A 115,343-nucleotide genomic window follows, 5' to 3' on the forward strand; every position below is an offset into this window, starting at 1 on the left:
TGTGAACCATTTTATGGCATTTGAAGGGGATAAAACACTTTATTGGCCTCTTCCTCAGGTAGAAGTTGATAACAATAAGCTTCTTGATCAAAATCCAAACTGGTAAATCAACTAAGGATTTATTTGAGATAATTAGAAATAGAAGAACTTTTTGACTTGCTGTCCAATCTGAAAAGTCGGGGCAGCAAGCTTAAGGTGAAGTACATCCTTTTGCAGATAGCTTTGTGTTAAGACAAAGGGTTCTTTCTTAATTATTTAAAAAGAAAATCATATGCAAATTCAAAATATTCAGCAAAAAGTAAATGTCTTTTTGTGCCTGATTTTTATGGCAGGATTTTTTATGGCCTGCGATAGTAGTTCAGTAGAAGAAGAAATAATCCCTGAAGAGGAAACTCCCGTAGAAGAAACACCTCCAGCTCCGGAAAACAAAAAAGGGACGTGTATGTCCTACAAAAATGCAACCTGGTCAACCCGGGTGTCACGATTAAAAGCGCATTGGCATTACTCATGGGGAAAAGATTTGAAACCCAATGAACCAGCGAATGTAGAATATGTGCCAATGTTTTGGGGCAAGAAAGTGGAAGATGAAACGATTGCCTATCTAAAGCAATTGAAAGAAGAGGGGAAAATAAAGCACATTCTTGGTTTTAACGAACCCGATGGCGAGGAGCAGGCTAATATGACTGTTGATGAAGCAATCGCCCTGTGGCCTAAACTGGAAGAAATTGGATTACCATTGGGAAGCCCGGCAACCGTTGGAAGTCCGGCTGGTAATGCATGGTTGAATGATTTTATGGCGAAAGCAGAGGCGCAGGGTCTTAGAGTCGATTTTGTTTGTATGCACAGTTACGGCGGATTGAATGTAGATGCCTTTATGGACAAGGTAAAAGAAGCACACGAATTGTATGGCAAGCCAATCTGGATCACAGAATTTGCTGTGGGAGATTGGAATGCAACAACGCCTGCCGAAAACAAGTACTCTGCTGATCAGGTTTTAAATTTTATGAAAGCAGTTCTTCCTAAACTTGATGAGCTGGACTATGTACACCGATATGCATGGTACAATGCCAAAACAACTGATGCGCCATTAGCTTCATCTGTCCTGTTCGATGAAAATGATGAGTTAACTCCACTGGGAGAATACTATGCGAACTTTGATCCTAATACAGAGATTGGTCCGGGGGAAGATCCGGTTTCGGAAGAAGACCCAAATAACCTGATTACCAACGGAACCTTTGAAACAGGAGAATTTACTCCATGGCAAGGTTTTAAATCTGGAGTTGTAGGAGAAGCCACTACAGAAATGTATGAAGGTGTCTATTGTGGAAGAATACAAAATAACGATGGTTCCATGTTCCAGGTTATCACTCTGGAAGCAGGTAAAACTTATGAAATCAGCTTTTTTACCAAATGGTCAGAGGATACGGAACACACATTTGCCTTAAAATTAAAAGATGAGGCAGGTGAGAAAGCCATCTTGCACAGCCTTGATATTTCAAAAAGCATAGAGTGGACGGAAAATAAAACTGAATTTACTTGTCCTGATGATGTTAGCAAGGTGAAATTCCTTCTTTACAAAGGAAAAACAGACCCTGCAATGCCACCAATTTACCTTGACAATATTTTGGTGAAGGAGAAAATATAAAGTAGATGAATTACATGAAAAGAATCTGTTAATGGGGCTATTGACAGATTCTTTTCAAAGAACAACGATATGATGAAGAGTACAAAAATAGCTTTGATTTTGGGAATGATAATGGCATTGTTCTCATGTGCAGAAAAAGAGAATACCAATATTTATCCAGGAGAAGTTTGGAAGGATATCCAGGGGAATCCAATTAATGCACATGGAGGTGGCATATTGTTTCATGAGGGAACCTACTACTGGTATGGTGAAATGAAACAAGGTAAAACCTGGAGAGTTCCCTATTTAAAGTGGGAATGCTATAGATGTGATGCGGGAGGAGTGAATTGCTATTCTTCAAAAGATTTGGTGAACTGGAAACATGAAGGAGTGGCCTTGCCATCTGTAAAGGTCGATTCAACTCATGACTTACACACTTCAAAGGTGATTGAACGTCCGAAGGTAATCTACAATAGAAATACTGGAAAGTTCGTCATGTGGATGCACATTGATTCCGAAGATTACCAATATGCAAGGGCAGGAGTAGCCATTAGCGATCATCCGCAAGGGCCATTCACTTACCTGCAGAGTATGCGTCCTAATGGTGCCATGAGCCGTGATATGACTCTTTTTGTTGATGATGATGGAAAGGCGTATCACTTTTACTCTTCGGAAAAAAATAAGACCATGCATGTTAGCTTGTTAAATGATGACTTTACAGCTCCATCGGGTAAGTACAAAAGAATTTTGGAGAAGGAGTCACGAGAAGCTCCAGCTGTGTGGAAACACCAGGGTAAATATTACATGGTTTCATCAGGATGTACAGGTTGGTCGCCAAACCCGGCTCAAATTTCGATTTGCGATTCCATAATGGGAGATTGGAAAACAGTATATGATCCTTGTGTTGGAGCTGATGCCAATAAAACATTTTTCTCTCAGAGTACCTATGTAGTTCCAAATCCATACAGAAAAGGGGAATACATATACATGGGAGACCGTTGGAATAAAACCAATTTGGAAGATTCGAGATATGTATGGCTGCCCTTAAGTTTTGAGAATGGTAAAGCCAAAATTGAGTGGCACAAAGAGTGGAGTGTGAAATAGTTGGATTCCTCTGTACAGGAGTCACAAAAGAATTAAAAGAACGAATTAATCAGACTAAATAATGAATTTTCAAAATTCAATACTACTGGGATCAGCTTTGTTGGGAAGCATGGGCATCTCCTGTAAAACACAAAAGAAGAGTACAGACTTAAATCAACCAAATGTAATTGTTATTCTGGCTGATGATGCTGGTTATGCAGATTTTGGTTTTATGGGAAGTACCGATCTGGAAACACCCAATATTGATCGTTTGGCTCAGGATGGTGTGATTTTTACCGATGCGCACGTTTCAGCAACGGTATGTGCTCCTTCCAGGGCAGGTTTAATTACAGGAAGGTATCAGCAGCGATTCGGTGCTGAATGTAACATACCTCCGCACAATTTAGGAGTTGATACAAGCGAAGTGAGCATTGCTTCTGCCATGAAAAAGCAAGGGTATCATACTTCAGTATTCGGAAAATGGCACCTGGGAGAGCAACAAGAGTATCATCCCAATAGCAGGGGATTCGATGAGTTTTTTGGTTTTCTGGAAGGAAGTCGTTCCTATTTTCCTCATGAAATGAACGACAGACCCGGAGATCCGCATGAGATCCAGCACAATGGCAAGCATGTAAATTTTAATGGATACTTAACCGATGTCCTTGGAGAGAAAGCCATAGAGTATGTAGAGCAACAGAAAGACAATCCGTTTTTCATGTACCTTTCGTTTAATGCTGTTCACACTCCAATGCATGCCACCAAAGAAGATTTGAAAAGGTATGAAGGACATCCGCGACAGGATCTGGCTGCGATGACCTGGGCCATGGATAGAGCTATTGGAAAATTGGTGAACAAGTTAAAGAAAGAGAAGATCTATGATAATACACTGATTTTCTTTCTGAGCGACAATGGAGGAGCTCATAATAACCAGTCTTCTTGTCTTCCGCTAAAAGGTTGGAAAGGCAATAAGTTTGAAGGAGGACACCGTGTACCTTTTGTAATGAGTTGGCCTAAAAAAATAAAGGGAGGACAGAAATATCATGCTTTAACATCGGCGCTGGATATTTATGCAACGGCATTTGAAATTGCTGGTGGAGAAGGAAGCCCTGGAAAGAAACTGGATGGGGTTAACCTACTGCCTTACGTGACAGGGGAAAATGTAGATGCTCCTCATGAGCAATTGTTCTGGAGAAAAGAAGGAATGGCAGCTGTTCGCCAGGCAGACTGGAAGTTGATTCGAGTGGATGGCTATGGCTATCGCCTGTATAATCTGGATCGTGATTTGGGTGAAAGCAAAGACCTGCAGCTGGCAGAAAAAAGTCAAATGAATGACATGAAGATGGCCCTGGAGAATTGGGAAGAGGGCTTAATGGCACCCTTGTGGACAGAAGATAAAAACTGGAACAGGGTAACCTTTGAAATTCATAAAGCACTTATGGAGAATAGAAAATCAACCATTCATTCACCAAGCGATTTGAATGTAGCAGAGCAAAAGTAAACCAATCACTATGCAAGGAAAAGTAATACTATATATCACTTTACTACTATTTGTTAGTAGTACATGTTTTGCAAAGAACTATTATGTAGATCCTGTGAAGGGTAATGATCAATATCCTGGTACTAATCCTTCGCTACCATTTCAAAATTTAGAAAAGTTAACATCACTTCAAATTCATCCCGGAGACAGTATACTGCTGTCTTCGGGAGTTATTTTTTATGGCAGCCTGGAATTGAAAAATGTTAAGGGAAGGAATAGTCAACCCATTGTAGTTTCCACCTATAATGCTGATGGTACAAAGGCAGAAGAAAAGGCGCTGATTAAAGCTCATGGAAAATTAAATGGCATTTTATTGGAGAACTGCAGCTTTGTAGAGTTGGAAAATCTTCAAATAAGTGCGGAAGCTGATGGTATGCCGACTGTGAATAAGAATCAAATGTGTTGCGGCATATTAGTGAAAACAAGCAAGGTGGATCAATATGCTCATATCTACTTAAAGAATCTGCATGTAGAGAATATATTCTATGAGAAAAAAGGCTTCCAAAGAGGAGCCAAAGAGGTAAAAACCGCCAATGGATCACAAAACTATGGTTGGGGAATCCGCTTTATCAATAGCCTTGAAGGGGCATCAATCGAGGATATAAAAATCCAGGATTGTTTGGTGGAAAATGTAGCACATACGGGAATCAAGTTTACCAGTAAAACCTCCAAATATGGTTTGCGAAATATATCTGTCGAAAACAATAAGGTCATAGAAACGGGAGGTCCGGGCATTCAGATGTCGGGCGTGGAACATGTTATCGTTCGTAACAATATTGTAGACAAATCGGGAAGCTCGGATGATACCAGAAAATGGGGACGAGGAAGTGGACTATGGACCTGGGGTTCCAATGATGTTTTAATTGAAAAAAATCGATTTGTAAATGCGAATGGTCCGGGAGATTCTGCCGGAGCTCACATCGATTTTAATTGTAGCAACATCATTCTTCAATACAACTTTAGTGCAAATAACGCCGGGGGCTTTTGTGAGATTTTAGGGAACAATTACAATTGTGCTTACCGTTACAATATCAGTGTTAATGATGGGTATCGTGTAAAGGGAGAGAAGAATGCCTTTCAGGAAGGAAAGGTCTTTTGGCTGAGTGGATACAATGGCAAAAGGAAACGTAAAGGGCCTTTTAATTCCTATTTTTATAACAATACCATTTTCGTAAAGAAGGGTATTCATGCCAAGATAGCCATCGATAAGGCTGCCTCTGGTGTACTCATTGCCAATAATATTTTCTGCATTCAGGGAGAATCCAGTGCTGTATTGGGAGATCAGTATAATCCTGAAAAAGCAGGGAAGTCTCAGATTAAAAATGTTGTTTTTCGAAATAATATGTATTTGAAAGCGGAGAATTGGCCCAGGGAGATTCCTATTCAGGATGAAAGCGCCATTTATGCAAATCCGAAATTTAAAAATCCGGGAGGAAGTCAAGTCTCAGATTACCTGCCGATGAATTCAAAAAAATTGAAGAACAAAGGAATTCAAATTCAGAAGATACCTGGCGATACTATTGGTTTGCTTCCGGGTTTGGAGTTAAATCATGATATATTAGGGAATAAAATTACTGGTATGCCCGATTTGGGAGCAATCGAAATAAGATAAGACCTAAGAGGAAACGAACATGTACACTTTATTTAGGAGTTCCAAATGGTTTTAAAATGAAAAGGTAAACAGATGAAGAAGATTTATAGTAATATATTAATGACTGGTACAGCTTTGATGGGAGGTTTGCTTTCCGGAAATGAAGCTGTTGCGCAGGAAAAGCCCAATGTGATCGTTATTTTGACAGATGATCAGGGCTTTGGAGATGTAGGGTTTAATGGTTGCAAAGACATACCAACTCCCAATATCGACAGGATTGCAAATAATGGAGTGAAATTTACAAATGGATGTGTGACCTATGCTGTGTGTGGGCCAAGCAGGGCCGGGATTATTACCGGACGCTACCAGGATCGTTTTGGTTTTGGAAGAAATCCTCTTTGTGCCCCACAGGATACTCTACAAGGATTACCTGCTACGGAAGAAACTCTGGCAAAGACACTTTCTCATTCAGGTTACAAAAGCATGGCCTTGGGAAAATGGCATTTGGGAGCACACAAATCGCAATATCCTTTGAAAAGGGGATTCGATGAGTTTTATGGTTTTCTGAGTGGAGGGCATAAATACTTTCCTGAAAACTGGACTTTGAATGACATTACCGAGATAAAAGCTCAATTCGATGCCTACAATACTCGCTTGATGCGTGATAATGGCAGGGTGCATGAAACAGAATATCTTACTGATGCACTTAGTAGGGAAGCGGTTTCTTTTATAGAACGAAGAAAGGAAGACCCATTTTTCATCTATTTGGCATACAATGCTCCTCATGCTCCTTTGCAGGCAAGTAAAAAATATTTGGATCGATTCTCTCACATCAAAAATAAAAAGAGAAGAATTTATGCAGCAATGGTTAGTGCCGTTGACGATGGTGTTGGTTTGGTTTTAAATAAGCTGGAAGAGCTGGGCTTAGATGACAATACCATTGTTTTCTTCTTGTCGGATAATGGAGGACCGGAAAGCAAGAATGGCTCGGATAATGGAGCATTGCGCGATGGAAAAGGGAGTTTGTATGAAGGTGGAATTCATGTGCCTTTTGCTATGCAGTGGCCAGGAAAGATTCCGGCTGGCATGGTGTATGAAAACACTGTTAGCTCGTTAGACATTTTTGCCACAGCGGTAGCTTTTGCTGGCGCCACTCCAAAAAACAAATTGGATGGGGTGAATCTGATTCCCTATTTGAATGGGGAGAACAAGACGAAACCACACCCGCGATTGTTCTGGCGAAAATACGACCAGAAAGATTTTGCAATAAGATCAGGCGCTCACAAATTGGTCAAATACAAGTCGGAAGTGGAGGAGATCTACAATTTGGAGGATGATATCAGCGAAAGCAATCCTTTGGAACTTAGCGAAGAGAATCATTATTCAGATTTAAAAGAAAGCTATCAGAAGTGGGAAGCTGAAATGAAAGATCCTGTCTTCTTGGGCTTGATGCAGAATAAAAAGTACAGCAAGCTAAATCCTGAACGATTTAAAATGATTAGTCCTTTTAAACCGGATACTTTGGAAGCCAGAGCTCCTGAAGGATATGAGCTTTTGTGGGCCGATGAATTTGATAAGGATGGAAAACCTAATCCTAAATATTGGTCGTACGAAGAGGGATTTGTTCGCAATCAGGAGTTGCAATGGTACCAGGCTGATAATGCCAGTGTTGCTGGGGGAACACTTATGATTGAAGGCAGACGAGAATCTGTAAAAAATAAGAAGTACAAAAAGAGAAGCAAGAACTGGCGTTACAACAGAAAACAGGCCGAATACACTTCTTCGTGCATCAAAACGAAAGATAAATTCACATTTCAGTATGGTATCGTTGAGGTTAGAGCGAAAATAGATTCTCAACTGGGAATGTGGCCAGCCATCTGGACCCTGGGAATCGATCAGAAATGGCCAGCTAATGGCGAAATTGACCTGATGGAGTTTTATCGCCACAACGGAGAGGCTAAACTACTGGCCAATGCTGCCTGGGCCAATAAGGAAAAGCAAGCTGTCTGGGATTCCGAAAAGCTTCCTTTTGCTGATTTTACTGCACCGGAGAACGATTGGGCTGATAAATTCCATGTATGGAAAATGGAGTGGACCAAGGAGTACATTCGCCTTTATTTGGATGATGTGTTGCTGAATGAAATAGACTTGAAGAAAACAGTGAATGCCGATGGCTTTAATCCATTTCATCAACCGCATTACCTTTTGCTGAACCTTGCAATTGGAGGAAATGGAGGAGATCCTTCTCAGAGCAATTTTCCGTCCAAATATGTGGTGGACTATGTAAGAGTTTATCAGAAAAAATAAAACTCGATTAAAAATATTGATTAAAGGGGAGGTGAGATCATTTGACTGACATGCCTTAGTTCTTCATTTTAAAACCTACTCTTTATTTACCAAAAGAAAAAGATACAAGCATGCAATCAACCTTAAAACGAGCAAGCTGGTTTATCATCATCTTGCTGATTACCATGAATACTAATGCCCAGCGACCGAACGACTGGGAAAATCCCCTGGTAACGGGAATTAACAAGTTACCTGCCCGATCAACCATGTATTCTTACGATTCCCGGGAGAATGCCTTGAAAGGAGTAAGAGAAACTTCCGACAGGCTTTTGTCCTTGAACGGGGAATGGAACTTTAAGTTTACACCTACTCCCGAACAGGCGAGTAAGGATTTCCAACTACAGGGAGTGGTAGGATGGGATAAAATTCAAGTGCCCTCAAATTGGGAATTGCAAGGCTATGGAACAGCTATCTATACCAATATCGTTTATCCATTTGTGGTGAATCCTCCACTGATCGATCCTGCTGACAATCCGGTGGGATGTTACCAACGCAGTTTTACTCTTCCCGAAAATTGGGATGGCATGAATGTGAAACTTCATTTTGGTGGGGTTAGCTCAGCCTTTTATGTATGGGTGAATGGTGATTTTGTTGGCTACAGCCAGGGAAGCCGTTTGCCATCTGAATTTGACATTACCACCAAGCTCAAGAAAGGAAAGAACAATGTTTCGGTGAAAGTATTTCGCTGGTGCGATGGATCTTACTTGGAAGATCAGGACCATTGGAGGTTGAGTGGCATACACAGAGAGGTGCTTTTACTGGCAGAACCTGCCTTGCACATTAATGATTTCTTTGTGCAAACCAGACTGGATGAGGAGTATGAGGATGCCAATTTGGAAATCAGACCCAATATTTATTGGGATGGGAGTACAGAACTGAAAGGCGCAAAACTGGAAGCAATGCTCTACGATGCTGATGAGAAGGCTGTTTTTGATGAGCCCCTTGAAGTATCGGTGGAGAAGGTTGTGAATGAAAAGTATCCCCGTCTCGATAATGTGAAATTTGCCCTGATGGAAAAGAAGATTACCAATCCTTTGAAATGGACTGCTGAGACGCCCAATTTATATACACTGGTATTTGCCTTGAAAGATGCTGAGGGTAACCTGTTGGAAGCCAAGAGCACAAAAGTAGGATTTCGTTCTGTGGAGACTTCTCCGGAAGGGGAACTGCTTGTAAATGGAAAGTCAGTCTTGATGTATGGGGTAAACCGTCACGATCATCATCCGGTGCGTGGGAAAGCGGTGACAAGAAAAGACATGTTGGAAGAAATTCTTCTCATGAAACAGTTCAACATTAACGCCATAAGAACCTGTCATTATCCTAACGATCCTTACTTCTATGAATTGTGCGATCAATATGGCATCTATGTGATGGATGAAGCCAATTTGGAGACTCATGGTCAGGGAGGACTGCTTTCCAACAAAGCACAGTGGAATCATGCCTATATGGAAAGAGCCATACGAATGGTGGAGCGTGATAAAAATCATCCGTCTATTATTTTCTGGTCGCTTGGAAATGAATCGGGCAGAGGCCCCAACCATGCTGCCATGGCCAGTTGGATACGCGACTTTGATATTACCAGACTGGTGCATTATGAGCCGGCCCAGGGAAATCATCACTTGAAAGGATACATTCCACCGGGAGAACCAAATTATCCGCATCACGATGATAGATTGGCGAATCCGAGAGATCTTGACTATGTAGATGTGGTAGGACGTTTCTATCCATCGCCACAATCGGCTTTGAAAATTGCCAACCAAAAGGGAGATCATCGTCCTGTGGTTTTTAGTGAATACGCTCATTCCATGGGGAATTCTACCGGAAACTTCAAGGAGTTTTGGGAAGCTTTCAGAAGCCATAAACGTCTTGTTGGTGGTTACATTTGGGATTGGAGAGATCAGGGACTGCTAAAGAAAAATGAAAAGGGAGAGTCGTTTTTTGCTTATGGCGGCGATTTTGGCGATAAAATCAACTCCAGCAATTTCTGCATTAATGGTGTGGTAGATCCAAACTTACAACCTCATCCTGCTCTTTGGGAAGTAAAGAAAGCTTTTCAACCAGTAGAGATTGCCTGGAGTAACAGAAAGGAAAACACCATTCTAATTACCAACAGACATTTTTTTAAGACTCTTGATTATTGCGAATTGTATTACAGCTTGACAGAAGATGGAAAGGAAGTGAAATCAGGCAAAGTGGAAATGGAATCACTTGCGGCAGGAGAATCTGCAATCCTGGAATTGCCTGTAAGCGAGTTGAAGAGAAAACAGGAGGGAGCCGAATATTTTGTGACCCTCTCAGTCCGACTTAAAGAGGCTGCAAGCTGGGCTAAGGCAGGACATGAGATTGCCTCGGAGCAATTAGCCTTAGAGTGGAACGCCAAGGCGGTGAAAAATCTGGATCGAAATAAGTTGAGCCCAATTGCTTGCCAATGGAAAGATTCTCTTCTTCTGGTAACAGGAGAAGATTTTAGCCTGGTAATGAATCAGCGTTCAGGAAGTTTGGATTCCTATACCTACAAGAAAGAAACACTGATTCAGGAGAGTTCCTTGCAGCCAGAGTTTTGGCGCCCTCAGACCGATAACGACAGAAGAGGAGCTAAAACACACAAGAAGCTGGCGGTTTGGAAGAAGGCTTCCCTGAATGCAAAACCTGAATCATTTACCCTTGAACAGATTGGAGAGAGCGAAATAAAGGTGAGTGTGACCTTCCTGTTTGCAGATGGAAAGGCCAAATGGAAAGCTGACTATCGAATTTTTGGAAATGGTTTTGTGAAGGCGGAAATCTACATGGATGCTGACAGTAAATTGCCTAACCTGCCTCGTATCGGTCAATCTTTGTCCATGCCAAGCTCCTTTAGTGAGATCAAATGGTTGGGGCGAGGACCTTTTGAGAATTATTGCGATAGAAAATCGGCCTCCTTCATCGGATTGTACGAACAGAATCTGGAGAGTTTCATGGAGGAGTATGTCTACCCTCAGGAAAATGCCAACCGATCGGATGTGCGTTGGATGAGCTTTAGAAACAATCAGAATACCGGAATTCAGATTTTGGGAGAACAAGACCTAAACATGAGTGCCCGCAAACACAATTGGCAACAAATTGAAGCTGCGATGCATCCTTATGAATTGCCTGCAACCAATTTTATTAGAGTGCAGATTGATGGGCAACACATGGGTGTAGGCGGAAATGATTCCTGGAGCAAGAATGCCAGTCCGATAAAAAAATACCGCGTCAAAGCCGGAAAGTATGATTATTCATACTGGCTGAAACCCATGAATGCCAAATCAAAGGAAAGCAGAAGCAAAATCGAAAAATAAACAGTTATGTACTTGACAAAAATATTACGCTTAGGAGTCATCATTGTTGCTGCACTATATGGCTCCATGGTATTTGGACAAAATAAAGCAGACCGTCCCAATATCATATATGTTTTGGCAGATGATTTAGGCTATGCCGATTTGGGATGTTTTGGTCAAAAAAAGATCGAAACCCCACATATCGACCGCATGGCAAAAGATGGAATCCTTCTGAGCAATCATTATGCAGGAACCACTGTTTGTGCCCCTTCAAGGTGTGCCTTGATGACGGGACTGCATACGGGACATACCGATATTCGGGGGAACAAAGCGAATCAGCCGGAAGGTCAGTATCCCATTTCTGCAACTACAAAAACCGTAGCGGAATGCATGCAGGAAGCCGGATACAAAACGGCACTGGTGGGAAAGTGGGGACTGGGTTATCCAGGCTCTGCAGGCGATCCATTGAAAAAAGGTTTCGATCATTTCTATGGTTACAATTGCCAAAGACATGCACATACTCATTACCCTGATTATTTGTGGGATAATGACAAGCGCATTGATGTTCCGGAGAATAAAAATGGACAGAGAAAAGTACACAGCCATCAACTGCTTACCAATAATGCACTGGAATTTATCAGGCAGAACAAGGAAGAAGCATTTTTTCTTTACCTGTCCTATGTGGTTCCCCATGCCGAACTGGCAGCTCCAAAGGAATTTATGGATCAGTACAAAGGAAGGTACCAGGAGACGCCGCATCCCGGAGGACATTACCACAAGCAAGATTCGCCCAAAGCTGCATATGCTGCAATGGTTTCGATGATGGATGCGGACCTGGGACGAATCAGATCACTTATCGAGAAAATGGGACTGGCAGAAAATACCATCATCATTTTTACCTCGGACAATGGGCCACATCTCGAATCGGGAAACGATCCTGATTTTTTCGATAGCAATGGCATATATAGAGGCTACAAGCGTGACCTTTACGAAGGAGGCATTCGTTCCCCTTTTGTGGCCTGGTGGCCAGGGAAGATCAAAGCGGGTACAAAGAGTGATCACATCAGTGCCTTTTGGGATTTTATGCCTACAGCCTGCGAACTGGCAGGAGTGGACGCACCGGAAGGTCTGGATGGCATATCCTATGTGCCGGCTCTACTGGGACAGGAACAGGCTGAACACGATTACCTGTACTGGGAGTTTCATGAAAAAGCAGGCAAGCAAGCCATCCGCAAAGGGAAATGGAAAGCCCTGCGCCTGGGGGCGAAAAAGGATAAAAATGCAGCCATACAATTGTTCGATTTGTCTGTTGATCCTGGCGAGGAAAAGAATGTAGCCGATCAGCATCCCAAGCTGGTCAAAGAGATGAAAGAACTGTTTGCGAACTCACGCAGGCCGGTAGATGCTTTTCCTTTTGGCGATCAGTAAAGAATCAATTTTAAAAATATGAAAACCACCATTATAAATTCCCTTTTAATCGGGGGCAGTCTTCTGTCTGCTTCATTGCTGACGGGTGCTAGTGCAGCAGGAAGCAGTCCAAAAGAAGATAAAAACTTGAAAAAACCCAATATCCTTTGGATTGTAGCTGATGATTTGGGAACCGATTTAGGATGCTATGGCAATCAGTCGGTTAAGACCGAAAACCTGGATCGCCTGGCCGGAGAAGGAATCCTGTTCTCCAATTGTCATACGGTAACGGCAGTTTGTTCTCCCAGCAGGTCCGGTCTGATCACGGGAATGTACCCGGTAAGTATCAATTGCCATCAGCATAGAACCCGCAAGGAAGCCATGAAAAAGCTACCCAAAGGCATCAAAACCATTACCGAATATTTCGAAGAAGCTGGCTATTATACTTTTAATGGTAGTTGCGAAAAGCCTGGTAAACCTGGCAAAGAGGATTACAATTTCATTACTGATTATGAGATATATGATGGAGTGGATTGGTGTGAACGCAAAGAGGGACAGCCATTTTTTGGACAAATTCAAATTCATAAGCCACACCGCCCTTTCCGAAGAGATACTGCATGCCCCGTTGATCCTTCGGGCCTACAAGTGCCACCTTACTGGCCCGATCATACTTTAATCAGGCAGGATATGGCTTTCTACCTGGAAACCGTTCAGTTGGTAGACAGGGAAGTTGGTAAGATTTTGGAACGATTAAAAAAGGATGGTCTGGAGAAGAATACCATTGTATTTTTTGTGGGCGACCAGGGAAGTCCGATGGTGAGGCACAAGCAATTTCTGTATGATGGAGGAACCAATACCCCTCTCATTGTTCGATTTCCAAAGAAAGAGCATGCGAAGGAAGTTAGGGAGGAACTCATAAGTAATATCGATTTGGCAGCAACGGCTTTGCAGCTGGCAGGAATCAAAATTCCCGCCTACATGCAGGGACAAAATTTCCTGGGAGCTCATGAACCGCGTACAGAAGTATTTAGCATGCGCGACAGAAGAGATGAAAGCGTGGATAGAATTCGAGCAGTTCGCACTGGACGATTCAAATACATCCGAAATTATTATCCGGAAATGCCCTACGCACAATACAATGCCTATAAACGAAATCAATACCCTTGTTTGCCCTTAATGGAAGTCCTAAAGGAGGCGAATCGCCTTAGTCCCGTGCAGCTACAGTTTTTATCAGACTCGCGCCCCGAAGAGGAACTGTATGATTTATCAGCCGATCCGTATGAAATATATAACCTTGCCGAAGATGCAAGTTATAGGGGGATTAAACAGGAACTTAAAGAAAAACTGGAGCAATGGCTTGAGGAATGCGATCGGGCGACTTACCCCGAAGATCAAAGGGAGATTGATTATTGGAAAAAACAGATGGCAAAAATGGACTCCATTTGGAAAGTCAAAAAGAGATTGCCTCTTGCTCCAACAAACCAGGAGTATGTAAGCTGGTGGGAAAAAAAGTTTGAGAGCTTGTTCAAAAGCCAGGAATCAAAATAAAAAGAGTGATTATCAGAATAAATAAGAGGAAGAGAAATGAAAAAGATGATTAAGTTTCTATTACCAGTATTCGTGACAGCTTGCCTAACGGCATGTCAGGCGAAAAGTAAAGGGAATGCTGAAGTGAATGAAAAACCGAATGTTGTAATCATATATCTTGATGATTTGGGATATGGAGACCTAAGTTCCTATGGTGCTACCGAAATCGCAACGCCCAATATCGATAATTTGGCCAATAATGGGGTGAGATTTACCAATGGATATGCATCTTCGGCAACCTGTACGCCTAGTAGATATGCTCTTCTTACGGGTACCTATCCTTGGCGAAATAAGGATGCTAAAATATTACCGGGGACTGCACCATTGTTAATTGGTACAGATCAGCCAACTCTGCCAAAAATGATGAAGGCCAATGGTTATCAGACGGCAGTGATTGGCAAATGGCATTTGGGTTTGGGAACGGGAGTCGTAAACTGGAACGAAAGGGTAACACCAGGACCCAACGAAGTGGGATTTGATGAATCATACATCATGGCTGCAACCCAGGATCGTGTTCCAACGGTTTATATCGACAATGGCCATGTGGCAGGTCTGGACCCAAATGATCCAATTGAAATTGACTATGATCACAACTTTGAAGGTCAGCCTACCGGAAAAGAAAATCCGGAGCTATTGAGCATGAAATGGCATCATGGCCACAACAGCAGTATTGTAAATGGAATTCCGAGAATTGGATTTATGAAGGGTGGAGAGTCGGCCAAATGGAGCGACATTGATATGGCTGATCATTTCCTGGAGAAGGTGAAAGACTATGTAAAAACACATAAGGATAAACCATTTTTCCTTTATTATGCAATGCAACAGCCACATGTTCCAAGAACGCCACATCCTCGCTTTGTTGGCAAATCGGGAATGGGACCAAGAGGAGATGTAATTCTGGAAGCAGACTGGTGTATTGGAGAGTTTATGAAAACCATGAAGGAGGAAGGTTTGCTGGACAATACCTTAATTGTATTTTCGAGTGACAACGGACCTGTATTGAATGATGGATATTATGACGATGCGGTAGAAAAATTAGGAAAGCACAAGCCAACGGGAGCTTTGCGTGGAGGAAAATACAGCTTGTTCGAGGCAGGAACACGAGTACCTTTTATTACCTATTGGAAGGGGAAAATTCAATCACAGGAATCTGATGCTTTGGTCTGTCAGATGGACTTAATGAAGTCGATAGCCAGTTTAATTGGTGCAGAAGCTCCCAAAACGGACAGTGAAAATGTCTTGCCGGCATTAATGGGAGAAAGCAATACGGGCAGAGAGAGCTTGATTATTGAAGCGACTAGCCGAACGGCATTAAGAAAAGGAGATTGGTTGATGATTCCACCCTACAATGGACCTGCTGTTTCCAAACAAGTGAATATCGAATTGGGGAATTCCAAAGAATTTCAATTGTACAATTTGAAGGAGGACATTGCACAGCAAAAGAATTTGGCAGCATCTAATCCTGCAAAATTGAAGGAAATGTATGATGATTTTATTGCTGTGCGAGGTGAGAAATATAAAAAAACGCAAAAACTTAAATTGAAATAAAGAAGGATCGATATCACAATTGCTCACGGACTGAATGGAAATACTTGTTTAAAAGTAAAGTTTGTGAGCCAAATTGCTGGTTTTATAAAGTGCACCTGTAAGTCAATGGATTTGCAGGTGTTTTTTTATGCAGATAGAGGGAGGTAAAGTTGGAAGGATAAAAGCACTGCCGGAGTGGTTCATCACATACGATACAATTCATGTTTTCTTGTGCTAAAAGGTTATCGGGATAACTAAATATGTGTTTAGTTATTCATCCCCGATAGCGCGAGCTCATAATTCGTGTTCTATGTATGCAGAAATAGCAAATCATCTCTCGGAGATTTCTAATTTTCATGCAATTTGCTTTTCAAGTCCTACAATAGAAAATACAATAATGCACAAAAGTGAGCATCTTAATGAAAGAAGTTTATCAATAATTAATTCAAGATCGAGCCAAACGAATAGATTTAATAATGAAATAGGAAATAAGGCATTCACTCCTTGGGCCTCAGCAAAAATTACGCCAGGGCTTTCTTCCGAATTTTCGGGATTGCTTGTTCCGCTAGAACTCAAAAATTAGGTTCATGCATCAAACCAGTAGCTACTCAAGCAACAGGCATTTGTCAGTGAATTCGGCCTTGCTTTAACTGGGCTGTTTGTTTTTCTCAGGGTCTCACTCAAGCTGAGGCTCCGAATTAATATCCTTCTTAGCACAATAATCGATCAGGTTTCCGTATCGTTTTATAGCGAGCAGAAATACAAGAATTGTATCGCTTTGATGAGTCCAGCTTATTTTGTGGTGTAGAAATAAATCTAAATTTTATCAAGAGAATTTAGACTAAAGGGGAGGGGGTGTTGCTGTGTGAAAATAATTTTGATTATAGAAAAATAATTTGTGTATCTTGAGATTATCGAATCAATTCCAAAGAATCAGAATTTTGGATTGATTAAAAAAAACTACATATTGTTGTTTATCAATGTAAATACAATATATAATTTGACATCATACAATCCATAACGTTTATTTATGAACCATACCATTTACAGTATTATAACGGGCACGGGAAGTTATATCCCATCGCGCTGTATCAAGAACAAGGACTTTCTCGATTACGAGTTTTATGAAGGAAAGGGAGATAAAGTCGATAAATCGAATCATGAAATCATTGAAAAATTTCATGAGATTACCACGATAAAGGAAAGGCGTCATGTGTCGGATGATCTTCTTACTTCTGATATCGCTTATGAAGCAGCTGTAAAGGCCCTGGAGTCGGCAAATGTTGATGGGGAGGAGTTGGATTACATCATTGTCGCTCATAATTTTGGAGATATTAAAAGTGACAGTAAAGCTTTGGATATTGTTCCTAGTTTAGCTGCAAGGGTAAAGCACAAATTGGGTATCAAGAACCCTAATACAATTGCTTACGATTTGACTTTTGGTTGTCCGGGATGGATTCAAGCAGTTATTCAAGCCGATTATTACATAAAATCGGGAGATGCACAAAGGGCTCTGGTTATTGGGGCCGATATATTGTCCCGAGTTTCTGATCCTCACGACCGTGACAGTATGTTGTATGCTGATGGTGCTGGAGCCATTGTATTGGAAGGTAAAAGCAGTGAATGTCCGGTAGGAATTCTTGCACACAAAATGCGTTCAGACACTTTGGTTTACTCTAAAATGTTGTATATGGGCAGCTCATCCAATCCTCATGTCAAAAACGCTAGCAATCATTTCCTAAAAATGAATGGCCGAAAATTGTACCAGTATGCACTCGAGCATGTGCCGCAAGCCATTCAAGACTGCCTGGAAAAGAGCAATACTCACTTGAGTGAAATTTCCAAAGTCTTAATTCATCAGGCCAACGGAAAAATGGATGAAGCAATACTAAAAAGGCTATATCGTTTATACAAAATAAACAATATCCCACAGGGAGTTATGCCGATGACCATTGATTGGTTGGGCAATTCATCTGTAGCAACCATCCCGACATTGTACGATCTAATTCTAAAAGGGAAATTGGGAGCTTGCGCTGTAAATGAAGGGGAAAAGCTTGTTTTTGCATCGGTTGGTGCTGGAATGAATATTAATGCTTTTGTATACAAGGTGCAATGATTGTAAAATTGCTTGCTAAGCATAGCCAATGCAAACAGTTACAATCTTGTTTATATTATAACAGAGCCTTTGGCAGTAGTGATTTTAAAGAATATGTTTTTATCCTAAAGCATTGTATGCTGAATTTTAAAATGAAATATGAAAGAAAATAGAGACCTAAATTTAGCGGTGTTAATTGATGCCGATAATATTCCTTATTCTGCTATCAAAGGAATGCTTGATGAGATCACTAAATTTGGTGTTCCATCAATAAAAAGGATATATGGTGACTGGACAAAACCAACTGTTTCGGGTTGGAAGCCAGCTTTGCTTGAACATGCTATAACACCAATACAACAATACAGTTACACATCTGGAAAAAATGCTACAGATTCAGCGATGATTATTGATGCGATGGATATTTTGTATTCTGGCAAAGTTGGTGGATTTTGCATCGTGTCTAGTGATAGTGATTTCACCAGACTGGCAACTCGCTTGAGAGAGGCCGGAATGTTAGTAATTGGTATTGGAGAAAAAAAGACACCTAACCCATTTATAGTAGCTTGTGATAAATTTATTTACATAGAGATATTAAAAACCAAGACTAAAGAGAAGGAGAGCGAAGAAGATAAGGAATTAGAGAAAGAAGCATTTGATGCAATTACTGTAAAAGAGATAAAATTAATTGCTACAACAATTACTGACTTATCTGATGATGATGGATGGGCATTTTTAGGCGATGTTGGTAGCTTGTTGCAGAAGAAACAACCAAATTTCGACCCTAGAAACTATGGATTTCAAAAGTTAACCCCATTAATAAAATCAACAGGTAAATTTATAATAGAGCAACGAGATAGTCAGAAAAGAAAGAGCAAGTTGATCTTTGTGAGGAATAAATAAAAATATCTATTACAAAATAGACTAGAGGGGATAAGGCGTTCACTCCTCGAGTCTCGGCAAAAATTTCGCCAGGGCTTTCCAAAATCCTTTTGCCCATCTTCGCTGATTTTTCAACACTAGCTCTATAACTTTTAATATTGGGTCTCAATGGGCAAAAGGCATTTGTCAGTGAATTCACCCTTGCTTTAGCAGGGGTGTTTGTTTTTTCATGATCTCACTCCAGCTGAGGCTCTGAATTAGTTCAATCTTAACTACAGCAAGGGTTCACCCTGTCACAATTTTTTCGCTCAACCACTCGTCGTTCACAGCAATTCCCGGCTTTCCGAGCAATTGTCGCTCTCGCTCCAAATGCAAAAAAGCCTCCATTGCTCACTTAAAGCGAGCCTGCTGGGTCGGGTGCTATCAGTTTTTGTCATCTTTTTTGAGCGGCCACGGGCAGTACTTTGCCCTGGTAAAAATTTTGCATTCTGAATAAAACAAAGGCAATCGCAATAGGTAACGACGAAAAGTCATGACTTGTGTGATATTTACTCGCAAAATTTTCTACCACCTCAAAGCACTTTTACCTACGCGCTCGGGTCAAGCACCTCCAACCCAATTGTTTTCTCATGCATTTCAAAATAGAAAGCATTCAAAAACAACCTGCTCCGTGCTTCACCCGGCAACACCCATCACAGCTTCAAAAAAGCCGCCAAAAACTGCTGGCTGTCAATCACAGAAAACCAGTTTCTGTTTTACTTGCCAGTCACACCCTTCCACTCGCGGGCGGCTCGCCACTCTGTAGTAAAGGCCGCTACTGACCACCACAAACCCCACCACCACCCATTATAAATGCAAGCATTTAAAGTGTGATGGAATATTGTGTAGGAAGAATTGATAATTGTTTACTGATCATTGTTCATTGAATTTTCCTCCTCCCTGATAAACAAAGATATTTCCTCTCTTCGTTCCAATATCAGATGTTTACCCCGCTTGAATTTAGCAATTCAGCCAACAAGTCAAGCTTATACAAAGTTTTGATGGATTTTTTTATGGAATAAATTTTTGAATAAAATAATCCATCAAAAAGCTTGACATCCCACCCGCATTCCGGAGAATGATTGGATGCTTATCAGATAGCAGCAAAACCTCTGGATGATTTCCCTTCCCAAATATTAATTTAAAGCATGATGATGTAAGTTGAAGTAAATCAACCTATTGGTTTGGCTTTCTCTTGGAAAGATACATAAGTTTGCTATAAGTACTAACCAAATCATCATCATATGAATAAGATATCATCATTTGTAATCGGCACTTTATCCACAATGGGAGTAGTAGAATCATTGAGAATGGGAAGTCCCAATATTCAAGCTGTGCAGGAAGTTCCCGTTGACAGCACGGAAGCGCTAATCTCTGTTATTGGTGGAGCCATCTCAACCATTATTGTTGCATTGCTAAAGCGCTGGTGGAAAAAATTGGATGAGAGAAAGAAACAGCCTAATACATCCTAGGGACCAAGTCTGTATCTGTCTCAATTCTATGTTTATTAATTCAATACTAACCAAAAACCTTTAATCATGGGGAAATACAATCAAGGAATCCTGGGGCCATTTACGGGGAAAGTGGGCTCAGTAGTAGGTAGCAGTTGGAAAGGTGTGAATTACATCAAGTCACTACCAGGTCCAAATGCATCAAATACGGAAGGGCAACAAAAGCAACGCAGCAGGTTCAAAGCTGTTGTAAGTTTTGCCTCTTCTTTGTTGGAAACACTCATTCGTCCTGTTTGGAATCTTTCAGCAGGAAAAATGACCGGCTACAATTTGTTTGTGAAAACAAACATTGCTGCCTTTGATGAAACGGGAGATTTATCAAACTTCTCTCAATTTAGAGCATCAGTGGGTAATTTGAGTTTACCAGCTAATCTCACCATTCAGGATGATACAGAAGTGTCATCAGGAATCGAGATAAGTTGGAAGGATGAAAGCGCTACTGGAGTAGGTAATGCTGGTGATAAATTACATTTGCTTGTAATGAGCGGTGACAAAGTTCACATTCTTCATACAAATGCAGCTCGATCTGATCAATCTGCAGAGGTTACACTTCCGGTGGATCCGGGAGCAACTCACATTTATGCTTTCTTTGGAACTGCTGAGGCTGACGAATACTCTTTAGACCAATACCAGATGGTTAATGTGACTTAAAGTCAACTAATTTTAGGGTGCTTAAAGCTGCTGCGATTTTCGTGGCAGCTTTTTGTATATAATAGTAAAAAAGCGAAAGAAATGTTGCCCTATTGTTGCCCTTTATGATGGAAATAAATTTGAATAAATAAGCTAATTAATGATTTTCTTTGAAAATGTAATTGCAAAAATAGATTATAATCCATGAAGTTGATTTGCTATAACTAACTGACAATAAGTATTTAATTGGTTATGATGCATAAAAAAAGACAACTTAATAAAAGTTGTCTTTAGCGGAGAGGAAGGGAGTAGAACCCATCAATTTAATGTGATCTTGAATTGATGAAAAGTTAACAGATGCAGTAATAAATTCAATAAATATCAGATAATAAATGTGTTTGCATTAATGGAATAAGATTGAATGATATTGAAAAAGATATAAAAATGGTTGACAAAAGGTTGATAAAGACGTAAATTAGTATGTGTTTATTACCAACGTTTATGGCAACTGTAAGTTTTGAGGTACGAAGTAATTCTGAGAATGCGAACATTTATGTACGCGTTTCGATTGATCGTAAGAATGTTTACAGGCGGAAATCGGGATATTTGATTAATCCAAAAAATTGGAGCCCAAAAACGAAGCAGCCAATACAGCGCGATGAAAGCCTAAAAAGATTAAAAAGCAATCTCGATAAGTTTAAGATCAGATTAACCGATATTATAAATAATGCCTTAGAAACAAATGTTCATATAACTGGGCATTGGATACAGGAACAGATAGATTTGATTCATGGAAAGGTGCAACCAAAGGCACTTGATGTTCTTGTTAATTATTTCGATGAATACATTCGAAAATTGCCTTTGAAGGCAACTACCATTGGCAGCGATAATAAAAGTAGTGCTGCGATAACCAAGTATAAAACTATCAAACAGAAAATTATTGACTTTCAGGATCACACAGGTAAGACCTTTTTAGTAAAGGACGTAGGTGTTGATTTTCGAGATAAATTTGTCAGTTATTTAAAAGATATTGACAAACTAGGTTTGAATACAATTGGTCGGTACATACGATTTTTAAAAACGGTTTGCCGTGACGCAAAAATCAATGGAATTGAGACGCATTTTCAATTGGATGCAGTTAAAGGATTCACTAAAAAGGCAGAAAAAATTATTTTAACGTTTGATGAAATCGAAAGTATTCAGGGGGTGGATTTGCAAAGGGAGGCATTAATTAATGCGCGAGACTGGCTAATAATTGGTTGCTATATTGGTCAACGAGTTTCTGATTTATTGACCTTAACAAATGAAAATCTGGTAAGCAGAAATGGTTTACACTTTATTGAATTGATTCAAAAAAAGACTGGTAAAATTGTTGAAATTCCAATTCATCCCGTAGTGGAAGAAATCCTTGAAAAAAAGGAAGGGAATTTTCCTTATAAAATATCGGCACAAAGGTTCAATGAATACATCAAGGATGTGGGGCGAATTGCAGGACTAACTAGCCAAATAAAAGGGGGCAAGTTTGATAAGGAGACGAAACGTAAAAATAATGGAGTGTATCAAAAGTGGGAATTAATTACGTCACATGTTTGTAGACGTTCTTTCGCAACTAATTTTTACGGAGATTATCCTACACCTTTATTGATGCAGGTAACAGGACATAGTACAGAAAAACAATTTTTAGAGTATATAGGAAAGCCTGAATTAAATCATGCCCAGCAACTTGCAGAGTTTTGGGCGAAGGAAGCACGCTTTGCCAAGAAAAAAACTCACTTAAAAATTGTCAAGACAGCAAAGTGATAATATATGTTTTAAACCTACTGTATGTCAAAAAAGCAAGGTCAAAAATTAATTAAAAAAAGGGTGGAACGTTTCGTTGAATGGATGGTTGAAAATCCCGATTTAGCGAGAAAGGAATACCCAGAATTTGTGAATAAAATCGAAGAAAGAATTTCAAATCAATCATCTTTTGAAACAGCGTATGTAATTCAAAAAACGGCGAAACTTTTTAGTAAACAGATTAAAGAAGTGGAGAGTTGCCTTCCCAAAAGTAAGGAGAAGAAAATAAAGCAATATTTGTCATTGTTGAATTACACTATAAACTTCCCATGTGCAAATGAAATAGAGCAGAATGCATTGGATGGAGTACTGGATGAACTGAAAGAACAAAAACTGTACTGGGAAAGAGAACTTTCGATTCTGTTAGAAATAGCGACAAACCCGAACAATTTAGCAAAACAGGTTGAAAGCATTACGAATGATGATTTTAATTCTCGGATTTTTAAGAATGTATATGCTTCAAAGTTATTTTATGAACTGCGAAAGATTTTGGATGTGAAACCAAATTCTGTTACCGACTATTCGTATATTTTTCTTGTCATGAAGAAGGAGAAACTTATTTATGATCGAGTTGGGAATGATGAATATATAGAATTTGTTAATGGAGAGACTTGTAAGGCAGAATTAACGCAATTAAAGAGTCTGGATATTCGCAGTGAAAAGAGGAGGAATCTGTTTTACGAACATGCTAAAATCAATCTTAATCAATTAGGAATACACAACCGTATTTAAAAGAATACAATCTCGGTTTAATTGCAATACAGGTTGCCTATCACCTTTGGGGGTATTATTAACATTAATACCCTATAATTATGGAAAAAGGAATACAGATTATTCAGGTTACACCTGAACAGTTACAGAACGCAATTATACTAGGCGTTAAAGAACAACTGAATCAGTTTAGTGAGTTGTTCCAACCCAAAGAACCTACCGAGTATTTGACTCGCGATCAGGTTAAGGATTTACTTCAAGTTGACCTTGTAACAGTTTACAACTGGACGAAAAAAGGCAAATTAAAAGCCTACGGTATTGGAAGGCGTGTGTACTACAAACGCAAGGAAGTGGAGCAGGCAATTAAACCTTTAAATTCTTGATGTGTATGGTAGTGAACATGAAATGTATTCGCCATTCTTACAAGGTTGAGAGGGTGAAAAAATGTTACACTGTGTACCAGTTGGAACCTACGGTTGATCCAATTATGCTGACAGAATTAATTCGAATTGAACAATTCAGGAATTATAGCAATGGTACTGGCTTTTTGGATTATTTGCGTTTAAAAAACACATCAAATTGGCAAACCTCTGAATTGGTAACAGGATTGAAAAAAACGGACAATCCAAATGTTTTTTACGGTGATCGATTGGAAGGTTGTAAAAGGAGTTTGGTGGTTTTTGTTTTTTCCAAGAATAATGAATTACTGACCATCGACTATTACGATGGTTACTACCCTTTTGGACGCGATCTAAGCGCGATAATAAGTCGATATTGAAATAACTGCGAGGAGCCCAATTTAAGGTCTTAAAATTGATCTTTGGGTTCCCTTTTAATTGTTACTGATATGATTGATTTCATAAAGGTGATGGTTCAGAATGCGGATATTTCAAAGTTAAAGAATAGTAGGCACTTAAATTTTTTTGGAGAAGTAAATTTAGATACTGGCGAGGTAAAAAACTTTGGTAAAGATGGAATGTACAGAGGTACCAGAGAGTTGGCGACTTACCAAGGATTAAAATTTGCGATTTATTCAAGTGGTAGAGTGTTTATTAGTGGAAGTTTGCATAAATATTGGAATAAGGGTGAGCATAATTTCAACGACTTTAATTTTAGTGCGTTAAACGATGTGTTAAATGATATCGAGCAAAAGTTTGGAATCACGCCAAAGCAAATGAAAATAAATGCATTGGAGATTGGTGTAAATATTAGACCGCCAAGTAAAACGGTTAAGATATTAAAACATTGTTTCCTGCATAGCACGAAAGAATTTAAATGGATAGCCGTTCGGGATGAGGGCAGGTATATACAGGCGAAACATTGGCAGTATGTAGTCAAAATCTACGATAAGGCAAGGCATTATCGATCAAAAGGTTATCGAATTGATCATGAGATTTTGCGGTTTGAAATAAAGTATTTGAAACTGGAAAAATTAAAAAAGTATGGCATACAAACAGTTCAGGATTTATTAGATTTTGGAGTGATAAATTGCGTGCCTTTGTTATTGGATGAATGGAAAAAGGTTTTGTTGTATGATTTTACCATTAAATCAAATTGTGTATCGCTGCAAAAATATTGCAATCCGAATTATTGGAGAGATTTAACAACACGCCGATCTGCTTTTAATAAACACAGGGCGAAATTGTTGGATTTGACAAGTAGATTTTCGGAAAAAATACACTTAAAGATTCGTAATGAGATTAAGCAAAAAGGATATGATTTGGTTGCTGGGGGTGTGCAAATTGACCCTTTATATATATTGTCAAAACGCGTACCCCAAAAATATGATCATTGTTGTGCAGTAACAAGTTTGAATATTTCCATGCAGAAATCAGAAAGCAGATTATTATCACATACTGGTTTATATTTTTATATGAAGCATCATCCTAAAATTTTCGAAGATTTAAAACGAAAATACCTTTCGACTTACTGGGAAGGAGCGGAGTTGAAAAAGCAAATTGAAGAAATGGCACATAATATCCGCAATCGAAAGAATAATTTAAGGTTGAAGCAAAGAAAACTCTATCCACCCAATCAATATAATTTATTTTCACTTGGTTGGGGTGCCTAAATTCCGCGGGGTGAGATTATACCCCGCAGAATATTTTTTTCTAAAATAGATCGAAATAGAATGAAAACCACTAAAACGGGAGGACGACAAAAGGGTACACCAAATCGTATCACAAAAGAACTTCGTATTGTGTTAAAAAATATTCTGCATAGTGAACTTGAAAATATTGCAGTGTATTTGGAAAAATTGGAACCGAAGGAACGATTAGAAATATTGGTAAAGTTAATGCCGTATGCATTGCCAAAAATAGAGATGGTGCATTATAAGGAAAACGAGCCTTCAAATTATTGGGATGACTGAGTAAATTATAAGGGGATTCTAAAATATTACAAATTGCCTGATAATATTCATGAATCATTTTTATCTTTAATATTCAGAATATTGATCATTGTAAGATAAAATTATATGAAAAAAGCAATTACAATAATCCTATTATTTATTAGTGCTGTTGCGTGTGGACAAGTAACAACATTTAAAAATAACTATGGAGCAAATATTATAAATGGAAAAATAGGAACATTTAAAAAATCATCGTTTTCATGGACAATAACAAAAAAAGGAAATTTATACAATATTAAAACCAATGCAGTTACTGGTTCTTTTAATGTAGTATATTCTCATTTCGATCATGATAACAAATTATATGTTTATAAAGCAAATGGGAGTGGAGTTTTCGATGGTAGTGTAGTTAAGTTAGTAATGACAAATGGGAAATTGAGTAGTTATGCTGATCGAAATATTAAATCTGGAAATTTGCTGACTATTCTTTTTTACGATAATTCAGGGTATTTATACAAATTGAATATTTAGTACAACCCCTTTTTTATTAATTAAATTCTGTTTAAAGGAATTCAGGTAATTAATTCCATTAAAATTCTTTTTGTTATTAATATTCAGAAATAAAATATTAGAAATGATCCTATATAAATATTTTCCTTGTAATGAATATACTTTAAAATCGTTAGCAGTAAGAGGGCTTTGGTGTCATACATTCGATAATATGAATGATCCTTTTGAATGTTTAAATGCGTTAGAAAGAGAATATGACCCAATTGACTTGAAATTATTCAGAAATATAATTGCAAATGGAAATATTCAAAAATGGAAAAAAATTGCGAAGTTAAACGATAAGGAACTAACCAAGGTTATAAATTTATCGAGGAAAGAGGAAATCAGTAAACGTGCATTTTGTTCTTTAAGTGAAGATCCAAATGACATATTAATGTGGTCGCATTACGCTAATAATCATGCGGGAATAGTTGTAGGATTTGAGTTTCATGAATTAGAGAATAATCATCATTTACAAAAGGTGCAGTATCAAGATAACTTAAATGATTTCGATCTTGAAAAGTTTGCATATTTCCAAATTGGGGCATTGGATGATTTTATGAATGATATCTTTCAAGATTATTCTATAAAATCTACACATTGGGAGTATGAAAAAGAATGGCGTATTTGGAGAAAGAATCCATGTTACTATCGCTTTGATCCTGAACAAATAAAAGAACTATACTTTGGGGTACGTACTGATTTTGAAACAAAAGCAATTGTTATTCAGTTAATGAATTATCTTTCTGATTCGGTGATTTGTGAACAAAAAAGTTTGAGACACGACCCAATCAGAATAGAGTAATATTTAATCCGTTGATAAAATGTTGACAATAAAAAACGCAAATTACTAGTAATGTGCAATTTGCGTTTTGTTTTGCGGAGAGGAAGGGATTCGAACCCCCGAAACGCTTTTGGCGTTTACTCGCTTTCCAGTTCTGTATGTAGCTCGCGTAAGTGTCAGAAGTATAGATAGAAAGAATTTGGTGGGATGTTGATTTGCATGTTTTTTGCATGTTTAATAGATCAAAGAAAAGTCCTAATCTATATTAGATTGGACTTTAATACTTTGTTTTTTATTCAATATCTAAAAATGTTTTAGCTTTAGTTTCTTCAATTTTTAAAGCTACTAGATCTGCTTCTTCACTATGGATAACATTGAATTTTTTTCCTTTCATTAACTTTTCCCATAGCTGATGTTGTTTAGATCCTATTTCATTAGGTTCATCCGAAATAAGATAGAAATTATTTTTTAATCCATATCGATTATGCATATTTTCTAACATGGTAGAAAGAGCATAGTAGTTACTTATTTCTTTTTGTATAGTAACCTCTGATTGATTAAAAAATACAGATTTTGCACCAGTAAAAACACCATTTAAGCCAATACAATCCATCTCATATTTAAAATATAAGCTAGGTATGTATTTGTCTGTGAATTTAATATTAGTATGTACTTTATCTTTAACTCTTGTAATTAACTTTCTATTTATAACTTCAGATACTTTATGAATTTGATCTACTTTATAAATTTTTGGTTGAGGAGTCTCTTTATCAACCATTAAAGAGAAAAGTTTGTCAAGTGTTTCTAAAGAGTTTTTTTCCTTAATATATTTAGGTTCATCATACTGTATGATGTTTTGGTTATATCTATTTAGATATGAAAAGTAATTGGCATTGATTTTATTTTGAAACTTAAATAAGTTTTTTTCAATACTATTATTGCTTTTAATAGACTCTAGGCTATTCTCAATTTTTGAAATAAAAAAATCTAAAAATCGCTTATTTTCACCTAACAATGATTTTGCTATTCGGATTCTAGTATTTGAAAATTTCACAAAAAAATTATCATCATCAGATAAAACCAGACCAATACTAATAGAGTCGCCTGCTAAGCTATTAGGAGCAACTTTTATTATGCTGTAGTATGTTTTCATTTTAGTCTTGAATAAAAGTCTGTTAATACTAATTTATTACGATTTTCATTAAAAAGGAAAGAGTATAAGTGTTCCTTTAAATCATCTGTGAGCCCTAACTCATTGGGAATGTTTTCAGTTATTTCATTGAAATTTTCTTTACAATTTTGGATACAAAGGTAAAAATAATCCTTAATGTAATTAGTCCAACCATTTTGTTTTAACAAATACTTACATATTGACTTTACGAAATTAGAATATAAAAGGTTGTCATTGAAAGATTGAGAAACTCCTTCTATATAAAGAGAATCATAGTCCATAGTAGAAAATGTAAATGCATTATCTATGGCTACAATTTTTATTTTTTTTTCTGAAAAATCAAATAAAACATTAGGATTTGTTGGTTTTCGATCATCATTTTCTACCCATATATCGAATAAACTCAATTTAATTAAATCTTCAGGATTTTCAAATTTATTTAAATCTGCTTTTCCATCAATATTAATTAGATTGTTCATTTCAATAACATTGTCCAATCTTTTTGACCCAAAAGTAACATGTTCATAAAAATATAATTTGTGATATTGCGAAAGTGTTTCGGGTAAAATATTTGTATCAACTTTAATAGCGGAAATATCGGGAGAATTTAAGTTCCATAACTTAAGAAAATAATGACATAAGAATTCATTAATTAGGTATGTAGCAGGAGTTTGTCCTTTGGAATGCTTAATGTAGTATGAATCAAAATCTTCTGTAAGTATTAAAAGGGGACTATGACCTTCTGTTGGTATTTCTTGTATGAATGAAATAGCATCCAAATATTTTAATTTTTCAATCACTGTTATCAAATCTTAAATTAATGATTAGCTTTTTTGTGTTTTTGATAGTTGACTTAATCAATAACTCCTTTGCGAAACTATCCCAATAACCTTATAAACTTGTCTTATAAACTTCTTAGGAATTTCAAATTCGCTATAGTTGGCATTATAGCTTTTTAAAGTGAAAATATCTTTGTCTTCATTTTTTGCAATAACCTTGCAGTATACCTCATTTTCAGTAACAACAATAAAGATGTTACCGTAGTCCAGGTAATCTCTCCAGTTGGGCATGTTACGTACAACAGCAATATCTCCACTTTGCATTGCTGGCGTCATAGAGTCACCAACAATTGTTAATGCAATATCATCTTCACGAGCAAAAGGCACAGATAAACTATCTATAACATACTCATTACTTAACTGTAATTGACCAATTCCAGCTGAAGCCTCTGAGTTATACAAAGGAATGGTTAGAGCATGCGTTTCGCATGGTTGAATTTCATCAGAATCGATAGATAAATCAGCTTGAAGCATATCGCCTTTACCTGTCAATAACCATTCGTAATTTATTTCGAAGTGATTTGCAATTGAAGACAAAACTTCGAATTTAGGTTGTCGGCCAGCAATGTAATTTCTGATATTCGCTTCACTTGTTCCAACTTTAACTGCAAACTTCGAATTGTTACCATCACAGAAGTACGAGACAAGTTCTTTTATTCGTTCAGATATATTACTCATATCGAAAAGGTTATGTTTTTAATCGAAAAATGTTACGATTTTTACTTGTTTTAATCGAACAAACATACGTATATTTGTGCGAGAGATTATAACAAATGTAACAACAAAATTCGAAATACAGGATGGAAAAGGAAATAATTCGAACAAAAGTTGATTGGGTGGCCACACTTGACCAATTTTCGATTGGAGATCTACACCAGTTTACAGTTGGGACAAGAGAGATTTTTAATATTCGACAAGTAGCATACAGACTTAAAAAGAAGTCGGGGAAAATTTTTGCTACCACTACACTTGATGATGGAATTGAAGTTAAAAGGGAGGAATAAAAATGAAGAAACCAGAAATAGTTTGTGATTTAAATCAAAAGAAGTGGCTTAATCTGCAAGAGGCAATTGCCTATTTGGGTTTTGGTTCGAAAGATACTTTTCAAAGCTGGAGAGAAGGTATTAGAATTCACTCCCAAAGCAATAAAATGATCTTTTTGAAATCATATAAAACAGGAAAGAACATAGTTTACAAGAGAACGGACATTGATAATTTCATGGAAGAGTATCAACGAGTTAAATTAAATCTTAAAAGTGCCTAAATATGAAAGCTACAACAAGACAAGGTGTTTGGGTATCTGAGATTAATGAGAATATCCATGCCATTATAGATACGAACCGAAATCAAATAATAAAGTGTGAGAAAGGAGTGCCAAGAGTTTTTCAATTTAAGAATGAGATTACAACCAGACATGTTTCTCTCATGCTTCACATCTTTAGAAGCAGTGCTCTTATTTGTAATACTTGCGAATCGATACAAGAAACATTCAAAGCAAAAAGGAGTTAATAATTTCTTTTTGCTTTACTGAATTCCCTATGAATACTATAGATTCAGAATAAAGTACGCACTTAAAAAGGGTACGAATACACAGGTTTTCTCAAGCCTGTTTTTTTCGAAAATTGCTCACCTGGGCAAACGAAAACGCATGTAAACAGGGTACGCATGCACATGGTTTTTCCGATAATTAACTCACTACTTTTAAGACCTCTTCCACCATTGATTGACGGTATTAGCATAGAACTTATTGACTTTGATTTTCACCTTTGGGAAAGATTACCAGAGCTTGAATTTTCTGTGTTGACCGTTGTTGGATCAGGTATGGAATTGGGAAGTAGAAAAGCTCACCACAAAGGACTTGACTTTATTATCGAACCAAAAGGAAAAGCCAAAATCAAAGGTTCCATTCATAAGTTCTTTAATGATGGAGACCACAATATCAACCGATTTACTTTTGAGAATTTTAAAGATGCTGTTGGCCAGCTTTCGGTATTTGGTGTAAATCCCGAAAATGCCAGGCTAAAGAGTTTTGAGATCGGTTTGAACCTGGATACTTCAGCTTCAAAGATTGAAACAAAAACATTTCTGGAAAGTGTTTTGTATTGTCGTGGCGCTGAACGTTCTGAAATGGAGTTGAACGGAAAAACAGGTTATGGATATGCCTATAAAACTACCAATGCAACTTACAAGTTCTACGATAAGGCCGAACAATCCAAAGTTCAATCAGAACTGCTAAGAGTTGAAACAAAGTTCACTCGAATGAGAGCCGTTGAAAATTACGGCATTTACACTTTGGCTGATTTACTGGATGAAACAAAACTAAGTCGATTAATTGCAGACAAGTTCCTCAAGACCATTGATGAAACCATATTCTTTGAATGGGATCAGATAAAAACTACACGCCGTCTTCCAGCTAAGTACAAAAGCAAATTCAAAGATTTAAGAAATCCTGATTGGTGGATTAAAGATGAACGTAGCCGAAAGGAACGACATCGCAATAAACTGCTACTAGAAAAGCTAATTAACCAGTATGCAAAGCGGAACATTAAAAATATCTTGAAAGGATTGATTTCATTGGAGTTTACATACTTTTTACGCAGTAAAAAAGGTTACGAATACACCACTTTTGAAAGCCTGAAAAACTGGAATCAAACCAATAACGCACAAAAAAAGGGAACGGTTACACAACGTATTGTATGTGCGGATTCCACCGACCAGGGGGAGGAGAAAAAAGAGAAAAGATATTGTTTGACCTGTGGAAAGGATATTACCCATCAGAAAAAAGGTTCAAAGTATTGCAATGATCAAAGAAAGTGCAGAGATAAGGCTTACAACCTGAAAGTATCTGAAAAAAAGAAAGTCAAGCAAACAGCAAAGCAAAAAGAGATCCTAAACCTGATTAAAGATTTGGGAACCGAATTCAATCTGGTTAGAACCACAAACCCAAATAGAAAAAAGAAAAAAGGAGTACCAGGTCGAAAGACTTCGATCATAGTCGACATAGGAGGGAAGAAGAGATATTTTCATGGAGTTGCAGCTCGATTCTTCCTCAGAGAATTTGAAAAGAAAACAGAATCATTAACCAACCAACATGAACATGAAACAGATTGTACTTGAAACACTGAGACGAATCATTGAAAGAAAAAGAGTTGCAAACAAAAGTCCAGATCATGCAACCTACCTGGAGTTAAAAAGTGAATTAGCTGAACAGAGAGACCAGGCTCTTAGGGAACTGTGGAAGGAACAAAAGATAAAATCGGGGAATACCCTTAATGATAAATTTATACAACTGGAAGAATGAAAGTAAAGCTTAAAATATCGAATCATGAAGTTTGGGAGAAATGCTCAATATGTAATGCGACCTATGATTTAAGAATGGACAATTACTGCCCAATTTGTAAAGAACCACCAAAATCAACTTGACCATGGAATACAGAACAATGAACAGAAAAGAACTCGCAGCGGAACTGGATATTTCCTATGCGACACTTTATAGAAGAATGAAATTACTCGATCCAGAATTTAGAAAGCAGATTGCAGGACATTCACTGCTTTTTGAAAATGAAGTAAAATACATCCACGAACAAATATCAGGATTAAAAAAATGGGAATCGGGTTCAAAATAGGGTGTACTTCAAACCGAACCCAAAAAGAGAGGGGAATTTTAATGATTCCCCCTTCAAAATCTATTATTCTGAACCCACTCTAAAAATGAACCCGAAAAGAAGAATTTTTTACAATGGAAAAGAAAATTTTTAAATACGCTCGAATTTCTACCTCTGAACAAAACGAAGCTCGACAAGTTGAAGCTTTGAAAGATTATCCAGGCGAAATGCTCATTGATAAAATTTCTGGAAAAATTCCTTTTGCAGAAAGACCAGAAGGAAAAAAGATCATTCAATCGGTAAATGAAAAATCGATTTTTGAATTGATTGTTTTGGATGTTGACCGCCTGGGAAGAAATACTCTTGATATAATGGCAACTCTTCAACTGATGAAAGAACACAAAATTTGTGTAACGGTTCATCGCTATGGATTGAAAAGTTTTGTTGATGGAAAAGCAAATCCAACATTTGAATTGATTTCGAATATCATGTCAACTTTGGCACAAATTGAAATTGAACGTACAAAGGAAAGACAAAAGGAAGGTATTGTCCAGGCAAAACAGAGAGGTGCTTACAAAGGAAGGCCAAAAGGTTCAAAAAATAAGGATAGTTCTTCATTGGTAGAGAAATATCCCAATGTTGCAGCTTGTCTGGAAGCTAATATGAGTATTGATAAAACAGTTGCAGCTACAGGAGTTAGTAGAAGTACAGTTAAACGAATACGGAAAGAATACTACCGAAGTTTAATTTAATTAAAGTAATCTAGAAAGATTCTATTTTATTATCGATTCTTTACAATTTTTATGATTCAGATTTGACTATGATTTATATGTGTAAATTTATCAATCAATTATAAAAAATACGATATGAATTTCAATAATATTACTAAGGAAATAGAAAGGGATCAAATCAATCTTAGACCTATTTTGCTTTCAGATAGTAGGTTTATCGATTGTATGTTTGAGGATGAAGATATAAAGCGATATTATATTGTACCTAAAGAGGCTCAGCAAGACTATAAGCGATTAGTCAGATATTGGTTAAATGATATAAGGAATGGAGCTGGAACTTGTTGGATTATTACTCAGAAGGAAAACGGATTACTTTTCAAGAATAAACAAGTTGGATTTGTCGCATTTGAATTTAGAGATTCATTAAAAAAGGCGCGAATTAGTTATGCAATCTTGCCTGAATATAGAGGTCAAGGAATCGCAACAGCCGCAGTGGAGATGGTGATTGACAAATTAAAAGATGAAGGAGTTGAAAAATTAGAAGCGGATATTGATAGGGATAATTATTCTTCGGAAAAAGTTGTTGAAAAGCTAGGTTTCAATGTGAATAAAAAACAAGCTTTAGTAGATCCCGAAATGTTTAGAGATGGAGATGTTAGAATGAGAGCTTTATGGTACAAAGATGTTTTTGATTTTTCAAAATTAGAATTCTATTACATTGATCAAGATGAGTTTAGTAGACTAATAAATAATGCAACGATTTATAAGGTTTGGGAAGAAGAAAAAACAACTGCTAGAGTATTAGGGAATATGCTGGGAGCTCAACCTACAGAAAAAACAGGAAGATATCACTTCGTATTTCAAACAGATGTTACCGAAAAACTTGTTGGAATTAGTGACGATGATTCTCTAAGGTATAATATTCCTTGGGAATTATTACGTGAAGAACAACATAATGGCAAAAAAATCTTAATTTTTTGCGGTTGGGGTGATCCAAAAAATGGAATTGGTAGTATGAAGTTTGATTATTATGAGATTGGTATTGATAAAATGCTCTTTGCTAATTTATTGGCTGAACTCATGTCAAATTATCCAGACTTTTTCTCAGAACAAAAGATGAGAAGCGTTATTGGATTGGAAGGGTTCAGGTTTGAAGAAGGTCAAATAGGGATATAAATGTTTGGTTAAAGTTTGAATTTTAACTAGTTAAATTAATAGATTGAAGGTGTAGAATTTATGTCAGGATATTTAGAAGAAGTAATAAATAGTAAAGACTATAACAATTATAAATTAACAGCTGATAAAGTTATTGAGAAACTTGATGGCGTTAGAGAAGAGAGAACTAAATCAAGACGAAGGTGGATTTGGGAATTGATGCAAAATGCCAAAGATGTTCCCAATAAATATGAAATGGTTTCTATAGAAATTAACCTAGCTGAGGATTTATTTCAATTCAAACATAATGGTGATCCTTTTCAGGTTGGAAATATAACAGGATTAATACAGCAAGTGAGTTTTGGAAAGCCATCAAATAATTCAAATAGAAGAATTACGGGTAAGTTTGGTACGGGATTTATCACAACTCATTTGTTGTCTGATGTGGTGGAAGTAGAAGGAGTTGTTGAGAAAGAGCCATTGCCTCCCAAAAAGTTTAAAATTAGACTAAATAGAAAAGGAGAAACCTCTGAAGATTTAATACCAGCAATTAAGACTGAACTAGAAAAACTAAATGAAATAGAAAAATTTGAACCTTTAGATGAATATCATATTAAAAGGGATGAAATTGATAAGCCAACAATTTTTTCTTATCCCTTACAAGATGAAGAATCAAAAAAGGCGGCAATAATAGGTGTCGAGGATTTAGCTAATACATTACCACAGACTCTTATTTTCGTTAATGATCAGTTGAAAGCAGTAAGTGTGAATGACAGCATTAATGGTCAGAAAATAAAATATGAAAGAGTACGATTTGATGAAATTGAGTGTTTTAATGAGAATGAGGTAATAATATATGCAACAGTAATAAAAGAAACTAATGGAGATGCTGAGGAGTTCAATTTTATTGTTTTTAGAAATGAAGAAATTGATTTGGCAATTAGAGTATCAGACTTTGAAACTAAAAAAGTATTAATAAATGAGAAATCACCTAGGTTATTTAGAGATTTTCCTCTAGTAGGATCAGAAAAATTTCAATTCCCTTTTTTATTAAATGGTACCAAGTTCCACCCAACAGAAAAAAGAGATAATATTTTACTAGAGGGGAATGAAAATAAACCTACAACAAATAGAAGAATAGTTGAATATACTATTGATAAAGTTAAAATATTTGTGGAGTGGCTAATAAAAAAAGAGGCACAGAACCTAAGTTCCATTGCAAATAGTCGCATTCCTGAATCAATCAGTGAAGAATCCGTTGAAAAATGGTATAAAACAAATATTCAGAAAAATTACAGAAATTTCTTATTACAACAACCAATTGTAGAAACTGGGAATGGAAATTTGAGCTTGCAAAGTGCAATAATACCAAAAGTGTCTGGGAGTAATGAGGTAAATGAAGAGTTCTGGGAAATTGTATCTGAATTCTATGGAAAAGATCGATTATGCAGAAAAGAACATTTGAAAAATTGGCATAAATATATTGGGCCATCAGATGAAATTGATACGTGGGAAGATGATATTTATTTTACTCTTGAAGATTTATTGAAGCAAATTCAGGTTAATAAGAAGCTGGATGAAATTAAGATTAAAGGGGATCTATCTAATATTGAATGGTTAAATAAAGTTTATTCATTCATTATCAAATTAAAGCAAACCGATTTTTTTAATGCGTATAAAATTTTTCCGACAATTTCGGGTATTTTGAAATCTTTTGATGATGATTTATTTGTAGAAGAGGTAAATGAAATACCTGATCACTTTATTTCGATTTATAAAAAATTGAATTCAGATTGGAATGATATTCTTATTCATAGAGGTATTATTAATATTGATAGTTCAAGAGCATCAAAGTCAACAAAAGATATATCTACGGAAATCAATAAGATTTTAAATTATGAGGAAAAAAATTCACTAGGGGTTACTCAAAAATTCTTTTTTGAAAATGAGCATGCAGAAAGTGTTTTAATTGAAATAATAAGGGTGTTTTCAATTGCAAATTCACAATCTTTTCAAGCCAAATTATTTGATTTAGCAAAGCGCTTTTTTAATTACAATGAAAGTGAAAAAATAATATCAAATATTGAGGATTTTAATTTTAATCCTGCAATCAGACAATTAATAAAACTTTTAAATCGTAGCATAGAGAAATCGGAAGATCTTAATAAAATTTGTTCTACTAATAGTGCTAGTTGGTTAAACGAATATCTTATTTTACTTCAGAATAATACGGAGTTTAAAAGCTTTTTGGAATTTGGGAATATTGTTCCAAACAGAAAAGATGAATTGTGCAGTATAAATGAGGTTAAAAGTTATGGAACGGAGGAGACACCGCTAGATGATGTATTGATAAGCATTTTATTTGATTTTAATTCTGAAGAAGATTGGAATAAAATATTGGTACATGACTTGTTTAGAGAACTTGATTTAAAGAATAAAAAGCTTGATGAACTGGCCAATAAAATTCAAGATGAATTAGAAAGATTAAGAATTAATAATCAATTTTCGAATAAGAGTAACTCGATTTTAAAATTAAATAAATGGTGTGCTGAAAATCCTATTTTAGCTCAAACTTATTTTAAGCCATTTCTGGGGGAAAAAGATAAGATTCTAGTTAATATTTCGTTAGAAGATGAGAAAGTTGGAGGTAATATAGTGAAGTTGCTTTCCGATAAAGATAAGTTGGATGATTTAGTTTCAATATCAGAATCTGGGGTTAATTTATCTCATTTATCAGAAATTGCAGAAATTGCTAAATCTATTAGCATAGAAGAAATAAGGGATCTTGCTCAGCAGTTAAAAGATGAGAAAGAAGATTTTGAATTTAAGAAAAAAATTGGGAACGAAATTGAAAAAGCATTTATTGAAACCTTTAATTCATTAAACCTGCCTTATGAAATAACCTACCAAGGTATAGGTTCACAAGATGTTATCATTTATAATCCTATTAATCAAAGATCTTTTTATATAGAGCTAAAGTCTTTGTCGCCAAATAGACTTGATAAATCAATTAATTTATCTATTTCGCAGGCTCGTAAGGCTGTAGAACAAATTGATGAAGATAATTATATCGTTTCTGTATTGATAAGACCCAATCATTGGGAGGATGCATCTATTGAATTTATAAAGAGAAATTTACGAAGTCAATTTGCAATTGGAACACTCTTAAAACAAGTTGTAAATAAGAATCGTCAATTTGAAGAATTGTTGTCATATACAAATGAAATAGACCTTGCATTTGTTGATACTAGAAGAAAAGTAAAAGTATCTGAAATGATATGGAGAACAAATGGACAAAGCTTTGATGAGTTAATTCATAAGCTGAAAATGTATCTTGATTAAGTTTCAGTTAAAATTAGGAGATAGAAAAAGAGAGCTTTTGAGCTCTCTTTTTTATGGAGTAACCTTCTCATTCCACAACTCATCAAAAGGAGCTAACATAGATTTCCAATGCTTGTACAGGTAAACTTTAGAGAGATCCCAATTTTCCCCTTTACTGGTATCAGGGATGTAAGCCCGAACTGTAAGAACAGGAATATGTGATATCATGTCCTCTGCATTGAATTGTTGAAATGAACCATCAGCCTGTGCATGGGTCTGCATTCCACCATTTGTGATTTCCGTATCTTCAATATCTGCTTGAACCATCCAATAAACCCACTTGCCAGCCATATCACTACCAAAAGAACTTTTCTTAAGAGTCCAATAAGCAACTCTCATATATTTACGAACACCATTAATAAGAATAGGCAAAGCTTGGTTTCCTCCTCTTGGTGTTAATTCAATGGTATCACTTCCAGAGAAGCTTACATTGAAATCAAAATCTTTCAACAAGAAAGTATTAGCATGATGCCCAATCTGCAAAGAAGGAACCGCGATTTCTCCAGTGTAATTCTTCTCGACTGTGTATTGATCTACCTCTACATTGGCTGGCTGCGCATCCTGTTTTTCCTTGCTGACCAATTCAAAATCATTACTTTCCTTTCTGTAACGATAGTAAGCCCAACCACTGGAAACTTGACTGTCTGCACTTGCGTCTGTACATTTCACCAGCTGGCCATTAGACAAAGCAGGTCTTTTGGCATTCATGTCTCCATAATCAACTGCTACCTCTGTTCCAAAGTCATTGATTTCTTGAATTGGGGCAAGAGCTTTTTTGTAAATCTTGTGAAAGACTAGATTAGACTGATCAGCGTTTGCAATATCATCTGGAATTGGCAATTTGACAAAGCCCAAAAGCACATTTTCAAGCCAATCAATACCACTTAAATCTGGCATTTTACCTAAGCCCACTTTATAGGTCATTCCGTTACTTCCATCGGTAACCAATGGGGAATAAACAGCAACATACATGGTTTTTCCCTGTATTAGGTTTGCCCATACTCCAATTGAAATATTAACATTTTTTACACCGAACGTTCTGTTCCCACTATACCTTTTGGCTGGGATATTTTTCATTTCTGGGTATGGATCTAAATAAACTTTGATCTGTTTGACCACAGATGAATAATCGGCTTTCATGTTAAAATCTTCCATGATCTTAACATATCGACTATTTTCATAAGCTGATAGCACCCTTAATTTGTCATCATAGACAGGCTCAACCGTTAACCCATCAGTGGGAGTGCCGTTTAAGTTTAGTCTTTTCTCAGCTGGTGCCAGGCAATTCTTCCAAAATTTGTACAATTTAAAATCTTCCTGTTGCAGATCTTTTCCAGCTCTGGGTACAGGACAAGTCACACTTAGTAGAACAATGTTGGATGAAGTTGCAGGATCGTAAGGCCTTTTTACATCAAAAGTGCTGGAGGCACCACCATAATAAGTAACCCAACCATTAAAAGTGCCATTTTCATCATCCAAAAGCTTGAATGCAATATCCCAGTGGTAATGAGTTCCAGCTATTTTATTGCTGGCAGTATCCAGATTAAAAGTTGGGGTTCCAATTCCAAACCAACGAATTCCAGCACTAGTTTGCACAGGAATGTTCCTTCTGCTCTCTCCACCAATAAGCTTTAACTGAATGCTGTTTGCACCTTCAACTTTTTTGATTTCAAAGTCAAAGTCTTCCAACAAGTATCCATTTTTTAGAGGATTGTGGTGTTCAGGCACAAACAAATGATTGTCGGCAGTAACACGAATGGTTTCATTGTCCAGGTAATTATCTTGTTTTAGTACATTTTTCCAATGCTTAATTACTAGGCAGCTATCAACATCAAAAGTATTGGTGTCAGCTTTTAGTGTAGCTTTTACCTGTGCAATTGGATATAAAATACCATTGTGCCTGGTTTCCTTTATGATCTCTTGAAATCCTGTTGCACCAGGTCTGGCAACACATACAAGACCAGAAGCACTGGTATATTCATCAGTAATTGCAGTGTAAAGTGTCCAGTAGCAATCTGTATCTTCCGTTACTGCTTCATGTTGAGCATATCCTTCACCTATTTTGAAATACTTAACCTTAGGAGTAAGAATGTGAATGAAATCTTTGGAATAATTCCTTCGACTTAAGTCATTTATTTTAATCCACAAAGTAGGCTTTCCACTAATCGATGAATTGTCAAAAGCGAAATCAAAATCCTCAGTAAGTTTCCAGTTCGCAGGAAAAGGATTCATTTCTCTAAAATGAGTAAGCTTACTTTCAGAATTTAAACCAATGCTAAGTTGATCAGGCTTGTATCCATTGTGCTGTCTTGAGACCAATTTGAATCCTTTGTTGACAAGGTTGTTGTAGTCTTGTTGATAGGTAGCCCACCCTTCAGAAGGATCGGGGGCATCGCTATTGTCTAAAACCCTTGCGATTTGACCCGATGGAACGTTGGTGTAATGAAAGGTCATTTCTTGATAGTTCTTGTACTCCCAAAAGTAGGGACGTACAAAAACTTCATTGGGAATAGAGTTCTCATAGAATCTGAACACTTGTGTATTGTACTCATCCAATTCATTGTTTTCATTCATGAACAAACGAGCTGAAGCAAGTGGTAAAAACTTTCCTGATTCTCCTTCCAATGTTCTTGGTAAATCACAATTGAATTCCTTTTCAACGACAAAAACAGGATAAGTGGTGTATTTGCTTGTCACTTCCAAATACCAGGTTAAAAAACAACCTTGTCCATGCTCATTGATGAAAGAATTCAGCTCTTCATTTGTAAAGAGTTTACTTGTCAATCGGTACTTTCCACTAATTCCGTTGCTGTATCTTTTCAAATAATCACTGGCATTAACGCCCCAGGTAAGATGAGCTTTTCCTCCAGGGTATTTCGAGAAATGAAAAGAAAAACGCTCATAGAACTTGATGGCCTTATCGAGTTTGAAATCCTCCAGGTTCACAATGTTTCCCTTGCTGTTTTTAGCAATGGTGCGATTATCAATTTTGGCTCCAGTATTAGGCTTACTTATTCTCATTACTCAATATTTTTTTAGTGAACACATTGTAAGTCTGATCACATGAATTGTATCTGTTCTTTTCACACTGAGCATTGCCCCCTTTGGCAACCTGGATCACAATAGAACTATCGTATTCTGACATAACACCACCTCTGGCAGTTCCAGCTGTAGTACTTTGAAAGATCACCAACCATATCACATTGGGATACTTCTCAATTAATTTTCCAAAATCTTCCTGGGAAAGCAGATCTTGCAGTTTTCCCCAGCTGTCAATTGCAATCACATCAAAGCTTTTGCAGTACGCTTCCAGTTGCTTCATGTTGCACTGACCACTTACACTCACATTTTTAAGGTTCTGCTTTTCGATGTATGAAATGTAATTTCCAAACAGTTCAGATTGTGGTGATACTTCCAGGGAAAGAAATAAAGACTTCAAATTTTGATCGGCAAACAGATCAATTAACTGGCAAAGCAAACGAGTTTTGCCAGCACCTTTTTCGCCTCTTAAAACAATGGCAAAACGATCTTTCTCATAACCGCCAATGAATTTACCCAGCTGTCCTTTTAAAGCTGTGATATTGGAATTCGGTTTCCAGTTGGCCAGGTTGGTAATCATCTTTTCATTGGTATGTCCCAATAAAGTGAGTTGTTTGGCTTCCTGCTTTTTATTGCTTACAGTTTTAGGCCTTTCTTTTTTTACTTTTTTTTTATCCTTTTCCTCCTTGGCTCTATTAGTCATTGATTTTGGAACCAGCTTGGAAAGGTCAATTCCTTCCAAAAGATAGTCGGCAGCATCACAAGCATAGCCGTAGGCTTCCACCAGGTTTTTATCTACATCACCTTTGGCTCTGCTCAACCAGCCTTTTAGATAGGTAATCCCATTTTGGCGATTGTACTTCAATCCCAGTTCCGTACAAATAATCATAGCACCCATTTCAGCAACCAATTCCTCATTTGGATAATCCAGAGTTGCAGAAATACCAAGTTTCCCTCTTCCCAAACGTTTTGGATTCATGGTACTGTGGGTAATCTCATGAAAGAGGGTAGAGTAGTATTCAGCAACTTTCTTGAATTGCTTGATATTTACCATGTGGATTGACTCATTATTAAAATTCAGTGCGCTATGTGTATAATAGCATCTATCTGCCTGGTCAGTATGAATTTTAGGAACACGTTTTCTTTTTACCAGCTCTTTAAGGAAGTTTTCAACGTATTGATTGAACTCATTGTCTTTGAAAAAGACCTGTTTGAAAACTGGCTTTTTAATCCCTTCACAATAATCAATATTGACGGCACGATGCAATTTAGGCAACATCCAATCAGGTTTACGAGGAGTTTTGTCCTCTTTGTCCTTAAACATTGGAATGTAGGATAAAACCGAAATTACCTTTGATTTGTCGATGAGTTTACCACCCTTTTCTTTAAGAGCTGCCATGGTAATGAAATAAGGGCTTTTTCCTGCATTTCTTTCCATGGTAAGAATGTTTGTGCTGTTCTTGTACAAACGACCTGAAACGTTTCTAAATCCACTTAAAACAATTCCTGATTCACTAAAAACCAAACCAGCTTTCCAAGGCTTTTCCCACTTGGTAAACAAGAATGTTTTGATATCATTAATCAGTTCCAGTTTGAATTTTTCCTTGTCATCCTTCCAGCCATCCAGGTTGGAATCAAACAGGCCTTTTAGGATTTCACTTGTTCTGAGTTTAATTCTGCTTACCCTTTTTTTAACAGCCTGTTTGCTTGTGCTTTTTAAAATATATCCTAACATCTTTAATTGAATAAGTTTTGAAATAATCCTTTCTTTTTGGATTCATCTTTTTTGTTGTCCTGATCCTGGTCTGTTTTTGTGTCAATTTCAATGAAACCGCCCTTTTTAGTTTTGATATCCTTTATTTCAATATTGGTTTGCTGGGCAGGAATTTGATTTTTACCGTATTTGTAGCCAATGGCCATTCCAAAACCAAGGCCAGTTGTTAGTAAAAGGATTGCTGATAGTATGGTTATTTTACGTTTGAGCATGATGTTAAAATTTAGTGTTTGGTGAACTGTTCCGTTGCTACAGATCCAATACAGGCACAAGTCAGAATAACCAGTTGTTGGATGTATTCAATCGGAACTTTGAGTATTACCCCAGTGATAATGGATGTAACCAATAAAAGGGAAATTTGCCTTTTGAAGCTTGGGACTCCTTTGTTGTCCGATAGAGTCTGTCTGAACCAGTTTCCTTTTGTCTGTTGTTGCTCCATTATCCAATCTGTAAGTAATTAATTTGATATCTGCCTGAATCTCTGTTTGTGATACATGAAGTCTCCAATTGCTGTATAGAGAGAGCATGATCAGAAAGACCAGTACAGCATGTTCTGGAGAAAAGAATCCTTTGATTTCGTTTGTTGTCATTTGCTTTTGTTATTGGTCAAAAAAAAAGCGTCAAGCCAAGCAAAGCAACCACTCCAAAAGAAATCCCGACTGTACCTAAATGAGTTTTCAGAAAAGCAATGCGATTGAGCCACCCCCTTTTAAACTGAGGTTGAGATTGAGCTAGCTGATTGATAAATCTCTCACGCTCCAAAAGCAATTTTGCAGCAACTTCATTGGCATCAAAGCGTTTCAATGCTCCCTGGGTTTTAGCTCCTACAATACCATCTACTTTTAGAAAAGCACCCATGCTGTTTAGAACAGATTGCAGACTCTTTATTGCTCTGCTTTTGCCTGAGTTGACTGCATAGTCAAAAAGCTGATTGGCTACAACCTGAGGCATTAAGCCACATTGAAGCGGTACCCAAAAATTGGCTCGATAAAAATGACGAACAGGCATTGCCAGGGCAGAAAAGAAAGTATTCCTTTTGATTGGTTTTACTTGCTTGTCAATGAACTTCCAACCTTCCCAATTAGGGAATGCGACTCTTGAAATCCCTGCATAAGTTTCTTTCCCATTGTCATGAGGATGATTTGAATATCCTCCTTCCATCATTTCTGTAATGTGATAGCTTGTTTCAAATGTTGCCATAATTAAATTGTTACCCCGATTTTAGATAAGATGGATCTTGCAATTGCCATTTCCTTGTTGTCAAGCTCATTGTACAGTTCAGCTACCAAAGTTCTCTTCCTGGGCATTCCGTATTCACGACCAACCAAGAGCCAGTCGGCACTATTCTTTAGTACCCTCAGATTGCTGTATACTTGCTCTTCATAAGTTCCCATGTACTCAAAAGCATCCAAGAGGGATTGAGCAATACTTTTGGCAGTTGCCGTTCCAATGGTAGGTTTGACTCCTACTTTTGAAATCTCATCATTGATTTGATTCTGAATTTTGTTTTCAGCTTCTTTTCTCTCTTTCTCACTTTTGGCTCCAGTAAACCAGTCAATCATTCCATTCATTCTGGAAAACATTTTGTAACCAGCATAAAGAGCCAATCCCATTACCAGCAAACCGCCGATGTTGACCATTTGCTTTTGAGCAGGATCAAGATTTTTATATTTTTTGGCTCCTTCCGCAACTACCAGTTTGGTTGCTGCGGCCTGAGGTAAAACTCCTAGCATAAGTGTCGGTATTTATAAGCGTTTGCAAGTAATTTATTCAAGTCTTTTCCCGAATTCTGGAAATACTCAATGATTCGTAAAGACTTGTCGTTTAAAGGGACTGCAAAGCTTTCTAAAAGCTCGGCTTTTTCCTTCTTACTGAATTTCTTTTTCTCTTTGCTTGTTGGCATGTCTTTATCCTTTTTGAATTACTACTGTGTTGTTTGTGTTCTGGCTTGTAAAGTCTCTTGTTTCAGTTTGAGAAATCAGAAATAAACCTTCCTTTTCTGCAATTTCTGAAGCTTCAAGAAATACCCAGAAACCTGCTTCCTCTGTAATGTCTTCTATCTCCAGGCTCTCTTTTGTTTCCAAAGGATAACCGATTTTGGATGAAGCATTGGGGTGAAGGATAGCAGTTGATTTTGTTTTGTTGGTAATGATCAATGCCTTTGAAGCTGGAACACTTACTTTGATGAGTCGCCCAGCTTCAACGACTGATTGAATGTTCTCAAAAAGTCTCATTTGTAACCTATTTTTCCAAAGTGAACACAAGTGCACCTTTTACCTCTGCACCTGTAATAAATGAGGTGGCAATTCGAATAGAATTGTTTGAGATGGGTTGTTCCAAAATCATTTCCTCACGTCCTGTTCCAATTTTAAAGTAATCCAAAGGAACACTTTCAACAATGGATAATTTGCCGTCATGAGTTTTGATTTCTACGTCAATATTGCCCCCGTTTTCTCCGATCCATGAAACTGCTTTCAAGTGGTCGTAATCATCAAAACTAACCACCTCATTAGAGGTGGCTGTTGGGTCTGATGATTGTTTATGGATGTTATAAACAAATCTTTTCATTAGGCGTGGTTTTCAGTGATTTTGTACCCAACAAAAGCAACCTCAATAACGATGTCTTTGTCAGCAGGACAAGGAGCATTGAAGATGTTTAGTTCAGGTAAAATGGTTTGATTTGGAGCAATGATAAAAGGACTAACCTCATGAGCCATGTCTACGGTTTTATCATCACCAGCTTGCTCTGGAGTCATGTGACGCAAAATGGCCTTCATCTTTTCTTTGTTGGCTACTTTGATTGATAACTCATTGTTGAAAAAGCTTGCAAGAGTTGGATTTTCCGAACCAACATTGAACTCCTGTGCAGAGATTTCATCTTCACTTGCCAATTTTGCGGCACAATTTGCAGTTGAGATCAAAATCCCAGTTACCAGGAAAGCAACCCCACCAGTCAAACGTGCTGAATCGATGTTCCGAACACCATCTTTCTCCACGTCCTGAGGCTTCATTAATTGCTGAATTCCTGTTTTCCCTGCCAGGGATTTACGGATGTACAAAACATCTTTCTCGATCTGAGCTCCGTCAGTATCAAAAGTGATTTGCTTGTTTGCTTTTGCAATCGCTCTTACGTTTGCTTTTTCTTCTAAAACTTTAACTAATTCCATGCTATTTAAACTATTACTCTGTGTTTCTAAAAAATGATTTTTTCCTATGCGATTGTTTTACAAGGCCTAGTTTACCTCGTTTAATTCGTAGCTTCCACCTTCATAACCACCATCTGAAAGAGCTTCCAAAGCATTAATTTCATCTTGCTCTTCCATATCAAGAATATCCTGGTAGCTGCCTACTGCATTTAGCTCATCGCTCATATCGTCTTCTGTGTATTCAGCCAATTCAGCCGCACCGATTGAACCATGAAGAGCTGGGATAAAGCCAGTATCTTCCTTGGCAAAAGGAGTCATTGCAGATAAGGCTCCAGCTGTGGCAATACCAGCGCAAATGCTTTTATATTGAGCAGGAACTTTTAAGGCTCCAACAGTGCCAAGAGCGGCAACGCCTACACCTAATCCTACTTCTTTTAATTTCTTTTTCTTTGGGTCAACTTCCTGGTCTACTTTCAGAACCTTTTTACCCATAACAACCGCATATCGTCCAGCCATTACGCCACCCACGGTTTTAGCTAACTCCATACCAACTACGGAAATGTTGTTTTTTCTCATTACTTAAATTTTAGATTGATTTACTTTTTCTTATTTGCTCCCCACAACAAACCACCACCAACTAAAAGCAAGGCTCCAATGGCTAAAGGGTTCATTCTTGCTTGTTTTGTGTTGTTAGCAGTTATAGGTTGAAATGAATTTGATTGACCTGACTCAGTATGATAGGTTCCAGGATCATTTGAAGCCTGATAACTCGGAACGCTGTAATTTGGTTTTGCAGGCAACTTCACAGCTGGCTTTTTCTTATCGAGCACCCGATTAAAAATTACCAGGTTGTTCTCAGCTCTGCTTTTCTTTTGTTCCAGGAGTAACCTTTTTGCAGGATCAGTTTCATTTTTGATTCTCTCACTAAGATTACTGATTCTCTTTTCCTTCATTTTCTTGATCATGTCACCCAAACCAACAGCTTTCAAAATTGAGAAGATAGGAACCAGGATCATGGCTACTTTCTTTGCAATGGCAGCACTGCCAATTGCAGTTGTAGTTGCTACAACTCCCAATTCTTGCTTGGCAATGTCCTTATGAACCAACTTTAAGAAAGCCAATCTTTCCTTTTCATATTTAGACATCGGCTTTGAGCGAGAATTTCTCATTTTAGCTCTCATTTCGGCAGCCATTCTTTTTGCCTTGGCTCTTGCTCTGCGTCTTCGGCGGCGTCTTCTCCTTCTTCTTCCTTCAAGTTGGCCTAAATCTCCAGCCAGGTTCATGTATGGAAGACTTGCTTTCTGAGCTGCTTTTTGCCAGGCACTTGCTAAGACTCTTCTTAGTTTACTTTCCTTACCACCTAAAAAGCGGTATTTCTTGGCGAATTTGGAGTAAGCACGTTTGGCCGCATTGTAATCCTTTGTAGAAATTCCCAATTGCTTAGCCTGGGCAGCAGAAAGTAATCCATAGCCCATTTTAAGAGCCAATCCCTTTTTGTTGTTTTTGATTCGTGAACGTAAAACAGCACGAATGGCAATGTTAATCGGGTTGATTTTCATTAGGAACTTGGCAACCTTTTTAAAACCTTTGGCAATGAATTTCCCTGCCTTTTTAACTGTTCTTCTAGCATATCGACCAAACTTTTTGATTTTACGCCTGAACTTTTTGAAAAATCCATCCAAGGCAGAAAGCAACCCAATGGTTTCTCCATCTTCACCAGCCATTCCATTAAGTGGAGAAAGGTTTTCTCTTTCCCATTTGGAACCATCTGTCAGTTTAATGATGATACCATCCAGGGATTCTCCATCTTTAATAGCCTGTAAAGCTGCTTTCATGTGTAACCAGAACTTCTGACCAAAACCTAAGGCATGGTATTTTTCAGGTTCCAACTCATATTCTCTAAGTGTGGTTTCCAGTTGGGTTTCTCCCAGGATTCGAAGAGCTTTTTCTTCTTCCTCCAGGTCTGAATCACCAACTCCGTTGACCTGCTCAGAATTATGAAGTCTTTGCATGATGGTGTCGTAATTATCGCCACTTTCATGCAAATGGTTCAGTGCTCCAAGACCGTCAACAAATTCGGGATCTGCTCCAACCCCAGCCAATGTTTCAATTTGCATTTGTTTGTCTTTTTTAGATGTATATTCAGCTTCACAGTTGAAGCGGTGTAAGACGGTATCGATACAAACATCACCAACAACAACATAGACATGTGAAAAGGGTTTACCCTCGTAACCAGCTATTCGAATGGAAAAAGGAATACCAAGACAGTAAAGAAGAGAGCCAACAAATAAAGAGTGATCATCACAATCACTTGGCGTGTTTGGAGTGGATCTGTTTAGCCATATCCTTGCAGGGGTGCTAAGCTGTTCAATTCCTGGAGTATCTTTCTTGTACTGAATGTGATTGAAGACAAAATCCCAAATCGATTTTAGGGTATTGTACCTGGTATCACGTTTCAGGCTTTTGGCTAGCTCCTTTACTTGTCCATGGTGTTTTTTAATGATATCGCACATGATGGAAACGGTATCATCTACCGATCCTTCTGTGAATGTGCTGGTGAACTTGACATCGCTGGTATCAATTAAATGATTGAACTCAAAACCAGGTTTGATCTTTCTCACACCTTGGTGTACAATCTGACCATTAGCAGTGCGGAACACTACATCTCCGTTTTTGTTAGTTGTTTTTAAGACGGTTTCCATTTTATAACTTGCTAAATATGTCAGTTAGAACAGATGCAGGATTGTTAATTGTTTTGGCAATGTCCTGCCAGGTTCTGCTAATATCAATTTTGATGCTGGGCATATCAATGCCGTTAACTTTCAGGTGATCCACATACATGCGTAGGCTGTGCCCCTGTAACTCCTTCGCCTTTAAAAGTTGAATGATGGAAGCCAGTTTTACTGAAAAAACATACTTAATTTCAGTCTTGGCATTGCCAGTAACCTTTTGGTTAGGTTGCTCCAAAGGTGTTTTTCCAAGTAATATCTTTTGATCGCCTTTTTCCAGGATCAGGTTAATCTGGTATGTGTTTAAAGTGGCAGTAAATCCAATTTTACTGGTTAGCTCCATAGCACCGTTCAGATTTAAAGCACCTCTTTTAAAATCGACTTTAATCCTGGGAAGACCTTTGGGTTTTACCTCTATTTTATTTGTGGTATAATCCTTGATTTTATCTTCCAGCTGATTGGCCTTGTTGCCAAGGTAGGGAACTAGTTTATCCCTAAGGTAGAAAGCTGTTGCAAGGCTACCAATAAGTATGATGTGTCCTGTTTTCATATCCCAAATATGAGGATATCAGGTTAACGGTCAATATGTTTGAATGAAGCTGAATTGAAGTGAAAGACTATGCAAATTGCTGATTGCCATTTTTAATGAAAAAGTAGTTTTACAATCTAAAATGATATCCCGATCTGGCATAAAAAAAGGAACCTTTGAAAAGCTCCTTTTATCCTGTATTCATGTTTGGAAAATGGTTTATATGTCCTCTTCTTCCTGTTGTTCTTGTGCAAGATATGCTTGTAAAGTGGTGAATATCTGCATTTGTTCTTGGTGTGACTTGGAGAATAGTACGTATAACATCTGTCCAAGGTAGGCCTGTGCATCTGGTTGCATCCTGCGAATGGCATCAATGATTTGACGTTCCTGGATATTGAATTCATTTTCTACACTACCCAGTGAACTAGGATTTTGAGGGATTAGATTGTTAGCAAGCATGCCCAGTGTAGTTTGAACCGCTGGCATTTGGGTTATGGCTGTAACGGTGTCCTTGGTTGTGCTTTTCTCTGCTTGCTCCAATTCTTTAAGGTGATTTTCCTTTAATTCTGAAATCTTATCTTCAAGTTTTTCAATTTTAAAACTCTGCCTTAAGCTTGTGTCTTCCAGTATTCTTATTTTACCTTCATATTCTGTCCTAAGGTTTAAAATGGTATTAAAATTCTCTCTTTCCAGGGATCTTAATTCTTTAGAGGCATTCATCATTTGTTGTTGATTTGGGGAACTTATCCCGTTTTCTGGATATATTCCATTTAATTCATTAAAATATTTTTCGGCTATTCTTTTCTTTTTAGCCTCGTTTTGACATGATACTGAGCAATATTTGCTGTCTGATCTTCTGCCAATAATTGGTTTATTACATACTATACAATTCATGATTTCTTGTGCTAAGAGGTTATCAGGATAACTGAATATGTATTTAATATTTAGGTGATTAATTGTTTTATCCAGTTACAGGGATAAAAGTAGGGGTAAATGAGATGGCATTCTTATTCAAGTTCGTTCATGATATAGCATGATTATTTATGGCAAATTATGCTAAAAACTTAAATAACATTTATATTTTAGTAAACCCAACTATATTAAAAACATCTTCTAGAACTAAAGTTGATTGAATGAAAATTATTAATAATCAAGATATTCTTCTTAAGGAAGAATTTGAGAATACGATTCAGGATAATTCAAAAGTATATTTAAGTTGTAACTACTTTACTGTCTTTGCTTTATTTGAGTTACTTCCAATACTAAATAGAGTAAAACATATACAAATACTATTAAATATTAAGAATAAGGATATAGAGGAGTTTAAGTTTATTCAGTCAGAAAAGGAACACAAGCTTAATCTATTGCTTGATAAGCCATTCAGGGCAAATAAAGTAATATCATTTATCCAGAAAAATACCGAAATAAGAAAAGGTGGTATTGGCAATCAGAATATTTTAATAGTAGAGAATGATAATGTTTCTACATGTTTTTCTCTTACTCCAATGGATTTAGATTCTGTTTGTTTGGGACTTGTTGCTTCGAAGTTACCAGTATTTATAAATACGTTTGAGGATTCTGACAATCAGTATTTGAAGCTATTCAATAATGTTTGGCAAAATGGTAGCCAATCGGCAATAGATTTGGTAATTGATAATGTTGCAAAAGCATCAAAAAGTATCCCTGCGCAGGATATTTATAAATATTGCGTTCGTCAGATTTTTCAGGATTCTGCAATAACAGACAAAGCAGATGAGAAATTACAAAAAGTCGGCTTTAAAGATTCTAAGATTTGGAGTTTGCTTTATAATTTTCAGAAAGATGCTGTGATTGGAGCCATCGAAAAAATTGAAACCTTCGGGGGGTGTATTATTGCAGACAGCGTTGGTTTGGGTAAAACCTTTGAAGCTTTAGCAGTGATGAAATATTATCAGCTTAGAAATGATAGAATTCTAGTTTTAGCTCCTAAAAAACTTCGAGAAAACTGGACTTTATACCAGTTAAATGATAAAAGAAATATTCTAGCTCAGGATAGATTAAACTACGATGTTCTTAACCATACTGATCTTACAAGAGAAAGAGGTTTATCAGGAGATATAAATCTTGAGATGATAAACTGGGGGAACTACGATTTAGTAGTGATTGATGAATCGCATAATTTTAGAAATAATCCCAATAAAAAAGATGGGATTACTCGCTATAAGCGTTTAATGAACGATGTGATAAAGGCAAATATTAGAACAAAAGTACTAATGTTATCTGCAACTCCAGTCAATAATAAAATGAATGATTTGAAAAATCAAATCGCATTTATTACCGAGGGAGATGATGAAGCTTTTGCATCACATGGTATTGATAGTATAACCAATTTGATGAGAGATTCACAAAGACGATTTTCTGATTGGTATAAATCTAGTGATCCTGAAAAATTGAATGCTAAAGATTTGATGGAAAAGCTAGATGGTGGATATTTTAAAATTCTGGATATGCTCACTATTGCTCGTTCAAGAAAGCATATTGAAAAATATTATGACACCACAGAAATTGGTAAGTTTCCCACTCGTAATACGCCTATAACAGTAAAGCCTGGTATTGATGCTCTTGAAAAGTTTAACGATATCGAACAGCTTTATGATGAAATTAGTAGTCTGAATTTGGCTGCATATACACCACTGGCATATGTAAGAGCAGATAAAAGGGAGCTTTACGAACAAAAGTATGATGTGCAGACTCACACTGGTAGTGTGTTTAAGCAAGTTGACCGTGAGCAATCTTTGATTTATTTAATGAGAGTAAACCTTTTAAAACGACTTGAAAGCTCTATATTTTCGTTTAGAATTACTCTTGAAAAGTTAATTGAGTTTATTGAGGCAAATATTAATCAAATTGCTAAGCATTACGAATCAGATTTGGCTTTAGATGTTAATATTATCGATATTGAAACAGATGATACTGAACTGGAAGATTTACTTGTAGGAGGTAAAACTAAGGTTTTGTTGCAAGATATGGATCTAATTAAATGGCAACAGAATCTTGAATTGGATAGGAATATCTTATCGCAGCTTCTGAATGAAATTGAAGAAATCCATGCTGCCAGAGATGCTAAAATTATAAAACTTAAAGAATTAATAGAAAGTAAACTTGAAAACCCTATTAATGACGATAATAAGAAGGTAATTGTATTTACAGCCTTTGCAGATACAGCCAATTATCTTTACAATGAACTACAACAATGGCTATATAAAGAAAAGAAGATTTACAGTGCATTGGTAACTGGTTCTGGAACCAATAAGACCAATATGAAGGAATGTAAATCTGATCTTAATTCGATTTTGTTGAATTTTTCACCTCTTTCAAAAAAGAGAAATGAGATTTATCCTGAGATTACTGATCAAATTGATATACTATTTTGTACAGACTGTATTTCAGAAGGGCAAAACCTGCAAGATTGTGATTATCTAATTAACTATGATATTCATTGGAATCCTGTTCGTATTATTCAACGCTTTGGACGTATTGACAGGATTGGCTCTAAAAATGAAAATATACAGTTGGTAAATTTCTTCCCAAGTATGGAGCTTGATGGTTTTATCGACTTAATTGCTCGTGTACAAGGTAGGATGGTAATGCTTGATGTTTCAGCAACTGGAGAGGATAATGTTATTTCTAAAAACAATAAAGAAATGCAAGATCTTGAATACCGTAAACGCCAGTTGAAACAACTTCAAGAACAGGTAATGGATATTGAAGATATTCAAGGAAATATTTCAATCACCGACCTTTCCTTTAATGACTTTAAAATAGATATTGAGAAAAGTAGTGATAAGGAATTAGAAGCATTAAACGAAATTCCTCCAGCATCATTTGCCGTTGTTAAATCAAACCTGGAAGATATTAAAGAAGGGGTGTTATTCTGCTTGAAAGACACTAATAATATTGAGGAGAAAAAATTAAAAGACAATATCATTTATCCATACTTCCTGGTTTATCTTAGTGCAGATGGTGAGCATGTTGTTACAGCAAAACAAACAAAAACAGCGCTAGATTACTTCCGCAAGCTATCTATGGGTAGAACCAGAGTAATGAACGATACTGTTGAGTTGTTTAATAAGGAAACAAGGAATTCTAAAAAAATGGAACAATATACAGAATTGCTTCGCACTGCAATAAATAACATTGTTGGTGTTCAAGAAGAGTTTGGATTGGATTCTTTAGCTACACCAGGTGGTGCAACGCTATTAGGTAATAGCATCAATAGTGAAGAAGACTTAGAATTGGTTGCATATTTAATTATTAAGTAATTAAAGGTATGAACTACAATAAGATTCTAAAAATTCCGAATTCTTCCATTTTGAATAAGAGGCTAACAAAATCTTTCTTTTTGAAGAATTTTGCATTGTCTTCTGCCGAAAAGAGTTTTTTGAATTCTAATATTGAGTCTATGGAGTTGGTGGCTGAAATTAGTACCAATTCTGCAAATATTCCTCAATATGTAGATGATAATTCTTCTTACGAAAGAATTTATGTGATCACATGCAAGCTTCCTATTAATACACTTAGTAAATTTGCGACAAAATGCATTGAACTCATACAAGGATATATTCCTTATCACATTTTATTAATAATTCAGGATGAAAATGAATTTGTCATTAATGCATGTAATAAACGAATAAACAAAAACGATACTACCAAAAGAGTAATAGAAGAAGATTTTACAACTCCTGTAATTAATAAGCTCTTTAAAACTGATATTGTAAGTGATTTATACGAAGCTGTTAATTATTCTGTTCTGGATAAGATGAATATGCAAGCCATTTTTAATTCTTACATACAAAGTATAGTAAGATATAAAACAGCAAGTATTACAGGTTCATTTAATAAACGAACCTACAGCCGTACTGAGGAAGATGTTGAATTGTTAAAAGAAATTGAACTTCTGGAAGCAGATATTAGATATTTTAAAGCTCAAATAAAAAAAGAGACTCAAATTAGCGATAAGGTTGAGTTAAATATTAAAATACAGGAAAACAGAAAACAAATTGAAACGATAAAAAATAAACTACTATAGCATGACCATAGAGAAAATACAACAAGGTGATCAATTGACTATGAGCAAAGATATTGTAGCCGATAATATTGAAAAATTAAAGCAATTATTTCCTGAAATACTTACTGAAGGTAAAATAGATTTTAAGGTGCTTAAACAGGTGCTTGGAGAAGAAATTGAGGAAGAAGAGGAATATTACCGTTTTACCTGGGCAGGAAAAAACCGTGCCCGACAAGAAGCCCACAAACCTAGTACAGGAACACTTCGCCCTTGTAAAGAAGAGAGTGTAGATTGGGACTCAACAAAGAATCTTTATATTGAAGGAGACAACCTTGAAGTATTAAAGCTATTACAAAAAAGCTATGCCAAAAAGGTGAAAATGATCTATATTGATCCACCGTATAATACTGGTAAAGACTTTGTTTATAAGGATAACTACAAAGATAATTTGGGTAATTACCTAGAATTAACGGGACAAACTGATTCTGAAGGTAATAAACTGACCACAAATACCGAAAGTGATGGACGCTATCATTCTAATTGGTTGAATATGATGTATCCTCGATTGATTCTCGCTCGTAATTTGCTTAAAGAAGATGGTGTGATTTTTATTTCTCTTGATGATAATGAAATTGAGAATCTCAAGAAAATTGGAAATGAAATCTTTGGAGAGGATAATTTTGTGGCGAATATTATTTGGCAAAAAAAGTTTGCAAGAGCTAATGATGCAACATACTTTTCAACAATGCATGATAATATTGTTTGTTTTGCAAAACAAAGCATTAATTCTAATAAGAACAGTGGTTGGAAACTTAATTTATTGCCAAGAACATTAGATGATGCTAAAGGTTATTCTAATCCAGATAATGATCCAAGAGGAGTATGGACTTCAGTAGTACTATCTGCAAAGTCAGGATCAGATAAATTAAAATATAAAATAATATCACCAAGTGGAAGAGAATCTTATCCACCAGATGGTAGATTTTGGAGTGTAAGTGAAGAAAAATTGCAATCATTAATTGATGATAATCGGATTTGGTTTGGTCGAAACGGTGATGGTACTCCTAGGTTAAAAACATTTTATTCAGAAGTTCAATCAGGATTGAGACCTAATACAATTTGGTTTCATGAGGAAGTAGGTCATAACCAAGAAGGAAGACAAGAAGTTAAATCATTGTTTGATGGAAAAGGGTATTTTGATGGCCCTAAACCAGTTCGTCTAATTGATCAGATTTTAAAGATAACGAATAGTGAAAATGATTTTTTAGTTATGGACTTTTTTTCAGGCTCTGGAACAACGGCTCATGCGGTTATGCAATTAAATTTAGAAGATGGAGGCAAGCGAAGGCACATACAAGTACAACTCCCAGAAGCTACTGATGAAAAGAGTGAGGCTTATATAGCAGGTTATAAGACTATATCCCAGATTGGTAAGGATCGCATTCGTCGTGCAGCCCAAAAGATATTGGAAGAAAATCCAGAAAAAGCAAAAGGTATAGATTTAGGTTTTAAAGTGTTTAAGTTGGATCAATCAAATATAAATGCTTGGGATGGAGAAAGAGATAATCTCGAACAACACCTCTTTAACTCAACAGAAAGTATAAAAGAAGATCGTACGCAAGAGGATGTTCTTTATGAGATTTTATTGAAATATGGATTAGATTTATCTCTTCCGATAGAAGAAAAGATTATTGCTGGAGCCAAAGTTTTTAATGTAGGATTTGGTGCAATATTTATTTGTCTAGAAGATAAAATTACAAAACAAGTAGCTCAGGGAATTGGAGAGTGGAAACAAGAGCTAAATCCAGAAACTTGTCGAGTGATATTTAAAGATTCAGGCTTTACAATTGTTGAAAAAACAAACAGTTTACACACCTTAAGAACCTTTGGTATTAACGAAGTAAGAAGTATTTAAGAATATGAAAATTAAATTCGAAAGTACTTTAGACTATCAACAAGATGCTATAAGTGCTATAACAGATATATTTAAAGGACAAGAAGTCTGTGAGTCGAACTTTACTGTATTTTCTCCAGAGTATATTGCCAAACAAAAAACTCTTGATTTTAAAGCTTTAGGATATGGTAACCTTTTAACGCTAAATGAGGGGAAAATTGCAGAGAATATGCAAGCCATACAGTTTGCAAATGGTTTAAAGCCCACCGATCGTAAGGAAATTGATAAAAACAACCTTGACTTTACTGTTGAAATGGAAACAGGTACTGGTAAAACCTATGTTTATCTACGTACTATTATGGAGCTGTATCGCAAATATGGTTTTTCAAAGCATATTATCGTAGTGCCGTCAATTCCAATTAAAGAAGGGGTTTACAAGTCTTTACAAATCACACAGGAACATTTAAAGCAATTGTATGCCAATGTGAATTACAATTTCTTTATCTACGATAGTAATAAATTAAATCAGGTTCGTGATTTTGCAACAAGCGATGGTTTAGATATCATGGTGATTAATATCCAGGCTTTTAGTAAATCTTTTAAGGATGCCAGTGATACTAAAAACAAAGCAAATATTATTCATAGATACAATGACAAGTTAGGATACAAACCGCTTGATTTGATTAGAAATACAAATCCTGTTGTGTTTATTGATGAGCCTCAAAAGGCCATGAATACTGCATTATCTAAAAAAGCTGTTAATAACCTTAATCCTATCGCTAAAATTAGGTTTTCAGCTACCCATATCGATAAGATAAATGTAATGTATAAGCTTGATGCAGTTGATGCCTATAATAAAAAGTTGGTTAAGCAAATAGAAGTAGCTTCAGTTCAAACGGAGGGAGCAAATAATATGGCTTATATTCGTTTTGTAAGTGTGAAAGTAGGTAAAGGAAAACCAACGGCTAGATTAGAACTTGATGTATTTAGTAAAGGTAAAATTTCCAGAAAAACAGTTACGGTAAAACACAATGATGATTTAGAGGAAATTACAGGCCGAGAAGAATATGCAGGTTATATAATCAATGATATTTACGCTCAAGAGGGCAATGAATATATCGATTTTACCAGTAGAGATGAAATAATTAGAAAAGGAGAAACCATTGGAAATGTTGATGATTTGCAGATTAAAAGGGCAATGATTCAGAAGACTATTGAGGAACACCTGAATAAAGAATTGATTCTAAATCCTCAGGGTATTAAAGTTTTAAGTCTGTTTTTTATCGATTCAGTTGCTAAGTACCGCCTTTATGATGAAGAGGGGAAAGACAGTAATGGTATTTACGGACAAATTTTTGAAGAAGAATATTTAAAACTGATTCAAAAGCCGAAATATCAGAGTCTATTCAATGAAATTACAGATAATGAACAAGATGCATCGAAAGTGCATAATGGTTATTTCTCTATCGATAAGAAAAGCAAAAAGAGCAATAAAAAGGAAAAATACGAATGTTATAAGGATACCACAGGATCAACAAATGCAGACGAGGATACCTATAATCTGATCATGAGAGACAAAGAAAAACTACTTGGTTTTTCTTCAAAACTGAGGTTTATATTTTCTCATTCTGCATTGAAAGAGGGGTGGGATAATCCTAATGTTTTTCAAGTTTGTACTTTAAAAGATGGTGGAAAATCAACAATTACCAAACGCCAGGAAATTGGTCGAGGTCTTCGTTTGTGTGTTAACCAAAAAGGTGAGCGTATTTACGGACATGAAGTAAATACACTTACAGTAATGGCATCGGAATCATACAAAGATTTTGTGGATGGTTTGCAGAAAGAGATTGAAAGTGAAACTGGATTGAAGTTTGGAATTATTGAGGAGCATAGTTTTGGTAAGATTGTAATCAACATTGATGGTGATACTGTATCGCATTTGGGAGAACAAAAATCTAAAGATCTACATGATTTCTTGCAGGAAAAAGGTTATATCGACAAACGAGGAAAAGTACAAGATCTATTAAGAATTGACTTAAAAGCGGACAAAGTTGATTTGCCTGAGGAGATTACTGATAATCCAAATGTGAAAAAGCAGGTTATTTCTTACTTAAAAGAAGTATCAGGTAAGCTTGATATTAAGAATAGTGATGACAAGAAAAAGGTGACAGTTAATCGTGCCGTTTTAGATAGTGAGGAGTTTAGAGCTTTATGGGATAAAGTGAAATTCAAAACTACCTTTTCTGTAGATTTTGATGAAGATAGTTTGATTCAAGCCTGTATAACAGGGTTGGATGAATATCTAAAAGTTAGTCGAGGTAAACTTCATTATTCAAAAGCATCTGTTGATATCACAGAAGGTGGATTAATTGAGACAGAAACAGAAAAAACAACTGCTAACCTGGAGAATGGTGTAGAGGTATTACCTGATATTGTTTCGTATCTACAAAATGAAACTCAACTCACTCGTAAAGCAATTGTACAAATACTTACTGGTACTCGTAAACTGACACTCTTCAAAATTAATCCTCAAAAATTTATTGAAAGTTGTATTGATATTATCAATGAACAAATGAAGATGCATATCATTGATGGTATTCAGTATAAAAAGATTGATGATACAGAGTATTATAGTCAAGAGCTATTCGATAATGAGGAACTTTTTGGTTATCTAAATAGCAATCTGAAAGAAAGCGAAAAGTCGCCTTATGAATATGTGGTTTACGACTCAAAAACGGAATCAATTTTAGCTGAAGAGTTTGAGAAGAATTCTAATATTTCGGTTTATGCCAAATTGCCTGACTGGTTTAAGATAGATACTCCTCTGGGTACTTATAATCCTGACTGGGCGATTCTTTGGAAAGATGATAGTGAAGAAAAACTGTTCTTTGTGGTAGAATCTAAGGGAAGTACAGGGCTTTTTGATCTACGACCAAAAGAACAAGCTAAAATTGCCTGTGGCAAAAAGCATTTTGCTGCGATAGGAAGCGAAATGATTGTTGCAGCTAATATAAATGATGTGGAAGATTTTGCTTTAAGTAGTTAAGGTTGAATTAACTATCAGGAATAATTTCTATTCACTACAGTAATAATGCAAAACCCCTTAATTAAGGGGTTTTGTTGTTTTTTAATGAGTCAATGACTTTTCTATTCAAATCATCCACCAATTCATTATCGTAATCAAAATAAGTGTCAGTAACCGTTGTTTTACCATGGCCAAGAGCTTGTGCAATTAAAGCTTTACTTGCTCCAATGGGTTTTTTTGCAGCAATTCCTGCCCAAGAGTGTCGAGCATGGTACATGATTAAACCTGGAACATTAACAGTTTCATCTTCACCAATTTTTTTTAGGCCTTTATTAATTTGGTTGTTTAGGGTTTTAATGTTTTTGTATCGTTCCTGGTAAATCAATAGTTTTTCCTTTCCCTTTAACTTATCGAGAAGTTCTTGAATTTCGGGCTCTATTTTTACAGAATAACTTTTTTGAGTTTTGTTTCGCTCATATTCAATTCTGCCTTCAAAGATTTCTTTGATTTCAAAAATGTCTGAATTATTCATGCCAATTAGATAGAATGAAAGCATAAAGAAATCTCTTGCAAGTGCTACATATTCAGTTTGAGTTTTGAAGTCTCTAATGGCACGAATGGTATCAATTGGAAGTCTTAAATTTCTTGGTTTGTCTTTTGCGAATTCAAATTTTCGGAAAGGATAATATTCTTGGCCTATGATTTCATCAACATCAATTGCACGATTATAAACTGCACGAATATTTCTAAGGTCAATATTGGTAGTTGTTGGTGCAGACTTTTGCAGTCTCCATTCTTTAAAACGGTTCAGCCACGCTTTATTAATCTCATCAAAGAAAATAATTTCTCCATTGGTAAAGTTTTCAACTGCTCTTAAAGTAAAATCATATTTTTCCCTGGTACTTGGAGATTTTATTTCATCAAGGTATTTTTTTAGATATTCATTAAAGCTGATATTAGAATTATTACTTTTTCCACCGTTTTTAATGTAGTCCGCAATCTGTTTGGCATTTAATCGGTCTAGTTTATTTTTCTTTTCTAACTCATAAATGTAATCATCGGCATCAAATAAGAGTGAGGCAAGTTCATTGTTCGTTTGTCTTAGGTTGTCAATATTTGGACATCCTCTTTTAATTCTACCATTGTCCCAATATTCTTTAGGTATGGAAATTTTTGCACTAATGTATGCTGTTTTGGTTTTTTGAGAAACTGCAAGCTTAATAGGAAAGGTTCCATCCTTTTTAGCTTTTCGGGTATCTAATATCAATTTTGTGCTTGCCATATTGGATCAAATTTTTGCAAGTTTTTTGCAAGTTTTCTAACTCTAAGATCGCTTTTTTTCGCTAAAAACCGAAATTTAGGACATAAAAAAAAGGCTCTGTAAATCTTACAGAACCTTTGTTTTTAGCGGAGAGGAAGGGATTCGAACCCCCGATACGCTTTTGGCGTATACTCGCTTTCCAGGCGAGCCAGTTCAACCACTCCTGCACCTCTCCAATGTTGCAATAATTGAGTGTGATCACAAAAGTAAAATAAAATTGCAGATTTTAAAAAGTTAGGGAATATAAAATTTAACAATTTGCATATTTATTTATGCTGTAAATTGAGGGATTTTAAGAGTGCATTATTGGTAAAATACACTCTTAAAGTAATTAATCGATATTATTTAGTTAGGCTTAAAATTCAGCCCAACATTTAAAGTTTATTCTTTTCTGAGTAAAAGGGTGTACGAAGGTGATTTCTTCGGCGTGTAACATTAGGCGGTCAGCCTTCAAACCATAAAGTGGGGCATCTACGATTGTGGGATTTAGTCCGAGAGGATGAGCTGTATGCACACGCAATTGGTGTGTACGCCCAGAGACGGGGTAGAAGAGTATTTTGCTTTGCAATGAAGTACGTTCAATAATATTCCACTTAGTAAAAGCTGACTTTCCATTGTCAAAACAAACCAATTGGGTTCTCATCCCTTTAATTTTAGTGCATAAAAAAAGCATCAAAGTTTTCAACTTCAGTGCTTATTCAGCGGAGAGAGAGGGATTCGAACCCCCGGTACGTTGCCGTACAATGGTTTTCAAGACCACCGCATTCGACCACTCTGCCATCTCTCCAGTATTTGTTTTGCTCAGGGTACGTGAATAAACCCGAGACTCATCTATTGAGCAATTCCTACAAGAATATTTTAAAGATTGAACGTTTTCTATCTGATTGTGGGGAGAGCAGGATTCGAACCTACGAAGACGAAAGTCAGCGGAGTTACAGTCCGCCCCAGTTGGCCACTTTGGTATCTCCCCAATATTTTCAGCATAAAAAAAGAATCTCAATCGAGATTCTTTGTGCGGAGAGAGAGGGATTCGAACCCCCGGTACGTTGCCGTACAATGGTTTTCAAGACCACCGCATTCGACCACTCTGCCATCTCTCCAATACTTGTTCTGAGCTTTTGTTGCTCTGTCATCTCTTGTGATAACGGGTGCAAATGTATGACAAAATTTATTTGCTACCAAACATTTTTTTGCAATAAATTCGAATTGTTTTCGAAGCGCTTGATGTTCAGTTGAATTATTTTTTCAATTAATGCAAATCAAGTTCGTTTAGCATGTATAAGGAGTGCTCGATGGTCTTAAAAATTTCGCTGCAATATTCATTTACCGCCTTTGGGCTTCCCGGCATGGCGTAAATTAAAGTTTTATCCATAACACCCGCAATTCCTCTACTGACCAATGCATTTGGTTTTTCCATGCCATATTTCACTCTGATTAGTTCCATAATACCTGGAATTTCTTTGCTAATGTGTTTTTGTACCACTTCAGGAGTAATGTCCTTAGGACCTATTCCTGTTCCACCAGTAGTGAAAACAATGTCAAAGTCTTTCGATTTTGCTTTGTCAAGTAGCTTTGATAATTCCTCTTCCTGATCGGGTATGATATGTTTTTCGATTCTATAATGTCGGTTTCGTGATTTGTAGAAATCCTGGCAAAGTTTTTCAGCCAACGGACCACTTTTATCAGCATATTCGCCTCTGCTGGCTCTATCGCTAAGTGTGATGATCATGGTTTTTATTACCCTTGGATAATAGGTTAATGTATCACCAGCTTTAAGAGCACCGTTTTTAATCACCCTACAAAAGATTCCTTCTTTTGGCATCACACAGTTGCCAACTTCCCTGAAAATACTGCAATTATCGCCGTGACATTTTTTACCAATCTGTGTAACCTCAAGTTCCAGATCGCCAAAGGCAAATCTATCGAGTGGGGCAGTATGATGCAATAAAATACCTTCAGTAGTGATATTCTCGGCAAATTCGCCAAAATTGATTTTTCGCTTCGCTTCTTCTGAGAACTTATCGATACTTTCTTTGGCCAATAAACTAACCTGACGGTGCCAGTTTCCCGAATGAGCATCGCCTTCCACTCCAATAGAGCTTAACTCAATACTTTCAACAGGTTTTTTAATTGTACCTTTCTTTTCTGAAATATTAACCGATAATACACTTACTTCTTTGTTCATAGTATGTTATGCCATTTTGATTTTAAAATTATTGGGGTGTAATGCCGATAGATATTTAAAGATCAATAACAAACGAAGTGAGCTTATTGATCATTCTTAAATACTAATCGGTATTATTTCAAGTCAGTTTTAGTTTTGTCCAATAGCTTAATCCCTTCTATTCTCATGTTTTTGTCAACCGCCTTACACATATCGTAAATGGTGAGAAGGGCAATGCTTGCAGCACTTAAAGCTTCCATTTCAACGCCAGTTTGACCTATACATTTTACCCTTGTGTTAGCAACAACACCATCCTCAACCACAATACATTTAACTTCAGCTTTTGTGATTTGCAGTGTATGACACAATGGAATTAAATCACTTGTTTTTTTTGCAGCTTGAATTCCTGCGATTTCAGCCACCGTTAGTACATCACCTTTTTTTAATGCATTTTCATTAATAAGTTGAAGTGTTTGTTCTTCCAATATAATTTTACCAGTAGCTCTGGCTTCTCTTATTTGTGGAATTTTATCACCAACATCTACCATATTGGCTTTTCCCTCATTATCGATATGACTGAATTTTCCCATTCTTATATTGTAAATGATCAGTAACTAGTTAATATGGAATTCATTTGTAAGTACATACGATTAATAATTACTAATTATTCATTATTAATTGATTTTACCCTCCAATTCCATAGAAGCTTCCTTTCTTGTTTTTGCTTCCGGATTTTGGCTTTTTATTAATGGACTTTTTAATGGCCTGTTGTGCGCCCAATTCCTTTAAATCATATTCACTCTGGTTAAACAAGCAAGGCTTAACCTTTCCATTAGCAGTTAACCTGATACGATTACATTCAAGGCAATTGCCTCCATTTCCTCCTTCAACAATAGAAAATTCACCAGTTGCCAAATCCATTTGTCTAATGAATCTAAGATCAAGGTTCTTACCATTACAGTATTTTCTTAATGCTTCCAGATCGTCCAAATCGGCATCAGGCATTCTTACACAGTTAATTTTAACTGGATGTAAGCCAGCTTGCAAAGCCGCATCAATTCCTTTAAACACATCTTCGATATTGCCCAGTCGAGTTATCTTTTTGTATTTTTTAGGATTCATGGTATCCAAACTGATGTTAACCCTCATTAATCCGGCATTAGCCAGATCTTTGGCGTATTTTTCCAGTAGAATACCATTGGTGGTCATGGCTAAGTCTTCAATGCCAGGAATGCTTGCAATTTTATTAACCAAGTCTACAATACCTTTTCTCACCAAAGGTTCACCACCTGTTAATCTCACTTTCGTGATGCCTGAGGCAATGGCTTCTGTTACAAAAGCAACAATTTCTTCGAAACTAAGTACTTCTTCATGCACAATGAGGTCAATACCTTCTTCTGGCATGCAATAAGTGCAGCGAAGATTACAGCGATCTGTAACTGAAATTCTTAAGTAATTGATATTTCGATTATAATTGTCTAACATAAACAAATTCTCCTTCAGTAAATTCATCTACTTCTCTAGGTACAGCCATTATTCCATCCGCCAATGTGAATGCATTAATGTGTGCTGAGCCGTGATATTCAATAGGAACTACTCTATTATTGGCATTAAAACGAACAGGGATAAATGCTAACCTGTCGGTTCTTTTGCGCTTGTAATCTTCTGCAATTGGCATGCGTACCATGGGTGCATTGTAATCGTGTCCCATCAATCTAAAAACAAGAGGTTTGCCTAATAATTCGAATTGCACAAATGAGGATACCGGATTACCAGGCATTGCAAAAACGTATTGACCATTTTTGGCAGCAAATACTGTATGTTTTCCTGGTTTTACAGCTAAAGTGTGAAACCAGATATTAAAACCAAGCTCCTTTAAAATTTGAGGTACATAGTCGCAATCTCCAACCGAAACACCCCCTGAAATGATCAAAATATCATTCTCGGCCAGGCATTTTTCCATGGTTTTTTGTGTGGCCTCTTTTGAATCTTCCACTATGCCATAGTAATTGGCATCTATACCAATCTTCTTTAGCTGAGCTTGTAATTGCCAGGAATTCACATTTCGAATTTGTGATTTATTTGGCTTTTGATGTGGCTCTACCAACTCACTTCCTGTGGCAATGGTCGCAACTCTTGGCTTTTTATATACCAATGGATTGGTGCAACCAACCGTTGCCAATACGGATATGTGTTGAGATTTTAACCTGGTTCCTTTTTTCAGAACTACATCATTTTCTTCAATATCTTCACCTTTGATACAGATGTTTGATTTTGTCTTTTCCTTGGTAAAGCGAATTCGGTTGTTCTCTAATTCTTCGGTATGTTCTACCATTACAACTGTATCTGCACCTTCAGGCACCATAGCACCAGTCATAATTTTTGAACATTGCTTGTTTCCAACAGACCTGGAAGGAGCAACACCAGCGGCGATCACTTCCAAGACTTCTAATTCTTCCAATAAATCCTCTTTTTTACAAGCATATCCATCCATTGCCGATTTGTTGAATGGAGGAATAGCCATATCGGATCTTACATCTTCTGCCAATACTCGGTTTAAGCAGTCCGAAATATCAATATGCTCTTTCTCTAATTTTCGAGTGGCATGTTTTACTGTTTTTAAAGCCTCGTGAAACGTAATCATATTGCTAGTTCTTTATTACCCATTTTCGATCAGAGAAATCGAGATTATTAGAATCAAAATTGAATTCTTCACCATCAAATTCAATATTCAGATCAGCCAATTCTCTGTATTCTTTTGTGTTGGGTTTTAGTTTTTTATTGTTTTTGCTTTCTATCATTATAAATAAACCAGGCTCAAGAATTTTTCTCAAGCCTCCCGATTCTATAATTAAAAGCTGATCATTTGGAATTATTTTATCCAGACAGCTTAGAACCTCCTTAAGATAATCATCTTTTGCTTGTATATAATATACTTCTTTTGCTCCGGCACTCAAAAGTCTGTTACTATCTTTTTTACCTTGTTGAAGGTGTTCTTTTGTAATTTGATAATTCGTGTTTTTTACAACAAACTCTGTATCTGGCTTAAGCTCATGAAAGTGAGGGCATATTTTAATTCCGATAACAGAATGCTTTTGTTTTAACGAATTAATAAGCTGACAAGCAAAGAGAGTCTTACCAACATTCTGACCATTACCCGCCAGCAGAATTATATTTTCTCTTTGAATTGCCATATACAAAAAACCTCCAACTCGGTGCAGAATTGGAGGTAATGTATGCTGAAACAGACCAGTACCATAGGGTACCATCAATTATCATTCACATCAATTTCGCTCCTTTCCAATTTTTGGACATTTATCCTGCGGGAGGCAAATTCGTTTCCAAACTTACCCATCGGTTTATAAATCTTGCAGTTATATCAATCTGTTTAGAGCTTATAAACTCGGAGTTATTTTAATAATTCATTGTAAAGATATTAATATTAACGAATCTACAAATGTGTATGTATGGCTAATGTAATAATATCGTTTGCATAAATTGTTAAACAATTGTTGGAAGCCCTTGTTTTGCTATTGTTTCAGTCTTATTGGATCCATTTTTTAAGATGAGATAGAAAGAAAAAAGAGCCTTATTTATAATTAGTTTTATTAAAAAATGGTTTTATTTACAAACCAGTCAAATAAATTAATGAAATATGGGAAAGCATGGACACGATCATAAGCATGATCATGGGAATTTGAAAGGAAGAAATTTGGGAATTGCCATTTTGCTTAATATTGGAATAACCGTTGCTCAGGTGGTAGGAGGTTTTATTTCAGGAAGTTTGGCTTTGTTGTCGGATGCATTGCATAATTTCTCAGATGTATTGGCTTTGGTGATTAGTTGGTTTGCAAGTAAGTTGGCAGGAAGAAAGCAAACTGCTCGTCAGACCTTTGGATATAAACGTGCGGAAATACTGGCTGCACTTATTAATGCAGTTTCTTTAATTGTAATTGCATTCTTTTTACTTAAAGAAGCAGTGGTACGTTTGGGAGAACCTCAGGAAATTCAATCAGGATTGGTAATGATTCTGGGAGGACTTTCCATTGTTCTAAATGGTGCAAGTGTATTGTTGGTAGTGAAAGATGCTAAGGATAATATCAATATGCGATCAGCTTATTTGCACTTACTTAGCGATATGGTTTCTTCCATTGCCGTGGTATTGGGCGGATTTGTGATGTACATGTGGGAGGTAAGCTGGGTAGATAGTGTTTTATCCATTGCCATTGCACTATATCTCGTTTATTCCAGTTGGGGATTAATTGTCGAAAGTGTAAGAATCATTATGCAGTTTGCTCCAATTCATATCGATTTGGAGGAGGTGCAACAGAAAGTAAAATCAGTTAAGGAGATTGAAAATATTCATCATGTCCATGTTTGGCAATTGGATGATAAACAAATCAATTTTGAGGCACATATTAGTTTTAAAGAGGATATGCCATTAAGTGAAGTGAACAAGCTGCTTCGAGAAGTGGAACACATACTTCATGATGATTTTGAAATTAACCATGTTACCTTACAGCCCGAAATTAATGGATATTGCCAGGATGAAAGTCTGGTAAAACAAGAAAAACCTCATTCGCATTAATCGAAACGAGCATGATTAAATAATTATTAGCACACAGGTGACTATAATTATTTAATTCATGCTAAGTTCTTTTTAATAATAAAAACTGTTAACGGATGAATGAGCTCATTAAATCCATTGGTTTTTCCAATATGGTTTGAGCTCCATTGGTAAGTAGTTCTTCCATATCTCTAAATCCCCAAAGTACACCAACTGCATGCATTCCGGAATTTTGAGCAGTTGCCATGTCAACTCCAGAATCACCTATATACATTAGCTCCGAAGGATCAATTCCCATTTTCTCACTAATTAGAATTGCTCCTTTAGGATCGGGTTTTCGAGGGATATCGCCGCCAGCGCCTAATACATACTCCAGCTTCCAATCGGCAAGTAAAACCTTAACAACTTTTTGGGTCAATGCGTTTGCTTTGTTTGAGAAAACTGAAATCTTAATACCTCTTTCACTCAGAGCGTCTAATAAATCTTTGATACCAGGATACAGGCAGGTTTTAACAATGCAGTTTTCATCGTAAACTTGCATCATGCGATCAAAGTTCTTTTCTATTTCTTTTGCGTCTCTATTTTCCAGCGGTAAAGATTTTTCAACTAAAGTTCTTATACCTCTTCCAACAAAGGTTTTGTAAGTTGCATAATCGTGTGTTGGAAAATTATTTTCTTCTAAAACCTGATTCATTGAATCAGCAATGTCCTCAATAGAATTGGCAAGTGTGCCATCAAGATCAAAAATTACTCCTTTTATCATGATATTTGTATGGTTTGAAATGCAAATATTGCACTCTAATATCGTTTTACAAAATAATAACAGAACTCATTAAAAAGAAAAGCCGGAATGAGAGTTTCAATCCGGCTTATAGATATGTATTCTTTTTTTAGTGAACGATAGATCGTAATTCGGCATTGTAATCAACCATGATATCGAACCATTCATCAATCATATTTTGCCAGGTTCCTTTTCCATACAATTTCTCGTATGCCTTCATAAAACCAATATCCTGCGACCATGCATCATAACTGTCAAAATTCCAAACCAGACCAACATCAGCACCTCCAGGTGTGTGCAGTGGATTATTGAATACAAGGAATGCAACTCCTAAGCTTTCCGAAGTTTTCATGAGTTTTTCAGCAATTGCTTTAAAACGATAATACTGTCCGCGTTTAATGTCAACAGCCCAAGCTTCGTAGTGCTTCGATTTTTTTACCAGGTCCATACCAAAAGACAGTTTTTCATTGAAATTCCATAAGCTTACGGCTCCGTATTTCTCTACCAATGGATCAATGTTCTTTTCCCAATCTTCATGATGTCCGTTTTCTTTTTGAGGACGAGTATCGAGTGCAGCATAAGTTGTAGGGCCCATAATCCAAACATACCATCCGGCTTTTTGTCCATAGTCTACTTTTCTTAAACCTGCTACATAATCTCCTTCAGGATGAAACTTATCGTTGTGAGCTTTAATTGCTTGCTCAAATTTATCTGACATTCCACGCTTAGGTAAAATATATACACTTTCTACCACCACAGTTTTCTTCTCCTCTTTCTCCTGGCTAAATGCAACAAATGTGCAGAAAAGAGCTAAGCCTAGGATTAAACTCATCTTTTTCATGATAAATATGTTTTTAGTGAATATCTCTAAATTTACGACAATTATTTGGAAAGAGTCTAATTAAGATTTCTTAAACGAAAGAAAATCAAGCAAATAGAGAGTGTGTTGAAGGGGGGAGGTATGATGGTGAGTTTGATTCTTGAGTTCAATTTGAATGAGGTATGCTATGATGGATACGCTGATCATGATATTATCTATAGCAAGGTTATGATACGGTGGACAACAGGGATAGGGTGCTGCCGATATCAGGGATAGGATTAAATTTTATCTGAACATGAATATTTAGTAACAAAAAATCTTTATATTTGACGTTCACAACGAAAAGTAATATTCGCTAATGCATAAAAATATTAACATAGCTATGATGAACATGCCAATTATTGGTATGCGAGGCGCTATGGGCATTATTGATATTACGACTACCACCACAACTACAACGACCCTTTAAGGGTCTATATTATTACATATCACCAAAGGTGGGTATAATCATACTCAAAAAGTACATAGAAATGTTTGTGCCTGATAGTTTAATATGTCGTAAATTCATTTGTACGATATTAATAACACTAAATATCAAATAACTATAACCATTATATAATTATTGATGATGGAATCAACATTTGTAGGGAGAGGAAATTATCAAAACAAATCAAGGAAATGAAACGTCCGTTCCTAAATAATAATTAACTCATATTTAAACATCATTATTTAGGATTGGTAAGTTCCATCTGACCTTAAAACAAATAATAAGCAGATGAAAGTTTTAAAATTTGGAGGAAGCTCGGTAGCCAATGCAGATAACTGTAATCGGGTGAAGGAGATTGTCAAAAAGAATCAAAAAAGCTGTAAGCAAGTTGTAGTTGTGTCTGCTTTTGGAGGTGTTACCGATGAATTGGAACGCTGTATTAGCCTGGCAAGTACAAGAAACAAGGAATACAAAAGTGTTCTGGAAGTTCTGAAGCAGAGACATCAGGAAATGATTCAGCAACTTGGAGTAAGTGGCAATCTGAATGAAAAGATCAATGCTAAGTTTGAAGAAATATCCGAGCTTTTACAAGGTATTTACCTGTTGGAAGATATCTCGGAGAAAGTTCGAAGTATTGTAATGGGCTCGGGGGAGTTGCTGTCTTCGGCAATTATATCGGAATTCTTTAACAATGCCGGATTACAAACAGCATATTTCGATTCCAGAGAGTACATCAAAACTCAGAATGGGAAAGGGGTTTATTTAAATGCGAAGCAAACCAACTTAAACCTTGAATCAATAAAGGAAAAAGAATTCGAAGTGGCATTATTTCCAGGATTTGTAGCTTCTGGAGCAAAAGGAGAAATGACGCTTCTTGGAAGAGGAGGTTCGGATTATACAGCTTCAATTCTGGCTGCAGGATTGGGTTGTTCTGAATTGGAAATATGGACGGATGTGAGTGGTATGTATACTGCTGATCCTCGATTTGTTTCCCAAGCATTACCTATTGAAAGAATGTCATTTCAGGAAGCCATAGAATTGTCGCATTTCGGAGCTAAAGTGATTTATCCTCCTACTTTAATTCCTGTAGTACAGAACCAAATTGATGTTAGAATTAAAAATACTTTCGAACCTGACGATGAGGGAACTTTAATCAGTAAAACTCCTGGTGAAGTTCGTTCTGTAGTTCGTGGTTTGTCATCGGTTAACGATATTAACTTGTTTACCCTTTCGGGGAGTGGAGTTATAGGAATTAGTGGATTTGCATCTCGATTTTTTACAAGTTTGGCACATCGTAAAATCAATGTGGTATTGATTACTCAGGCATCATCGGAACATAGCATTAGTGTTGGTATTCATAAGGATGATACTGAGTTGGCCGTTGAAGCCTTGTGTGAAGAATTCGAAATGGAAATCAGAATGAACCTGGTGAATGAGCCATTGATTGAGGAAAATTTATCAATTGTTGCCATTGTAGGTGAAGATATGGGATTTACTCCAGGCATTTCAGGTAAAGTGTTTAGCGTTCTTGGCAAGAATGGTGTTAATATTAGAGCAATGGCTCAAGGTGGAAATGAAATGAACCTTACATTTATGGTTCGCACCAAGGATATTAAAAAAGTGCTGAACGTAATACATGAAGAGTTTTTCGATACTACTTACAAAAAAGTGAATCTTTATATTGCAGGACTTGGTAATGTAGGTGGTAAGCTGCTCGAATTCATTGAAAATCAATACGAACATCTTCTGGAAGAAAAAGGGCTGCAATTAATTGTTAGGGCAGTTACAAACAGTAGAAAAATGTATTTTGCTGAAGATGAAAAACTACTGGAAAATTGGGAAGAGAAATTGAACAAGGATGGAGTTCAAGCAGATTTACAGGAGTTTGTTCGCTTAATGGATCAATCGAACCTGAGAAATCGAATTTTTGTTGATATTACTGCAAGCGATAAAGTAAGCGAAGTGTATGAACAGATATTAAATTCAACAGTTGCAATAGTGGCTTGTAATAAAATTGCGGCATCATCTGATTATTCTAATTACAACAAGATTAAAGATGCTGCCAAAAAACACAATGTTGAATTCATGTTCGAAAGTAATGTTGGTGCAGGTTTACCGGTAATTAGTACCATTAACAGTTTGGTAAACACAGGCGATGAAATTGTTGGAATTGATGCAGTAGTTTCAGGTAGCTTAAATTTTATCATGAATGAATTCAATAAAGGACGTTCGTTTGTAGAAGCTGTTAAAATGGCCATGGAGCAAGGATTTACCGAGCCTGATCCTAAGATTGACTTAAGTGGTATGGATGTTCTTAGAAAGCTATTGATCTTATCGCGTGAAGCAGGTTACCAATTGGAAGAAAATGAAGTAGAGCATCAGCCAATGATTCCTGAATCATGCCTGCAAGGAAATTCTGCCGATGAGCTTTTGAAAGATTTGGAAGCCAATAATGATTACTTCGAGGCATGGAGAGAGGTAATGAAAGAGAAAAATGTTCGATTTAGATATATCGCTTCCTTTAAAGATGGGAAAGCAAATGTGAGTTTGAAGGAAGTAAGTCCTGATCATCCTTTTTACGATATTCACGGTAAGGACAATGTGATTTCGCTAAATACCAAATGGTATGACGATCAGCCCTTAATTATTAAAGGAGCTGGTGCTGGAGCTGAGGTAACGGCATCGGGTATTTTTGGTGATATAATTAGAGTTAGTAGAAATTAAGAGAGGTAGAATTGAATCGTGAATCAGTAAACTATTGTAAGAAACACAGTAGTAAAAAAATAAATGTGATGTCAGAAGAAGTAAAAGTATTTGCACCCGGAAGTGTATCAAATGTTGGGTGTGGTTTCGATATATTGGGATTTGCCATTGATGGAATTGGCGACGAAATGATTTTTAAAAAGAACAATGAAAACAAGATCAGGATTAGTCCGGTGAACGGATATGAGAACTTGCCAACCGACCCAAAGAAAAATGTTGCAGGTGTAGCCATTCAGGCATTATTGAATGACTTGGGAAGTGATCAGGGATTTGATGTTGAGATTGTAAAGAATATAAAACCGGGAAGTGGTATCGGTTCAAGTGCAGCAAGTGCTGCAGGAGCTGTTGTTGCGGTTAATGAATTGTTGGGAAGTCCTTATTCAAGAATGCAGTTGGTAGATTTTGCCATGATTGGCGAAGAGGTTGCTTCGGGCGATATTCATGCCGATAATGTAGCACCAGCTACATTGGGAGGCTTTTGTTTAATTAGGGGATACAATCCATTGGATGTGATTCATATCGATCCTCCAAAAGATTTATGGTGTGTGGTGATTCATCCGCAAATCGAAATTAAAACCAAAGAATCAAGGGAGCTTCTTTCACCTGAAATTCCTTTGAAAAAGGCCATTCGTCAGTGGGGAAATGTTGCCGGACTAATGTCAGGTCTTTATACTTCAAATTATGAGTTAATAGGTCGATCGTTGGAAGATCATATTGTTGAGCCACAAAGAAAAGTTTTGATTCCTGAATTCGATGAACTGAAACTATCAGTTATGGAAGCAGGTGCTTTAGGTTGTAGTATTTCTGGTTCGGGACCATCGGTATTTGCTTTGGCAAATTGTAAAGATACGGCAGATGTTATTGCTGCTGCAATGGATACAGTATTCAAAAGAACAGAATTGGACTATAAGATATATGTGTCGAAAGTGAGTGAGGGAGGAGTTAAAATCTTATAATCAGGAAAATATTAAGTGATAATGAAATATTTTAGTACCAATAATAAAGAATTGCGTTACAGTTTTAAAGAGGTTGTAATAAAAGGATTAGCTCCCGATAAAGGTCTGTTTTTTCCGATAGAAATACCAAAACTGAGTGATCAGTTTTTTAATGAATTGCCTGATAAGAGTCTTGCAGAAATAGGATTTGAAGTGGCCAAACATTTTGTGGGAGAAGATATCAATGAAAAGGAGCTCAAAAATATTTGCCAGGAAGTATTTAATTTTCCAATTCCTTTGGTTCGGGTAGAAGAAGGAGTATATAGCTTGGAGTTGTTTCATGGTCCAACGTGTGCATTTAAGGATGTTGGAGCACGTTTTATGAGCCGTTGCCTTGGTGCTTTTGCAAAAGAGAGCAATAAAGATGTTACCATACTTGTTGCCACTTCAGGCGATACAGGAAGTGCTGTTGCCAATGGATTTTTGGGAGTTGAAGGTGTGAATGTAATTATTCTTTATCCTAAAGGAAAAGTAAGTCATATTCAGGAACAGCAGCTTACCACAATGGGGCAAAATATTACAGCTCTTGAAGTGGAAGGAACGTTTGACGATTGCCAGGCTTTGGTTAAGGAAGCTTTCGCAAATGAAGATTTGAATGCGGAATATAAGCTAACCTCTGCCAACTCTATTAATATTGCTCGTCTGTTGCCTCAAAGTTTCTATTATTTCTATGCGTGGGCTCAGTTGCAAGAGAAAAACAAGGAGGTAGTTGTTTCAGTGCCTAGTGGAAATTACGGTAATCTAACAGGAGGATTACTGGCAAAGCAAATGGGCTTGCCAATTCATAACTTTGTAGCAGCTGCAAATAGAAACAAAATTGTACCAGACTATTTGGATAGTGGAAAATATGAACCTAAACCATCGGTTCAGACCATTTCCAATGCCATGGATGTTGGAGCACCTAGTAACTTTTCACGCATGATGGAGATTTACAAGGAGAAATACTCTGATGTAATTAAAGATTTAAAAGGAGCCTGGTATTCTGATGAGGAAACCAAAGTGATTATGAAAGAGGTTTTTGATCGAGAAAGCTATATTTTGGATCCTCATGGAGCGGTTGGGTATTTGGGACTTAACAAATATCTTAATAGAGAAAAACAAGTTGGGATATTTTTAGAAACAGCACATCCTGCCAAGTTTAAAGATATTGTTGAAGAAGTAATCGAAAAAGAGGTGGAAATACCCAATTACTTACAAGAATGTTTGCAAAAGGAAAAAAAATGTGATGTTATCGGGAAAGAATTTCAGGAGTTTAAAAATTACCTGTTAAAACAATAGTTCATAAGATTAAACCAGGCCAAAAGGCTTGGTTTTTTTTGAATGTTTAAAATGCTTGTGAATAAAGTATTTATAAGGGGTGTGAAAAAAATCCAAGGATTGTGATTTTTTGTATCTTCCAGAATATAAGGAGGTAAGGGGAGGTGTGTTGTAGATCTAGTTTAAATCATTGGTTTTTACAAATGCTTTTCGTAAATAGAATTTGGTTAAATTAAAATCAATGATAAATAGTTTTATGATTTAATAATTGTTGCTGTGTGTGTCATATTCAGTGCAGTTCGAAAATTACAGGTTCGTTATTATGTTTTAATTTTAAAAAGATGAATTTTCTTATTTTTTCGTAATTGAAATTTGCAAACGTCCAGAAATCATTTATATTTGTATAGAAATCAAATTTAAAAGCATTTTTTAACCCTAAAATTTTATAAAGTTATGAACAAAGCTCAATTAATTGATGCAATTGCTAGCAAGGCTGGTTTAACTAAAGCTGATTCTAAAAAAGCATTAGACGCTTTTATTGAAACTACTACTGAAGCATTAAAAGGTGATGATAGAGTAGCCCTTGTTGGATTCGGTTCATTCTCTGTATCTAAGCGTGACGCTAGAACTGGTAGAAACCCACAAACTGGTAAGCCAATCAATATCCCTGCAAAAAAGGTTATTAAATTTAAGGCTGGTTCAGAATTAGCAGACTCAGTACAATAAATATATTGTAAGTCATAAGAAATTAGGGGGGTAGAAAATACCTCCTTTTTTTATACCACAAATTTTAAAGATGGAAAAAGATTTACTGATCAGATCAATTCAATTTCTTGAAGAATTTGCAACAGAAAAACGTAAAAATCTGATAAATGAAAATGTAGACAACCGTACAAGATATATTACCGTGGCTCTGGAAAATATTTTTCAACCACAAAATGCGAGTGCTGTAATTCGCTCTTGCGATTGTTTTGGTATTCAGGATTTACATGTAATCGAAAACTCAAACGAATATACCCTAAATCCCGATGTTGTTATGGGATCTTCAAAATGGGTGGATTTACATCGGTACAACGAAAAGGATGAGAATACGCTTGATACCATAAATTCTTTGAAAGAAAAAGGCTATAGAATTGTTGCTACTACTCCTCATACAAATGATGTTCTTTTGCCAGATTTTGATTTGTCAAAGGGGAAATCAGCATTTTTTTTCGGAACAGAATTAACCGGCTTATCTGATGTGGTAATGAATCATGCCGATGAGTTTGTTAAAATTCCAATGTATGGTTTTACAGAGAGTTTTAATATTTCGGTTTCAGCAGCCCTTGTGTTGAATCATTTGGCGACAAAAGTGCGCAGAACTGGCGTAAACTGGCAGTTATCGGAACAAGAAAGCTTAGAGCTTAAATTGGAGTGGCTAAAAAAATCAGTTAAAAGAGGAGATGAACTGTTGGAAGAGCAATTCAGACGTTGGGGAATTGGCTGAAAATGATAATAATTGGAAGACCCTAAGACGTGTTTAATTAGACTTCTAATATTTTCATTAAATATTTCGGAAATGGTAAAAAGATTATTATTTTTGATGAAGACATTATTAGAATAGATAAATAAAATTTATTCGCTAATTCCTGACATTTAAATAATACCACTATATGAATTGTGTTGTAATTGATGATGATAAGCTTTCTAGAAAAGTTGTAGAGAGTTATATTGAGAGAACTGATTTTCTTACATTTGGGGCATCCTACCCAAGTGCAATTGATGCTATTAATAATATTAAGAAGAATGAGCCAGTAGACTTAATCTTTTTGGATATTGAAATGCCGGAAATGAGTGGAATGGAATTTCTGAATAGCCTTAACACAACTCCTCAGATTATTATTATTTCTTCAAAAGAGCAATATGCCCTTGAAGCTTTTGAGTATGATGTAACAGACTACCTACTAAAACCAATTAGTTACAGTAGATTTTTTAAAGCAGCTAATAAGGCAAATAAGCGTTATAAAAATAGCGAAGGATTTATTCAAGATAAGAACGAAATTTTTATTAAGAGTAACTCATCTCTTGTTCGTTTAAACTACGACGATATTCTTTGGATTGAGGCATTAGAGAATTATGTTGTTGTGAATACCTACCAGGAAAAGTATACCATTCACTTTACAATGAAGGCCATAGAAGAAAAAATGCCTGCAGCACGTTTCTCCAGAATTCATCGTTCTTACATTGTAAATCTTAGTAAAATTGAGATGATAGAGGATAATTCAGTGATAATTGATACTGATGGTGGACCAAAATCAATTCCAATTGGAAAATCGTACCGAGATAAATTAATGGGTGATATCAATTTAATGACTCGATAGTTTTCTTTATCGCAGGATTTTTTTGAATTTTGTATTCAATAAAAATTCTGTATATGATTACAAATAGACAATTATTTCTACAACACGTAGCTACAACTTCTGATTTTCCAATCGCATTGGAAATAGAAAGAGCAGAAGGTATATATATGTACGACCCGAGCGGGAAACCATATTTGGATCTCGTTTCGGGCGTTTCTGTTAGTAACCTGGGACATGGGCATCCAAAGGTAAAGCAAGCCATAAAAGACCAGGTAGATAAATACATGCACTTGATGGTGTATGGTGAATTTATCGAAACTCCGCAGGTTCAGCTCGCCAAATTATTATCCGATAATCTTCCGGATAGCTTAAATTCAGTTTACTTCGTGAACTCAGGAAGTGAAGCCAATGAAGGTGCACTTAAATTAGCCAAAAGATATACTGGAAGATCCGAAATTATTCACTTTACAAGAGCATATCATGGAAGTACACATGGTGCATTAAGTGTGCTTTGCGATGAGGAAATGAAAAATTCATTCCGTCCACTACTTCCTGATGTAAGAATGATTGAGTTCGGAAATCAAGGTGATTTGGAACAAATTACCGAGAAGACAGCTTGTGTAATTCTAGAACCAATACAATCGGAAGGTGGAATGATTATTCCTTCGAAAGAATACATTCAAGCCTTGAGAGCCCGTTGTACTGAGAAAGGAGCTTTACTGATTTTCGATGAGGTACAAATGGGTTTTGGACGAACTGGAAAATTATTTGCATTCGAACATTTCGATGTTGTGCCTGATATTTTGTGCTTGGCAAAAGCAATGGGTGGAGGAATGCCAGTTGGTGCCTTTATTTCTGACAAGAAAATTTTGGATTCATTCAAAACCAATCCAATGTTAGGGCATATCACAACTTTTGGGGGGCATCCGGTTTGTTGTGCAGCTGCCAAAGCTTCATTAGAGGTTATTTTGGAAGAAAATATTGTTGATGATGTTCAGCGCAAAGGAGAGTTGTTTGTAGAGCTTCTAAAAGATCATCCTTTGGTGAAAGGATTCCGTCAACTGGGACTTTTTGTGGCAGTTATTGTGGAATCGAAAGAAATCATGTTGGAGATAATGAAAGAAGCACATGAACTGGGAGTTGTAATGGATGCTTTCCTTTTCTGTGATGATGCATACCGTATTGCACCTCCGTTGAATATTACCGATGAGGAAATTCATCATGCATCCAATCTTTTGATTCAGGCAATGGATAAAGTAAATAAATAAGCATGAGATTTATTGGTGTTGTAATTATTCTGTTGTGCATGGGCTTCGGTGTCAATGCACAATTATCGGAAGTTGAGAAGGAAATTGCAGGTGATTTTGAACAGTTGGTTCAAGCTGACAATGATTCGACAAAATTTGTAATCTGTAAGAAAATTGAAGATTCGTTTTTGCGCGTCTTACCCCAAAAGGAGAGTTTTGATTATACTTTTTCCAAACTTAACCACATGGGAAAAATTACATCACCAGATCTTAGATTTAGAATTTACAATTGGAATTGTGTGCTTTCCGATGGAAGTTATAAGTATTTTGGAATACTTCAATACAAGGAGAAATCTAAACTAAAGGTGAAACTTCTTTCCGATAAAACGGATGGAGATATGTTCTCCAGATATGAGCCGGAAAATTGGCCGGGAGCATTGTATTATAAGATTATCCCATTTAAATCGAAAGGTGGAGCAAGCTATTTGCTATTGGGATGGGATGGAAACAATGTTTCAACCAATAAGAAACTGATAGAGGTGCTAAGTTTTGAAAAATCGGGAATAAAGTTTGGAAAGCCTATTATTTCCTGGAGAGGAAAACAACTTAATCGTGTGATTTTCGAATATGCAAAGCAAGCACGAATGAGTATCAATTACCAGGAAAAAGAAAAGAGATTGGTGTTCGATCATTTGTCGCCTTCCAAACCTCAATTCGCAAACCAATTTGAATATTACGGTCCGGATTTTACACACGATGCTTTACAGTTGAAAAAGGGAATTTGGATGCTGCAGGAAGATGTGGATGTTAGAAACAAGTAATACCGTTAAGAAAATCTGTTTATAAAAAAGGTATAATTAATGAGCGATACATTTAAATATCAGACGGAACAATTTGCCGATGTTAAAATATTAAGATATCAGGTACCAGGCTTTGGAGATTTAAGTTTACAGCAAAAAAAGCTGATTTACTTTTTGGCTGAAGCAGCAAGGTGCGGACGTGATATTTTATTCGATCAGAATAACAAGTACAATTTAAGAATTAGAAGAACTTTAGAAGCCATTGTAAAATCATACGATGGAGATAGAGAGTCGGAAGACTTTAAAAGCTTTTTGGTTTACACAAAAAGAGTGTGGTTCTCCAATGGTATTCACCATCATTATTCGATGGATAAGTTTCTGCCAGATTTCGATGAGGAATATTTTGGAGACTTGTTAGCCAATACCAATCCTGATTTGTTGCCATTAGGCGAAAAAGAAGAGATAATAGATTTAATGAATCAATTGGTGCCGGTAATTTTTGAGGAAAATACTGAGGCAAAACGTGTTGTTTTAAACCCTGATTTGGATTTAATTGCTGATTCGGCTAATAATTACTACGAAGGAGTAACCCAAAAAGAGGTAGAAGAATTCTACTCTAATGCTGATAAGGGGGATACTGAGAGACCTCTGTCTATTGGTTTAAATTCTAAACTAACCAAGGAAAATGGCCAATTAGTTGAGAAAATCTGGAAGCTTGGAGGAATGTATTCTCCTGCAATTGAGAAAGTGGTTTTCTGGTTAGAGAAAGCGATAGAGGTTGCCGATAGTGATCTTCAGAAAGAATCATTAATAAAATTGGTTGATTTTTATAGTACAGGCGATTTAAAAACATTCGACGAATATTCTATTCTTTGGGTGAAGGATTTGGATGCTCATGTAGATGTAGTCAACGGATTTATTGAGGTTTATGGTGATGCACTGGCCTTTAAAGCAAGCTGGGAATCAGTTGTGAACTTTAAAGATATTGAGGCGACCAAGCGTACGGAAATTATTTCGGATAATGCACAGTGGTTCGAGGATAATTCGCCTGTTGATGATAGGTTTAAAAAGGATGAGGTAAAAGGTGTGAGCGCCAAAGTAATTACAGTTGCCATGTTGGGTGGTGATTGTCATCCGGCTACTCCAATAGGAATCAACCTGCCAAATGCCGAATGGATTAGAAAAGAGCATGGAAGTAAATCTGTAACCATAGATAATATTACACATGCATATCATCAATCATCGCTGAAAAGTGGAATGGTAGATGAGTTTGCTTACACCCAAGAGGAAGTAGCAAGAGCCAAAGAGCATGGCTATTTAGGCGGAAACCTGCATACCGATTTGCATGAATGTTTGGGGCATGGATCCGGACAATTACTGCCAGGTGTGGGAATGGATGCTTTGAAAAACTACCATTCTACATTGGAAGAGGCAAGAGCCGATTTGTTTGCACTGTACTATATGATGGATCCGAAGATGGTTGAAATTGGATTGATGCCAAGTTTGGATGTTGCAAAAGCAGAGTACGATGGATACATCCGTAACGGATTGTTGACTCAGCTTACCCGTATAGAATTGGGTAAGGATATTGAGGAATCGCACATGCGAAACAGGCAGTTGATTGCAAAATGGGTATATGAAAGAGGGGAGAGTGCAATTGAGCAAGTGAAGAAAGAAGATAAAACTTTCTTTGTGGTGAAGGATTACGAAAAACTGAGAGGCCTATTTGGAGAATTGCTTGCCGAAGTACAAAGAATAAAATCAGAAGGAGATCTTGAAGCAGGTAAAGCTTTGGTTGAAAATTACGGTGTTAAAGTTGATGAAGAACTTCATAAAGAGGTAAAAGAGCGATTCGAAAAACTAAAACTTGCAGCATATGCTGGTTTCATCAATCCAGATTATCATCCTATCATTGAAAATGATGAGATTGTTGATGTTGAAATATCCTATCCTATGGATTTTATGGAACAAATGTTGGAGTATGGTGATAAGTATTCATTCTTGCCACACATTAATTAAAGTGAGCCCTAAGTTTTATTCGTTCACATGATTTAGGAAATAGATAACAAAAAAAGAGGTCGCTTCGACCTCTTTTTTTTGTAATTTTATGATCTATGAAAAAAACTCTGACTCTAATATTACTAACGCTTTCCTTACAAGCGTTCACACAAAAACATTTTGTAGAATTTCAAGTTCAGAAAGTACCATCCACTTCCACATTCCGTTCAATACAGGTGTTTGATGATTCATGTGTATGGCTTGGTGGAACAAATGGAAATTATTGCTACACCAATAATGGTGGAAAAAGCTGGCAGAAAGCAATTGTACCTGGTGCTGAAAAACTAGACTTTAGAGATCTTCATATGTTTAGCCAGAATCATGTAATACTAATGAGTTGTGGAAATGGTGAGGATTCAAGAATCTATATTACCAAGGATGGAGGCAAAAACTGGAAAATGACTCAGCAGAATAAGCATGACAAGGCTTTTTACAATGGGATTGATTTTTGGAATAAAAAGGATGGAATCCTGACCAGCGATGCTATCGATGAAAAGCCATATGTGCTGATTACCGACAATGGAGGAGAATCTTGGGAGAGGTTGATACCTAATGAAATTCCTGATTTAAAGGAAGGAGAATATGCTTTTGCGGCCAGCGGTACGGGAATCATTACTCGTGGAGATAATGAGGTATGGATTGCAACAGGAGGATTGCACTCCAGAATTTTTTATTCGGCCGATAAGGGAAAGAATTGGGTGGTGAGTGAAACGCCAATTATACAAGGGACATCAACAGAAGGAATCTACTCTTTTTATATCAATGACAAGAACAAAGCCATTTCGGTTGGAGGTAATTATAAGAAGATTGATGATTGCAAGGGAAATGTAATTGTTTCGAAGGATTCAGGGAAAAACTGGAAATTGGCACAAGGTGCAGGAAAATTGGCATTTAAAGAGTGTGTGAAGCAATTGGATATCAATGTTTGGATGGCTACCGGACCAAGTGGTACTGCACTCTCGGTTGACGATGGAGAAAATTGGACCGAGATTGACAACAGACCATTTCATACTTTCGATTACGATGCCAAAAGCAAAATAGGTTATTTGGCTGGCGGAAAAGGAAGTGTTGTAAAGTTTTATCTGAAGAAAAAATAATACCGATTACTAATTATATATCGGCATTTCAATTTAAGATTTCACGGTTTGGCTCAAACTCACACTGAAATTTTAATGGTATAACAGGACAATCGTGCAGGCAAATCCATCTGGTTTGGCTTCACTAACAATAAGACCAAAACAAATAGTAATGAACAGAAAATTTATACTTGCAATTGCAGGTTTAATGTTGTCGTGTACTGGCTTTGCTCAGGACATGGAATACACCAAAAAGCTGGTGGAAAAATTGAGTTCCAAAGAATTTCATGGACGTGGATATGTGAATAAAGGAGATAGTATTGCTGCTGCATATCTTTCTAAGGAGATGAAAAGTATTAAGTTGAAATCTCTTACTGAAAATTATTATCAGCCATATTCAATTTCGGTGAATACTTTTGCAAAAAACACCAAGTTAGCTCTTGATGGAAAGGAGTTAAAGCCTGCAAGCGAATATGTAGTAAATCCGAATGCAAAAGCAGGGAAAGGTGAAGCCAAACTAACATGGATTACCAAGGATATTCTTACAAACTCGTATGCTTTGGGTACGTTTATGAAGAAAGACCATTCCAATTCATTCCTGGCAATTGATTCAACTGGTTTAAACAATCCAGAATTGTACAACTTTGCACAGGCCATGATGAAAAAGAATGTTTTCGATGCAAAGGGAATGGTTCTAATCAATGGTAAACTAAAATACTCAGCAAAGAACAAGTTGGTTGACTTTACCACTTTACTGGTTAAAACAGATGTGATTAATCCTAAGATAAAAACCATTCAGTACGACATTCAGAGTGAATTTATTGAGGACTACAAAACACAGAATTTGGTGGGGTATATTCCTGGCAAAACAGATACCTGTGTTCTGTTTACTGCTCACTACGATCATTTGGGATATTATGGCGATAGCATGTATCCAGGAGCAAACGATAATGCCAGCGGCGTTGCCATGGTAATGAACCTGGCAAAATATTTTAAAGCCCAAAAGAAGAAGCCACATTATACTTTGGTTTTCGCATTGTTTAGTGCCGAAGAAGCTGGTTTATTGGGATCGACGCATTATGTAGAACATCCGTTGTTCCCATTGGAGCAAACCAAAATGGTTTTAAACTTCGATATGGTAGCAACAGGAGAGAAGGGCATTTATGTGATTAATGGTAAAAGTGTACCTGGCGAAATGGAAAAGATCAACGCCATTAATAAGGAAAAGAACTATGTATTTAAAATGTATCCAACAGGTGAATCTTCTTCTTCGGATCATGCACCATTTCACGACAAAGGCGTAAAAGCTGTGTTTTTCTATACCCATAGCGATAATGCCGATTACCACGAAACAACCGATACTGCAGATAAATTATCATACAAGCAATTCGAAGGAATCTTTAAGCTGGTAAGAGATTATACGGAAATGAAATAGGTATTTTGATGCTCTCACTTCAAGTGAGGGTATCAATATTTCAAAACTAAAGGAAAATTTACCACAAAGGGTAAAAAGGTTTTCACGAAGTAACACAAAGGGCTTTTGCTATTAGCAAAGGCTCTTTTTGGTTTTGGTAGTAGAGACGTAGCATCCTACGTCTGTACGGTAGCCAACATAAGTCCTGGTAGGTTTATAAATATAATTAAACATGTGATGCGATAAACCTGCGATTCCAATCAATGGCGATTTTCATTTAGAAGTCATTTCAAGAAGTTCGAATCGCACGTAACTGACAGCTTCATCGATAATTAAATTTAATTCTGAACTTGAAAAGTTCATGTTTAAAGCTACGTCATCGGCAAAATACGCTTCAATTATTGGAGATAATTCTCTCAATTCGTTACTATATTCATCAATTTTGTGCTTAATGATTGACTTTTTTATAGAAGAAGGTAACTCGCGTAAATCTTGTGTTTCTTCATATAGTTTTTTGATAATGAAATCTTCCATATGCCTTTTAAGGGTGAAAGCTGCTTTTAATTTCATTGGAGCATTAATGTTTGATAATTTTATAAAAAAAAACGAAACAAGGCTTTGCAGCCTTGTCTCTACCCAATTAAATATTTATAACTTATTCCGCCTCGCTGTTTTCTTCCTCTTCGGAATCAGGACGGTTTCTACGAGCCCTTATCTTGGTGTTAATGGTTTCTATGTAATGTGTAATTTTTGTGTAGGTTTCACCGAAAGTATCAGGTTGTACACGTTTCATCACCATTAAATAAGGTAGTAATTCGTTATTGAAAATATCAATCACCACTTTTTTCTGAATTGTTGAAGGGATCGTATCTTCCTTTAATGCTTGTATGTCTTGGTTTTTAAGATATAGTGTATTTAACTGGGTAGCAACCGTTTTTAGCTCCATTATTGGAGTAGTAACGCCTACCAATGATTCTACCACTGGTTTCATATCAGGTTTTTCGTATTCTTCCACTAATGAAAAAGCACGAGCTATCTCTTTTTCGTAACCCAATTTGTAGAAAGTACTATCGTAACTTTCTAATTTATCCAAGGCTTTTTCGGCGTTTTTGGCAATTGTTTCGTCAGAAGAGTAAGTGTTTGCTTCAATAAATTTTCTCAAACAAATTACTCTGTTGTCAAAATTAAGATCCAAGTTAGCCAATTCATTGGTGTACTCATGTTTTCTTTCTACACTTAAAGCTCCTGATAGAATTTTAGTTTCGGCAACCAATTTCGATTTTACTTCAGTTAAATAAGGATTTCCACTTAAATCGAGATCTTCCAGTCGTGTTAGTGAGCTAGTTGCGATGTGTTTTGCTTCATCGGCATCACATCGACTTAGGATTTTTGTTTCCATAATTCAATGTTTTGGTTTGTGATATAAGGTTTTGTATTATTGGGTAAATCTAAATTATGAAAGTAAAATGAATTTTAAAAGTTAATCAGTATAAAAATACTGATTTTAATATTTTAGCAAACTTGGCACGTTTGACAGCTTGATTTTATGAAAGTTATTCGTAATTTAAATGTTTTTTGTGTTTCGGTTTTTAATTTGTTTGGCAAAATATGCTTTACTCTAAGCGAGTGCAATAAACCCTTGACAAAACGCCCTCAATGAAAAAAGCTAGGTGAAATTACTTGACAAAATGTTCTCGACGGTTGGAGTTGGCAAAAAACAACGGACAAAACGCTCTCGACGGCTGGAGTTGCAAAATACCAATGGACAAAATGCTCTCGACAGCTAGAGTTGTCAAAATCCAATGGCAAAATGCTCTCGATGATCGGGGAGGGGAAAATTTCAATGGAAAAGAGCTCTCGACAGATAGTGAAAAGGAAAATCTGTTGGCAATTTGTTATTTGGGTAGAGACGTAGCATGCTACGTCTCTACGGTGTGGCATAAAAGAAAACCTGCCAGAATTTGTAATTCTGACAGGTTTATGTTAATGATATTTTGGAAAAATTTTAAAAATTAAATTTCAATTTCACACCAGTATCTCTGTGATGCTTGCCATCGAAACTCCAAACGACTTCAACATCCATGAAAAGGAAGATTTGTGATAATCCGTAACCCACTTCCCAATAGTTTTTCTTGTTTTCGTGAGTTAGGTAGTTTGCAAAAACTCTTTCCTGAATGGCCAATGAATTGTTCAAAATTGGCAAACGTTTCAGTAAGAATCGGTCAGACTCATATTGCAGGTGAGCCTCAAGATAATCTTCGGTGGTTGAGTGCTGATAGTAATCCAACAAACGGAAAGTGTTTAAACCACCGCCCAACATTACAGTAGGTTTGCTGGTATTAAAGTGTTTAAAATCCGAAAAGTGCATGTTGTCACTAGTTAGAAAGGTTCCTGCTTTCACGTTATAGGATATTCTATCATTAAATCCGGTTTCAAACTCTTGTCTAATCGAGGCTTCTAGCAAAGAGTAATCGGCTTCCGAATCGAAAACATCTTTAATGGCTTGTTTGTACCTTAAGCCGAATGTTGGTTGATTGTGATACCAGGTCATGCGTTTTACACCTTTTTCGATAGAATATCTATGGCGTGGCGTGTATTCCAATTTTGCTTCAACACTAAATGATTTGTTGTCCTGCACCAACATTGGATTTACTCCCTCAGGAATATTGATGGTATATTCATTATCATCAGGATCGGAAATGTACCATGAGTTGTTATTGTACAACTGCTTTCGATTTGCATATTCAACACTAGCAGATAATCTTAAACCATTTGCCAAATCGGTATTGTGCCAAATGTTGATGTAGTTTTTATCGTACAGTTTCATGTAATTGTCTTTAAAATACAATGAACTGATGGCATTCAGAAGTGGATCGATACCCGTTTTTTCATTAAAATCGACTGCTTTGCTTCCCAAACCAAAACCAATGTACGATCGTTTTAATCCGTTGTAACGATAATATGTGCTTAATGAATAATCGAGATGTTTTCTCGAAAAAGCATAGGTGAATTCCGGACTTAACGTGAACAAATGCCCCAAAGTGTCGGATTTGGTATATCGAAATGGTGCATTAAAAGTAAATCCCTGAACCGTATTGTATGATACTTTATCGAAACTTAATATTCCGGGGGTAGTGAAATTTGAGTTCGATTCTTTGTATTTGTATGTTTTACCGAAAAGCAAGTGGTCAAACTTAAACTTTCGATTGGCCATACGCACCGAATCCTTGTATTCAGGAGTGTTGCGAACGATTTCCATAGAGTCCTTTTTCTCGAAACTGATTTTTTCATCTTCCGATAAAGGAATTGGACGCATTTCTGCCCAATACAAAGAGTCTTTATCTTTGGCATCTTTGGCCATTTTTACCTTTTCAATTTTAATTTCCAATGGCTCTCGCACCTTTTCCTTATTAGGTTTTTCGGTATCTTTTTCCATTAGGCGAGCCAATTTGCGCATTTCGGAATTGCTCATGTCATCCTTTTCCAGAAGCGTTTGAATTTCTTGTTTGCGCTTTTGTTCTTTTACCGATAATACTTTCGATTCCTGATTGCCCAATTCTGCCACCTGTGCTTCTTCCTGTTTTTTAGAAATGTCTAGTTTTTTCAGGTAATCATGATCCAAATCGGGATTCAAAGTAATCTGATAATCTTTAATAGAGGCTACATACATGCCTTCCAACCCGAAACCCATGCCTTTAAATTGGATATTGAAATCGAAACTTACTGGCATCCAAATTTCTTCTTTTACCGGAGCATACAATTGGTGCATGTGCACATCAGTCATTGGTAAATTCAACTTTAAATCGGCAGAGTGAATGTTCCAGTAGTTTTCGGCAATATTGATATAACCGCGAAACAAATCTTTTCCTTTTCTTTTGGGTGTTACCTTAATTTTGTTGATCATTCGCCCTTGATCTTCAAAAACCGATTCAAGTTCGAAGCGGTACACTGCAAAAGCAGTTTTATCGAGCGGAGAGATGAATCCGTCATCTTTAGTATTGTACAAATTGGCAGTAATAAACTGCATAGGATCTGCTTGCTCACCCAAACCAGATGATCGTATGGAGATAACCTCTTCCTTCACCTTATCAGGCAATTCGAAGTGAATTTTCGAAATGTTTTCGGTTACGAAAGTTTTTCCTACAGTAATGCCTTCTTCTGCCAGTTTCTTTTTAAATAATCGGGGTACGCTGGTTACTTTTCCCGATCCTTTTAGGTAAACCATATTGTTGTATTGGCTAACCTGCTTGGTGTAATAATCGCCCATTGCAATGGCTTTTCGCATTACATAGTAAGCAGGATCCTCGCCGCTGGCCAGTACCTTCACCTCTTTTAGCTGGTAGGTTTGAGGAGCCAGGGCAACGTCCATGTTCAGGTCGTTTTCTGTCATGTTAACTACAACCTCTTTGGTTTGATATCCGAGGTATCGATAATGTAAATTCCATGTTCCTTTGGCAAGGTCCATATGGTATTCACCATCGATATTAGATGTGGTACCGGTTGCCAATTCTTTAATGTAAATGTTGGCAAACGGAATGGGTTTTCCTTCTAAATTGGTGATCTTACCGCTGATTTTTTGAGCATGTCCCGATAAAGAAATCAGGAAGAAGAGAATGATAGTGTAAAATTTTGTCATGTTTGGCTTTGTTTAATAAGTGTGTGACGGTTTAGTAGGTTTATTGTTACAGTTCTAACTTATATATGATGTTTGAAAGAATAGAAACACGTATTGGATCTAATTAAAAATGAATTTTTTAGATTATGGATTGCTTGCAAAGATTAATAGTATAAACAATCAAGTTAAGCGTGAATTTATGAAAATCATAGTTTTTTATTAAACGGTTTAAGAAGTTTTATGTTTTTTTAACAGCTTTAGAGGCATGTAATAACAAGAAATAATTTGCTACAAGTAACAGATTTCGGTGCTCTGCACCTAGATACACTTTTAGCTAAATAATTCTATAAATATTGCACAGCTCTGCTGCTTGTTTTATCTTTTTTAGTTGAATTTTCGTGTGGTGCAGAGCACCGAAAATATTTGTAGGCATCAGAATATATTATGGAAAGAGGTACAGCGTACCGAAATATTGGTTTGGCTAGTTAATTCATTAAAATCAATCATGAATTATATTGAAAAAAATGAACTTTTTGCACGTTTTATTGATAAAATCTGACAGAATTCTGCACTTTTTTCACCTTTCCTGTCTTAATGTCATAATTATTGTAATGGCACAGGCTTTGACTAAAGGCAAGAGTAAATTTGAAAATTAATCTTTAAAAACAATATAACTATGTCAACAGGAAAAATTGGTGTTACCAGTAACGATCTGTTTCCGATTATTAAAAAATTCTTGTATTCGGATCATGATATCTTTTTGAGAGAGATTGTATCCAATGCAGTAGATGCAACTCAAAAGTTGAAAACTTTAGCTTCAACTGGCGAATTCAAAGGAGAATTAGGTGACCTAACTGTTCGTGTGAACATTGATAAAGAAGCTAAAACCATTACGATTTCAGATAGTGGTATTGGTATGACTCAGGAAGAGATTGAGAAATACATCAATCAAATTGCATTTTCTGGAGCTGAAGAATTCCTTGATAAATACAAAGATCAGGCGAATGCCATTATTGGTCACTTTGGTTTAGGGTTCTACTCTTCATTCATGATATCTGATAAAGTAGATATTGTAACTCTTTCTCATAAAGAAGGAGCGAAGGCTGTAAAATGGAGCTGTGAAGGGAATCCGGAATACACACTTGAAGAAGTTGGGAAGGCAGAAAGAGGTACTGATATTGTAATGCATGTTTCTGAAGAAGAAAAAGACTTTTTGGAAGAAAGCCGTATTCAGGAATTGTTGAACAAGTACTGTAAATTCTTACCAATCGAGATTGCTTTCGGTAAAAAGAAAGAGTGGAAAGATGGTAAGGAAGAAGAAACAAATGAAGATAATGTAATCAATGATACAAACCCAGCTTGGACGAAGAAGCCAGCCGATTTGAAAGAAGAAGATTACGGAGATTTCTACAAGCAGTTGTACCCAATGGGTGAGGATCCATTGTTCCACATTCATTTAAATGTTGATTATCCTTTCAACCTAACAGGAATTCTATATTTCCCAAAAATCAAGAACAGTGTAGAAATTCAGAAGAACAAAATTCAGTTGTTCTGCAACCAGGTTTTTGTTACTGATTCGGTAGAAGGAATCGTTCCTGAATTCTTGACTTTATTACACGGAGTTATTGATTCACCAGATATTCCATTGAACGTATCTCGTTCTTACTTGCAGTCAGACGGAAATGTGAAGAAAATTTCGAATCACATTACCAAAAAAGTTGCTGATAGCTTAATGGACATCTTCAAAAAAGATCGTACCGAGTTTGAAAGCAAATGGGATGATCTTCGTATGTTCGTTGAATACGGAATGTTGACTGAAGAGAAATTCTTCGACAGAGCCAAGAAATTCTTCTTAATTAAGAATACCGAAGGAAAGTATTTCACTTTGGAAGAGTACGAAGCAATCATCAAGGAAAATCAAACAGATAAAGACAATAATATCATTAATCTTTATGCAACCGATATGGATGCTCAGTTCTCGTATGTTGAGGCTGCCAAAGCTAAAGGATATGATGTATTGTTGATGGATAGTCAGTTGGACAATCACATTATCAACCACCTGGAGCAGAAAGAAACCAACAAGAAATATGTTCGTGTTGATTCTGATGTAGTTGACAAGTTGATCCAAAAAGATGAAGTAAAAGAATCGAAATTATCAGAAGAAGAAAAAACTGATTTGATTCCTGTATTCAACTCGCAATTGCCAACCGAAGGAGTGAATTATATGGTTACTTTCGAATCCTTAGGAGAGGAAGCACAACCATTAATGATTACTCAGGCTGAATTTATGCGTCGTATGAAAGACATGGCAGCTATGAATGCTGGAATGGGATTCTATGGTGAAATGCCAGATTCTTACAATTTGGTTGTAAATACCGATCACGAATTGGTGGGCACCATTTTGAAAGATAAGGATGCAAAGCTAAGTGATAAGCTTACGGATGTTTCAGCAAAGCTGACTCCACTTTTCGAAGAGAGAGATGCTTTGGAAGCTTTGAAGAAAGACAAGAAAGAAGAAGAAGTTCCTCAGGAGGAAAAGGATAAAATGACCGACATCCAGAAGCAAATTACCGAGGTAAATGCTGAGAAAGAAGGTTTATTAAATGAGTTTGGTAAAGATAACCAATTGGTAAAACAGTTGATCGACCTTGCATTGTTGGCTAACAACATGTTAAAAGGTGAGGAGCTTGCTAAATTTGTGAAGCGTAGCGTTGATATGATTAAATAAGAAACATCATCTCATATATAGTAACAGCCGGACTTTACAAGTCCGGCTGTTTTTTTTGTTTATTCGTGCTTTGCATTATCATTTTATTTGATTGGGAATGAGTACGTAAAATATTGTGCCTTCATTACGTATTGATTCGAACCAAATTTTACCTCCCAATAACTTTGACAGTTCTTTTGAAATGGACAAGCCCAGACCTGTGCCTCCGTAGTTTCGGGTATGATCTTCTTCTACTTGCCTGAATCTACCAAAGATCTCCTTACTCATATCTGGAGGGATGCCGATACCAGTATCTTGTACAAAAAACTGGATACCAATATTTTCCTTTATGTCAAAACCAAAAGAGATTGATCCTTCTAAGGTGAACTTAATAGCATTTTCTACAATATTTGAAAGTATTTGTTTGATTCGAACTCTATCAGAGTTGATTTGTATTTCTGAAAGTTCAGGTTTTAGATCAAGAATGAGTTGTAAATGACTTTTGGTTTTTTCGTTTAATTGCTCTAATGAGGCAGTATAAATTTCATTTAGCAGATCAGCTACATTAAATTTGGTTTTATTAATAACAAGTTGACCTATCTCAATCTTTGAAAAATCCAGTATGTCATTTATAATTCGAACCAACTGATTGCTGTTTTGATTAATGATATTAATAAATTTATCTTTTTTCTCAGGCTTAAGATTGTCGGAGGTTAAAAGACTCGAAAATCCAAGAATACCATTAAGAGGAGTTCTGATTTCGTGACTCATGTTTGCCAGAAAGGCTGATTTTAGCCTGTCACTCTCTTCAGCTTTATGCTTTGCTTTAATCAGTTGCTCTTCATATTCTTTTAGGGCTGTAACATCTTCAATAAACCCTTCTATATAAAGAGGATTTTGAAAGGAATCTCTTACCAATCTTGCGTTGATATTTCCAGTCCATATTTCTCCTGTTTTTCTTCTGAGTTTTTCTGAATAGGTTGTTAATTTACCAACCTTCATTAATTTATCAATGATTAATTTTCTTCGTTCAGGATAAAGATATATTTCATGAGTCTTTTTATTAGCAGAAGAGAGAACTTCTTCAGGATGATCATAGCCTATCATTTTAGCAAGTGCTCTATTGATGTTGATAAATTTTCCATCCAATGTAGTTTGAAAAATTCCTAGGACTCCCTGATCGAAAATTGTTCTAAATTTTTCTTCAGATTTTTTTAAATTTTCCTCTGCTTCTTTTAAATGTGATATGTCTCTAACCGATTCTATGGCTCCATACATTTTACCTTTTTCATTGATTAGAGGTGAGGCTGTTACTCTTACTGTAGCACCTTTTCCACCATATAAGGAAGGTACATATACTTCACCCATTATGTATTGGCCTTTTTCACTTACATTATTGTACTTGTCTTTTAGTGCTGAATCATCATTACCTATCAGGTCAATAAGTATAGGACGGCGCGTACCATAAAACGGAATAGAATACTCATAGTTTCCTTTGCCTAGCATATCAGACTTCGAAATGAATGTCATATCTTCCAAAGCACGATTCCAGGCAATCACTTTTTTTTCCTTGTCAATTACAAAAGTGGCATCAGGTAAAAATTCGATGATGTCTGTCAATTGACGATGAGCTTTTGCTAATTCCGTTTCAGCTTTTTTACGTTTTCTGATATCGGTAATAAAGGAAAGAACGTAGTCTTCGTTTTCAACCACGATTTTTCTCATTCTAACAATGCTTGGGATTTTTTTGCCAGATTTACTCTGAAGACACCATTCGAATTCATTTCCTCCTCTATTCAGAGCAGTTTTTATTTTTTCCAAAGCCTCTTCTTGTGAATAAGGAGGAGTGCTTAATGTTTGAATATTTACCTCAAGAATTTCCTCTCTGGAATAGCCTAATAAATCTTCACAAGTCTTATTTATAGATTGTATTTCTCCATTTGGGCAATGCACAAGTATGGCATCTGGTGAGTGTTCTTTCAACTGATTTAGGAAATAGCTTGTGTATTCTAACTTAGCATTTTGTTCAATTAGATTCTTTTGGGTTTGTTTTTGTTTGTTATATATGGCTTGCAACTTGTCAGCCATTAAATTAAAAGCAGCTTCCAATATGCCAATTTCATCTCTTGATTTATGAGGAATTCTGTAGCTAAAATTCTCTTTCCCAAATTCTTTGGTTCCAATGATTAGGTTTTCTAGTTTCGAGCTTAAGTATACCGAAATACCTATAGAAACAAGAATAACAAGTATGAATACAATTGCTGCTATCAGGCCGAAATTTTTCTTGGTACTTACTGCAAAATTAAGAATGTAGTTTCTACTTTGATCTAAACTTTGATTCATAGATTCATTCCCCTTAGCAATTATTTCACCGGTCTTTTGTTCTGTAGCTATAGCTGCTTTGTGAAATTCTTTTACATCGGCGCCAAGACAAACAATTCCAAAGCCACGTTTTGATTTTGCATATCTCCCCGTGTAGTATGGTATAGGAGAGACAGCGGTTAGTTTCCATTTTTTGTCCCAGTAATATTGATAGGAGCCTGAACCTCCATTCTTTGTTATTTGGAATAGTCCATATCCTGTCCACATTGGTTCGTTTGAGTAGCGCATATCGAGTCCCATTTGGGCAGAATCAAGTTGTTGTTTTTTGGATGGCTTTTTCAATTGTTTTGGATTTTGCCATTTGGGGATACTTTTTAGGAAAGTATATGCGTCGGTAATTTTAGAAGCTTTCCATTTTTCATATAATTCATGATCCATCCAAGGAGCAACTCGTTTCCCGGTTTGTGGATCGTAGCCCATGATGTAGTAGTTTTTTGGATGGCTAACTATAAGTCCGTCATTACTCCAAATATAACAGTAATTGGCAGTTTCTGAATTTGGGATATCCCTTTTTTCACCCATTATCGGAGATGTGTAATCTGTAAATTCTTGAATGTGTCGGTGATTAAGGGCAATAGAAATATAGCCAATCTTAATGTTGTTTTGATAATAGGGAGTTACCAGGCGAATAATGCCTTCAAATCTTTTTCCTTTTGGATTTTCAATTCCTGCGAAAGCAGATTTTTCAGGATTAAAATTTGCTCCTGCTTTTTTTGCATTCTCTTTATTGTAAATCCCACGAATACGTGAGCCAACGTAAGCACCAATAAGCTGACTAATGTAAATTTCACCTTTTTTTAGATTTTGTATTTCACTAAAATAGTTCTCCGATTGGATGTAGGTGTTTTTCTTGTAACGGATATTATTCAAGCTGTTTGAAATATCCCCAAACTTTATTTTTTCTTGTCCCGACAGGTCGAAGAAGCTAATTTCCCTGTATATGGGAATTTCGCGAGTATTAATGCTGTAGGGAGGATTGTAATTGAAAAAGTGTTCATTTTGTTCCAGAGGAATTGGAATTGTATCAGATTTTTGAGGAGGTGTTGATTTGATTTTCCACTTGTGAAAAATTTCATCGTAGAAATATTCGCCTTGAATACGGATGTGCGAGGTTCTCTGATTTAGGAAGTTTTCAAAATTTTTATTTGAAAGAGGAAGGTTTGCTAATAGTAGAAGATCGTCATCGCGTTGGTATAAAAACTGAGCAATTTCATTGGCTATGTTATTTCCGTAATGTTCAATGTACTTTTGATATTCTAGATCCAGTTCATTAATATGATTCTGTATAGCTTTGTGCGATAATTCTTGATAGGACCGTTTGTTTTGCTGAAAGGTGTTCTCAAGATTGGAAAGTAAGCTATTTTTCAGTGAATCAGCACCATTTAAAGTAATAAATGTAATGGCGAGAATAGCAAATAGATTGATTGCAGTTAGTAATAAAATTAGTTTTGATTTAATAGGTAGACTATTTATCCAATGTAATATTCTACTTAAGAGGGGAGACCTGATTAGCATGATAGTAAAGACTAGGGGTTTGCTGTAATTTACAATTAAAATGTAAGTATAGCAATTCAAATCTTAACAAAGAATCATGCATAACTTATAGGAATATAGATGTTTCCTATAGAAAAAGAGAGGAGAGATGGTTATAAGATTTTTGTATTCCGATAGAAATGGAATTTTCGGAATACAAAAATCATTTATAGAAGATTATTTACGTCTTTTCTTTTTATTTCTCTTTTGAGCTTCTAATTGCTTTTGTCGGCCTTTCGAACCTGAAGGAGTTTTCATGTTCTTGGCTTTTTTCTGATGGAAGGCCCCGGTATCACGTCTGATCGTATTTTTTACCTTGATATTTCTAGTTTGCTTTTTCTCATCTTCCAAAAGTTGTGAAGTGATCTCAACGTCTAAAGGAACAGATTCAAGAGAAACGGGTTTGCGAATCAATTCTTCGATCTTTTCCATCAATTCTTCTTCGCCTTCGTTTACAAAGCTAATTGCGGTACCTTCTTTTTCCGCACGACCAGTTCTACCTACACGGTGAACATACTCTACATAGTTGGTAGGAATATCGAAGTTGATTACATGGCTCACATCTTCAATATCGATACCACGAGCTGCAACATCCGAAGAAACCATTACTCTTGCTCTTCCTTCTTTAAAAGCATTCAGAGCATTGATACGAGTATTTTGAGCTTTGTTGGAGTGAATCACACTTAGTTCTTCCCCAAGAATTTCTTCTAATCTGTCTACAATTCGGTCAGCATTTTTCTTGGTTTCAGTAAAAACCATCACCTTGTTGAATTCTTCTTTGTCCTCCAATAGGTGCTTTAACAAGTTCACCTTACTTAAAATGTTAGGAACACGATACTGAATTTGATGTATGTTCTTTACGGTTGTTGCCTGTGGAGCAACTTCAATTCTTTCCGGTAGAAATAAGAAGTCATCCGACATTTTAGCCACTGTATCCGAAAAAGTTGCTGAGAACAATAGGTTTTGATGCTTTTCAGGTAAGATATCAAAAATGGCATTCAATTGAGGCATGAATCCAAGATCCATCATTTTGTCAGCTTCGTCAATCACCAAAGTTCTAACTTGAGACATTTTCAAAACTCTTGTCATGTATATATCCATCAAACGACCAGGAGTCGCAACCAAAATATCTACACCATCATAAACCTTTTCTTTCTGAGTATTGATATTTACACCACCATAAATTCCCAAAGTGCGAATATCCATATAAGGAGTTAATAACTCAATGGTTTCGCAAACCTGCAAAACCAACTCTCTGGTTGGAACAACGATCAATGCACGAGGATCCATTCCTTTTGCAAAGTTCAATTTCATCAATATTGGCATCAAGTAAGCCAAAGTTTTACCAGTACCGGTTTGTGCAATACCAATAATATCTTTCCCCGAACGAACAGGAGAAAATACCTGGTGTTGAATTTCAGTAGGTTTTTCAAATCCGGCTTCATCCAAAGCCATTCTAATTTGCTTACTTAGTTTGATATCGTCAAATGAAATCATTGCTCAAATTTTTTAAAAAAGTTCCGCAAAAATAGGGAATTTTTAGCGAATGTATGAAATTGTTAATGTGGAAATGTATTCAATAAATTACTCATTGTATATCAATGTCTTAATTCCAAATTGTGCCCACTTCGTTTTTTAAACTTGCTATGGATTTGTCAATTTCAGGATTCTGAATCTGCATATGCGATTCAATAACGGCCTTACTCAATCCAAGAGAGGAGTCGGTTGGAATCAATTGTGATGCCTCCGAATTGATAAGTTGAATAATATTTTCCTTTGCAGCTTTTATTTGTTTCCACAATTCACCAGAAACATACATTTGTTGCGATAAATTGTGTTCGAATTCTGTTCTAATGGCAGCAACCAATTTTTGTTGTAATTGCTGATTGTTCAAGCCCACAACATTCTCACGTACGATTAAGGATTCAGGATGAATTCTCTCTAAAAAGATAATTAATCGTTCATAGGCTTGTAATCGAATGGGCGTGATTTCTTTTTGATTGTTTAGAAAGATTTCTTGTTTTCTTTTTTGTTCATCTCTTTTAAAAAAAGCTTTTATTACGAAGTACGCCGTTGCAAAAACAACCAAGGATGGCAATATATATTTACTTATCTCAAGAATACCTGTCATTTTTTTAGGTTTTAGTTTAAAATTTTGTTTTTAGTTCATCCCCTGTGTGTTTAAAAACAGTATCTTTACATGCAGTAAGCAAAATTTTGTAAAAACCACTATATTTTGTTTACAGGGGGACATTATTTTAACAAAAGTATTAACCAAATTTTTAAATCCCTAAATTAAATTTAGAATGTTGAAAGTTTCGGACCGTATTGCAGCGATGGAATTATCTCCAACGCTTGCTATGTCACAGAAAAGTAGAGAAATGAAAGCTCAGGGAATCGATGTGATTAACCTGAGTGTTGGCGAACCTGATTTTGAAACCCCTGATCATATCAAGAAAGCAGCGCAGAAGGCAATAGATGATAATTATTCACATTATTCGCCAGTTCCTGGGTTTCTTGAGTTGCGTCAGGCTGTTGTAAATAAGTTAAAACGTGAGAATGGCTTAGATTATACAACAGATCAAATTGTAGTATCAAACGGAGCGAAACAGTCAATTGCCAATGCAATGATGAGCATTGTGAACAAAGGAGATGAGGTAATCATTCCTTCGCCATTTTGGGTAAGTTACAGTGAAATTGTAAAACTTGCTGAAGGAACAAGTGTCTTTATTCCAACTAGCATTGAACAGGACTTTAAAATTACTCCTGATCAGCTTGAAAAGGCGATTACTTCTAAAACCAAGGCATTTTTGTTCAGTTCACCAAGTAATCCAACGGGAAGTCTGTATTCAAAGGAAGAGTTGCGTGCTCTTGCTGATGTTTTTGCAAAGTATCCGGACATCGTAATCATGTCTGATGAAATTTATGAGCACATCAATTACGTAGGTTCGCACGAAAGTATGGCTCAATTTGCCGATATGAAAGATCGTGTTGTTGTGATAAATGGTGTTTCGAAAGGATACGCAATGACCGGATGGCGAATTGGATATATTGCTGCTCCGTTATGGATTGCAAAAGCATGTGGTAAACTACAAGGTCAGATGACTTCTGGAGCTTCTTCTATTGCTCAAATGGCTTCAGTTGCAGCTTTAGACGGTGATCAGTCGAGTGTTGTATCCATGAGAACTGCTTTTAAGAAGCGAAGAGATTTAGCCTTGTCGCAGCTTAAAGAAATAACTGGTTTTGAAATTCGTGAACCGAAAGGTGCTTTTTACCTGTTTCCACAGGTGAGCCAGTTGTTTGGAAAATCAAATGGTAGCCTAACCATAAATAATGCAACGGATTTGAGTTTGTATTTATTGGAGTCGGCAAATGTTGCGACCGTAACAGGTGAAGCTTTTGGAGCTCCTGAGTGTTTGCGATTATCTTATGCTACCAGCGAAGAGCAAATGGCAGAGGCGATTCGAAGAATTAAATCAGCGATAGAGAATCTGAAATAGTATTATAAGCATATATGATGAAGCCAGTACAAAATGTACTGGCTTTTTTTGTGTCAATAATTAATTGTTAAAAAATCATAAAAAATAAAATGATAGGTAGGGGAATGCATAGTTAAAATGGTTTAGCAATAAACTACAATCATGAAACACAAAAGCTTATCAATCTTACTGATTGTCTTATTGACAAGCAATTTTTTAATGGGACAACATGTTTATCATTCCTACGATAGACAAAAAACATCCGAAAAATTAACCGATCAAACTGGAAAAGTAGAATCAAAAGGAGATAATTTTGAGGTGGGATTCCACTATGGACCTGCATGGACTTCTGGAGATACAAAGGACTTTGCAAGACGAGGAAATGCCTTTAGTATGAATATTGGGACCAATAATGGTAGAGTATATTTCGGTACGGAGTTTAGTATTACCAGTTGGAAAGATTACCAGGAAATACCTGAAGCTAAAGAATTGAATTTTAATGAAACAAACTTTCTATGGTTAGTGCAAACGAAGCTGTTTTTAGGGGAAGGAAATGTGCAGCCGTATATTGGTTGTGGAACAGATTTGATAAGTTTTGGTGAAGCCATATTAACAGCGGAAGATGAGGACGAAGACCATTACCATTCCAGTTATTATGAGGAAGAAAAGAACTATAATACATGGTTTGTTCCTAGTTTCGGTTTAAGATGGAAAATGAGCAAGGATTTAAGTGGTAGTGTAGGTCTAAGTGCTGACTTATCAAGAAGTTATAGTTGTGCGAGATTACAAGTAGGTATTGTTTTTTAATTTATTTGTGGTATGTTTTTTCAAAAAAATAGTCTTCTGTTGGTTCTGTTAATGTTTTGCTGGCTAACATCCCAATCCCAAGAGAAATACTATCAATATTCAAAAAGTACGAGTAAAAATAAAGTAGATCTTGATTTGATAACAGAGTTTGAAATTGGCTTTCATGCAGGACCGAACTGGACAATAGGGAATACAAGAAAAATAGCCAGTTTTGGTCAGGTTTACAGTCTGAATATGGGGTGGAATGATGGAAAGTTTTACTTTGGAACAGAATTTAATTTAAGGTTTTGGGATGAAATATTAAATGATTCCAAAGCCAATCGAGTTGATTTCAATAATCAACAATTCCTTTGGTTGTTGCATATAAAGTATTATGTGATAAAAGGTGATGTACAGCCTTTCCTGGGCGTTGGAACGGATTTTTTGTCACTTATAGATCATGCAATAAATCCATCTGATGATGATTATACTGATTATAGATATCATGAAAGACAAAAGTTTCTAAATTATAACGCATGGTTTGTACCAACAGCGGGTGTTCGAATTAAAATAAGAAGGTACATGTTTGCAGAAATAAGTTCAACGCTCGATATTTCTGACAATTACAATTCGATGCGACTGCAAGTTGGTTTTATTTATCAACCACAGTTTTAAAACAAAAAAACTCCCCCAAAATTTTGGAGGAGTTTTGTATATCTGGTATTGATTTACTTACGAATATAATTCTTTTAAACGTTTTGCCATACCATCTGCTAAAGCTTCACACTGATCGAAATCTTCTTGTCCTGGAGCACATAATGCTTCAGGAGTAACTTCGATGGTTTCCCATTTAATGTTTTCAGCAAATTTATTCAAACGCTTAAGGCCACCGCCTCCCCACGATTTAGATCCGAATACACCAAGTACATGATCTTTAACTCCCATGTGCTCTAATTCGTTGATTAAAGTTTCCATGGTTGGGAAAACATCACCATTGTATGCGCAACTACCCAAAATTACCCCACGATATCTGAAAATATCATTGATGATGTATGATGGGTGAGTTTTTGATGAATCGTGAATACGGATTTTCTTGATTCCTTTTTTTACCAAATGACGCGCAATGTTATCAGCCATTTTCTCTGTGTTACCATACATCGATGAATAAACGATTACACATCCTTCATCAGTTTTGTACTGGCTCCACTTGTCGTATTTGGCAACAATATCAGCAATGTGAGTTCTCCAGATCGGACCGTGAGTAGCACAGATCATCTTAATTTCAAGGCCACCTAACTTTTTCAATGCATTTTGAGTTGGACGACCATATTTACCAACAATATTTGAATAGTAACGGCTAATTTCTTCTTCTAAGTAATCTAAATCAAGCTCGTCGTCGAAAATACCACCATCAAGGGTACCGAAAGCACCAAAAGCATCACCCGAGAATAGGATTCCATTGTTTGATTCGAAAGTTACCATAGTTTCTGGCCAGTGTAACATAGGAACCATGTAGAAATTCAGCTTGTGTTCACCCAAATCGATGCTATCACCTTCTCTAACTTCCATTAAATTGTCTTTAACACCGTAATAACGCTCCAACATAGGGAAGGTTTTCTTGTTTCCAACAATTTTCATTTCTGGATAGCGCTCTACCAACGAACGAATAGAACCAGAGTGGTCAGGTTCCATATGATTCACAATTAGGTAATCTGCCTTACGACCATCAAGTACTTCCTCGATATTGTCAAGGTATTCATCCATTGTACCTTTTTCAACTGTATCAACAATGGCTACCTTCTCATCTACAATCACATATGAGTTATAAGCAACACCCTTTGGCAATGGCCAGTAGTTCTCAAAAATATGGGTTCTACGGTCATTTGTTCCTACCCAATAAATCTTCTCAGTAATGTTGTTCTTATTGTGCATTTCTTATTGTTTTGAAATATTTTGCATTTTCAGACTTTAAAATCTTTTTGAAATTCGTATGGTTCCGAGAATCAGAAAGTTGAAAGACGAAGCAATTCTCTTATTTAAAAACAAATAAAGAGAAGCCTTGTTTTCAGCCCACAAAATTAAGAATTAATTTTTTTCTTAAATCAGAAAACAACATGTTCTTGAAAAAAAATGACCTATTGCTGAAGAAGTCGGATAAGTTGTTGTCTATTTAAGATTTTAATATCTCTTCGATGCGTCTCAATTAATCCTTCCTGTTCCATTTCTTTTAAACTTCTTGCAAAGGATGGACGAGTCACTCCAAAAAACTGTGCCATTTCTGATTGTGATTTTGGTAGAGTAACTTGTTCTTTGTCTGGGGCAGCCAATTTTAAAATGTAGTTTGCCAATTTGCCTTTAATGGTTTTAAAATTTAAAAACATCAGTTTGTTGGCTAAAAACTGACTTCGATTTGAAATTAGATTGAGATAATTAATAAGGAATACTTTATTCTTCTGAAACAAATCAACAACCGATTCTTTTGCCAAAGAGAAGATTTCTACATCCTCATTTGCCGTTACATTTACCGGAAACTGATTTCTTTGTCCGAACAAAAAAGCGGAGGCAATAGGGTAGGGAGCCATGATGTCTTCAATTTTTATACTTTTTCCTGAAGGATCGAGCATTTCACCCTTTACGCTTCCTTTCATTACTATCATTAAGTTTTCGCAGCGATCTTCACGAAAAGCTACCATATCACCTTTTGAATATTTTTTAATTCTATACTGTGCACCCTGTAAAAGAGATTCCATTTCTTCTGGAGTAATTCCCCTAAAAACTGGTGATTGAGAGAGTTGTTGAAATAGCATTTTGTTGTTGCAATTATAATTTTCTCAATGATACGGGTTTCCTAGCAATCTTCAAAAAGTAAAAGAGTTTTTTGTCTTTTTCAGTAAATAAAGACTGAGAAATTAAGTGAATAGTTAATTAAAATTATAATCTACTTATTCACTCATTTATTTTTTCACGTTTACACCATCTTTAGTAAATTTCTTCTAAAACTGATTACTGAAATTGAGGTAAGAACTGCAGCAATTCCCAATAGGATTATCATTTTTGGTAGAATATCGATAAGTGGTAGTTGTCTCCAGAAAATATCAAAGAATCCTTCCATGGCCCAGTAGTTTACTGAAATTACCGCTAGTTTTTTCATGATGGCAGGCATAAAGAAAAGAGGCATCATACTTCCGCCTATAGCCGAAATCACAAGAATAATTAGAGTTGATAAACTTTCTACTTGTTTTCTACTTTTGCATACCGATGCCATAAATATTCCGAAACTCGAGCAAGCAATGGCTGCACATAGAATCATTAGAATAAGTGCGGGAAGGTTAATGAAAATATCTAAACCCAAAACCAACCAGGAGTAGAGGAACATTACGCTTAATTGCAATACTGCCATGAATAAAGTTGACAGCATTTTGCCATATAAAATTCCAGAAGGACTAACAGGAGCGATTAATAATCGACGAAATGTACCATCTTCCTTTTCTTTTAATAAAGATGCGCCACTAGCTGAAACACTAAATAGCAACATCATGATTGCTATACCTGCGATGGCTTGCACAAGCCCAAGATTTCCATTTTTCTTTTCACCAACAAGTGCTGTCATTGGAAGTTCTGAATTCTCTTCAATTTCAGATTGCTCTCCAGAATTGTTGAATCCTTCGAATTGTTCTGCCACCTGAGCTTGTATATCTTCTATTTCAGAATTGGATAGATCTGGGTTTTTATCTTTAATCCAAGTATTTACTTTGCCTTTTATGCCTTTCTTCATGGTTACTCCAAAAAGATTTGACCATAAAGCTTGCTGCAATAATCCCATTTCTATCTCTTTGGCTTCATCGTAAAACAATTCCATAGGTATTTTTTTACCAGTTTCAACAGAATCCTGAAAGCCTTTGTACAATACTAAAACAGCAGTTCTTTTGCCTTTTTTGATTAAGGTTTCGGCTTCATCATAGCTTTTAATCTCTAGCTTTAGTCCTTCTTCTGCATCCAAGGTTGAGAAAACTTCTTGCGAAAGATTGGTTTTGTCTTGATCAGTAAATAGTAAGTTTATAGGTCTTGATTTCTCAGATTTTCCTATACCACCATACATTAGCGCAAAAATGGTAATTAATGCGATAGGTAGGAGAAGCGATAAAAATACAGCAGTTTTATCTTTAAAATATTGCTTGATATCTTTTAATGCGATTGTAAACATGTTGCTAGGTTTTAGAATGAATGGAGGTTAGTCGCGTAATGATTTACCCGTTAATTCAAGAAAAATACTTTCTAAGCTAAGACTTCTGATGTCAATCTTATCAAGTAGGAGTTCAGATTGAGAACATAGCTGAATTAACTCTGGCAATTCTGAATTTGCCTGCGATGAAGATAGAATTAAATGATCATCATTTACGAGAAGTTGTCCATTGTATCGATCGGTTAATTGTTCTAAACCATTTTTATTGGGGTTGGAATATTCTAAATGAATCTCCTCTTTAATGGAAGAATTGGCTTTCAACTCATCCAAGCTTCCTTCTGCGATGATTCTCCCTTCATCAATAATGCCAATTCTGTCGCATAAACGTTCAGCTTCTTCCATATAATGCGTCGTATAGATCATGGTTAATCCTCGAGAATGAAGTTCTTCAATCACTTCAAAAATCAAATTTCTACTTTGCGGATCTATCCCCACAGTAGGCTCATCCATAAATACGATTTTGGGGTCGTGAAGTAAAGCAGCGGCAATATTAATTCTTCGCTTCATACCTCCAGAATAGGTTTTAATTTTGTGATTTTTTCTATCAGCCAGACCAAGAAACTCTAATAATTCATCACTTTTATTTTGGAGTTGTTGGCCTTTGATTCCGTACATGGTCCCCCAAAATTTAAGATTCTCTGAAGCTGTTAAATCTTCATATAATGCAATTTCTTGTGGTACAACACCAATTAACTTTTTGCATTCAGATAGGTTCTGATACAGTGATTTCTCTTCGTAGAATATTTTGCCGTCATCAGGCTTTAGTAGAGAACTTAAAATACTAATAGTTGTGGTTTTACCAGCCCCATTTGGTCCAAGCATACCATATAATTCACCTTTTTGAATGTTCAGGGTTACATCTGTAAGAGCCTTAACTTCTTTGTAAGATTTTGATAAATTTTTTGCAACAAGCATAAGGTTTGTGTAAGGTTAGTGATGAGCTAATTTACACAACTTAATTAGAATTATAAAATCATTTTTAGGAAATTAACGTAGCAAAGCAACATTGCCTTTTTTTAACATTTTTTTGCCATCAAGGTAAGTAACCTCCAGTACGTAAATGTAAACATCGATATCCTGCAATTCACCTTTATATGATCCATCCCAACCAATATTAATACTATTGGTTTCGAATATTTTTTGACCAAGACGATTGTAAATTACAAGAGTGGCCTCTTTGATATCTGTTCCATGAATAAACAGTTTATCATTGTGTCCATCACCATTAGGAGAAAAGGCTTTTGGCAAGCCAACAAAAGGATAATCTTCAATAAACCCAACTTCAATGGTGTCTTGCGATGTACAGTTGTGTTCATTGGTTACCTTAACCCAATATTTACCTTCGGTACTTACCGATATTTGCTGTGTAATTTCACCAGTAGACCATGTGTAAAAACAATTGGGAGTCCCCGCATCTAATACAATTCCTTTGTCTGGATAGGAAATTAAATCTTGACCAAGATCAACATTTGGAACTTCCTTTGTAATTACTTCCACACAATCAGATTCCATATTTCCATTTGCATCGGTTACTTCTACACAGAATTGACCTTGCTTTTTGAGATATACTTCGGGAGCATCACTTTGTAATCCAGTCCACTTGAATGAAAGAGGAGCTACAGGATTTCCCTCAAGCTGTACCATTACGTATACAGAGTCACCTTCACAAATGTTTTGATCTTCTCCAAGGAATACCCCAAATTTTTGACCAGTCTTATAATCTATATGTAAAGTGTCTTTATTGGAGCAACCATACTGATCTGAAACTTCGACCATATATATCCCTCCACTATTTGCTTGGATTGTTTGACTTGTTGCACCATTATTCCAAACATAGCTGGCTCCAGGATTCTCGGCATTTAAAATTGCAGTTTCTCCTTCCCAAAGAACCAAATCAGGACCTAAATCTACAATTGGGTTAGGATGATATTGAATGATAGTACTTGCTGTTTTCTCAAAACCATCAGGATCTGTTACAGTTACTGAATATTTTCCTTCGGTTTCAATTGTTATTTCAGATTCTTCTGCGCCTGTATTCCAATTATATTTATATTCCTGATCAATTGACAAGCTTGGACTAAGAACCATTTTTTCATTGCCACACATGTGAATAATTTCGGGTAACTCAATTTTAAAAATTTCGTCCTCAAGTTTAGCTTTAAATTCCTTAGTACTAGAACAGCCATATTCTGAAGTTTTGGTAACCGAATATTGTCCACTTTCAGAAAGGACAATTGAACTTTTGGTGGAGCCATCAGACCACAGATAAGTACAATTGTCTTCATAAATATCAATTTTCTGCTTTTTGTTTTGTAGAACAACCAAATCATCAATTAATATTTGGGGAGCATTTTGAACTTTAACTTCTACCGATGCACTTACTTCTTGTTGGTCATCCAAATCGGTTACTATCAATTTATAGATTCCAGGTTCACTTACAAGAATCGATTTTGTTGTTTCTCCATTATCCCATTGGAAAGAATAATTGGAAGGTAAGTCCATTTCTGGATTCAATTCGCAATATCCTCCCTGGCAAATGTTTTTGGTTTCGCCCAAATCCACCTTAAAGCTTTTTACAAATTCAATTCCTGCATAAATGGTGTCGCTGTTACAGCCAAAAACATCTGTTTCAATTAATTTGAAGATACCTGCACCCTCATTTTTAGGCCATTCTATTTTTAAATGAATGTCTTTTGTAGTGGACTTAATATTAGTAGTATTTTCGTGTAATATGGCACCATCTGGCAATACAACCTGGTAGGTTGAGTTTTTACCAATTTTTGCACTATATTTTAGAGTTGAACCAGATTTTGCTTTTGGATGGTAATCATTGAACTCAGGACCAGGTAATGGTAATATTTGAATTGTGGCAGAGCGTGAATCATCTGGAATCTTCAACGGAGTTAAATCTTCTAACCAAGCTTTTTTTAACTCAATGGTATAGTCTTGTATCTTACCACTTAAGTTTCTTAGGAATAAGGAAAAATCATATTCCGAAAACTCTATAGCCTTGTTGCCATTAAGAATTATTGCAGGGCTATTATTTATTGAATAACTGGCAAACCACTTTTTATCTTTAGGTCCTTTAATTGAAAGACTTATTTCCTGAATAGGCAGAACTTCTCCGTTGGTCGCAGAGCAGTACATTGCTTCATAATCGGCAATGATTTTAACAACATCAATGTCATTTTCGTCATCTTGGGCAAGCAAGGAAAATGGCAAAAGTAATATTATAAAGATGGAATATATCTTTGATGAGAAAGAGAGGAATATGTGGCTTAGATATGTCATGGGCGACAATTTTTCTTTAAAAACAAGAAAATACTTCTATTAAATCTTGATATAAATATACTTTAAAAAATCCAAACCTATAATTTTAATCAGTAATTTAAAATGATTCATCATTAAAAATGATACGTTAATCAGTGAAAAATGTTTGGAAAAAAACATGAATTCTGGACTTTTGGCGGTGAAAAATCGTATAGTGTAACATCGGTTACAATTTTTCTTTGTTGGAGGATATACATTTGCAATAGAAAATCAATAAAAATCGGTTTCACAATGGAGAATCAATATTTTAATACCACAGATAGTTTACTTGATATTTGCACTAAATATCCTGAGACAGTAAAAATTTTTGTTTCGAACGGTTTCAAGCAATTAGAGGATGAAAAGAAAAGAGCTCTTTTGGGAAAATCTCTTTCCTTGGAGATGGCTTTGAAGATGAAGAAATTGAATGTGGAAACTTTTACTGCCTTACTGGTAGAAGGTATTGATTCAAATCGTGGTCAGGTTGATGGTGATTTAAATCAGAAGACAAAAGAGAAAAAAGAAGATTCGGTTCATGTTCAGGGATTATTGCCTTGTCCGGTTCGAGTGCCTTTGGTAGAAGGTATTGATTCTTTTATTGTTGACTATGAGAAGAAATACAATAATGAAATTGTATATGATTTAAAAGCAGCTTCAATGGGATTGGATTGGTTAATTGATGATGTAATTAACCAGGAGAATACCGATAATTTGGCTGATATTTTTATTTCTGCTGGTTTTGATTTGTTCTTCGATGAAAAATTGATGGGTAAATTCAAAAAGCAGGGAGTGTTTAAGGATAGCACTGGCTTTGACCGATTGAATAAAGATTTCGATAATGATGAGATTTGTTTGAAAGATCCGGAAGGACATTATTCTATGATTGGAGTTGTGCCTGCAGTATTTTTGGTGAATACAGCGGAATTGGGTGATAGACCTGTACCTCGAACCTGGGCCGATATCTTCAAGCCGGAATTCAAAAGAAGTGTAAGTTTACCAATTAGCGATTTCGATTTGTTCAACTCCATGTTGTTGCATATCTACAAGGCTTATGGTGAAGAAGGTGTAAAAGGATTGGGTGCTTGTTTGTTGGAAAGCATGCATCCGTCGCAAATGGTAAAATCGCATACCAAGAAAAATGAAAAGCCAGCTATTACAATTATGCCTTATTTCTTTACAAAAATGGTTAAGGTTGGAGGTCCTATGATTGCAGTTTGGCCTGAGGATGGCGCAATTATCAGTCCAATATTCATGCTGACTAAAGAAGACAGATTGGATAAGACACAACCAGTTATTGATTTCTTTGCTTCAAAAGGAGTAGGAGAAATTCTTTCTCACCAGGGACTGTTTCCAAGTATCAATCCGAATGTTGATAATAAATTACCAGAGGAAAATAAATTCATGTGGTTAGGTTGGGATTATATCAATAACAACGATATCGGTTCGTTAATTACAAAATGTGAAACTATCTTTAAAAAATCCATACAGGATGAGTCGTTTGCAAATCTGGGACCTTTAAGCTATAGTCCGAACAACGATTAATTATTAAACACTAACAGAATAAACAACACAACATATGAACTTAGTTACAGTATCGGGACCTCCTTCATCAGGAAAAACAGCAGTGATTCTTAAAACCATAGATTCTTTCCAGAAACGTGGTTTGGAAGTAGGAGTCGTAAAATTCGATTGCCTTTATACCGATGATGATATTTTATACGAAAAAGCGGGTGTTAAAGTGAAGAAAGGATTGTCTGGATCTCTTTGCCCTGATCATTATTTCGTAAGTAATATCGAGGAAGTTACCCAGTGGGGAATTAAAGAAGGTTTGGATATTTTAATCACTGAAAGTGCCGGATTGTGTAATCGTTGTTCGCCTTACGTGAAAAGTGTGACTGCCGTTTGTGTAATCGATAACTTGAGTGGTATCAATACGCCAAAAAAAATTGGACCAATGTTGAAATCTGCCGATATCGTAATTATTACCAAGGGTGATATTGTATCTCAGGCTGAAAGGGAAGTGTTTGCATCGAGAGTGAATACAGTAAATCCAGGAGCAAGCATTATGCATGTAAACGGATTAACCGGCCAGGGAGCATACGAATTAAGTACTTTACTGTATGACGAAAAAATTGAGGTAAAAACATTGGTTGGTGAAAAACTTCGATTCTCAATGCCATCGGCTCTTTGTTCATACTGCTTGGGTGAAACCAGAATTGGTGAGAGTTACCAAATGGGTAATGTTCGAAAAATTGACATGGAAGATAAAAAGGGAAAAAAGTAAAAGTTTAAAGGAGAAAATAACAAGTTCCGATTCAATTGCCACTTGCTTTAGCAGGTGGATTAAAAAAGCAACAACATGATCACAACACGAGATATACAACAAAAAACAATTGCCGATCTATTTGAGCAGTATCCTTTTCTTCCTGGATTTTTTGAAGAAAACACCTTGGAAGTTGATGGACAAATCAATGAGAAGTTGGATGATTTCCTGAACATTTTGGATGATGAAGAGGAAAAGGAAAATCGTGCAATGGATAAAAGTCAGGTAATGGAATCCATGGCCGAATACATAACCCAAATGTTGGCTTTCCTTGGCGAAGATGAGGATGAGGGAGTAAATAGCATTACACTTTTGCCTGGAACCAATAAATCGGGCGAGAAGGAACAGTTTGATGAGTTAACCATTAACAAAAGTGAGATTGTTTGTATTGTTGGTCCAACAGGTTCGGGAAAAAGTAGATTGTTGGCAGATATTGAATGGGTAGCACAAAATGATACGCCAACTTCCAGAACCATATTGGTAAATGGCGAGAAAGGCGATAAAAAATGGCGAGTGACTTCAGGACATAAATTGGTGGCTCAGTTGTCTCAGAACATGAACTTTGTAATGGACCTTTCGGTTTATGAGTTTATAGAATTACATGCTCAAAGCCGTTTGGTTGAGGATGTTGAAGGTGTAATCAACAAGATATTTGAACAAGCTAATAATTTGGCAGGAGAGAAGTTCAGTTTGGATACTCCAATTACCAGTTTGAGTGGAGGACAATCGAGAGCATTAATGATTGCTGATACTGCGATTCTAAGTAAATCACCAATTATTTTGATTGATGAGATTGAAAATGCAGGTATCGATCGTAAGAAAGCATTGGAACTGTTGGTAGGTGAAGAGAAAATTGTATTGATGGCAACTCACGATCCTATTTTGGCATTAATGGGAGACAGAAGAATTGTAATCAAAAATGGTGGTATCCATAAAGTAATCGATACCAGTGGAGATGAACAAAATCTACTTTCAGAACTGGAACGTATGGATAATGTAATTCAGAACATGAGAACGCGTCTTCGTCACGGTGAAATTATCCGCCAGGAAGACATTGGATTTTAATTAAGAATTAATAATAGAAATAATTATAAAGGTTTTTGGTGTTGCTTACTATTGACCAAAAGCCAATTAATCAGGAGGAAATAATTATGCATGACGGATGCGCAGGAAGCTTTGAAAACGGAAAACAAGTAGTTGATAAAATTAGAATGATGGGCTTTGCAGAGCAATTGATGCCAATGCCTATGGATATTGAATGTCATGGTTGTAAGGAAACTTTTACCATGGAAGAGTTCGAAGGACATTGCCCTAAATGCGATATGGTGCATGGTGTTACACCTTGTCACGCTTTCGATCCTAACAACATTATGGCTGCAGGTATAGGATATTAAATAATTATGAAGAATATAATTTGCCACGGGTTTTAACCCGTGGCATTTTAACCCAGCAGAATTTCCTGTTGGGATTTTTTGTGCCAATAAATTTGTAATTTAGGTCTCATTATTCACAAACAATTCTATAAAATATGAACCTTAACTTAGTTGATCAACTTACATTACTGGCACTGGATGATGAGAAAGGAAGCTTTATTGCTGACAGCTTTTCTTTTGCTTATGGACTAGCGGGAGCTGTTATTCTGGAACTTTCTTTACAGGAACGAATCGTAGTGGAAGGGAAGAAACTAAAGGTAAAGTCAACTCAAATTTGTGGTGACGCCTTACTGGATCATTTCCTGAATAAGATTAGTGGCTCCAAAAAGGAGAGATCCATTCAAACTTGGGTAGAAACAATAGGAGAAAAGTATTCCTATATAAAAGATGAAACACTTGCTAAACTTATCGACGGGGGCATTCTGAAAAAGGAAGAGAAAAAGATTCTTTGGATTTTTAATGTAGATAAGTTTCCTGCAAAAAATGCAAAACCTGAGAATCTACTCAGAAAACGCCTGAATGATATTCTTCTGAACGATTGTGATGTGGAGATGCAAGAGATCATGTTAATTAGTTTAATTGACATGTGTGAGTTAAACAATGAGGTTTATGGCAAGGAGAGAGCCAAAGAGTACAAGAAAAAAATAAAAGAAATTATCGAGAAAGGGCAGTTGAGTTCATCAATAGGAAAAGCAGTAAAAGAAATTCATGAAGCATTAATGGCGGTGATTGTTGTTTTAATTACCACTTCAGCAGTAACAACAACGATCTCTTCATAAATTAGATATCCTTTTTCAAGTCTGATTTTCGTAAATTGATTATCAATTCTTTTAAATCGGTACTGATGAAAACAGCAAGATTAAAATCTGGAATTACACATAGGGAAATATTGATTTTTCTGATTTCCTCATTGGCAATTGTATTGTTTCTTTTTTATATAGACGAAGGATACTATTCTTTAGACTGGATAAAAGAACCATTTGCTCTTGTGCTTGTATTGATTTATTTGGTTCCTACATTTTTGTGTCAAATATTGCTTCATGTTTTACTGTGGAAAGTAAAAGACTCAGTAGTCAGAACAGTTTTAAGTACTTTTTTCGGAATAGTAACTGGTGTTGTGTTGGTTATTTCTACTTTTTATATTTTGTCATAGTAAAGAGTTAGCTGATGAGGGGACACAATTAGCGAAAATCATTAACATCTTACGAGATCTGCGTCTGAATTATTTATCTTCACACTCCTAAATTTAAGAATGTGAACATGAACAAAGAGCAGATCATAAATCAAACCGTAGAATTTGTAAAGCAAACACTGGCTAATGCCGAAGGAGGTCACGATTGGTGGCACATTTACAGGGTATGGAAAACGGCTAAGCATTTGGCAGAAAATGAAAAAGTAAATTTGTTTGTTGTTGAATTGGGTGCCTTACTTCATGATATTGCCGATTCAAAATTCCACAATGGCGATGAGAGTGTAGGACCCAAAAAGGCGAGAGAATTTCTATTATCTGTAGAGGTACATGAAGATGTGATTGTTCATGTGGAGCAGATCATCAGCAATATTTCTTTTAAAGGGGGAAAAGAGGCTCAGAAATTTAAATCTCTGGAATTGGATGTGATACAGGATGCAGATAGAATGGATGCCATTGGCGCCATAGGCATTGCTCGCACTTTTAATTATGGTGGACATAAAAACCGCGAAATTTATAATCCAGAAATAGGACCCAATTTAAACATGACAAAGGAGGAGTACAAAAACTCAACAGCTCCAACCATCAATCATTTCTACGAAAAACTTTTGCTGTTAAAAGACAGAATGAATACCAAAGCAGGCAAAGCCTTGGCCGAACAACGTCATCAGTTTATGGAGCAATATTTGGATCAGTTTTATAGAGAGTGGGAAGGACAGGTTTAAAATCTATAAATAATTTTTCCAGAGGCGGCATTCTTGCTGCCTCTACTTGTATACAATTGGTGGAACTATACTGAAGGACAGCAAGCAAATTAAGCCATCTGTTTCTTTGTTTGTATTTTATTGTTTTGTAGATTCATGAACTTAAAACTAATAAGGCAATATTTTTAATTGTCGATATTTTATAGCTACTAATCCAGGAAAGCAAGGGATTTTATCATGCGAAAAAAGAAAAAGATAGAGATATTAAAAGAGTCGTTTGGAGAGTTAAAAAATGATGCATTTAATTTTGATTCGATTGGTAGTTATTTTAAAAATAAGAGCAATAGAGAGTCGTTTCATATTTTATCCGATAAGACTTGTAATGATCTGGATTTTGAAGAATTATTCATGTTTTTGGATCGGACGAATTCAAAAGTTGGACAACAGTATTTGTACAATAAATTAAGAAGCATTCCTGTAAAATCAGAAAATGTTGAGTTTAAGGAGAATTTGATTCAAAAGCTTTTGAATGATGAGCAGCTTAGGATTAATGCTCAGTTGCAACTTGATAAACTCAATAAGACAGATGCTTATTATATAGCATCTTTGTTTCAAGGTGAATATGAGAAAGCTCCCAAGTGGTTTTTTATTGTTCGCCTGTTATCTTTTACCAGCTTGTTGTCTTTGTTAATGATTCCTTTTAATGCCAAAATGTTCTTTGTGTTTTTGGGAACTTTCATTGTCAATATAGGATTTCACTATTGGAACAAAAGGAATCTATACAAATACCTGGGATCTATTCCGCAACTCTTAAAATTAAATAGTATTGCGGCTAAGCTATTTAAAGTAGCGGAATTCAAAACAATTAATCCTGAACTGAAAAGCTCAATTCAAGTGATAAAGCAGGTTCGAAATAGAATGTCCTTCTTTCGATTAGAAGCCAATCTGCAAAGTGAACTTGAAGCCGTATTTTGGGGAATCCTGGAACTGGTAAAAATCGCTTTTCTTTTTGAACCACTGTTACTGTTTGGTATTTTAAATCGATTAGATAACAAGAGAAAGGAAATTGAAAGTGTTTATTGTTTTATTGGAGAAATAGATGCTCTGATTTCTATAGCTTCCTTAAGAAAAGGAAGCAAAATTTATTGTATCCCTTCAATTAACAAGTCTGAAATCAGGGCCGAAAAGGTTTATCATCCATTAATACCAAATTGTATTTCCAATACCATTAAGGTGAATCAAAAATCGATTTTATTGACAGGTTCAAATATGTCTGGAAAAACATCCTTCATTAGAACCATTGGATTGAATATGATATGCGGACTGACCATTAATACCTGTTTTGCAGAAGCAATGACTTTTCCTCGTTTGCGAATTTACTCTGCCATCAGAATTAATGATGATTTAATAAATGACAGAAGCTATTATTTTGAAGAAGTTCTGACAATTAAGGAGATGATTGACAATGCATCTAATGGCATAGCAAACCTGTTTTTGTTGGATGAAATTTTCAAAGGAACCAATACCGTTGAGAGAATATCTGCAGGAAAAGCTGTTCTTTCAGCTTTAAGCAAGGGCAACAATTTTGTATTTGTTTCTACTCATGATATTGAACTTACCGATCTTTTGACGGACGAATATGAATTGTATCACTTTAGTGAAGTTGTAAATGAGAATAAGGTAGACTTCGATTACAAGTTGAAACCAGGAAAACTGAAGAATAGGAATGCAATTCGAATTCTTGAAATTAACGAATATCCTGGCGATGTTATAGAGGAAGCGATTGCCATTTCAAAAAGTCTGGATCAATTAACAATTGAAAATAAACATATGTTATCATGAAAAACAAACTAATCATCTCACTCTTATTTATAGCATTGGATATCATGGCGGAACTAGTCCTAAAAGGGCAATACGAAACTCAACCGCTCGAACTATCTATCATTTATGAGAAAACTATTGTTTAAAAAGATAGAATGAACACCCAAGCGAATAAAGCCATGATTGCAAAGCGTCATCAATTTATGGAGCAATATTTGGATCCGTTTTGTAGAGAGTGGGAAGTAGATTTATAAATTCTCAATTAAGTTTTTTTAATGCAATAAATAGAATTGTTATCCATGATATGAATCAATCTTATTTATAATGTTTATAGTTGTATTTTATTAAATACTATGATAATTTAGTGGCAAACCCTAAATTCCCCTAATACTATGAACAAATTATTTGCTCAGCTTACAGTATGCATTGTAGCTTTTTTGTTTTGTCCTTCTTTAAATATTCAGGCTCAAACGATAATTAAATTTGATGATTTGCATTTTCATTCTGAATTTGAAAAGTTAGCAATAAACAATTATTTAAATGGTAAGCCCGATACACTAGAGATCTTTTTATCAATTGATGAAAGTATAAGTAAAGAAATCGCTTTAAAAAGAAAAGAATCATACCGAAATGCAATTCAACAATTGATTGCCAAAAAGGTTAATGAGAAAAAGCTGAATAAAAAGATCAGACTTACCTATTCAAATATTCACAATCATTTTCTAAGAAAGTATCAAGAAGTAGAATACTTTCCTAAGATTTTCGAGACAGGAATCTACAACTGTGTTTCAGCCTCCATTTTATATGCAATGGTTTTTGAGGAATTGAATATCCCATACAAGGTAAAAGCATCAGCGACTCATGTTTATTTAGTAGCAAACCCTGGCGAAAATTCTGTAGTGATCGAAACCACAAATCCTGGAATAGAAAAACAGATTTTTACAGGAGAGTTTAAATCACAATATGTATCACATTTAAAGAAATCTAAATTAATTAGTGATGTTGATTTGAAAAGTAAATCAACAGAAGAAATTTTTGAAGAAGATTTTAAAAAGGTAAAAGATGCTGATTTTAATAATCTAATAGGAATACAATATTACAATAAGGCAATAAATAAATTACAATACAATGATACCAAAGGTGCGTTGGATTTAGGTCAAAAAGCATATTTCTTTTATCCTGACGAGCAGGTAAAGCAATTGCTATATACATGCTTAGCTTTTCATATTGAGAAATGTACCTTTGAGAAGTTAGATGATATAAATTATTTGGCTCAACTG

General features: G+C 36.1%; 96 protein-coding genes, 4 tRNA genes and 1 riboswitch (2 of these 101 only partly in view). Of the genes, 60 read left to right on the plus strand and 40 right to left on the minus strand.

Annotated features, from left to right (window positions below):
* The 22 genes from BXY64_RS07035 to BXY64_RS07145 all read left to right on the plus strand — a co-directional run.
* Window positions 1-106, plus strand: the 3' portion of a protein-coding gene (locus BXY64_RS07035; RefSeq protein ID WP_170150603.1) for a RagB/SusD family nutrient uptake outer membrane protein. The gene continues 1,406 nt to the left of window position 1, outside the view; the window shows 106 of its 1,512 coding nt (coding positions 1,407-1,512); the start codon falls outside the window, past its left edge; the stop codon is at window positions 104-106.
* A 165-nt stretch (window positions 107-271) separates the two neighbouring features.
* Window positions 272-1,645, plus strand: coding sequence for a glycosyl hydrolase (locus tag BXY64_RS07040; protein ID WP_120239189.1), 1,374 nt, complete (start codon window positions 272-274; stop codon window positions 1,643-1,645).
* A gap of 69 nt (window positions 1,646-1,714) precedes the next feature.
* Window positions 1,715-2,728 (plus strand): glycoside hydrolase family 43 protein, encoded by a 1,014-nt coding sequence (locus BXY64_RS07045; RefSeq protein WP_120239190.1) that lies wholly within the window; start codon window positions 1,715-1,717, stop codon window positions 2,726-2,728.
* Between the two features lie 61 nt (window positions 2,729-2,789).
* Window positions 2,790-4,205 (plus strand): sulfatase-like hydrolase/transferase, encoded by a 1,416-nt coding sequence (locus tag BXY64_RS07050; RefSeq protein WP_120239191.1) that lies wholly within the window; start codon window positions 2,790-2,792, stop codon window positions 4,203-4,205.
* Window positions 4,206-4,215: 10 nt separating this feature from the next.
* On the plus strand, window positions 4,216-5,856 hold the full coding sequence (locus tag BXY64_RS07055) for a right-handed parallel beta-helix repeat-containing protein (protein ID WP_120239192.1): 1,641 nt from the start codon (window positions 4,216-4,218) through the stop codon (window positions 5,854-5,856).
* A gap of 72 nt (window positions 5,857-5,928) precedes the next feature.
* Entirely contained in the window at window positions 5,929-8,142 is a 2,214-nt protein-coding gene (locus BXY64_RS07060; protein WP_120239193.1) for a sulfatase-like hydrolase/transferase, read from the plus strand.
* A 110-nt stretch (window positions 8,143-8,252) separates the two neighbouring features.
* Window positions 8,253-11,498 carry a glycoside hydrolase family 2 TIM barrel-domain containing protein gene (locus tag BXY64_RS07065; protein ID WP_120239194.1) on the plus strand — a complete coding sequence of 1,082 codons (3,246 nt, stop codon included), beginning with the start codon at window positions 8,253-8,255 and terminating at the stop codon, window positions 11,496-11,498.
* Window positions 11,499-11,504: 6 nt separating this feature from the next.
* Entirely contained in the window at window positions 11,505-12,905 is a 1,401-nt protein-coding gene (locus BXY64_RS07070; protein WP_394340473.1) for an arylsulfatase, read from the plus strand.
* 18 nt (window positions 12,906-12,923) lie between these two features.
* On the plus strand, window positions 12,924-14,432 hold the full coding sequence (locus tag BXY64_RS07075) for a sulfatase family protein (protein WP_120239195.1): 1,509 nt from the start codon (window positions 12,924-12,926) through the stop codon (window positions 14,430-14,432).
* A 36-nt stretch (window positions 14,433-14,468) separates the two neighbouring features.
* On the plus strand, window positions 14,469-16,019 hold the full coding sequence (locus BXY64_RS07080; RefSeq protein ID WP_120239196.1) for a sulfatase family protein: 1,551 nt from the start codon (window positions 14,469-14,471) through the stop codon (window positions 16,017-16,019).
* 1,009 nt (window positions 16,020-17,028) lie between these two features.
* Window positions 17,029-18,114: a 3-oxoacyl-ACP synthase III family protein gene (locus BXY64_RS07090; protein ID WP_120239198.1), complete on the plus strand. Its 1,086-nt coding sequence runs from the start codon at window positions 17,029-17,031 to the stop codon at window positions 18,112-18,114.
* 138 nt (window positions 18,115-18,252) lie between these two features.
* A complete protein-coding gene (locus tag BXY64_RS07095) occupies window positions 18,253-18,993 on the plus strand; it encodes an NYN domain-containing protein (RefSeq protein ID WP_120239199.1) in 741 nt (246 codons plus the stop codon).
* A 1,262-nt stretch (window positions 18,994-20,255) separates the two neighbouring features.
* Window positions 20,256-20,483: a hypothetical protein gene (locus BXY64_RS07100; protein ID WP_147375934.1), complete on the plus strand. Its 228-nt coding sequence runs from the start codon at window positions 20,256-20,258 to the stop codon at window positions 20,481-20,483.
* Window positions 20,484-20,549: 66 nt separating this feature from the next.
* On the plus strand, window positions 20,550-21,173 hold the full coding sequence (locus tag BXY64_RS07105) for a DUF6266 family protein (RefSeq protein WP_120239201.1): 624 nt from the start codon (window positions 20,550-20,552) through the stop codon (window positions 21,171-21,173).
* Between the two features lie 480 nt (window positions 21,174-21,653).
* Window positions 21,654-22,952 (plus strand): phage integrase SAM-like domain-containing protein, encoded by a 1,299-nt coding sequence (locus BXY64_RS07110; protein ID WP_170150604.1) that lies wholly within the window; start codon window positions 21,654-21,656, stop codon window positions 22,950-22,952.
* A gap of 24 nt (window positions 22,953-22,976) precedes the next feature.
* Window positions 22,977-23,723, plus strand: coding sequence for a hypothetical protein (locus BXY64_RS07115; protein WP_120239203.1), 747 nt, complete (start codon window positions 22,977-22,979; stop codon window positions 23,721-23,723).
* A gap of 80 nt (window positions 23,724-23,803) precedes the next feature.
* Window positions 23,804-24,085: a helix-turn-helix domain-containing protein gene (locus BXY64_RS07120; protein WP_120239204.1), complete on the plus strand. Its 282-nt coding sequence runs from the start codon at window positions 23,804-23,806 to the stop codon at window positions 24,083-24,085.
* A gap of 5 nt (window positions 24,086-24,090) precedes the next feature.
* Entirely contained in the window at window positions 24,091-24,480 is a 390-nt protein-coding gene (locus BXY64_RS07125) for a hypothetical protein (RefSeq protein WP_147375936.1), read from the plus strand.
* 69 nt (window positions 24,481-24,549) lie between these two features.
* On the plus strand, window positions 24,550-25,773 hold the full coding sequence (locus BXY64_RS07130) for a hypothetical protein (protein ID WP_120239206.1): 1,224 nt from the start codon (window positions 24,550-24,552) through the stop codon (window positions 25,771-25,773).
* Window positions 25,774-25,833: 60 nt separating this feature from the next.
* Window positions 25,834-26,073 (plus strand): hypothetical protein, encoded by a 240-nt coding sequence (locus BXY64_RS07135; RefSeq protein ID WP_120239207.1) that lies wholly within the window; start codon window positions 25,834-25,836, stop codon window positions 26,071-26,073.
* Between the two features lie 105 nt (window positions 26,074-26,178).
* Window positions 26,179-26,583, plus strand: coding sequence for a hypothetical protein (locus tag BXY64_RS07140; protein WP_120239208.1), 405 nt, complete (start codon window positions 26,179-26,181; stop codon window positions 26,581-26,583).
* Window positions 26,584-26,686: 103 nt separating this feature from the next.
* Window positions 26,687-27,406: a DUF2971 domain-containing protein gene (locus BXY64_RS07145; RefSeq protein ID WP_120239209.1), complete on the plus strand. Its 720-nt coding sequence runs from the start codon at window positions 26,687-26,689 to the stop codon at window positions 27,404-27,406.
* Window positions 27,407-27,677: 271 nt separating this feature from the next.
* Here BXY64_RS07145 and BXY64_RS07150 read toward each other — a convergent pair whose 3' ends face one another.
* The 3 genes from BXY64_RS07150 to BXY64_RS07160 are packed head-to-tail and all read right to left on the minus strand — an operon-like array spanning window position 27,678 to window position 30,073.
* Window positions 27,678-28,538 (minus strand): DUF3037 domain-containing protein, encoded by an 861-nt coding sequence (locus BXY64_RS07150; protein WP_120239210.1) that lies wholly within the window; start codon window positions 28,536-28,538, stop codon window positions 27,678-27,680.
* On the minus strand, window positions 28,535-29,356 hold the full coding sequence (locus BXY64_RS07155) for a HipA family kinase (protein WP_120239211.1): 822 nt from the start codon (window positions 29,354-29,356) through the stop codon (window positions 28,535-28,537). The genes BXY64_RS07150 and BXY64_RS07155 overlap by 4 nt, the downstream gene beginning before the upstream one ends.
* Before the next feature lie 57 nt (window positions 29,357-29,413).
* Entirely contained in the window at window positions 29,414-30,073 is a 660-nt protein-coding gene (locus BXY64_RS07160; RefSeq protein ID WP_120239212.1) for a S24 family peptidase, read from the minus strand.
* 122 nt (window positions 30,074-30,195) lie between these two features.
* Here BXY64_RS07160 and BXY64_RS07165 point away from each other — a divergent pair, with 122 nt between their 5' ends.
* The 9 genes from BXY64_RS07165 to BXY64_RS07205 all read left to right on the plus strand — a co-directional run bounded on the left by BXY64_RS07165 (window position 30,196) and on the right by BXY64_RS07205 (window position 38,228).
* Complete coding sequence (locus tag BXY64_RS07165) at window positions 30,196-30,399, plus strand: hypothetical protein (protein WP_120239213.1); 204 nt, start codon at window positions 30,196-30,198, stop codon at window positions 30,397-30,399.
* Window positions 30,400-30,401: 2 nt separating this feature from the next.
* Entirely contained in the window at window positions 30,402-30,659 is a 258-nt protein-coding gene (locus BXY64_RS07170; RefSeq protein ID WP_120239214.1) for a MerR family transcriptional regulator, read from the plus strand.
* Between the two features lie 2 nt (window positions 30,660-30,661).
* Window positions 30,662-30,904 (plus strand): hypothetical protein, encoded by a 243-nt coding sequence (locus BXY64_RS07175; protein WP_120239215.1) that lies wholly within the window; start codon window positions 30,662-30,664, stop codon window positions 30,902-30,904.
* 156 nt (window positions 30,905-31,060) lie between these two features.
* Complete coding sequence (locus BXY64_RS07180; protein WP_120239216.1) at window positions 31,061-32,512, plus strand: hypothetical protein; 1,452 nt, start codon at window positions 31,061-31,063, stop codon at window positions 32,510-32,512.
* Window positions 32,493-32,696, plus strand: a complete 204-nt coding sequence (locus BXY64_RS07185) for a hypothetical protein (RefSeq protein ID WP_120239217.1) — start codon at window positions 32,493-32,495, stop codon at window positions 32,694-32,696. The genes BXY64_RS07180 and BXY64_RS07185 overlap by 20 nt, the downstream gene beginning before the upstream one ends.
* A 124-nt stretch (window positions 32,697-32,820) precedes the next feature.
* A complete protein-coding gene (locus BXY64_RS07190; RefSeq protein WP_120239218.1) occupies window positions 32,821-33,021 on the plus strand; it encodes a helix-turn-helix domain-containing protein in 201 nt (66 codons plus the stop codon).
* A 113-nt stretch (window positions 33,022-33,134) separates the two neighbouring features.
* Window positions 33,135-33,752: a recombinase family protein gene (locus BXY64_RS07195; RefSeq protein ID WP_120239219.1), complete on the plus strand. Its 618-nt coding sequence runs from the start codon at window positions 33,135-33,137 to the stop codon at window positions 33,750-33,752.
* Between the two features lie 114 nt (window positions 33,753-33,866).
* Window positions 33,867-34,907 carry a GNAT family N-acetyltransferase gene (locus tag BXY64_RS07200; protein WP_120239220.1) on the plus strand — a complete coding sequence of 347 codons (1,041 nt, stop codon included), beginning with the start codon at window positions 33,867-33,869 and terminating at the stop codon, window positions 34,905-34,907.
* A 60-nt stretch (window positions 34,908-34,967) separates the two neighbouring features.
* A complete protein-coding gene (locus BXY64_RS07205; RefSeq protein WP_120239221.1) occupies window positions 34,968-38,228 on the plus strand; it encodes a sacsin N-terminal ATP-binding-like domain-containing protein in 3,261 nt (1,086 codons plus the stop codon).
* Window positions 38,229-38,279: 51 nt separating this feature from the next.
* Here the strand turns inward: BXY64_RS07205 and BXY64_RS07210 are convergent, their stop codons facing one another.
* From BXY64_RS07210 to BXY64_RS07270, 14 genes are all read right to left on the minus strand, one after another.
* Entirely contained in the window at window positions 38,280-41,288 is a 3,009-nt protein-coding gene (locus BXY64_RS07210; RefSeq protein ID WP_120239222.1) for a hypothetical protein, read from the minus strand.
* Complete coding sequence (locus tag BXY64_RS07215) at window positions 41,275-43,041, minus strand: zincin-like metallopeptidase domain-containing protein (protein ID WP_120239223.1); 1,767 nt, start codon at window positions 43,039-43,041, stop codon at window positions 41,275-41,277. The genes BXY64_RS07210 and BXY64_RS07215 overlap by 14 nt, the downstream gene beginning before the upstream one ends.
* Window positions 43,042-43,043: 2 nt before the next feature.
* Window positions 43,044-43,292 carry a hypothetical protein gene (locus BXY64_RS07220; RefSeq protein WP_120239224.1) on the minus strand — a complete coding sequence of 83 codons (249 nt, stop codon included), beginning with the start codon at window positions 43,290-43,292 and terminating at the stop codon, window positions 43,044-43,046.
* Window positions 43,293-43,379: 87 nt separating this feature from the next.
* Window positions 43,380-43,670, minus strand: a complete 291-nt coding sequence (locus BXY64_RS07225; protein ID WP_120239225.1) for a hypothetical protein — start codon at window positions 43,668-43,670, stop codon at window positions 43,380-43,382.
* 16 nt (window positions 43,671-43,686) lie between these two features.
* Window positions 43,687-44,280, minus strand: coding sequence for a glycoside hydrolase family 108 protein (locus BXY64_RS07230; protein WP_120239226.1), 594 nt, complete (start codon window positions 44,278-44,280; stop codon window positions 43,687-43,689).
* A 2-nt stretch (window positions 44,281-44,282) separates the two neighbouring features.
* Entirely contained in the window at window positions 44,283-44,813 is a 531-nt protein-coding gene (locus BXY64_RS07235) for a hypothetical protein (protein WP_120239227.1), read from the minus strand.
* Window positions 44,807-44,983, minus strand: a complete 177-nt coding sequence (locus BXY64_RS21325; protein WP_170150605.1) for a hypothetical protein — start codon at window positions 44,981-44,983, stop codon at window positions 44,807-44,809. Before BXY64_RS21325 ends, BXY64_RS07235 begins: the two co-directional genes overlap by 7 nt.
* Before the next feature lie 4 nt (window positions 44,984-44,987).
* Entirely contained in the window at window positions 44,988-45,314 is a 327-nt protein-coding gene (locus BXY64_RS07240; RefSeq protein ID WP_120239228.1) for a hypothetical protein, read from the minus strand.
* A 7-nt stretch (window positions 45,315-45,321) separates the two neighbouring features.
* The gene (locus BXY64_RS07245; protein WP_120239229.1) at window positions 45,322-45,648 is read right to left on the minus strand and encodes a hypothetical protein; all 327 of its coding nucleotides are present in this window, start codon (window positions 45,646-45,648) and stop codon (window positions 45,322-45,324) included.
* A complete protein-coding gene (locus BXY64_RS07250) occupies window positions 45,648-46,247 on the minus strand; it encodes a hypothetical protein (protein WP_120239230.1) in 600 nt (199 codons plus the stop codon). The genes BXY64_RS07245 and BXY64_RS07250 overlap by 1 nt, the downstream gene beginning before the upstream one ends.
* Window positions 46,248-46,313: 66 nt before the next feature.
* Window positions 46,314-46,802: a hypothetical protein gene (locus BXY64_RS07255; protein ID WP_120239231.1), complete on the minus strand. Its 489-nt coding sequence runs from the start codon at window positions 46,800-46,802 to the stop codon at window positions 46,314-46,316.
* Between the two features lie 20 nt (window positions 46,803-46,822).
* The gene (locus tag BXY64_RS07260; RefSeq protein ID WP_120239232.1) at window positions 46,823-48,928 is read right to left on the minus strand and encodes a hypothetical protein; all 2,106 of its coding nucleotides are present in this window, start codon (window positions 48,926-48,928) and stop codon (window positions 46,823-46,825) included.
* A 1-nt stretch (window position 48,929) separates the two neighbouring features.
* A complete protein-coding gene (locus BXY64_RS07265) occupies window positions 48,930-49,505 on the minus strand; it encodes a hypothetical protein (RefSeq protein ID WP_120239233.1) in 576 nt (191 codons plus the stop codon).
* A 198-nt stretch (window positions 49,506-49,703) separates the two neighbouring features.
* Complete coding sequence (locus tag BXY64_RS07270; RefSeq protein ID WP_120239234.1) at window positions 49,704-50,378, minus strand: hypothetical protein; 675 nt, start codon at window positions 50,376-50,378, stop codon at window positions 49,704-49,706.
* A gap of 239 nt (window positions 50,379-50,617) precedes the next feature.
* Here BXY64_RS07270 and BXY64_RS07275 point away from each other — a divergent pair, with 239 nt between their 5' ends.
* Genes BXY64_RS07275 through BXY64_RS07290 form a run of 4 tightly spaced genes read left to right on the plus strand, consistent with a single transcriptional unit; the run spans window position 50,618 to window position 59,471 of the window.
* Entirely contained in the window at window positions 50,618-53,785 is a 3,168-nt protein-coding gene (locus tag BXY64_RS07275; RefSeq protein WP_120239235.1) for a DEAD/DEAH box helicase, read from the plus strand.
* 8 nt (window positions 53,786-53,793) lie between these two features.
* Complete coding sequence (locus tag BXY64_RS07280; protein ID WP_120239236.1) at window positions 53,794-54,552, plus strand: DUF4391 domain-containing protein; 759 nt, start codon at window positions 53,794-53,796, stop codon at window positions 54,550-54,552.
* A gap of 1 nt (window position 54,553) precedes the next feature.
* Window positions 54,554-56,446 (plus strand): site-specific DNA-methyltransferase, encoded by a 1,893-nt coding sequence (locus BXY64_RS07285; protein ID WP_120239237.1) that lies wholly within the window; start codon window positions 54,554-54,556, stop codon window positions 56,444-56,446.
* A gap of 4 nt (window positions 56,447-56,450) precedes the next feature.
* Window positions 56,451-59,471: a type III restriction-modification system endonuclease gene (locus tag BXY64_RS07290; protein WP_120239238.1), complete on the plus strand. Its 3,021-nt coding sequence runs from the start codon at window positions 56,451-56,453 to the stop codon at window positions 59,469-59,471.
* Between the two features lie 61 nt (window positions 59,472-59,532).
* On the opposite strand, the gene BXY64_RS07295 is transcribed toward BXY64_RS07290, so the two are convergent.
* The 10 genes from BXY64_RS07295 to BXY64_RS07345 all read right to left on the minus strand — a co-directional run bounded on the left by BXY64_RS07295 (window position 59,533) and on the right by BXY64_RS07345 (window position 66,204).
* Window positions 59,533-60,732 (minus strand): site-specific integrase, encoded by a 1,200-nt coding sequence (locus BXY64_RS07295; protein WP_120239239.1) that lies wholly within the window; start codon window positions 60,730-60,732, stop codon window positions 59,533-59,535.
* Window positions 60,733-60,858: 126 nt separating this feature from the next.
* Window positions 60,859-60,946, minus strand: a tRNA-Ser gene (locus BXY64_RS07300).
* A 527-nt stretch (window positions 60,947-61,473) separates the two neighbouring features.
* A tRNA-Ser gene (locus BXY64_RS07310) sits at window positions 61,474-61,558 on the minus strand.
* 100 nt (window positions 61,559-61,658) lie between these two features.
* Window positions 61,659-61,741: transfer RNA gene (locus tag BXY64_RS07315), tRNA-Tyr, on the minus strand.
* A 45-nt stretch (window positions 61,742-61,786) separates the two neighbouring features.
* A tRNA-Ser gene (locus BXY64_RS07320) sits at window positions 61,787-61,871 on the minus strand.
* 149 nt (window positions 61,872-62,020) lie between these two features.
* A complete protein-coding gene (locus tag BXY64_RS07325; RefSeq protein WP_120239241.1) occupies window positions 62,021-62,956 on the minus strand; it encodes an MOSC domain-containing protein in 936 nt (311 codons plus the stop codon).
* A 113-nt stretch (window positions 62,957-63,069) separates the two neighbouring features.
* Complete coding sequence (moaC, locus tag BXY64_RS07330) at window positions 63,070-63,525, minus strand: cyclic pyranopterin monophosphate synthase MoaC (protein ID WP_120239242.1); 456 nt, start codon at window positions 63,523-63,525, stop codon at window positions 63,070-63,072.
* Window positions 63,526-63,619: 94 nt separating this feature from the next.
* Window positions 63,620-64,420: a GTP 3',8-cyclase MoaA gene (locus BXY64_RS07335; protein WP_120239784.1), complete on the minus strand. Its 801-nt coding sequence runs from the start codon at window positions 64,418-64,420 to the stop codon at window positions 63,620-63,622.
* The gene (locus BXY64_RS07340) at window positions 64,404-65,579 is read right to left on the minus strand and encodes a molybdopterin molybdotransferase MoeA (protein WP_120239243.1); all 1,176 of its coding nucleotides are present in this window, start codon (window positions 65,577-65,579) and stop codon (window positions 64,404-64,406) included. Before BXY64_RS07340 ends, BXY64_RS07335 begins: the two co-directional genes overlap by 17 nt.
* A 4-nt stretch (window positions 65,580-65,583) precedes the next feature.
* Window positions 65,584-66,204: a P-loop NTPase family protein gene (locus BXY64_RS07345; protein ID WP_120239244.1), complete on the minus strand. Its 621-nt coding sequence runs from the start codon at window positions 66,202-66,204 to the stop codon at window positions 65,584-65,586.
* Window positions 66,205-66,212: 8 nt separating this feature from the next.
* A riboswitch (molybdenum cofactor riboswitch) is annotated at window positions 66,213-66,356 on the minus strand.
* Window positions 66,357-66,590: 234 nt separating this feature from the next.
* Between BXY64_RS07345 and BXY64_RS07350 the strand changes: the two genes are divergently transcribed.
* Window positions 66,591-67,523 carry a cation diffusion facilitator family transporter gene (locus BXY64_RS07350; RefSeq protein ID WP_120239245.1) on the plus strand — a complete coding sequence of 311 codons (933 nt, stop codon included), beginning with the start codon at window positions 66,591-66,593 and terminating at the stop codon, window positions 67,521-67,523.
* Window positions 67,524-67,611: 88 nt separating this feature from the next.
* Here BXY64_RS07350 and BXY64_RS07355 read toward each other — a convergent pair whose 3' ends face one another.
* Together BXY64_RS07355 and BXY64_RS07360 are read right to left on the minus strand one after the other, a co-directional pair.
* The gene (locus BXY64_RS07355) at window positions 67,612-68,265 is read right to left on the minus strand and encodes an HAD family hydrolase (RefSeq protein ID WP_120239246.1); all 654 of its coding nucleotides are present in this window, start codon (window positions 68,263-68,265) and stop codon (window positions 67,612-67,614) included.
* 127 nt (window positions 68,266-68,392) lie between these two features.
* Window positions 68,393-69,124, minus strand: a complete 732-nt coding sequence (locus BXY64_RS07360) for a hypothetical protein (protein ID WP_120239247.1) — start codon at window positions 69,122-69,124, stop codon at window positions 68,393-68,395.
* 754 nt (window positions 69,125-69,878) lie between these two features.
* Between BXY64_RS07360 and thrA the strand changes: the two genes are divergently transcribed.
* From thrA to BXY64_RS07415, 11 genes are all read left to right on the plus strand, one after another.
* A complete protein-coding gene (gene thrA / locus BXY64_RS07365) occupies window positions 69,879-72,314 on the plus strand; it encodes a bifunctional aspartate kinase/homoserine dehydrogenase I (RefSeq protein ID WP_120239248.1) in 2,436 nt (811 codons plus the stop codon).
* Window positions 72,315-72,382: 68 nt separating this feature from the next.
* Complete coding sequence (locus BXY64_RS07370) at window positions 72,383-73,309, plus strand: homoserine kinase (protein WP_120239249.1); 927 nt, start codon at window positions 72,383-72,385, stop codon at window positions 73,307-73,309.
* Between the two features lie 21 nt (window positions 73,310-73,330).
* Window positions 73,331-74,626, plus strand: coding sequence for a threonine synthase (gene thrC, locus BXY64_RS07375; RefSeq protein ID WP_120239250.1), 1,296 nt, complete (start codon window positions 73,331-73,333; stop codon window positions 74,624-74,626).
* A gap of 432 nt (window positions 74,627-75,058) precedes the next feature.
* Window positions 75,059-75,331, plus strand: a complete 273-nt coding sequence (locus tag BXY64_RS07380; RefSeq protein ID WP_054717818.1) for an HU family DNA-binding protein — start codon at window positions 75,059-75,061, stop codon at window positions 75,329-75,331.
* Between the two features lie 70 nt (window positions 75,332-75,401).
* Window positions 75,402-76,091: a TrmH family RNA methyltransferase gene (locus BXY64_RS07385; protein ID WP_120239251.1), complete on the plus strand. Its 690-nt coding sequence runs from the start codon at window positions 75,402-75,404 to the stop codon at window positions 76,089-76,091.
* Between the two features lie 166 nt (window positions 76,092-76,257).
* A complete protein-coding gene (locus tag BXY64_RS07390) occupies window positions 76,258-76,965 on the plus strand; it encodes a LytR/AlgR family response regulator transcription factor (RefSeq protein ID WP_120239252.1) in 708 nt (235 codons plus the stop codon).
* Between the two features lie 53 nt (window positions 76,966-77,018).
* Window positions 77,019-78,212, plus strand: a complete 1,194-nt coding sequence (locus BXY64_RS07395; protein ID WP_245996617.1) for an aspartate aminotransferase family protein — start codon at window positions 77,019-77,021, stop codon at window positions 78,210-78,212.
* 2 nt (window positions 78,213-78,214) lie between these two features.
* Window positions 78,215-79,012, plus strand: a complete 798-nt coding sequence (locus BXY64_RS07400) for a hypothetical protein (RefSeq protein WP_120239253.1) — start codon at window positions 78,215-78,217, stop codon at window positions 79,010-79,012.
* A gap of 39 nt (window positions 79,013-79,051) precedes the next feature.
* Window positions 79,052-81,010: a dipeptidyl-peptidase 3 family protein gene (locus tag BXY64_RS07405; RefSeq protein ID WP_120239254.1), complete on the plus strand. Its 1,959-nt coding sequence runs from the start codon at window positions 79,052-79,054 to the stop codon at window positions 81,008-81,010.
* A gap of 95 nt (window positions 81,011-81,105) precedes the next feature.
* Window positions 81,106-82,146 (plus strand): WD40/YVTN/BNR-like repeat-containing protein, encoded by a 1,041-nt coding sequence (locus tag BXY64_RS07410; protein WP_120239255.1) that lies wholly within the window; start codon window positions 81,106-81,108, stop codon window positions 82,144-82,146.
* Window positions 82,147-82,297: 151 nt separating this feature from the next.
* A complete protein-coding gene (locus tag BXY64_RS07415; RefSeq protein WP_147375938.1) occupies window positions 82,298-83,560 on the plus strand; it encodes a M28 family metallopeptidase in 1,263 nt (420 codons plus the stop codon).
* Between the two features lie 252 nt (window positions 83,561-83,812).
* Here BXY64_RS07415 and BXY64_RS07420 read toward each other — a convergent pair whose 3' ends face one another.
* From BXY64_RS07420 to BXY64_RS07435, 3 genes are all read right to left on the minus strand, one after another.
* A complete protein-coding gene (locus BXY64_RS07420) occupies window positions 83,813-84,109 on the minus strand; it encodes a hypothetical protein (protein ID WP_120239257.1) in 297 nt (98 codons plus the stop codon).
* Window positions 84,110-84,194: 85 nt separating this feature from the next.
* Window positions 84,195-84,938 carry a DUF6261 family protein gene (locus BXY64_RS07425; RefSeq protein ID WP_120239258.1) on the minus strand — a complete coding sequence of 248 codons (744 nt, stop codon included), beginning with the start codon at window positions 84,936-84,938 and terminating at the stop codon, window positions 84,195-84,197.
* A 606-nt stretch (window positions 84,939-85,544) separates the two neighbouring features.
* Complete coding sequence (locus BXY64_RS07435) at window positions 85,545-88,175, minus strand: DUF5686 and carboxypeptidase regulatory-like domain-containing protein (RefSeq protein WP_120239260.1); 2,631 nt, start codon at window positions 88,173-88,175, stop codon at window positions 85,545-85,547.
* A 655-nt stretch (window positions 88,176-88,830) separates the two neighbouring features.
* Between BXY64_RS07435 and htpG the strand changes: the two genes are divergently transcribed.
* Entirely contained in the window at window positions 88,831-90,882 is a 2,052-nt protein-coding gene (gene htpG, locus BXY64_RS07440; RefSeq protein ID WP_120239261.1) for a molecular chaperone HtpG, read from the plus strand.
* 78 nt (window positions 90,883-90,960) lie between these two features.
* Here the strand turns inward: htpG and BXY64_RS07445 are convergent, their stop codons facing one another.
* The 3 genes from BXY64_RS07445 to BXY64_RS07455 all read right to left on the minus strand — a co-directional run bounded on the left by BXY64_RS07445 (window position 90,961) and on the right by BXY64_RS07455 (window position 96,907).
* On the minus strand, window positions 90,961-94,758 hold the full coding sequence (locus BXY64_RS07445; protein WP_120239262.1) for a sensor histidine kinase: 3,798 nt from the start codon (window positions 94,756-94,758) through the stop codon (window positions 90,961-90,963).
* A gap of 195 nt (window positions 94,759-94,953) precedes the next feature.
* Window positions 94,954-96,273, minus strand: a complete 1,320-nt coding sequence (locus BXY64_RS07450; RefSeq protein WP_211334426.1) for a DEAD/DEAH box helicase — start codon at window positions 96,271-96,273, stop codon at window positions 94,954-94,956.
* A gap of 109 nt (window positions 96,274-96,382) precedes the next feature.
* A complete protein-coding gene (locus BXY64_RS07455) occupies window positions 96,383-96,907 on the minus strand; it encodes a DUF7935 family protein (RefSeq protein ID WP_120239263.1) in 525 nt (174 codons plus the stop codon).
* A gap of 175 nt (window positions 96,908-97,082) precedes the next feature.
* On the opposite strand from BXY64_RS07455, the gene BXY64_RS07460 reads away from it, so the two are divergent.
* From BXY64_RS07460 to BXY64_RS07470, 3 genes are all read left to right on the plus strand, one after another.
* Window positions 97,083-98,276, plus strand: coding sequence for a pyridoxal phosphate-dependent aminotransferase (locus BXY64_RS07460; RefSeq protein WP_120239264.1), 1,194 nt, complete (start codon window positions 97,083-97,085; stop codon window positions 98,274-98,276).
* 141 nt (window positions 98,277-98,417) lie between these two features.
* The gene (locus BXY64_RS07465) at window positions 98,418-99,062 is read left to right on the plus strand and encodes a hypothetical protein (protein ID WP_147375940.1); all 645 of its coding nucleotides are present in this window, start codon (window positions 98,418-98,420) and stop codon (window positions 99,060-99,062) included.
* Window positions 99,063-99,074: 12 nt separating this feature from the next.
* On the plus strand, window positions 99,075-99,716 hold the full coding sequence (locus tag BXY64_RS07470; protein ID WP_120239266.1) for a hypothetical protein: 642 nt from the start codon (window positions 99,075-99,077) through the stop codon (window positions 99,714-99,716).
* 57 nt (window positions 99,717-99,773) lie between these two features.
* Here BXY64_RS07470 and BXY64_RS07475 read toward each other — a convergent pair whose 3' ends face one another.
* From BXY64_RS07475 to BXY64_RS07495, 5 genes are all read right to left on the minus strand, one after another.
* The gene (locus BXY64_RS07475; RefSeq protein ID WP_120239267.1) at window positions 99,774-100,973 is read right to left on the minus strand and encodes an FprA family A-type flavoprotein; all 1,200 of its coding nucleotides are present in this window, start codon (window positions 100,971-100,973) and stop codon (window positions 99,774-99,776) included.
* A 203-nt stretch (window positions 100,974-101,176) separates the two neighbouring features.
* Complete coding sequence (locus tag BXY64_RS07480) at window positions 101,177-101,848, minus strand: Crp/Fnr family transcriptional regulator (RefSeq protein WP_120239268.1); 672 nt, start codon at window positions 101,846-101,848, stop codon at window positions 101,177-101,179.
* Window positions 101,849-102,009: 161 nt separating this feature from the next.
* On the minus strand, window positions 102,010-103,245 hold the full coding sequence (locus BXY64_RS07485; protein ID WP_120239269.1) for an ABC transporter permease: 1,236 nt from the start codon (window positions 103,243-103,245) through the stop codon (window positions 102,010-102,012).
* 27 nt (window positions 103,246-103,272) lie between these two features.
* Window positions 103,273-104,199, minus strand: a complete 927-nt coding sequence (locus BXY64_RS07490) for an ABC transporter ATP-binding protein (protein ID WP_120239270.1) — start codon at window positions 104,197-104,199, stop codon at window positions 103,273-103,275.
* 72 nt (window positions 104,200-104,271) lie between these two features.
* Window positions 104,272-106,575: a T9SS type B sorting domain-containing protein gene (locus BXY64_RS07495; protein ID WP_120239271.1), complete on the minus strand. Its 2,304-nt coding sequence runs from the start codon at window positions 106,573-106,575 to the stop codon at window positions 104,272-104,274.
* 141 nt (window positions 106,576-106,716) lie between these two features.
* On the opposite strand from BXY64_RS07495, the gene BXY64_RS07500 reads away from it, so the two are divergent.
* The 9 genes from BXY64_RS07500 to BXY64_RS07540 all read left to right on the plus strand — a co-directional run.
* Window positions 106,717-108,135, plus strand: a complete 1,419-nt coding sequence (locus tag BXY64_RS07500) for an ABC transporter substrate-binding protein (RefSeq protein WP_211334427.1) — start codon at window positions 106,717-106,719, stop codon at window positions 108,133-108,135.
* 34 nt (window positions 108,136-108,169) lie between these two features.
* Window positions 108,170-108,877, plus strand: coding sequence for a GTP-binding protein (locus BXY64_RS07505; RefSeq protein ID WP_120239272.1), 708 nt, complete (start codon window positions 108,170-108,172; stop codon window positions 108,875-108,877).
* Between the two features lie 75 nt (window positions 108,878-108,952).
* Window positions 108,953-109,981, plus strand: a complete 1,029-nt coding sequence (locus tag BXY64_RS07510) for an ATP-binding cassette domain-containing protein (RefSeq protein WP_120239273.1) — start codon at window positions 108,953-108,955, stop codon at window positions 109,979-109,981.
* Between the two features lie 86 nt (window positions 109,982-110,067).
* A complete protein-coding gene (locus tag BXY64_RS07515) occupies window positions 110,068-110,310 on the plus strand; it encodes a hypothetical protein (protein WP_120239788.1) in 243 nt (80 codons plus the stop codon).
* A gap of 134 nt (window positions 110,311-110,444) precedes the next feature.
* Entirely contained in the window at window positions 110,445-111,128 is a 684-nt protein-coding gene (locus tag BXY64_RS07520) for a GOLPH3/VPS74 family protein (RefSeq protein WP_120239274.1), read from the plus strand.
* 65 nt (window positions 111,129-111,193) lie between these two features.
* On the plus strand, window positions 111,194-111,502 hold the full coding sequence (locus BXY64_RS07525) for a hypothetical protein (protein WP_120239275.1): 309 nt from the start codon (window positions 111,194-111,196) through the stop codon (window positions 111,500-111,502).
* A gap of 107 nt (window positions 111,503-111,609) precedes the next feature.
* Window positions 111,610-112,263: an HD domain-containing protein gene (locus BXY64_RS07530; RefSeq protein WP_120239276.1), complete on the plus strand. Its 654-nt coding sequence runs from the start codon at window positions 111,610-111,612 to the stop codon at window positions 112,261-112,263.
* 216 nt (window positions 112,264-112,479) lie between these two features.
* Complete coding sequence (locus BXY64_RS07535) at window positions 112,480-114,084, plus strand: MutS-related protein (protein WP_120239277.1); 1,605 nt, start codon at window positions 112,480-112,482, stop codon at window positions 114,082-114,084.
* 371 nt (window positions 114,085-114,455) lie between these two features.
* Window positions 114,456-115,343 carry the 5' portion of a hypothetical protein gene (locus BXY64_RS07540; protein WP_120239278.1) on the plus strand. Its footprint extends 657 nt past the window's final position, so the window shows 888 of its 1,545 coding nt (coding positions 1-888); its start codon is at window positions 114,456-114,458; its stop codon lies off the right edge, out of view.

This window comes from Marinifilum flexuosum (assembly GCF_003610555.1).
Taxonomy (GTDB): Bacteria; Bacteroidota; Bacteroidia; order Bacteroidales; family Marinifilaceae; genus Marinifilum; species Marinifilum flexuosum.

Coding starts and splice junctions, on each gene's coding strand:
- BXY64_RS07040 (WP_120239189.1), top strand. CDS start 272: ATGCAAATTCAAAATATTCAGCAAAAAGTAAATGTCTTTTTGTGCCTG.
- BXY64_RS07045 (WP_120239190.1), top strand. CDS start 1,715: ATGATGAAGAGTACAAAAATAGCTTTGATTTTGGGAATGATAATGGCA.
- BXY64_RS07050 (WP_120239191.1), top strand. CDS start 2,790: ATGAATTTTCAAAATTCAATACTACTGGGATCAGCTTTGTTGGGAAGC.
- BXY64_RS07055 (WP_120239192.1), top strand. CDS start 4,216: ATGCAAGGAAAAGTAATACTATATATCACTTTACTACTATTTGTTAGT.
- BXY64_RS07060 (WP_120239193.1), top strand. CDS start 5,929: ATGAAGAAGATTTATAGTAATATATTAATGACTGGTACAGCTTTGATG.
- BXY64_RS07065 (WP_120239194.1), top strand. CDS start 8,253: ATGCAATCAACCTTAAAACGAGCAAGCTGGTTTATCATCATCTTGCTG.
- BXY64_RS07070 (WP_394340473.1), top strand. CDS start 11,505: ATGTACTTGACAAAAATATTACGCTTAGGAGTCATCATTGTTGCTGCA.
- BXY64_RS07075 (WP_120239195.1), top strand. CDS start 12,924: ATGAAAACCACCATTATAAATTCCCTTTTAATCGGGGGCAGTCTTCTG.
- BXY64_RS07080 (WP_120239196.1), top strand. CDS start 14,469: ATGAAAAAGATGATTAAGTTTCTATTACCAGTATTCGTGACAGCTTGC.
- BXY64_RS07090 (WP_120239198.1), top strand. CDS start 17,029: ATGAACCATACCATTTACAGTATTATAACGGGCACGGGAAGTTATATC.
- BXY64_RS07095 (WP_120239199.1), top strand. CDS start 18,253: ATGAAAGAAAATAGAGACCTAAATTTAGCGGTGTTAATTGATGCCGAT.
- BXY64_RS07100 (WP_147375934.1), top strand. CDS start 20,256: ATGAATAAGATATCATCATTTGTAATCGGCACTTTATCCACAATGGGA.
- BXY64_RS07105 (WP_120239201.1), top strand. CDS start 20,550: ATGGGGAAATACAATCAAGGAATCCTGGGGCCATTTACGGGGAAAGTG.
- BXY64_RS07110 (WP_170150604.1), top strand. CDS start 21,654: ATGGCAACTGTAAGTTTTGAGGTACGAAGTAATTCTGAGAATGCGAAC.
- BXY64_RS07115 (WP_120239203.1), top strand. CDS start 22,977: ATGTCAAAAAAGCAAGGTCAAAAATTAATTAAAAAAAGGGTGGAACGT.
- BXY64_RS07120 (WP_120239204.1), top strand. CDS start 23,804: ATGGAAAAAGGAATACAGATTATTCAGGTTACACCTGAACAGTTACAG.
- BXY64_RS07125 (WP_147375936.1), top strand. CDS start 24,091: ATGGTAGTGAACATGAAATGTATTCGCCATTCTTACAAGGTTGAGAGG.
- BXY64_RS07130 (WP_120239206.1), top strand. CDS start 24,550: ATGATTGATTTCATAAAGGTGATGGTTCAGAATGCGGATATTTCAAAG.
- BXY64_RS07135 (WP_120239207.1), top strand. CDS start 25,834: ATGAAAACCACTAAAACGGGAGGACGACAAAAGGGTACACCAAATCGT.
- BXY64_RS07140 (WP_120239208.1), top strand. CDS start 26,179: ATGAAAAAAGCAATTACAATAATCCTATTATTTATTAGTGCTGTTGCG.
- BXY64_RS07145 (WP_120239209.1), top strand. CDS start 26,687: ATGATCCTATATAAATATTTTCCTTGTAATGAATATACTTTAAAATCG.
- BXY64_RS07150 (WP_120239210.1), bottom strand. CDS start 28,538: ATGAAAACATACTACAGCATAATAAAAGTTGCTCCTAATAGCTTAGCA.
- BXY64_RS07160 (WP_120239212.1), bottom strand. CDS start 30,073: ATGAGTAATATATCTGAACGAATAAAAGAACTTGTCTCGTACTTCTGT.
- BXY64_RS07165 (WP_120239213.1), top strand. CDS start 30,196: ATGGAAAAGGAAATAATTCGAACAAAAGTTGATTGGGTGGCCACACTT.
- BXY64_RS07170 (WP_120239214.1), top strand. CDS start 30,402: ATGAAGAAACCAGAAATAGTTTGTGATTTAAATCAAAAGAAGTGGCTT.
- BXY64_RS07175 (WP_120239215.1), top strand. CDS start 30,662: ATGAAAGCTACAACAAGACAAGGTGTTTGGGTATCTGAGATTAATGAG.
- BXY64_RS07180 (WP_120239216.1), top strand. CDS start 31,061: ATGCACATGGTTTTTCCGATAATTAACTCACTACTTTTAAGACCTCTT.
- BXY64_RS07185 (WP_120239217.1), top strand. CDS start 32,493: ATGAAACAGATTGTACTTGAAACACTGAGACGAATCATTGAAAGAAAA.
- BXY64_RS07190 (WP_120239218.1), top strand. CDS start 32,821: ATGGAATACAGAACAATGAACAGAAAAGAACTCGCAGCGGAACTGGAT.
- BXY64_RS07195 (WP_120239219.1), top strand. CDS start 33,135: ATGGAAAAGAAAATTTTTAAATACGCTCGAATTTCTACCTCTGAACAA.
- BXY64_RS07200 (WP_120239220.1), top strand. CDS start 33,867: ATGAATTTCAATAATATTACTAAGGAAATAGAAAGGGATCAAATCAAT.
- BXY64_RS07205 (WP_120239221.1), top strand. CDS start 34,968: ATGTCAGGATATTTAGAAGAAGTAATAAATAGTAAAGACTATAACAAT.
- BXY64_RS07210 (WP_120239222.1), bottom strand. CDS start 41,288: ATGAGAATAAGTAAGCCTAATACTGGAGCCAAAATTGATAATCGCACC.
- BXY64_RS07215 (WP_120239223.1), bottom strand. CDS start 43,041: ATGTTAGGATATATTTTAAAAAGCACAAGCAAACAGGCTGTTAAAAAA.
- BXY64_RS07220 (WP_120239224.1), bottom strand. CDS start 43,292: ATGCTCAAACGTAAAATAACCATACTATCAGCAATCCTTTTACTAACA.
- BXY64_RS07225 (WP_120239225.1), bottom strand. CDS start 43,670: ATGACAACAAACGAAATCAAAGGATTCTTTTCTCCAGAACATGCTGTA.
- BXY64_RS07230 (WP_120239226.1), bottom strand. CDS start 44,280: ATGGCAACATTTGAAACAAGCTATCACATTACAGAAATGATGGAAGGA.
- BXY64_RS07235 (WP_120239227.1), bottom strand. CDS start 44,813: ATGCTAGGAGTTTTACCTCAGGCCGCAGCAACCAAACTGGTAGTTGCG.
- BXY64_RS21325 (WP_170150605.1), bottom strand. CDS start 44,983: ATGCCAACAAGCAAAGAGAAAAAGAAATTCAGTAAGAAGGAAAAAGCC.
- BXY64_RS07240 (WP_120239228.1), bottom strand. CDS start 45,314: ATGAGACTTTTTGAGAACATTCAATCAGTCGTTGAAGCTGGGCGACTC.
- BXY64_RS07245 (WP_120239229.1), bottom strand. CDS start 45,648: ATGAAAAGATTTGTTTATAACATCCATAAACAATCATCAGACCCAACA.
- BXY64_RS07250 (WP_120239230.1), bottom strand. CDS start 46,247: ATGGAATTAGTTAAAGTTTTAGAAGAAAAAGCAAACGTAAGAGCGATT.
- BXY64_RS07255 (WP_120239231.1), bottom strand. CDS start 46,802: ATGAGAAAAAACAACATTTCCGTAGTTGGTATGGAGTTAGCTAAAACC.
- BXY64_RS07260 (WP_120239232.1), bottom strand. CDS start 48,928: ATGGAAACCGTCTTAAAAACAACTAACAAAAACGGAGATGTAGTGTTC.
- BXY64_RS07265 (WP_120239233.1), bottom strand. CDS start 49,505: ATGAAAACAGGACACATCATACTTATTGGTAGCCTTGCAACAGCTTTC.
- BXY64_RS07270 (WP_120239234.1), bottom strand. CDS start 50,378: ATGAATTGTATAGTATGTAATAAACCAATTATTGGCAGAAGATCAGAC.
- BXY64_RS07275 (WP_120239235.1), top strand. CDS start 50,618: ATGAAAATTATTAATAATCAAGATATTCTTCTTAAGGAAGAATTTGAG.
- BXY64_RS07280 (WP_120239236.1), top strand. CDS start 53,794: ATGAACTACAATAAGATTCTAAAAATTCCGAATTCTTCCATTTTGAAT.
- BXY64_RS07285 (WP_120239237.1), top strand. CDS start 54,554: ATGACCATAGAGAAAATACAACAAGGTGATCAATTGACTATGAGCAAA.
- BXY64_RS07290 (WP_120239238.1), top strand. CDS start 56,451: ATGAAAATTAAATTCGAAAGTACTTTAGACTATCAACAAGATGCTATA.
- BXY64_RS07295 (WP_120239239.1), bottom strand. CDS start 60,732: ATGGCAAGCACAAAATTGATATTAGATACCCGAAAAGCTAAAAAGGAT.
- BXY64_RS07325 (WP_120239241.1), bottom strand. CDS start 62,956: ATGAACAAAGAAGTAAGTGTATTATCGGTTAATATTTCAGAAAAGAAA.
- moaC (WP_120239242.1), bottom strand. CDS start 63,525: ATGGGAAAATTCAGTCATATCGATAATGAGGGAAAAGCCAATATGGTA.
- BXY64_RS07335 (WP_120239784.1), bottom strand. CDS start 64,420: ATGTTAGACAATTATAATCGAAATATCAATTACTTAAGAATTTCAGTT.
- BXY64_RS07340 (WP_120239243.1), bottom strand. CDS start 65,579: ATGATTACGTTTCACGAGGCTTTAAAAACAGTAAAACATGCCACTCGA.
- BXY64_RS07345 (WP_120239244.1), bottom strand. CDS start 66,204: ATGGTACCCTATGGTACTGGTCTGTTTCAGCATACATTACCTCCAATT.
- BXY64_RS07350 (WP_120239245.1), top strand. CDS start 66,591: ATGGGAAAGCATGGACACGATCATAAGCATGATCATGGGAATTTGAAA.
- BXY64_RS07355 (WP_120239246.1), bottom strand. CDS start 68,265: ATGATAAAAGGAGTAATTTTTGATCTTGATGGCACACTTGCCAATTCT.
- BXY64_RS07360 (WP_120239247.1), bottom strand. CDS start 69,124: ATGAAAAAGATGAGTTTAATCCTAGGCTTAGCTCTTTTCTGCACATTT.
- thrA (WP_120239248.1), top strand. CDS start 69,879: ATGAAAGTTTTAAAATTTGGAGGAAGCTCGGTAGCCAATGCAGATAAC.
- BXY64_RS07370 (WP_120239249.1), top strand. CDS start 72,383: ATGTCAGAAGAAGTAAAAGTATTTGCACCCGGAAGTGTATCAAATGTT.
- thrC (WP_120239250.1), top strand. CDS start 73,331: ATGAAATATTTTAGTACCAATAATAAAGAATTGCGTTACAGTTTTAAA.
- BXY64_RS07380 (WP_054717818.1), top strand. CDS start 75,059: ATGAACAAAGCTCAATTAATTGATGCAATTGCTAGCAAGGCTGGTTTA.
- BXY64_RS07385 (WP_120239251.1), top strand. CDS start 75,402: ATGGAAAAAGATTTACTGATCAGATCAATTCAATTTCTTGAAGAATTT.
- BXY64_RS07390 (WP_120239252.1), top strand. CDS start 76,258: ATGAATTGTGTTGTAATTGATGATGATAAGCTTTCTAGAAAAGTTGTA.
- BXY64_RS07395 (WP_245996617.1), top strand. CDS start 77,019: ATGATTACAAATAGACAATTATTTCTACAACACGTAGCTACAACTTCT.
- BXY64_RS07400 (WP_120239253.1), top strand. CDS start 78,215: ATGAGATTTATTGGTGTTGTAATTATTCTGTTGTGCATGGGCTTCGGT.
- BXY64_RS07405 (WP_120239254.1), top strand. CDS start 79,052: ATGAGCGATACATTTAAATATCAGACGGAACAATTTGCCGATGTTAAA.
- BXY64_RS07410 (WP_120239255.1), top strand. CDS start 81,106: ATGAAAAAAACTCTGACTCTAATATTACTAACGCTTTCCTTACAAGCG.
- BXY64_RS07415 (WP_147375938.1), top strand. CDS start 82,298: ATGAACAGAAAATTTATACTTGCAATTGCAGGTTTAATGTTGTCGTGT.
- BXY64_RS07420 (WP_120239257.1), bottom strand. CDS start 84,109: ATGAAATTAAAAGCAGCTTTCACCCTTAAAAGGCATATGGAAGATTTC.
- BXY64_RS07425 (WP_120239258.1), bottom strand. CDS start 84,938: ATGGAAACAAAAATCCTAAGTCGATGTGATGCCGATGAAGCAAAACAC.
- BXY64_RS07435 (WP_120239260.1), bottom strand. CDS start 88,175: ATGACAAAATTTTACACTATCATTCTCTTCTTCCTGATTTCTTTATCG.
- htpG (WP_120239261.1), top strand. CDS start 88,831: ATGTCAACAGGAAAAATTGGTGTTACCAGTAACGATCTGTTTCCGATT.
- BXY64_RS07445 (WP_120239262.1), bottom strand. CDS start 94,758: ATGCTAATCAGGTCTCCCCTCTTAAGTAGAATATTACATTGGATAAAT.
- BXY64_RS07450 (WP_211334426.1), bottom strand. CDS start 96,273: ATGATTTCATTTGACGATATCAAACTAAGTAAGCAAATTAGAATGGCT.
- BXY64_RS07455 (WP_120239263.1), bottom strand. CDS start 96,907: ATGACAGGTATTCTTGAGATAAGTAAATATATATTGCCATCCTTGGTT.
- BXY64_RS07460 (WP_120239264.1), top strand. CDS start 97,083: ATGTTGAAAGTTTCGGACCGTATTGCAGCGATGGAATTATCTCCAACG.
- BXY64_RS07465 (WP_147375940.1), top strand. CDS start 98,418: ATGAAACACAAAAGCTTATCAATCTTACTGATTGTCTTATTGACAAGC.
- BXY64_RS07470 (WP_120239266.1), top strand. CDS start 99,075: ATGTTTTTTCAAAAAAATAGTCTTCTGTTGGTTCTGTTAATGTTTTGC.
- BXY64_RS07475 (WP_120239267.1), bottom strand. CDS start 100,973: ATGCACAATAAGAACAACATTACTGAGAAGATTTATTGGGTAGGAACA.
- BXY64_RS07480 (WP_120239268.1), bottom strand. CDS start 101,848: ATGCTATTTCAACAACTCTCTCAATCACCAGTTTTTAGGGGAATTACT.
- BXY64_RS07485 (WP_120239269.1), bottom strand. CDS start 103,245: ATGTTTACAATCGCATTAAAAGATATCAAGCAATATTTTAAAGATAAA.
- BXY64_RS07490 (WP_120239270.1), bottom strand. CDS start 104,199: ATGCTTGTTGCAAAAAATTTATCAAAATCTTACAAAGAAGTTAAGGCT.
- BXY64_RS07495 (WP_120239271.1), bottom strand. CDS start 106,575: ATGACATATCTAAGCCACATATTCCTCTCTTTCTCATCAAAGATATAT.
- BXY64_RS07500 (WP_211334427.1), top strand. CDS start 106,717: ATGTTTGGAAAAAAACATGAATTCTGGACTTTTGGCGGTGAAAAATCG.
- BXY64_RS07505 (WP_120239272.1), top strand. CDS start 108,170: ATGAACTTAGTTACAGTATCGGGACCTCCTTCATCAGGAAAAACAGCA.
- BXY64_RS07510 (WP_120239273.1), top strand. CDS start 108,953: ATGATCACAACACGAGATATACAACAAAAAACAATTGCCGATCTATTT.
- BXY64_RS07515 (WP_120239788.1), top strand. CDS start 110,068: ATGCATGACGGATGCGCAGGAAGCTTTGAAAACGGAAAACAAGTAGTT.
- BXY64_RS07520 (WP_120239274.1), top strand. CDS start 110,445: ATGAACCTTAACTTAGTTGATCAACTTACATTACTGGCACTGGATGAT.
- BXY64_RS07525 (WP_120239275.1), top strand. CDS start 111,194: ATGAAAACAGCAAGATTAAAATCTGGAATTACACATAGGGAAATATTG.
- BXY64_RS07530 (WP_120239276.1), top strand. CDS start 111,610: ATGAACAAAGAGCAGATCATAAATCAAACCGTAGAATTTGTAAAGCAA.
- BXY64_RS07535 (WP_120239277.1), top strand. CDS start 112,480: ATGCGAAAAAAGAAAAAGATAGAGATATTAAAAGAGTCGTTTGGAGAG.